The sequence below is a fragment of the Bradyrhizobium lablabi genome (assembly GCF_018129385.1).
In the GTDB taxonomy this organism is placed as follows: domain Bacteria; phylum Pseudomonadota; class Alphaproteobacteria; order Rhizobiales; family Xanthobacteraceae; genus Bradyrhizobium; species Bradyrhizobium lablabi_C.
Map to the genome: position 1 here is coordinate 56,930 of NZ_JAFCLN010000015.1, position 112,654 is coordinate 169,583.

A 112,654-nucleotide genomic window follows, 5' to 3' on the forward strand; every position below is an offset into this window, starting at 1 on the left:
GCGCGATGAAGACGGCGGCAAAGGTGCAGTACATCATCGTGCCGTCGAGATTGAAGGAATAGCCGAGCGGCAGCACGAAGCTGGAGATCCGCGAGGAGGCGCCGAAGCGATTCAGGCCCTCCAGCGTCTTGGGATAGGCGGCCTCCGAGCTCGCGGTCGAGAATGCGAGCATCAAAGGTTCGCGCATCAGCTTCAGGAGATGGCTGTAGCGCGGGCCGATCACGATGAAACCGACCGCGATCAGGATGACCCACAGGAGCGCCAGCGCCAGATAGAAGCCGCCCATGAACACGATGAGCTTCCACAGCACGCCGAGGCCGTTCTTCGCGACCGTGGCGGTGATCGCCGCCCACACCGCGACCGGCGCGAACAGCATCACATAGCCGGTGATCTTCAGCATGATATGCGCGAGATCGTCGATCAGCCCCATGATCGCTTTCGACCGTTCCGGCATGGCGCCGAGCGCCACGGCAAAGAACACGGCGAACACCACGATCTGCAGGATCTCGTTCTGCGCCATCGCATCCGCAATCGAGGTCGGGATCAGGTGGACGAGGAATTTCTCGAGCGAGAACGCCGACACCGGCAAGCCCGTGGACTGCCCCCTCTCCGGCAGCGTGCCGGGGAAATTGGCGCCGGGCTGTAGCAGGTTGACCATGACGAGGCCGAGCAGCAGCGAGATGAAGGAGGCGGAAACGAACCAGCCCAGCGTTTTCGCAAAGACGCGGCCGAGTTTCGAACCGGTGCCCATGTGGGCGATACCGCCGACGAGGGTTGCGAACACCAGCGGCGCGATGATCATCTTGATCAGGCGCAGGAACAGCATCGCGATCAGGTTGACGCTGGAAGCGATCTCGACGCGGCTGTCGGGGAGGAAGTTGAAGATCGCCGCTCCCATCACGATGCCAAGCACCATCGCGAACAGGATGTACTGCGTGAACCTGTTGGACATTGTTCTTACCCCCGTCAGCGTTTTGGTTGCTCCGCATCGTCTCCCGGCAACCCAAAGTGTGTCAGATTTGTAAAGCCACGCAATACGAATGCGACGATACGCACCCTTGCAAAAATGTTTCCGTTGTGAATCCGCCACACGGCCGCTAGCGTTCCGTGCAGCGCACAATGCGTGCAGTTGGTTGCCTCAACGCGCGCCAACTGCTTCAAGAACGATCACGCCGAGGGGAGACAACGCCATGAACGCATCAGTCAATCGCCAGATCCTGCTGGTCGAGAAGCCGAGCGGCAAGCTTGGACCAGAGCATTTCAAACTCACCAACGGTGCTGTGCCGGAACCGAAAGACGGCGAAGCGCTGGTGCGCTCGCGCTACATCTCGCTCGACGCCGCCAACCGCGCCTGGATGCATGGCGCGACCTATCGCGCCGCTGTGGAGGCCAACACCGTGATGGCAGGCGGCAGCATCGCCGAGGTCGTGTCGTCGAAAGCGCCGGAGCTGAAGCCGGGCGACATCGTGTTCGGCGACACCGGCTGGCAGGACTATGCGGCGGTGCCGGCGAGACACCTCAACAAGATGCCGAAGCTGGAGCCGATGACGCATCTGCTCAGCGTCTATGGCGTTGCCGGCCTCACGGCCTATTTCGGCCTGCTGCATGTCGGCAAGCCCAAAGAAGGTGAGACCGTCGTGGTGTCGGCCGCGGCCGGATCGGTCGGCTCGATTGTCGGCCAGATCGCCAGGATCAAGGGATGCCGCGTCATCGGCATCGCCGGCGGCAAGGACAAGTGCCAGTGGCTGACGAGCGAGCTCGGCTTCGATGCCGCGGTTGATTACAAGGACGGCGCTACCTTCAAGGCGCTGCGGGCGGCGGCGCCAAAAGGCATCGACGTCTATCTCGACAATGTCGGCGGCGACATCCTGGAAGCCTGCCTGCCGCTGATGAACAATCGCGGCCGCATCGCCTGCTGCGGCGCGATCTCGCAATATGACGGCGCACCCTCCGCACACGGCCCGCGCGGCGTGCCCGGCCTGATCGTGGTGAAGCGCCTCATCATGCAAGGTTTCATCGTGATGGATTACATGAACGAGAGCGACGCGGCGTTGCGCGATTTGCAGTCATGGGTGGCGTCGGGGAAATTAAAGGTGCAGGAAGACGTCATCGACGGCCTGGAGAACACGCCGAAAGCGCTGATCGGCCTGCTGGCGGGCGAGAACCGCGGCAAAAGGATGGTGCGGGTGTAGTCACGCTCTATCCACGCGTCGTCCCGGCGAACGCCGGGACCCATACGCCGCGGCGGTCGTTGTCGAAACAAGTCGACAACCAGCGCATTCCAACAACTTCCGCCGCGGCGTATGGGTCCCGGATCAGCGCTCGCTTACGCTCGCTTGTCCGGGACGACGGCAACTGGCTAATGCGCCGGCGCGCCTCACGTCCTGCCGGGGGGACGCCCGGCTCCGGGCGGACCCGCGGGCGGCCGTGGGCGCTGCGCTCCCGGCCGGCCAGGTCCGGGCGGACGAGCCACCGGCGGCCGGCCAGATCCGGGCGGGCGAGCTACCGGCGGCCGCCCAGGTCCGGGCGGGCGAGCCACCGGCGGTCGAGGCCGCGGCGGGCGCGCCACCGGGCGGCCTGGATGCCGCCATCCGTGCCAGCCGGCCGGGCCACCCCAGCCAAAGCCGCGCCGCCAATTAAAGCCGCACCGATACCAGCCGGGGCCGCGCCAGCCGCGGCTGTACCAACAGTAACGGTGGCCTCTCCATCGGAATTGCACAGTCTCCGCGAGACCATGTTGATCGATGGCGTCATGCAAGCCCAGCGGTCCTCCGACAAGCGCGGCCTGCGAGCGCCCGCCAGTCGTCGTCACCAAAGCCGCAGCCGCGGCAAGGGCAAGCAACCACAAACACGATTTACGCATAATTTCCTCCTCGCTCTTCTGCCCGGGAGAGACCGGCTGAATGAACGCAGCCCCAGCGCCGCAGCCGACCTTCCTGCGCAGGCGATTCCGCTCAACTGAGCGCGATCGTCCGCAAGAAGGTCGGACGCGCTGCGGCAGGGTAGACGGCTGCCGTTGCCGGCGTTGGTTCAGCTCAACCCTGGACTTTGCCCCGATCTGTCAGGCGGCCTTAGCCTGGCTTGCGGCTGCGAGGGTGTCGCGCAGATGCTGCTCTTTCTTTTCATCGAGCGAGGTCCTCAGGACCGTCCCGCCCGCATCCTTGATCTCGTTGAGGACCTTGTCCGCCGTCATGCTCCGGATCAGCAGGAACAGGACCGCGTCTCCCGATTTCACCTTCGAGGAGAGATCTTTCATGAATTGATCCCTGATGCCGAAATCGGTCAGCGCGCCGCCCAATGCGCCGGCGCCGGCACCAATGGCGACGCCGATCAGAGGATTGAGGAACACCAGGCCGAAAAGCAGACCCCAGAAGCTTCCGCCCGCGGCGCCCGCCATGGTGGTGTTCACGAGTTGATTGAGTTTTACCGTCTCGCCGGTCTTGACCGCGATCACGGCGTCACTGATCGCGATCAGATATTCTTTCTGGAGCTTGAGGATTTTCTGCCGAACTTCTTCTGCCTTGGCTTCGGATGGATACACAATCGCGACTAGATCCGACATTGAATGCTCCCGCAACGAGTGGTTTCCGCCCCATATGCGCGCCTGATGCGTGCGCACGAAACCTAGCACAGAACCGGAAATCGCCTGTCGGCCAAACAATTTTCCCGTTCACAATTTTGAGATGCGCGAACGCTTCCATGCAATTGCGTAAGCGTGGTTGTCGTATTTTGTCTCCGGGTGAGACAGCTTGCGAGTTGGCGGACGATGGCGCGCGAGAGCGCTAATGCGTCGGCGCGCCCGCTTCCGGCATCTTCTGCACGCCAACCTTCTTGCCGCTGCGCTCCGCGCGCCAGTTCTCAAAGCGCTGGATCACGACAAAGAACGTCGGCACGAATAGCACCGCAAAACAGGTCGAGGCGAGCATGCCCGAGAACACGGTGATGCCGATCGACTTTCGCGCATTGGCGCCGGCGCCGGTGGCGAGCACCAGCGGCAGCACGCCGAGGATGAAGGCGAACGACGTCATCAGGATCGGCCGGAACCGCGCCCGCGCCGCGTTGACGGCGGATTCCAGCAGCGGCTTGCCGTCGCGCACATGCAGCTCCAGCGCCACTTCGACGATGAGAATGGCGTTCTTGGCCGACAGCGCAATCAGCAGGATAATGCCGATCTGGGTGTAGAGGTTGTTCTCGATGCGCAGGATGTTGAGCACCGCCATCGGACCGAGCAGCGACAGCGGCACCGCCAGGATGACGGAGATCGGCGCGTACCAGCTCTCATACTGGCCGGCGAGCACGAGATAAACCAGCAGCAGCGCCAGCGCGAAAGCGAAGTAGATCTGCCCGCCGACCACCTTTTCCTGGTACGACATCGCCGTCCATTCATAGCCGGTGCCGCGCGGCAGCGTCCTGTCCGCGATCTGCTCCATCAGTTGCATCGACTGGCCCGAGCTGTAGCCGGTGGCCGGCAGGCCGATGACCGTCGAGGACGGATAGAGGTTGTAGAGACTGATCAAGGGCGGGCCGACCGCCGGCGTGATCTTTGCCACCGTACCGATCGGAATCATGTCCCCGTTCGAGTTGCGCACCATCAGGTTCGCGATGTCGCGCGTGGTGACGCGGAACTGCGAGTCGGCCTGGGCGTAGACTTGGAAGGTGCGGCCGAACTTGTTGAACTGGTTGACGTAGGCGCCGCCCATGAAGGCCGACAATGTCTGGAAGATCTGGTCGGTGGTGACGTGCAGCGTTTGCGTCTTGACCCGGTCGATCTCGATGTCGAATTGCGGCACCGTGGAGCGGAATGTGGACGAGACACGTTGCAGCGCGCTCTGTGACTGGGCGTTTGCGACCAACGCATTGGTCACGGCCTGTAGCTTGTTGTAATCGGAACTGCCATCGCGCAGTTCGACCTGCATGGCAAAGCCCGCGGCATTGCCGATGCCCTGGATCGGCGGCGGCGGAATTACCAGCACGCGGGCCTCCGAGATCGCCGACAGCTTCTCGTTCAAGCCTTTGTACAGCGAGAGCAGGTCCTGTCCCGCGCCGCGCGCGCTCCATTCCTTCAGCACGATGTAGGCCACGCCCGCATTGGCGAGGCTGGAGTTGCCGTCGAGCACGGAAATGCCGGCGATGGTCATGATCTGGTCGACGCCCGCCTGCTTGCTGGCGATCTCCTGGACCTGGTCCAGCACCGTCTGCGTCCGCCCGAGCGCGGCGCCGTCGGGCAGTTGCACCGCCGCCAGCAGGTAGCCCTGGTCCTCGATCGGGATGAAACCGGTCGGGACGCGCGAGATGCCATAGCCGCCGGCGCCAATCAGGATGAGAGCGAGGACGACCGAGATATTGGCGTGCGCGACCATAAAGCCGATCAGTCGGGCATAGCCGCGCTCTATCCGGTCATAGACGGCGTTGAAACCGCGATAGAACCAGTTGCGCTGCTCGGGCGGCACCGGCCGGCGCAGCCACAGCGCGCATTGCGTCGGCTTCAGTGTCGCGGCGTTGATGGCCGACAATAGCGCGGTGGCCGCGATCACCAGCGCGAACTGCGCATACATCCGTCCGGTGAGACCCGGCAGGAAGGCCGCCGGCAGGAACACCGAGATCAGTACCAGCGTGATGCCGATGATCGGCCCGAACAATGCATCCATCGCCTTGATCGCGGCGTCGTGGCCGTTCATGCCCTGCTCGATGTTGTGAGCAGCGCCCTCCACCACGACGATGGCATCGTCGACCACGATGCCGATGGCGAGCACAATGGCAAAGAGAGTCGAGAGGTTGACGGTAAAGCCGAGCGCGGCCATCGCGGCGAACGCGCCGATGATGGTCACCGGCACGGTCGTGGCCGGCACCAGCATGGCGCGCCAGTCCTGGAGGAACACCAGGATCACGACCAGCACGAGCAGGCCGGCCTCGAACAGGGTCTTGTAGACCTCATTGATCGACTCGTTGACGAACTTGGTGGTGTCGAACGGCGTCTCGTATATGATGTCCTGCGGAAACGCCTTTGCCAGCTCCGCCATCTTCTTCTCGACGGCCTTCTCGACCTCGAGCGCATTGGCGCCCGGCGACTGGAACACGCCGATGCCGGCGGCCGGCTTCCTGTTGAGCGAGAATAGCTGGCTGTAGGTCTGCGCGCCGAGCTCGACCCAGCCGACGTCGCGCACGCGAACGACCTCGCCACTGCTGCCGGTCTTGACGATGATGTCCTCGAACTGTGTCTTGTCTTCAAGCCGGCCGGCGATGTTGAGCGTGTACTGAAAGGCCTGCTCCGCCGGTACGGGCGGCGCGCCGACCTGACCGGCGGTCACCTGCTGGTTCTGCTGCTGAATCGCCTGAATGACATCCTGCGGCATCAGCGAGCGCGCCTGTAGCTTGTTCGGGTCGAGCCAGACCCGCATCGAGTATTGTCCGGCGCCGAACACCGTGACGTTGCCGACACCGGGCAGGCGGGACAGCTCGTCGCGCAGATTGATCGTGGCGTAGTTGGACAGGAACAGGCTGTCGTAGGTGGCGTTCGGCGAAGTGAGCGTCACGAACAGCAGGATCGACGTCGACTTCTTCTGCACCGTGACACCCTGGCTCTGCACCGAGCTCGGCAACTGCGAAAGCGCCGCCGAGACGCGGTTCTGTACCAGAACCTGCGCGAAGTTGAGGTCGGTGCCGATCTTGAAGGTGACCGTCAGGGTGTAGGTGCCGTCGGAGGCGCTGTAGGACTGCATGTAGAGCATGTCCTCGACGCCGTTGACCTGCTGCTCGATCGGCAATGCCACCGTATCGATCACGGTTTTGGCGCTGGCGCCGGGATAGCGGGTGGTGACCTGCACGGTCGGCGGCACCACGTCGGGATATTGCGCGACCGCGAGGCTATACAGCGACACGCCGCCGATCAGGATCATCAGCATGGCGATGACGTTGGAAAGAACCGGCCGCTCGATGAAGAATTTGGAGATCATGGCCGTCTCCTATTTCGCCGCAGTGTCGGACTCGATCTTCTTCGTTTGCGGATCGACCTTCTGGCCGGGGATCGCGCGCAGCAATCCACCCACGACCACCTTGTCGTCCGGCTTGAGTCCCGTTTCGATGACGCGCAGCCCGCCCTCGAGCTGCCCGGTCGTCACCTTGCGCTGCTCGACCACGTTTTCGCCGTTGACGACCAGCAAGTAGCGCCCGGCCTGGTCGGCGCCGAGCGCCACGTCAGGCACCAGCAACGCGTTTTCTTCTTGCTGGAACGGGACCCGGACGCGCACAAAGAAGCCCGGCAGCAGCACACGATCCGGATTGTCCAGAATGCCGCGAACCGAGATCGTGCCGGTGGACTGGTTGAGGGTCGGCGAAACGTAGTCGAGATGGCCCTTGTGGGGAAATCCTGTGTCGGTCTGAAGCGCAACCTCGATCGGCAATTGTCGCAGTTGGTCCACGGTCATGCCGCGTCGCCGGGCCTCCTCCCGCACGCGCAGAACGTCCCGCTCGTTGACATTGAAGTTTACCCAGATCGGGTTGAGCGCCACGATGCTGGCGAGCTGCGTCGGCGAGGAAACGCCGACAAGTTCGCCGACCGAAACGAGGTGCGCGGTGACGACGCCATCGAACGGCGCAGAAACGGTGGTATAGCCGTAATTGACTTTCGCGATCTGGGTGTTGGCCTGCGCCTGCTGTAGGTTGGCCTGCGCATTGTCGCGGTTGGCGGTCGAGGTATCGAGCGTTGCCTGGGAAACCGCCTGGCGCTGCACGAGGTCCACTTGCCGCTTATAGTCGGCTTCTGCCTGCTTCAGCGAAGCCTGCGCGCCCGCTTCCGCGGCCTGCGCCTGTTCTAGCTTGAGCCTGTAGGTCTCCGGCTCGATCGTGAAAAGTGTCTGGCCTTGCTTGACGCCGGTACCGTCCTGGTAGTCGATCGATTGCAGAAAGCCCTGCACGCGCGCGACCAGATCGACCGATTTTACCGCCGCGGTATTGCCGGTGGCATCGATGAAGCGCGTAACATTCCTTTGAACGGGTGCGGCGACGTCCACCTTGGGCGGCGGAGGCGGTACATACGTATTTTGCTCGCAGGCGGATAATCCGATGCCCGCCGACGCGACCGCCACGATACGCAACAGCGCGCTGGTTCGCAGGCGCAAAAAGCTGTTCATATTCAAAGATGCAGGCGTACGCGCATGCTTCATTTCAGGGCCCCAATTACTTTTGTTCTAGTCAAGGCTTCTTCATCAGGAAGCCGTCGTCCGCCATCCCATAAAAATAGCAACAATCCGCTTGCAGTGGAACCTGAAACCGAAAATGATGCCGCCGTTCAGGTTGCTCAGACAAAAATCTTTCAAAATTCACTTCGGTTGAAGCGGCGGCTCAAACGAATAGCGACAAGGGATTTATTCAATGTTCAGTGCGTTGACGCGTGATGCGGCGTTTTGTGCGTTGGCGGGCGCAGCCCTGCTTTTAGCTGCGACGCCGGCGCTCTCGCAAGGGCCGAGCGAAGCACAGCGCGAAGCCGTCAAGTCGCAGTGCCGCTCCGATTATATGGCGCATTGCTCCAGCATTCCGCCGGGCGGCGAAGCCTCGCTGCAATGCCTTGCGAAAAACATGTCGAGCCTGTCGGCCGGATGCGCCGGCGCGGTGCGCGCGGTGCAAGCCGCTGCCGCGCCCAAGACCGAACCCGCTCCCGCCGCGGCAGCGCCGGCCAAGGAGACCGCGCCGGCTGCCGCGGCGAAGCCTGCCACGGACACCGCGGCGCCCAAGGAAGCCACCAAGGAAGCGGCCAAGCCTGCGGCAGTTCCCGCGGCGAAGCAGCCGAGCAGCGCGCAGATCAACGCGATCAAGAGCGCCTGCCGCTCCGACTATCCCAAGGTGTGTGCGGGCGTTCCGCCCGGCGGCGCACCGGCGCTGGAATGCCTGGAAAAGAACAAGGCAAGGCTCTCGGCCGGCTGCGGCAAGGCCGTCGCTGCCGCCACCGGCGGCGCAGCGCCCGCGGCAGGCGCGGCGCCGGCGGCGGCCCCCGCGGCAGGTGCAGCTCCGGCGGCAGCGCCGACCGTGATCGTGCTGCGGCCGATGCTGCCGCGCGAAGAACTGTTCGTGTTGCGCTCGGCTTGCAGCGCTGACATCCGCACCCTGTGTGCGGGCGTGGCGCCCGGCGGCGGCCGCATCATGCAGTGCATCGCCAATCGGGCTGCCGACCTTTCGCCGGCCTGCCGCGACGTGCTGGCGCCATTCGCCGCGCGATAATCGCGGGACCATTCGCCGCGCGGTCCCTGCATCGGGACCGCCGGCTGCTCTTATCATTGCGCTTTCTTGCAGCCCGGTCCGCGATCAAGTTGACCGGCCGTTGCCCGACCTTCGAGAAGATCAGCAGCGACGAAAGGGATGCAACTCATGCTCCGTGCGATCCTGATTACGACAGCCATTCTGTGCGCCGCGCCGGCCGCGTTCGCGCAGGACCAGATCGCCGCGCGGCGCGAAGCCTGCATGAGCGATTACGAGAAGTTCTGCAACGGCGTGACGCCGGGCGGCGGACGGATCATCGCCTGCCTCAGCAAGGAAGCCGACAAGCTCACGCCGGCCTGCAAGAAGGCGATGGCCGAGGCCGAGGCGGAGAAGAAGGCCGAGGCCGAAAAGAAATAGGTTCGCATCCGCAGAACATTCGTTGTTCAACAACCACCACAGCCGGGAGAACGACATGCGCTCAATCCTGCTCGCTGCCATTGCTGCCCTCGCCTTCGCCGCAACGCTGGCCTTCGAATCCACCAGCGCCCATGCCGTGGTGTGCGCCGACGGCGTCGTTCGCGCCGCCTGCGCCGGCCCGCGCGGCGCGGTGGTGGTGCGCAAGCCGGTCGCTCGGGTTTGCCGCACGGTGGTGGTGAACGGCGTCAGGGTGCGCAAGTGCACCTGACCGGATCCGGTTCCTGAAGCAAATTTACCCTAGCGTCCCGCCCCGGCGGGCGCTAGGGTAGCCCTCAAATTGTAAGTATACTGTCAATCTGGGAGGGAAGACCTTGCGCATCGCCGTGATCGGCGGAGGGCCCGGCGGGCTCTACTTCGCCTATCTCTGGAAGAAGCGTCACCCGGACGCGGAGATCGAGCTGTTCGAGCAGAACCCCGAAGGCGCGACCTGGGGATTTGGCGTGGTGTTCTCCGAACAGGCGCTGGAATTTTTGCGCGCGGACGATCCGGATACGGTCGATGCCATCGCGCCGAGGATGGAGAGCTGGAAGAACATCACGCTCAATCTGCGCGGCGAAAGCGTGGAGATCGACGGCGTCGGCTTCTCCTCGATCGGACGGCTGGAACTATTGACACTGCTACAGGCGCGCGCGCGCGGCGCCGGTGTCACACCGCGCTATGAAACGCAGATCGAAACGCTCGATGCCTTTGCGGGCTACGACCTTGTCGTTGCCGCTGACGGCTTGAACTCGCTGGTGCGCCGTACCTTCGAAAAGCAATTCGGCGCCTCGGTGTCGCACTCCTCCAACAAGTTCGCATGGTACGGCACCACAAAACGCTTTGCGACGCTGTCGCAGACCTTTGTGAAAACCGGTCTCGGAACCTTCAACGCGCATCACTACCGCTATTCGCCCAACATGAGCACGTTCCTTGTCGAATGCGATGCGGCGACGTGGCAGGCTTACGGCTTTGCCGGCAAGAGCATCGAGCAATCGCAGGCGATCTGCGAACAGGTTTTTGCCGATACGCTCGACGGCCATCCGCTCATTTCCAACAAATCGGTGTGGCGCAATTTTCCCTGGATCTGGAACGAGCGCTGGTCGCACGGCAACATGGTGCTGATCGGCGATGCCCTGCACTCGGCGCATTTTTCCATCGGCTCCGGCACGCGCCTCGCCATCGAGGATGCCATCGCGCTGACCAAGGCGCTGGAGGCGGAAGAGACAATTCCCGCCGCGCTCGCCCGCTACGAGACCGAGCGCAAGCCGATCGTCAAGAAGCTGGTGACCGCCGCGCGCACCAGCGCCGACTGGTACGAGCATTTCCCTGAGCACATGAAACTCGGCCTGATGGATTTCGCCTACAGCTACATCACCCGCTCGGGACGGATCGACGACGCGCGGCTGCGCGTGATGTCGCCCGCCTTCATGGCGCGGTATGAGGCGAGGAGGAAATCGGCATGACGCAGCAGATCATTGATCAGGTTCCGCAGGACAGCGCCGGCGCCCGTGAGATCGGCTTCACCATTCCGCAAGCCTATAACGCCAGCCGCGTGCTGTTCGACAACCTCGCCCGCGGCCATGGCGAGCGCCTGGCGCTGACCGGCCCCGGCGGAACACGCACCTACGCGCAGCTTTGCGCCGAGGCCGCGCAATGGGGTCACGGCTTCCTGTCGCTGGGCCTTGCGCGCGGCGACCGTATCCTGATGTTCCTCGATGACACCCCTGCTTATCCGGCCGCCTTCTTCGGCGCCGTGCGCGCCGGCTTCGTGCCGCTGCTGATCAACACGCTGACGCCGCCGGACCTCCTGCAATTCTATCTGTCCGATTCCGGCGCTTCGGTCGCCGTGACGGATGCGGAGTTTTCATCGCGCTTCAATGCCGAAGCCTGCAAGGACACGCCGCTGCGCACGCTGATCGTGACCAACGGCGCGGCAGGTGAGCATGCGGTGGCCAATGCGCTGATCGCAGAGCAATGGCTGCGCGGCTTCGCAACCGAGATTGCGGAAGCCGACACCGACCGCGACGAGATGGCGTTCTGGATGTACTCTTCCGGCTCCACCGGCCGCCCCAAGGGTATCGTCCACCTCCAGCACGACATGGCCTATAGCGAGGCGGCGTTTTCGCAAAACGTGCTGAAGCTGAAACCCGACGACATCTGCTTCTCGGTGCCAAAGATCTTCTTTGCCTACGGCTTCGGCAATTCCGTCACCTTCCCCTTCTCGGTCGGCGCCACGGCGCTGCTGCTGCCCGGCCAGCCAAAGCCGGCGGCGATCTTTGACGCCATCGGCCAATACAAACCGACCGTCTTCTTCGGTCTGCCGACGCTCTATACGACGCTGACCAAGGCCGAAGGTGCAGATCGCGCCGATTTCTCCTCGCTGCGCATGTCGCTTTCCGCTGCCGAAGTTCTGTCGGCCGACGTCTTCAACGGCTGGAAGCGCCTGACAGGGCTGGAGATCGTCGAAGGCCTCGGCTCCACCGAAGCGCTGCACATCTACCTTTCCAACCGGCCCGAGCGGAAAAAACTCGGCGCCGCCGGCCTGCGCGTGCCCGGCTACGAAATCCTGCTGCGCGACAAGGACGGCCGCGATGTCGGCGACAACGAAGAGGGCATCATGTGGGTGCGCGGCGATTCCAACACGCCGCTGTACTGGAACCGTCCCGACAAGACCGCCGAGACGATCCGCGAGGCGGGGTGGATCTACACCGGCGACCGTTTTGTGCGCGACAGCGACGGCTTCCACTTCTTCCGCGGCCGCGCCGACGATCTCGTGAAAATCTCCGGGCAGTGGGTCTACCCGCTCGAGGTCGAGCTGTGCCTCGCCGATCACCCCGACGTGCGCGAATGCGCCGTGTTTGCCGCCGAGCTGCCGGATCGCCGCATGACGCTGAAGGCGGTGGTGGTGATGAACGCGGTGGGTTTCGATGAGAGCGATACCACGAGACGGCTACAGGATTACGTCAAGGCAAAGCTGCTGCCGTACAAATATCCGCGCGAGGTGAAATTCATCGACGAGCTGCCGAAGACCGGCACGGGCAAGATCGACCGGCAGTCGTTGATGCGGATGTAGCCTTTACCGCCGCTACACACTCGATGTCGTCCCGGCGAACGCCGGGACCCATACGCCGCGGCAGTCGTGGGGCGGACAGTGTGGGTTGCCTTCTGCCCGCACGATGCATCGACTCAGATTTGTGGTTATGGGTCCCCGCATTCGCGGGGACGACGAAAGAGCTTACGTCCCCAACCCCGTCCCGCCATACAGCCACGCCAGATCGTCGCACCATTCCGCTTGCGTCTTCGCGCCCATGATAGCGTTGCGCAGACGGGCGTGCTCGCCGGCGGGGTGATAGATGTGCTCGCCGATGGCGCGGGACATCAGTTGCACGCGCGCGGTGCGCGGAAAACGCTGGGCGCGATAGCGCTCCAGCGCGGTGGCAAAGTCGTGCTGCGCCAGCATGTGCGAGAGACACACCGCGTCTTCCATCGCCTGGCAGGCGCCTTGCGCGAAATACTGCAGCATCGGGTGGGCGGCATCGCCGAGCAGCGCGACGCGGCCGTCGACCCAGCGCTCGGCCGGATCGCGGTCGCACAGCACCCAGAGCCGCCAGTTCTTGCCGTGGCGGATGATCTCCCTGGCTCGCTCGTGCACGTGCCCAAAACCCTGCATCACCTCATCATCCGACACCGGCTTGCCGGCGACCGGCTCCGGTGCGTCGTTGTGATAGGTGACGACGAGGTTGAAGACCTTCCAGCCCGACAAAGGATAATGCACGATGTGGCACTTCGGGCCGGCCCACAGCGTCGCAGCATTCCAGCGCAGATCTTCCGGCATCTGCTCGGTCGGAATCACCGAACGATAGGTGGTGTGGCCCGACACCCGCGGCGCCCCATCACCGATCACCTGCTTGCGGACGTTGGACCACAGCCCATCCGCGCCGATCAGCAGCGATCCCGTGACGCGCTCGCCATTGGCAAGGCGCGCTGTCACCGACGAGCCGTCCTGATCGTAGCCGACCACTTCCGAGCTGACGCGCAGCTCGACCAGCGCATGCTCCTGGCAGGCGCGCAAAAATACGCCATGAAGATCGCCGCGATGCACGACCGCGTAGGGATTGCCGAACCGCTTGCGAAAATCCTCGCGCAGATCGATATGGGTGATCTCTTCGGCCGTCAGTGCATCCATCAACCGGAGCTGGTCGACATAGACGGCCATGTTGCGCGCGGCCTCGCCGACGCCGAGATAGTCGAAGGCATGGAATGCGTTCGGCCCGAGCTGGATGCCCGCGCCGATCTCGCCGAGGCTCGATGCCTTTTCCAGCAGGATCGAGGGGATACCCTTTTGCGCGAGGCCCATGGCGGTGGCGAGGCCGCCGATGCCGCCGCCCGCAATCAGGACCGGATGGCCGACGCCGCAGCCCATCGCTCACGACTTTCCGAGATGTTCGAGCGCGTCCTCGGCGCGCAACGGCACGCGCGAGGCCTCGTTGTTGAGATCGACGAGCTGTGTAAGCAATGACATGAGCATCTTGCGGTCGGCCGCCTTCAGCGGCTGTAGCATTCGCGCCTGCGCGCGTTCGACCGACGGCATGATGTCGCGCAGCACCGCCGCGCCTGATCTTGTGAGGTAGAGCAGCTTGACGCGCTTGTCCTCGCCCGACGGCTTCCGGTCGATCAGCTTCTTGGCTTCAAGCCTTTCGATCACGCTGCCGAGCGTCGAGCGGTCGAACGCGATCACGGCCGAAAGCCGCGTCGCATCGATGCCGGGATGGGTGTGGATCGCGACCAGCGAGGCATATTGCACTGGCGTCAGATCGAACGCCTTGCACTCCTCCACGAACAGCGCGACCGCGATCTGCTGCATGCGGCGGAACAGATAGCCGGGTGCGGTGTACACCGCGTCCATGGTGATGGCGGCGGGCTTACTCGGCATCGGGCTGCTTGTCGGGGGCGGCATCGGCAAACGCCTTCATTTCTTTTGCCGCAGCTTCAGCCTCGAGCAGCCGCGGAAAGGCGGAGACATCGACGCCGAAGCGGCGCGCATTGCCGAGTTGCGGCACGAGGCACAGGTCGGCCATGGTCGGCGTCGCGCCGAAGCAGAACGGCCCGGCCTCGCCCGCGACCAGGGTCTCGCAGGCGGCAAGCCCCTCGCGATTGGCCCAGGCGGCCCATTCCATCACCTGCTCCTCCGGCAGTTTGAGCTGCCGCAGACGCGCCAGCACTTTCAAATTCTGCACCGGGTGGGTATCGCAAGCGAGCGCCATCGAGAACGCCCGCACCTTGGCGCGGCGCAGCGGGTCCTTTGGCAGCAGCGGCGGCTCGGGATGGGTCTCGTCCAGCCACTCGATGATGGCGAGCGACTGGGTGAGGATCGCCCCGGCATCGCTTTCCAGCGTCGGCACCAGCCCCTGCGGGTTGATCGCGAGATAGCCGGGCGCGCATTGTTCGCCCTTGCGGAGGTGATGCGGCAGATGTTCGGCGGAAAGATTCTTGAGGTTCAGCGCGATCCTGACCCGGTATGCCGCGCTGCTGCGGAAATAGCCGTGCAGCTTCATCGGAACCTCCCCGTCCATTGATTGTTGCTTGGTTGACGCGTGCCATATTGGCAGTATACTGTCAATCAAATTAGAACCGACGGGAGGCCGACCATGGAAGCCGTGCAAAAGACTCCGGAACGCGAGGCGTTCTACAAGAAGATCGACGGCCAGAATCTTTCCGCGCTGTGGAACGTGATGAACGATCTGATCACGCCGGAGCCGAAGAGCGCCTGCCGGCCGCACTTATGGAAATTCGACGACATCCGCGCCTACATGAACGAGGCGGGAAAGCTCATCACCGCCAAGGAAGCCGAGCGGCGCGTGCTGGTACTGGAAAACCCCGGCCTGCGCGGCCAGTCGAAGATCACGACATCGCTATTCGCTGGCGTGCAGATGGTGGTGCCCGGCGATATCGCGCCCGCGCATCGCCACAGCCAGTCGGCGCTGCGCTTCGTGCTCGAAGGCAAGGGCGCGGCGACCGCGGTCGACGGCGAGCGCACGCTGATGGAGCCCGGCGATTTCGTCATCACGCCGTCGATGACCTGGCACGACCATTCCAACGAGACCTCCGAGCCGATGTTCTGGCTCGACGGCCTCGATATTCCGATGGTGCAGTTCTTCGATGCATCCTTTGCGGAAGGCTCGAAGGAAGACCAGCAGCAGATTTCAAAACCTGCCGGCGACAGTTTTGCGCGCTACGGCCACAATCTGCTGCCGGTCGACACCAAGCGCACCTCGAAGACGTCGCCGATCTTCAACTATCCGTACAGCCACACCCGCGAGGCGCTGGAGCAGGCCAAGAACAGCAATGAATGGGACGCCTGCCACGGGCTGAAGCTGAAATTCTCCAACCCCGAGACCGGCGATTTTGCGATGCCGACCATCGGCACCTTCATCCAGCTCCTGCCGAAGGGTTTCAAGACCGCGCGCTATCGCTCCACCGACGGCACGGTGTTCGCCGCGATCGAAGGCAAGGGTCGCACAAGGATCGGCGAGCAGACCTTTGAATGGGGCCCGCGCGATCTCTTCGTGGTGCCGAGCTGGCAGTGGGTCACACACGAGGCGGATGTGGATTCGGTACTGTTCAGCTTTTCGGACCGGCCGGTGCAGCAGAAGCTGGATTTGTTTCGCGAGGACAGAGGCAACGCGTAGCCGTCGTCCCGGCGAAAGCCGGGACCCATACGCCGCGGCCGTGATGGCTTACGGGCGGTACTGGTGGCCTTTTCCAATCGAGAGCACAACGCGGTATGGGTCCCGGCTTTCGCCGGGACGACGCTGGGGCTACCGCCAGTGCAAGAGCCGCGCCTCGAGCATGTTGATCAGCTTCCCCACCGCAAGGCCGAACAGCGACAGGATTACCACGCCAGCCAAAAGCTGATCGGTCTGCATCAAATTACCCGCCTGTAGCACGAAGGCGCCGATGCCCCATTGCGCGCCGATCATCTCGGCGCTCACCACCAGCAGCAGCGCCACCGAGGCGGTGATGCGAAAACCTGCCAGGATCGAGGGCAGCGCGCCCGGCCAGATCACGCGGCGGACGATGGCGTGGAATGGCACGTTGAAACTCTGCGCCATCCGGATCAGGTTGCGCGGCACCGCATCGACGCCGCTATAGACCGAGATCGCGGTGGAGAAGAACACGCCGAGCGCAATGGTCGCGATCTTCGGCTCCTCGCCGATCCCGAGCCAGAGGATCAGCAGCGGCAGCAGCGCGATCTTCGGAATCGGAAACAGCGCGGAGATGAAGGTGATGCCGACGCTGCGCGCCAGCGTCGACAGCCCGATGGCGAAGCCGACGATGATCCCGGCGATGGTGCCGATGATCCAGCCCGATCCGATCCGCATCACCGACCAGTACACGTGCTGCCACAGCGCACCTGACGTCGCGAGCTTCCACATCGCCATCGCAATCGCCGAAGGCGGCGGCAGGAACAGCGGATTGATCCATCCGGCGCTGTCGGCCAGTTGCCACAGCGCGATCACCGCCGCCAGCGCGATCCAGCCCGAATGGCGGCCGGCGCGCGGCGTGAATCCTTCGCCACGGAAGGCGACCGGCCGCGGCGCCTCGCTCGCGTCGCTGCGGGTGTCCTGCGCCGGGCGTTCAAGCATGAAGAACCTCGCGCTCGGCATCGATCGCCTCCTCGCGGATCAGCGACCAGAGATCGTTCTGCAGCGAAAACAATTTGCCGCGCGCATCGACCGCGCCGCGCTCGCCGCGTGTCATCGGGATCGTGACGGTCTCGCGCACCCGACCCGGCCGCCGCGACAGCACGACGATGCGATCCGCCAGCCGCACCGCTTCTTCCAGATTATGCGTGACATACACCGCGCCCATCGCGCCGTCGGCGAGCAGGCGGACGAAATCCTCCATCAGCAGCTCGCGGGTCTGCGAATCCAGCGCCGACAGCGGCTCGTCCATCAGCAGGATCGCCGGCCGCACCGCGAGCGCACGCGCAATGCCGACACGCTGTCGCATGCCGCCGGAGAGCTGCTTTGGCCAGGCGCCGCGAAAATCTACAAGACCCGTACGGCGCAGCGCATCGTCGATGATGGCGCGGCGTTCGCCTTGGCTCATTGCGACGTGTTCAAGCGGGAACGCGACGTTCTCCTCGACACTGCACCATGGCAGCAACGCAAAATCCTGGAACACAAAGGTCAGCGGATTGAGGCTGTCGGCCGGCGGAGCGCCGCGCAGCTTGGCTGCGCCTTGCGTCGGCCGCAGCAGCCCGCCGAGGATCGAGAGCAGCGTGCTCTTGCCGCAACCGGACGGACCGACGATCGCCACCACCTCGCCGGACGCGACCTGGAACGAGACGTCGTCGAGCACGTCGAGCGCGCCGAAGCGGTGGCTGATATGGTCGGCGATCAGGTGCATTTAACATTCCGACGTACTGCCGGCTCATCCGTCATTGCGAGCGAAGCGAAGCAATCCAGCTTCCTTTGTTGCGGCAAGAAAAGCTGGATTGCTTCGTCGCTCCGCTCCTCGCAATGACGGTTGATGCAGCATTGCCTCAATCCGCCTTCACATATTCCTTCGCGAGGATCGCATCGACCGAAAATCCCTTGTCGACAAAACCCTGCTCCTGTAGCCATTCTATCTGGTTGCCGACGTTCTTCACGTCCAGCTTGCCGTCGGGATCGATATAGGCGCAGTTGCCGACCACCTGCTCGACCGGCAGGTTGGTGTATTTGGCGATGATCTCGAGCAGCGGTTTTGTCCTGTCATTGATCTCGGCCTTGCCGTCCTTCACCGACGCCAGGATCACGTCGTGATATTCGCGGTCGGCGCGCACCAGCGCAGCCAACAGTTTCGTGACCAGCGGCGCATTCGTCAGCGTCTTCGGCGAGGCAAATACCGCCCCTAACTGCCATGGCGTCTCGTCGCCGACCCAGCCCAGAAATTTTGCACCACCGGTTTCCATCAGCGGGCGCGCGGTCGAGACCGGCAGCAGCGCAGCATCGACCGTCTCGCCCTTCAGCGCGGCGGCGGCGTTCGACAGCGATTGCAGCGGCAGCACTTTGACGTCCGCCAGCTTGAACTTGTATTTGTCGGCGAGCAACCCGAGCGAATAGTGAAAGCTGGAGCCGACCTGCGTCACCGCCACGCGTTTGCCCGCGAGATCCTTTGGCGTCTTCAGGCCGCTCGCATAGGCATTGTTGCTGGCAAAATAGCCGATCAGGGGATAGCCGGCCTTTTCGCGACTCATGCCCCCGATCACCTTCAGCGTGCCCTTGCCGGCGAGATTGTAGAGCCCGGCGGTGAACGCCGTGATGCCGAAATCGACATCGCCCGACGTCACGGCCACGGCGATCGGCTGCGCCGCATCGAAGAATTTCAGCTCGATATCGAGGCCAGCCTCTTTGAAATAGCCCTTGTCCTGCGCAATGAACACCGGCGCCGAGGACGACAGCCGCAACACGCCGATTTTTGCCTTCAGCGCATCATTGGCCTGTGTGGTCCCACCCGCCGCCAGCGCCAGCAGGCCCGCGAGCGCGAGCCGCAACATTCCCTTCATCCCGCTTCCTCCGTCCATTTCTTTCGTAGGGCGGATTAGCGCCAGCGTAATCCGCCATCTAGTAGCGCGGCGGGTTACGCTTCGCTAACCCGCCCTACAATCCTTCCGGCACCTTCTGGTCCCGCCCGATAAAGGCGCCCTGCTCTTTCAACGCTTGTTGCAACTTTTCGACCGCGATGTCTCGCGGAATCGTGTTGCCAGCCAGCGCCAGCGCCGCGGCCGAGCCGGCCGCCTCGCCCATCGCAAAGCAGGCGCCGGACACCCGCGCCGCGGACTGGCCCTCATGGGTCATCGACGCGCAGCGCCCGGCCATCAGCAGGTTATCGACGCACTCGGGCACCAGCATGCGATAGGGCAGTTCGTTGAAGCCGCGTGAGGCGGGGATCGGCGGGAACCTGAAAACGACGTCGCCCGCGACGTGCTGCTCCATCGGCCAGCCGTTAACGCCGATGGAATCCTCGAATGACGCGCAGCCGAGCACGTCCTCGCCGCTCAGTGCGTAGCCGCCGACCACGCGCCGAGTCTCGCGGATGCCGAGCTGCGGCGGCAGGTCAACGATGTAAGATTTTTCGAAGCCGGGCACCGTGCGCAAGAATTCGAACGCGGCTGCCGCCTGTTGCCGCCCCTCGATCTCGCCGCGGGTGAGTTCGTCCGGCTCGAGCCCGTTGACTGCGCTGCCGTCCTTGCGGGCTAGCTGCGTGAAATTCACCCGCCATTCGATCTGCGACTTTTGCGGCCGCACGATCGCGCCCTTGCGCGGAAATCTGTGCGTGCCGGCCGCCTCGGCCTGCGTCATCAGCGCCGGGATGGTCCGCCAGGCATCTCCCGCCTTCTCCGGATCGATGCCGTTGAGGCGGAACATCATCGAGGGATAGAGCATGTGGCCATTGGCGTCGCCGACCTCGAACGGCGCGCCGGCCCAGGCCGCAAGATCGCCGTCGCCGGAGCAGTCGATAAAAATATCGGCGCGCACCGCCTGCCGGCCGGCTTTCGTTTCCACCATCAGCGCATCGATGCGCCGCGCGTCATCCATGACGACGCCGGCGCCGAGCGCGTGAAAGAGGATATCGACCTTGTGGCTTGCCAGGAGATCGTCCGCCGCGATCTTGTAGGCCGCGGTGTCATAGGCCTGCGCAAAAATCTTGCCGAGGATCAGATGCGGCGCGTTCAGCCCGCCGAGCCGGTCGATCCGTGCAAGCAGGTCGGAGGCAATCCCCTGCACCACCCGGTGCATCTCGCCAAACACATTGGCGTGCAGTCCGCAGAAATTCGTGACACCCGCCGCGGTGCCCATGCCGCCGAGAAAGCCGTAGCGCTCGATCAGCAGCGTCCGCCGCCCGGCGCGCGCGGCCGCCACCGCCGCCGCGATTCCCGCAGGCCCGCCGCCGAGTACGGCGACTTCATATTCGCCATAGAGGGGAACTTTTCGCGCGGGCTCTTCGATCGTCTTCATTCGCGCTCGCGGTCCTGCGCCCCGTGAAATACACCGAGGATCAACACCTCGTCGGGATCGGTGACACCAGTCTCATATACGATAATGTAGGGCAATCCACGGACCACCCATTCATATGTGCCGGCGACCCGGCCAGCGTGCCCCATGCGAGGAAACTCGGATAACCGATTGGCTGCCAGCCTGATTCGTGCGACGACTTGCGTCGCCGCTACCGGATTGCGCTGACTGATGTAGCCGTGGATCGCGGCGATGTGCTGCCGCGCCTCTGTAGTGTAGCGCAGCCTCACAGGCCGCATGATTTCCAGAGATCAGCCATCTGCTCGTCAGTCGCGAAAGTCGCCCTTCCCTCGCGAATATCGCGCTGGATACGCCGGACCTCTTCCGCCTGAGCCTCGGTCAGCCGGTAATCGCTGGCATCCTGTCGCTCCATTTCGCGCAGTACTTCAGCAGCGTCCTCCTGGCGCTCTTTCGGCCAGCGACGTACGCGTTCCATCAGCTCTTCGAGATCGTTCATTTTCATACTTCCATTATAGCGAATAATTCTGGCTTCGCCACGTGTCCGGTCGGCCAGAATCTCGTACATTGAGGGCATATAGTTCGCCCTGACGCAGGACGACATGCTAGGAATTGATGGCAAAGACGAGGACGCCACCTTGAACTTCCTCCTGTCGCTTCTGTTGGCTCTCGCAACCATCTCTCCCGCCCTCGCGGAGATCGAGCAGAATTGCCGCTTCATCCAGGCAAGGCCCGAGCGCGAGGCCTGCTACAAGCGGCAGGAGGCGGCGCTGGCCGAAAAGCGCAAGCAGGCCGCCGCGCGTGAGGCGATGCCGCCTTATTCGCCGGAGCAGATGAGCCAGGAAGATGCCGCGCTCAAGTCGACGTTGCGCAGCATCTGCCGCGGCTGCTGACTGGACTCTTTTGACGCGTTTTCTTTACGCGAACCGGGTTCCATCCCGCATCAAGTGCGGGACAGGCCCCGCTTGAAAACGCTATTGCTTGCCCCAATTGCCGGCGCGCTTTTCGGCGAATGAAGCCAGGCCTTCGGAAGCTTCCGCGGTCTGGCGCCGCGCCGAATGCATCCTGACGAGGCGCGTGTAGGCGGCATCGTCCACCGCCATGCCGCCGAATGAGCTCTCCATCGCCAGCGCCTTGGTCTCGGCCATCGCTTCGGGGCCGTTGGCGAGCAACTGCTCGACCATCTTGGCGCCCGCTGCTTCCAGCCCGGCGAGCGGCACGACGTCGTGCACGAGGCCGATGCGCCGCGCCTCCTCAGCGCCGAAGCGCTCGCCGGTCAGCGCGTAGCGGCGCACCTGGCGCACGCCGATGGCGTCGCACAGTTGCGGGATGATGATCGCAGCCGTCAGCCCCCACCGCACTTCGGTGATCGAGAACAGCGCATTGTCGGCGGCGATGACGACGTCGCAGGCCGAGATCACGCCGGTGCCACCGCCAAAGCAGCCGCCCTGCACCAGCGCCACCGTCGGGATCGGCAGACGGTTCAGCCGCTGCACGGCCTCGAACGTCGCGCGCGATACCGCCTCGTTTTCCGCTGACGATTTCGGCCGTACGCCGTTGATCCATTTCAGATCGGCGCCGGCCTGGAAATGCTTGCCATTGCCCTTCAGCACGACGACGCGAAGATTCGGCTTCCTGCCGAGTTCATCCATCGCCGCCAGCACGCCGTTGATCAGGCCGGCGTCATAGGCGTTGTTCACCTCCGGGCGGTTGAGCGTCACGGTGGCGACCCCGCGCGCATCGAGATCCCACAGGACAGGGTTTTCGGACATCAGGCATTCCCTCGTTCAGGTCTTTTGCGGCCGGACAATAAGCCCAACGCGACCGGATTGATCCATCAATTTCTGCGGGGCCTGTGCCGCAAACCGCGTGGTTGCATCGCGAGCCAAGCTTGTGGAAACTGGCCTCCCGCCACCGATCCCGATTGGGAAATCTCCATGCGCATTTGCATTTTCGGCGCAGGCGCCGTCGGTAGCCATCTTGCGGTACGGCTTGCGCTGGCCGGGAACGACGTGTCCTGCGTGATGCGCGGACCGCATCTGGCAGCCGTCAAGGCGAACGGCCTGACGCTTCGTGTCGGCGACGCCGAATTCAAGGCCAAGGTGAATGTGTCCGACGATCCCGCCGCACTGGGTGCGCAGGATTTTGTCATCAGCACCTTGAAGGCGACCGGCGTTGCCGCGCTCGCCACCGGCCTCCGGCCGCTGCTGCACGAAGAGACCGCCGTGGTGTTCGCGCAAAACGGCATTCCCTGGTGGTACGACATCGGGCTGCCAAAGGACCATCCGCCGACGCCCGACCTCGGCTTTCTCGATCCGGGCGGCGCATTGCGCGCGGCAGTTCCGAAGCAGCGCATCATCGGCGGCGTGATTTTTTCCTCGAACGAAGTCGTCGCACCCGGCATCGTCGCCAATCTTTCGCCGGAAAGAAACATGCTCCTGGCCGGCGAATGCGATGATGGCGGGGGCGAGCGCATTGCGCACCTGCGCGCCATACTCGAGGCAGCGCAGATCGCTTCCGCCGCGGTGGCGCGGATCAGGGAAACCATCTGGTCAAAGCTACTCACCAATATGTCGATGTCGGTGCTGTGCCTGCTCACCGGACAGACCGCGCGCGGCGTGCGCGACGATCCTTCGCTGGCCGATGTCATCCCGCGCATGCTCGATGAAGCCAACGCGGTGGCACAGAGCTGCTGTCCCGGCGTCAGGCGCGTGACGCGCTCGGGCCCGGCGCCCAACCATAAGCCCTCCATTTTGCAGGACTATGAACTCGGCCGCGTCATGGAGATCGACACGCTGGTCCGCGCCCCCGCCGCCTTTGCACGCGCCGTCGATCTGTCGACGCCGATGCTCGATTTCATGGCCGCGCTGGCGATCCAGAAGGCACGCGAGAAAGGCCTGTACCCACCCTAGCAGCAAACTTTTCGTCATCGCCGGGATCGGATACATCGATGGTGACGATGTCCGGCAAGGTTTGACGAATGAAGAAAGCGAAGAAGGCGCCACAGCCCGGGGCTCCGGCACTCGAAAAGGGTCTGGACCTGCTGGAGGCGCTGGCCGCGGAGTCGCGCGGCCTGAGCCAGAAACAGCTCGCCGAGCGCGTCGGGCGTTCCGTCGGTGAAATCTTCCGGATGCTGGGCGCGCTGGAGCGCCGCGGCTATGTCAGCCGTGATCCCGCCACTTCGGAATATACGCTGACGCTGAAACTGTTCCGGATCGCCTCGCAATTCCCGCCGACCGAGCGGCTGCTACAGGCGGCGCTGCCCGTCATGGAGCAACTGGCGAGCCGGGTGAAGCTGTCGTGCCATCTCACGGTGCTGCATGGCGAGCAGTTCATGGTGATCGCGCGCATCGAGCCGGAATGGCTGATGGGCTGGTCGGTCAAGGTCGGCGCGGTGTTTCCGCTGACGCAGCAATATGCCTCCGCCAAAGTGCTGGCAGCCTACCAGCTCGAAGGGCGGCGCAACGAGCTTGCCGAAGTGATCGCCGCCCATGATCGCATCAGCGGCAAGAAGGCGCTGGCGGCACTCGACCGCATTTCGGCCGAGGGCGGCAACTTCTCCAACGACGACGGCTATACCCGCATTCTCGCCTATAGCTGCCCGATCGTCGAAGCATCCGGCCGGGCGGTTGCGGCATTGACGGTGCCGCTGGTGCGGCAGGACAAAATCCCGGCGAACGAAGCGGCCGCCATCGCGAGCGAACTGAAGGCCGCGGCGAAGACGGTGTCGGAGAAGATCGGCGCCAGTATGTAGCTGGCAAGGCCCATCACCCGTCATTGCGAGGAGCGTCAGCGACGAAGCAATCCAGCTTTGATGCAAAGGAAGCTGGATTGCTTCGCTTCGCTCGCAATCACGGAAGAGAGACTCTCCGCGCTAGGCCACCGTCATTCCGGCGTCGACGACCCAGGCTGCGCCGTTGACATGCGCGGCCTCGTCGGAGGCGAGAAACGCGACGACGTCGGCGATGTTTTCCGGCTTGCCGTAGGGGGCAGAACCCGCCCGCCGCGCGCCGGATGAGCGGCGGCGCGCCTGCTCATCCAGCTCGCGGATCATCCGTGACTCGATCGGGCCGGGAAGGATGGCGTTGACGCGAATTCCTTTTCCGGTGACTTCGAGCGCCGCCGTGCGCGTCAGCCCCAGCACAGCGTGCTTCGACGCCACATAGCCTGCAATCCCGGCCCTTCCCCGGATCGCCGAGGTCGAGGCGGTGTTGACGATCGCGCCCCGCCCGCGCGGCAGCATTCTCGCCAGCACGTGCTTCAGGCCGAGGAAGACGCCCTTCACGTTGACCTGAAACAGGCGATCGAACATCTCGTCCGGATATTCGTGCAACGGCGCCACCACGCCCTCGATACCGGCATTGTTGGCGAAGATGCCGATCGGTCCCAGCCGGTCTTCGACGGCCTCGACATACGCCGCCGTCTCCAACGCGCTGGAGACATCGGCGCGAACCGCCATGGCCTTGCAGCCGGCGGCCTCAACCAATCCGGCGGTGGCACGCGCCGCCGCCTCGTCGATATCGACGAGCGCGACCGCACTGCTCATCCGCGCGAGCCGCAGCGCGATCGCCCGGCCGATATCACCGCCACCGCCGGTGACGAGCGCCACCGGCCGGGTCGTCTCCAGCCCGCTCACGACTTCAGGAAGTCACAGCCGCCCCCTTCCAGGGGACGCCAGGCTTCTTCGGGCGGGATGGTCTTGATCAGCTTGTAGTAGTCCCAGGGATATTTGGACTCCTCTGGCTTCTTCACCTCGAACAGATACATGTTGTGCAGCTTGCGGCCGTCGGCGCGGATGGTGCCCTTGCCGAACAGCGGATCGTCGGTTGGCAGCTTCTTCATTTCCTGCACCACGGCTTTGCCGTCGTTCGACGCACCGAGCGCGTCGACCGCCTTGAGATAGTGCAGGGTCGCAGCGTACACGCCGGCCTGAAGCGCGGTCGGGTAACGGTTGTTGTTGCGGGGCGCAAAACGCTTGGCCCAGGCGCGAGTGCCCTCGTTCAAATCCCAATAGAAGGACTCGGTGAATTGCAGGTTCTGCGCGACTTTCAGGCCGAGCGAATGGACGTCGCTAAGATACAGGACGGTCGCGACGACGCGCTGTCCGCCTTGCGGAATGCCAAACTCCACGGATTGCTTGATGGAGGTGATGGTGTCGCCGCCGGCATTGATCAGAGCAACGATCTGCGCCTTCGAGGCCTGCGCCTGGAGCAGGAACGAGGAAAAATCCTGGCTGTTGATCGGGGTGCGAACGCCGCCCGCGACGGTGCCGCCGAGCTTCTGCACCACGTTCTTGACTTCCGCCTCCATGGCGTGGCCGAAGGCATAGTCGGCCGTCAGCGTGAACCAGCTCTTGCCCCCCGCGGCGAACACCGCCCGCGCCGTTCCGGTCGAGAGGGCGTAGGTGTCGTAGGTCCAGTGCACCAGGTTCGGCGAGCACGACTTGCCGGTCAGATCGGACGATGACGCACCCGAAACCAGCAGAACCTTGTTGTTCTGCTGGACGAGGTTGCGCACGGCGAGCGCGACCGCTGAGTTGGGCACATCGACGATGGCATCGACGCCGCTGCGGTCCATCCATTCGCGGGCGATGTTGGCGCCGAGATCGGCCTTGTTCATATGATCGCCGCTGACCACCTCGATCGGCCGCTTCATCTTGTGCGGCCCGGCCTGAAAATCCTCCACCGCCATCTTCGCGGCGGCAACCGATCCCGGTCCGGTGGTGTCGGCATAGAGGCTCGACATGTCCGTGAGCACGCCGATTTTCAGCGGCTTGGTGTCGTCGGCCCGTGCAGCGAAACTGCACAGGCCCAAAGCCAGTCCGCCAACACCGGCCAGCAGCCGGCGGCGGCTCAACGGATAAAGCCATCTCATGGTTCAACCTCCTTTTGTCTGGCATGAGACCTCATGGTCCCCGCCAATGGCGTCCCGCGCGTGCATCGCGCGCGGAATCGTTTCGCTTACGGAATCAGGCGCTCGATCAGGCGCCGGTCTTCAACCTCAAAGCCCCCGCCATAGACGTCTGACACCATGAAATGTGCGCCGAGGATTTCCGGCTCGAGATCGGCGATCGGATCGTACTCGCAGGGATACAGTTTCATGGACGCGCGGCCCGGCACCGGCGCGGAATATTTCAGCGGCGTGCGGCGGTAGGCGATGTCGGCATAGGCGGTTTCGAGGCGCTCGGGATGCGGCACGCGGCGCACGTGGATTTCACCGGCCGGCAGTTCCGCGCCATCGACGATGCGGATGACCGGCGCACCGGCGTCGGGTGTGAAGGAGAAATCGGCCAGAGGAATGCCGCGCCGCCTGACCCAGCCCGAGATCGAACCGTCCGGCCGCTCGTCGAAAGCGTAATGGGTATCCTTCTTGGTGTAGCCGAAGACTTCGCGACCGGCGCAGATGCCCATGGGGTCGCTGCAATACATGTAGATGTGTGTCTCCGTGAACAGCCCCTTGTGACGAACCGGCACCGTGATCATCAGGTCGAACATCTGTCCGGCATGCACCGCCAGCGTATGGCCGGGCGAGAGCATGAAGCGGAAGGCGACGCGATCGCTGGCGATCTCGAACGGCGTGTTTGAGAGCAACGTCTTCACCTTGGCTGGCGCGACACGCGTCATGATCTCGAGCGTGCGCAGCGTGCAGCCCCATTCCACCGGGTAGGCCGGGGCGTAGGGCGGATTGACGCCGCTGTTCGGCTTCAACTGGTAGGCGCCAAACATGCGGCGCTTCGCGTCGTCGAGGTCAGTCATCATGCTTCCTTGAAATTTTTCCGGAACTCGCGATCACCGGATCGCGGCGATTTTCGCGTTGTTCATCAGCACTTTCTGCTGATCGCCCATGACGGCGGCGTGGAATGCAACGGCGGCTTCCGACAAGTCCGCGTCCGGCGCGCGCTCGGGTGCAAAATTGTTGAAGCGATCCACCCCGCGAACCAGCGTCGCGCTGTCGTTGGTCCCGACCGTTTGCCGGACATGCGTTGGCAGATAGCGGACCGCAAAGCCGATCCGGCGCTTGGCCGACGGATTTGGATCGGAACCATGGATCAGCCGGACATGATGCAGCGACATCTCACCCGGCTGTAGTTCCATCATCACGGCCTGGCGCTCATCGACATCCACGGCGATTTCCTGGCCGCGCGTCAGCAGATTGTCGGAGGCATAGGTGTCGCGGTGTGCGATCTGCTCGAGCGTCTGGGTCGAGGGAATGACACGCATCGCCCCGTTCTCGGCCGTGCTCTCCGACAGCGCCACCCACGCCGTCACGATGTCGGCGGGTTCGAGGCCCCAATAGGTCGAGTCCTGGTGCCACGACACGAAGCCGGGGTCGCGCGGCTCCTTGATGAAGAAGGTGCTGCTCCAGCAGAGGATATCGGGCCCGATCACGCTTTCGACGGCATCGAGGATTCCGGGATGCCGGATCAGGCCGTCAAGCCAGGTGAACAGCAGATGGCTCTTGTGCCGCATCGAGCCCTTGAGGGGCCCCTGTGTTGCTTCATGGGTTTCGAGTTTCCGGCGGATACCGGCGGCCTCCTCGGCCGAGAACGCCCGGATCGGGGCGTAGTATCCGTACTGGCGGTAATGCGTGACGGCAGCTTCGGGGAGATGGCCCATTGCGTTCCCTTAATTTCATATATGATTTTATTATTACATATATGAAATAGATTTTCCCGACGAGTCAAGCCGCAGCCTTCGACAGGTTCCAGGGCGGGCCAAAATCCCGGTTGTCAGCCCGCAGCGTCGCCGCCTAGATGAGATTCAAATCATTTAAAGAAAATCGGGAGACTCGCTGATGCACGTCAAAGGTAAAGTCTGCGTCGTTACCGGCGGCGCCAGCGGCATCGGCGAAGCGGTAGCGCGCGCCTGGGCGGAGGCCGGCGCGCGCGGCGTCGTGGTCGCCGATCTCAAGACCTCGCGCGAGCGGCTCGCGGCGGTTGCGGGCGACATCGACGGGCTCGCGGTGACCTGCGACGTCGGCCTGGAGGAAGACATCAAGGCGCTGATCGCGGCGGCGGAGGACAAATACGGGCCGGTCGACGTCTTCTTCTCCAACGCCGGCCTGTCGCGCAAGGGACAGGAAACGGCGTCGGATGCCGACTGGGACGTGAGCTGGCGCGTGCATGTGATGAGCCATGTGTTCGCGGCACGTGCGCTGGTCCCTGGCATGCTCGCGCGCGGCTCCGGCTATCTGCTCAGCACTGCGTCTGCCGCGGGGCTGCTCGCCTCGCTCAACTCGATGCCGTACGGCGTAACCAAGAGCGCCGCGGTGGCGCTCGCCGAACATCTTGCCATCCAGTATGGCGACCGCGGCATCTGCGTTTCCGTGTTGTGCCCGCAATCGGTGCAGACCGGGATGACCACGCCCGGCCCGAGCGCTGCGCGCGTCGACGGCGTGCTACAGCCGCCGGAAGTGGCGCGCATGGTGATCGAGGCGATGGCGGAAGAGCGTTTCCTCATCCTCTCGCACCCCACCGTGCAGGAATACATGCAGCGCAAGGCCACCAACCGCGACCGCTGGCTCTCCGGCATGCGCCGCCTGCGCGACAAGATCTATGGCGCGCCGCAGTCGGCGTGAAGGAAAGAGCTAGCGGACGACCCTGTCCGCCCAGGTCGAAAACGCATCGAAAATCTCAGTCAGCACTTCGCGGTCATTCCGTCCCGAACTCTTCAGCACATGGAAGGAATGATCGGCGGCATCGGCCAGATGCAGCGTCGCCCGTCCCCCAAGCCCTTTGACAACAGGCCTGAGCAGCGACAACTCCGCAAGCGCATCGCGAGTGCCCTGTAGAAACAGCATCGGAATATCGATGTCGGAAAGATGTTTCGCCCGCTCGTTCGAGGGCTTTCCGGCCGGATGCAGCGGAAAGCCGAAGAAGGCAAGTCCCGCAACGCCGTCGAGCGGCGCAGCTGCCTGCGCCTGCGACGTCATCCGTCCGCCGAACGATTTTCCGCCTGCAATCAGTTTCAGCCCGGCACAACATCGCCCCGCTTCCGCCACGGCCGCGCGCGCCGTGGCGTGCGCCACAGCCGGCGGATCGGGCCGCTTGCCGCCCTTCTCCATATAGGGAAACTGATAGCGCAGCGTCGCGATGCCCCGCTCGGCGAGGCCAGTCGCGATCGCTTCCATCGAAGCATGGCGCATCCCGGCGCCGGCGCCATGGGCGAAGACGTAACAGGCGCGCGCGCTTTCCGGCCGCATCAGCAGCGCGGAGACGGAGCCGCTCTTCCCGACCTCGATCGTCCGTTCGGTGGATTTCATCGCGTCGCCCTACGGGCCGTCGGCGCAAAGGAGAGATGGCGATCCCGGCATGACTCGAACATGCGACCTACGGTTTAGGAAACCGCCGCTCTATCCAGCTGAGCTACGGGACCGCGAACCCGCGTGGGGTATTGGCAGCCTCATACCAGAGCGGGCAGGCCATCGCCAGCCGGGCAAAACGTCATAATCCGGAAAGTTGCGCGCTCGGGCCTTGCGGCCGATGACGTCAGGCCAGGAACCGCAGATCGGGCTTGGCAAACTGGTCGCCGTCGCCATTACCGACCCGGCCCCGCGTCTGCGCCGGCTTCACCTCGGAGACGAGTCCCAGGCACTTTCGCAAGGCCGCATCGGCCTGCTTCATCTGGTTGCGCAATTCGCGCCGGTCGTAGCGGGTCAGCGCGGGATCGTTCAGCCGCCGCCATGCCGAATCCAGCCACCTCTGCAAGGTGGCGATATGGTTGCGGAGTTCCGGTTCGGTCATCCCAGCGCCCAAGGTTCTTTGATTGCGCAAAGTGTAATGCTGATTCGGCTCACAACCCAACGGAGTATTGGTCCGTACTTGCCCGGATATCGGCCGCCCAGCTTGCCGTTCGCTCCGCCATTAACGAAAGGTTAACGGCGCCCTGCCGGTCCGCCACGTAAACCCACTCTTAGCTGCTCTCGGATAGCCTGAAACGCCTTTGGTGACAGCGTGCGGCTTCATGAAATTGCGGCTTCCGAGCGTCGTTCAGATATCGATGGTTGCCGCGAGCGTGGTCGCCTTCGTGGCCGGCGGGCATTTCGCCGCCGGGCTCGTCATCCAGGGGCAGCAATCACGACAGCTCAAGGAACTGACCGACGTCGCGTTGCGGCGATCGGAGGCCGCCGTCGATTTCGGGGCGGCAACCCTGAAAGAACTCGTCCGACAGGGAGCGCCGGGCTGCGATCCCGCATCGCTACAGGCCGTGCGCCTCCGCGTCTATCTGCGTTCCGCGGTCAAGGACATTCGCCTCGTCAATCGCGACGGATCGGTGGTCTGCTCGGCCTACTCCGAGACGCTGGAATTCGACAATGGCTGGGCCGAGCGGTCCGACATGCTGCCTTCGCGGGACGGGCGCGTCCTGCTGTTCCATGTCGATCAGATCAACGGCATTGCGCTCGGCGTGCTCTTTGACATCGACGACAAGACCTCGCTGGTCGCTATCCTCGGCATCGATTCCAGTATGTTCGACATCATGCCGGCCGAGCTGCGCGCCCACAGCGAAGTGTCCCTCCGACTGAATAATGGTTCCGAGGTCGGACAATTCTCGCAAAAGCCGCGCGGCGAATTTGCGCAAGCCATCAGCTTCACGAGCTCTTCCCCGCGCTACCCGATCACGGCGACGGTGCGCGTGGAACGGAACGCTCTCGCCCGCTGGCACACCGACTCCTATTGGCCGACCATGCTGATCGCCGCGGGACTGGGGCTGGCGTTCGGTCTGCTCCTGGTACGCGCGGCAGCGAAGACCGAAGGCCCGATTGCCGATATCGACAAGGGCCTCGCGCGGCGTGAGTTCAAGCCCTACTACCAGCCGACCTTCGACCTCCGCACGGGAGCCGTTCGCGGCTGCGAGGTCCTGGCGCGATGGATTCGCGCGGACGGCAGCATCGTCCCTCCCCTGAGCTTCATTCCGCTCGCCGAAACCAGCGGGCGGATCGAGCCGATGACGTGGCAGATCATGGAAACGGCGCTCGGTGAACTGCATCCGCGTCTTCGGGATGACAAATACTTCAAGGTGTCCTTCAATATCGTGCCGCGTCATCTCATGAGCGAGGGCTTTGTCGAAACCCTGCGGCGCGTGGTTGCCGGATCGAAAGTTTCAGCCCGCCAGGTCGTGCTGGAGGTGACCGAGCGTGCCGAGCTGCCCGATCTCGAAAAGGCCGCCGCCGTCGTAAAGCAACTGCGCGAGCTCGGCTTTCGCGTCGCCATGGACGATGTCGGCGTCGGGCACAGCGGGCTGTCCCAGATGAAGGGGCTTGGCGCCAACACCATCAAGATCGACAAGTTCTTCGTCGACACCATCACGCAGGATGGCGCCGCGGCGACCATTGTCGGAATGCTTGTGCGCCTTGCCAGGGACTTGCAGATGACAGTGATCGCCGAAGGCATCGAAACCACCGAGCAGCTTCAGGCGCTCGTAGCTTGCGGTGTCGAGGAAGGCCAGGGGTACCTGGTCTCGCCGCCACTGTCCTTTGCCGCATTCAACGAATTTTTGGCAAGGCGCGAATACCGCGCGCTCACCGAGGACGCGGTTGGGTCGGCCGCCCGGGTAGCCTGAGCGTGCCGATTCCTACTTGACGAGATTGCCGCGCAGCTCACCGCCGGGATTGGCCGCGGTGTGGATGTTGGCGTACCACTTGCCTGCCAGCAGATCGGCGACCTGCGCGTCCGACAGGGTTGCGTTGCCTTCGATGGGGCTTTGCGGACTCTTGAACGGCAGCACGATGCCCGCGTTCTTGCCGGGCTCGCTCGGGCCGTGGAAATGAGCGGCAACGGCAGGTCCCGACAAATCCTTATAGGTGATCGTCCAGGTCAGGACCTTGGTCTGGGTGTCGAGCTTGGCCTGTGCCGTGCCCGAGCCGGCGCTCGAATTGGGCGGAACCTCGTTCGACCCCTTCAAATCGGCCTTCAGGGTGACGGTTTCGGCGACGGCTGACGTAACGCCAAGTCCGATCAGCAAGGCAACGGTCGCAAGTAAGTCCGCAGGCTTGGTCATGACATCCTCCCGGTCAGTCCTGATTGCAGCAACCCCGGCGCTGGGCAGAAATTTCAGGCCGTGAAATGATCACAACCATTTTGCCGACTGTAAAGGCGGCCCGCCGCATCATCTAATTGATTTCTTCCCTGACCGGTTCCTGGTGCTGTGGGCAGCGTCCTCCAAACAATCGGCCGTAACCGCCTGTTGCAGCGCGGAAGCGATCACCTCGGGTGCGATCAGCGTTTGGGCGTGACAAGTCGGCAAATGTTGGCGACAATCTCCGCGATAAAAATGTGTGACGCCAACAGCCACACGACTCTGCCGGGACAACGGCGGGACATCACAGGGAGAGGGTACCCATGAAGCGCAGGACAGTACTCACCGGCCTGGCTGCTGCCGCCGGGACTTTTGCAATGCCGTCGATCCTCCGGGCGCAGGCCGCTGTCTCGCTCAACGGCGCGGTGCAGTTCAACGACGATCACGCCTTCACCAAGGCGCTGGTCCGTTTCGAAGAGCTGGTGAAGCAGTATTACGGCAAGCCGGTCAATTTCACGCTGCACAAGAATTCATCGCTCGGCCTCGAGAAGCAGTATTTCGAGTACATGTCGCAGGGCAAGGCGGTCGACTACGGCATCGTCTCGCCGGCGCATATGTCGACCTTCGCCAAGGCGGCGCCGTTCATCGACGCGCCCTTCGTGTTCAAGGGCATCGACCACATGAACAAGGTGGTCGAGGCCAACATCCTCAAGCCGGTCGCCGACGAAATCGCGACCAAGGCCGAAGTCGTGCTGATCGGCTATGCCGGCGGCGGCGTCCGCAACATCTTCGCCAACAAGCCGCTGAAGAATCTGGCCGACCTCAAGGGCCTGAAGGTGCGCGTGCAGGGCGCGCCGATCTGGTCGAAGACCTTTGCCGCCGTCGGCATGAGCCCAACCGTGATCGCCTACAATGAAGTCTACAACGCGATCCAGAACGGCGTGATCTCGGCCGGCGAGAACGAGGCCGCCGGCGTCGAGGCGATGAAGTTCTACGAGGTCGCCCCGCATCTCAACCTGACGCAGCACGCGGTCTCGATCCGGCCGATCTGCTTCTCGGTGAAGACGTTGAAGACGCTGCCCAAGGATTTGCAGGACGCGATCATGAAGGCCGGCAAGGAAGCCGGCGATTTCGGCCGCAAGCTGGAGTCGAGCGAGGAAGTCGTCAAGCTCGATACGCTGGAAAAGGCGGGCAAGCTCAAGCGCGTGCCGTTCGAGGAGCGCGACGCCATGAAGAAGCTCGCCGATCCCGTGATGGCGGCTTACGCCAAGGAAATCGGCGCCGAAGGCATTTTTGAGAAGATCAACGTCGCCTAGAGCAGGATGACTTTTCTTCGAATCGTCATCCCGCTCTATCTTTTTGTTTTGAGCATGATCTTTCTCGGAAAACCGGTACCCACTTTTCCGGATCATGCTCTAAGGCCATGCGCGACGTAACGCATACTGAAAACGGAAGCGGCGCGCCTTGTGGCCGCCGCTCTCAAGCTGCCCGCCCGGAGTGCCAATGACCGACATCCCGACGCCGTCAAGCCCGTCGCTCTGGCGACGAGTAACGGCCCTCTATGCCAGGCTGCTGGAATTCCTGCTTGCCGCGTGCCTGGCCAGTCTGATCTTCCCCGTCACCCTACAGATCGTTTCGCGCTACACGGCGCTGATCCCGTCCTACATCTGGACCGAGGAAATGGCGCGCTTCCTGTTCGTCTGGACCATCATGATCGGCGCGATGGTGGGCGTGCGCGAAGCCCTGCATTTCGAGGTCGACGTCTGGCCCGACCTGTCGCGCCGTGCCGAAGCCGCGGTGCGTATCGCGGCGCGGCTCGGCATCCTCGCGCTGGCGCTGGTGTTCGTGATCGCCGGCATCGAGTTCACCCGCTTCGCCTGGTACCGGACCTCCGAGCTGGCGGAATTGCCGCTATGGCTGATCCACGTCGCCTGGCCAGTGGCGGGCTTCACCTGGATCATATTCGCGGGCGAGCAGATCATCGATGAAGCCAAAGTCCTGCTCGGGAGGGCGCCATGAGCGGCACCGTGCTCTCCGCCGGTCAGGCTGCGGCCGTCCTGTTCGGCACCTTCGCCGCGCTGTTGATTGCGCGGGTGCCGGTCGCCTTCGCGTTGGGGCTGGCCTGCCTGCCGATCCTTTTGATCGAGCCGCGGCTGTCGATGATGATGCTCGCGCAGGAGACCTTCAACGCCTACAATTCCTTCATCCTGCTCGCTGTGCCGTTCTTCCTGCTGACGGCGAACCTGATGAGCATCGGCGGCATTACCGACCGCCTGGTGGCGCTGTCGCGCTCGATGGTCGGGAGTTGGCCAGGCTCGCTGGCGCAGATCAACGTCGTGCTGTCGGTGTTCTTCGCCGGCATTTCCGGCTCGTCGACGGCGGACGCAGCCAGCCAGTCGAAGATCTTTATCGATGCGCAGACCAAGGAAGGCTACGACCTTTCCTTCTCCATTGCGATCACGGCAGTCTCCGCGGTGCTCGCCGTCATCATCCCACCCTCGATCCTGATGATCGTGTGGGGCGGGCTGATCTCGACCTCGATCGCCGCGATGTATCTGGCCGGCATCGTGCCGGGCCTGTTGATCGCCGGCGCGCAGATGGCGACCGTGCATGCCTACGCGGTCAAGCGCGGCTATCCCACTTACAAGCGCGAGAGCTGGCGCGAGATGTTGTGCGCGGCCTGGCGCTCGCTGCCGGCCATGATGACGCCGTTCATCATCGTCGGTGGCATCCTGCTCGGCTGGTTCACCGCGACCGAGTCCGCCTGCATCGCCGTGCTCTATTCGATCGTGCTGTCGACCTTCTTCTACCGCGAGACCGGCTGGCGCGAATTGTACAAGGCGCTGCTCGACACCGGCCGGCTCGCCGCGGTGGCGCTGTTCTGCGTCGGCACCGCCAGCGCGTTCGGCTGGCTGCTGGCCTACTACAAGATCCCGCAGGAACTGCTCGCCAACGTCTCGACCTGGGGCATGGGACCGATCGCGGCGGGCTTCTTCATCGCCTTCTGCTTCCTGGTGGTCGGCTGCTTCCTCGACGCCATCCCCGCCATCATCATCGTCGGCACAGTGCTGGAGCCGCTGGCGAGATCGGTCGACCTGCACCCCGTGCAGTTCGCCATCATCTCCATCGTCTCGCTGGCCTTCGGCCTCGTCACGCCACCCTACGGCCTCTGCCTGATGATCGCCTGCGCGGTCGCCGGCGTGCGATTGCGCTATGCGCTGAAGGACACCGTGATCATGCTGGTGCCGATGATGCTGGTGCTGGCGGCGCTGATCGTCTGGCCGGAAGTCTCGCTGTTCCTGCCGCGCCTGATCGTGCCGGAGATGCTGAAATAGCCGCGAGCCGTTGGCGATATCTCCTACTGCGCCTCGCTCGGCTTGGCGCCGGAGCTTTCCACCAGCTTGGCCACGCGCGGCAAATCCGCCGCGAACAGCTTTGCGTGCGCTTCCGGCGACATCTCCTTGTCCGGGAACGGCACCGAGCCGAGCTGCTTCAGCTTGGCAACGATTTCGGGATCGGCGACCGCCTTGCGCAGCGCCTCGTTGATCGAAGCAACGATCTCCTTCGGCGTGCCCTTCACCACATAGAGACCGTGCCACATGGTGTAATTGATCTCGGGCATGCCGAGCTCCGCCGTGGTCGGCACGTCCTTCAGTTCGGGCAGGCGCTCGGTCGAGGTGATGGCGATGCCATGCAGCGATCCGGCCTCGACCTGCGGCAACGCATTGGTCACCTGGTCCCACAACAGGTCGATCTGTCCTGCCAACAGGTCGGTGATCGCCGGGTTCGATCCACGATAGGCAACGAAGGTCGGTTTGAAGCCGAGCACATTGCCCATCATCACACCGCACAGATGGCTGTTGGTGCCGACGCCGCCATGCGCGAAATTGGCAGCCGACCCCTTCGACTTGATCCAGTCGACGAAATCCTTCGGCTTTGCACCGGGGATCGACTTACGGCCGACCAGCAACATCGGCGCATTGTTGACGAGGCCGACCGCTTCAAAATCCTTCACCGTGTCGTAGCGCAGGTTGATGAACAGGCTCGGCGCGGCGAGCAGCGCCACGTGGTTGATCAGCACGGTCGTGCCGTTCGGCTCCGAGCGGGCGACCCGCTCGTTCGCGCGCGTGCCGCCGGCGCCGACCACGTTCTCGATTACGATGGGCTGGCCCAGCGTGCGCGACATATGGTTGCCGATCAGGCGCGCCACGGTGTCGGTTCCGCCGCCGGCCGAATACGGCACCACCAGCGTGATCTGCCGCGCGATGCCTTGCGCGTTCGCATGGCCTACCGGCGCGACCGCGAACAAACCCGCGGCCAACAGCCCGATGGCGATGATCCTGGCGATCATGCCCGCCTCCCTCTTTTGTTTTTCTTGCGCGGACAGCCGACGCCACCGCCTTGTGATGCCGACAGCATAGCCGCGGCGAAGCGCGCGCCGCAATCGGGCGGGGGCGCGAATCATGGCGGCGATCTGCGGTCCAGAGTCGCGCCGCGCTTATCCCCGATATCCCCGGCAACCGGGCGCCGTTTTCATAAGTAGATGATTTTCAAGGCGTATCCGTCTTGCCCTGGCCGTAGCTAAACTGACATTTGCCGGTCCGAAAAATGCCCGGTTCCGGGGTGACAAGGTAGCCGGGAATGGGCGACAATCTGGGGAAATTGTGGTGCTGAGATTCGCGTTGGCGGAAAGGTTTTCCGTGTCACCTTCGTCGCTACTGCAAATTGCTGCGATTGCGGGATGCATCGTGCTGATGCACGGACCTGCGCAGGCGCAATGGTGGCGCAGTACGCCGGCCGATTTCGAGGAATGCGCCGACATCGCGGAGAAGGCGGCGACCAAGGAAGAGAAGGCGTCGAAACTTTCCGAATGCAATGCGAAATTCGCCGGACGGCGCAAGCCGGGTGGCGGCTACACCTATTTCGACTTCATGCAGAACCGGAATTTCGACATCGCGGGCCCGAATCCGACGGCGGAAGAGCAGAAGAAGATCGACGAGGAATACATCGCCTATCTGGAGAACGAACGTCGCAGCAGCATCGCCGCCGCGTTCGCCGCCAAACAGCAACAGGCCCCATCGCCGCCGAAGATCGAACCAGCCTCGCTGATGGGCGCGGCCGCGGCCAAAGTGCCGGTGCCGGTGGCGAGCCCCGTCAAGCAGGCGGCAGCAGGCGAGACGCGGCCAAGAATGAGGGGCCATTGCGTAAAGGGCAAGTTCTCCTGCGACTGGCCACGCCTTTCCGAAGGCCTCAACGGTCTAAAAAAGCTGTTCGGCACCACGCAGGCCAAGGACAAGGCCAAGCGAAGCTGACGGCACGGCGCCAGGCGTCATCCCTTCCGTCGTCACGTTCGACGCCGAAGCGCAAAGCGAAAGCCGTCTCGCGGCTACTGCACGCGCTTCTTGCGCGGCACCTTCGGCGGCTTTGGAGCCGGCGTATAGATCGTGCGCGCCGAGCGGCTCTCCTGCAACCGCGCGTCATATCCCGGCGATGGCGTTACCGTCGGCGGCACGGCATGAGCAGGCGCGATAAGCGCTTCGCCCACAATTGCCAAAGTCGCGGCCAGCACTGATAGCTTCATGTCGATCCTCCGCAGACGCAGACTTGCTCCGTATCGGCACTATTTCAAGGCAAGCACGATGTTTGATCCGTCATCCTGAGGCGCGAGCGTAGCGAGCCTCGAAGGACGACGGAGGAAGAGCGAACGCGCGGCAAGACGCTACCCCCGGATGTACGTCACCCCCGGATCTGCTCCGGCGTCAGCCCGGGCGAGCCCTTGCCGTCGGCCTCGGCTTTCCGGATCAGCTCGACGATCCGGCGCGAGAGGGGCGCTGCCAGCCCGCGCCGGTCGGCGATTTCAGTGATGACGCCCTGGAGATAATCGATCTCGGTGCGGCGGCCGCGCTGAAGATCTTCCCACATCGAGGAGCGCGCCTCCGGATCGATCTTCATCGTCCGGCCCAGCACCACTTCAAACAACGCATCGGGCAAGCGCAGCAGCGGCGGCATCCAGCTCACCGGCAGCGGCGCCGTCGACACCGGCTTGATGCCTTCGGCCTCGATCGCGGCCAGAGCCTCCGCCACCTGATCGGCATACAAGCGGCGCCATGAGCGCTGCGCCAGTTGCCGGCGCAGCGGCAAGTTCGCCAGCGCATTGAGCGCGTTGTTCAGATTGAACAGCAGCTTGCCCCACTGCACGCCCGTGATGTTGTCCGTCGCACGCAGCTTCAGGCCCGGCACCGAAAGCTTTGCGGCGGTGTCCGCGTCGTCCCGCTCGATCACGATGTCGCCGGACGTGGCGCGGTGAAACCGCCCCGCGCCGAGCGCGATCACATTGTAGGGCACCATACCGCCGAGCACGCGCCGCCCCGGCAATTTCTCGCGCAATAGGGCAAGATTGCTGACGCCGTTTTGCAAGGAGACGATCACGGCATCCTCGGGCGCATGCCCGGCGATGATCTCGGCCATTGCGGCGGTATCGGCGCTCTTCACCGTTACCAGCACAACGGCGGCGTCGGCAAAAGCAACGGGATTTTCAGACAATGCGAGCTTGTTTGCAGAAAGCCGGTGGTCGGCGCCGTCAAAGCTCGTCAGCCGCAGGCCATTTTCCGCGATCTCGGCAATCACCCGCGGCCGGGCCAACAGGGTGACGCGCTTGCCGCCGGTCGCCAGCATGCCGCCGACGAAGCAGCCGATGCTGCCGGCGCCCGCAATGCCGACCGGCCGGTCTGACGTCATTCCCTCGCCTCCGTATGCCAGCGCTTCGATAGCAGAAGCGGCGCGCGGTGCCTATCGAGACGCGCCGCATCGCCCCTGCTGCCTTGTAACCGTCATGGGCCACCGCTATGTTTTTGCATCGGGGGCAGCAGCACGCGGTAGGAGAACAACCATGGGTCTACTCGACGTCCTCAACGGTATGCAGAACGGCCCGCGCGGTCCCGGCAAGCCGAGCTCCCAAGCCGAAAGCGGCGGCGGCATGTCGCCGATAACGATGGCGATCCTCGCATTGCTCGCCTGGAAAGCGGTCAAGCATTTTGGCGGCAGCGGCCAGCCTGGCGCGACGCCCAAGACCGCGCCCCCCTCGCCGACGCCGAACACCGTCAATGCCGGCCTGCCCGGCGGCGCCGCCGGCGGCGGGCTCAGCGATTTGATGAAGGGCGGGTTGGGCGGCCTGCTCGCGGGCGGCGCTGCGGGGAGCATCTTATCCGGCGGCCTCGGCGATCTGCTCGGTCAATTGCAGAAGGGCGGCCAGGGCGAGGTGGCGGATTCCTGGGTCGGCAAGGGCGAGAACAAGGCGATTGCGCCCGGCGATCTCGCCAACGCGCTCGGCTCCGATCAGATCGATGCCATCGCCTCGCAAGCCGGCCTGTCGCGCGACGACTTGCTGCAAGGTCTCAGCCAGTACCTGCCCGGCGTGATCGACCATCTGACGCCGGACGGCCGGCTGCCGAACGAAAACGAATTGTCCAGCCGGATTTGAGGCAAGCTATCCGTTTCGCTTCGAACGACCCTCGAAAGGACGACTGACATGGGCGGCATCATCTGGATCATCATCGTCGGCTTTGTCGCCGGCATCATCGCGCGGATGCTTTCGCCGGGCCCGAACAACCCGAGCGGCTTCATCCTGACCACGGTGCTCGGCATCGCCGGCGCTTTTCTCGCCACCTGGATCGGCCAGTTGATCGGCTATTACGACACCGGCGCGAACGCGCAAGGAGCCGGCTTCATCATGGCCACCATCGGCGCGCTGGTGGTGCTGTTCATCTGGAACCGGCTGGTCGCCCGCGGCGCGATTCCGGACTGGAACAAGTGACGGCGTGACGCGGTCACGCCGTCATCCCGGGGCGATGCGAAGCATCGAACCTCAGGTGCGCAATTGCGCACCGTAGATCTCGAGATTCCGGGTCTGGTGCTAACGCACCATCCCGGAATGACGCTTCGTCACTGAATCAAATGCATCCCTGCGTCCATGCGGACGAACTCGCCGGTCATCTGCCCGGACTGCGGCAGCGCAAGGAAACAGACGAGCTGCGCGATATCGTCGGCCGTCGACGCCGACTTCAGCGGCACCCGTGCGATCACGGCATCGCGCACCTTCTTGGCCCCCTCTTCGCCGCGGCCCTTGGTGAACCAGGGCGTATCGATATAGCCGGGACATACCGTGTTGACGCGGATCAGCGGCGCCAGCGCGCGCGCCAGTGATTGAGTCATGGTGTTGAGCGCGCCCTTGCTCGCCGCGTAAGCCACCGACGAGCCGCCGCCGGAAATGCCGGCTACCGAAGAGATGTTCACCACCGCCGACGGCCGGCCTGACGCCTTCGCGCCCGCCTCGAGCTGCGCGCGGGCGGCACGGATCATCTGGAACGGCCCGATCGTATTGACCGCATAGATGCGCTGAAAATCCTCCGCGGAAAGATCGTCCATCTTGTCGTGCGGCACGTGCTTGGTGGTGCCGGCATTATTGATGAGGATGTGGAGTCCGCCCCAGGACGCGGCGGCAGCGGCGATCTTCCTGCAATCCTCATCGCGCGAGACGTCGCCCTGCACGACCACCACCTCCGCACCCGCCTTGCGGCAGAGGTCGGCGGTCTCTTCGGCTTCCTTCTTGCTGTTGGAATAATTGACCACGATGTTCGCGCCACCGCCGGCCAGGATGGCCGCGGTCGCAGCCCCAAGCCCGGACGCAGACCCCGTTACAATCGCGCACAAACCTTCCTTGGACATCCGTTTCCTCTTGTTGCTCTCGTTGGTTCAAATCCGGCGCTGGCATACCATAACGCGCGGCAAAGTCGCGGCAAATCCAAACTCCGCTCCGTGGAATTCAACGTCTCCCCGCCTTCATGCCTCCGTCGAATGCAGCCCTGCTTCGGGCGCTTGTCAGGCCTATGGCTTTTCCTCATCATAAAGCGCAAGAAACCAGCGCACCTCTCGCCGGCCCGCCGGACGAAAGGGAGCCAATCAACATTCGGGGAACGCTGTGGCGGAGAGTGAGAACATCGTCGTCGAGACCGCGGAAAAGATTTTTTCCGATCTCGCCGACGCCCAGACCATCAATCACGACAAAAAGGGCGAATGGAAAGCCCCGCTCTGGCAGGCGCTGACCGAAGCCGGCCTGCCGCTCGCCTGGGTGCCCGAAGATTGCGGCGGCTCCGGCGCAAGCCTTGCCGAAGGATTTGCCGTGCTGAGCGCCGCCGGCCGCCACGCGATCGCCGTGCCGCTGGCCGAAACCATGCTCGCGGGCTGGCTGCTGGCGCAGGCAAAGATCTCCTCGCCCGCAGGCGAGATGACGGTGATCCCCGCCGCTCCGAAGGACCGCATCACGGTTGGCGCCGACGGCACCCTCTCCGGCCGCGCCCGCAGCGTGCCCTTTGCGAAAGCCGCAAAGCACTTTGCCGTGCTGGCCGGCAATTCGATCGCGCTGGTCGACGCATCAAAATGCCGGATCGAAGCCGGCATCGGTCTCGGCGGCGACAACAGCGACATCGTCGTGCTCGACAAAGTCGAACCAACAGCGACCAAGCCGGCGCCGAAAGGTTTTGACCAGACCCAATTGATGCTGATGGGCGGCGTGGTGCGCTCCTTGCAAATTGCCGGTGCGCTGGAAGCGATGCTCGACATCAGCGTGCGCTATTCCAATGAACGTGTCGCGTTCGAGAAGAAGATTTCGAAATTCCAGGCGGTGCAGCACAACCTCGCAAAGCTCGCCGGCGAATCCGCCGCGGCGCTCGCCGCCGCCACCTCCGCCGCCGATGCCATCGCCAACGCAAAGTCCTTTGACGATGCCGTCTTTCTCGAAGCAGCCTCGGCAAAAATCCGCTGCTCGGAAGCGGCCGAAAAGGGCGGCGGCATTGCCCATCAGGTGCACGGCGCGATCGGCTTCACCATCGAGCACATCCTGCACCGCTTCTCGCTGCGGGCGCTCGCCTGGCGCGATGATTTCGGCTCGGAGAGCTACTGGGCCGTGGAGCTCGGCAAGATGGTCGCCAACCGCGGCGCTGATGAATTGTGGCCCCTGGTGGCCTCGCGCTGATACGAACGAGAAACACACGATGACCGCAGCCCTCCGTTTCGATCCGATCCGCCTGCCGCCCGAATGCGAGCAGTTGCGCAAGGAAGTGCGCGCCTTCCTCGCCGACGAAATTGCCGCCGGTACCTTTGATCCGCACAAGCCCAACCGCGAAGACACCGACGCGCCGGAATTTTCGCGCCGCGTCGGCGCCAAGGGCTGGCTCGGTATGACATGGCCGAAGAAATATGGCGGCCAGGAGCGCTCCTTCCTCGAACGCTATGTGGTGACCGAGGAGATGCGGGTAGCGAACGCGCCGACCCGGCGCTTCTTCGTCGCCGACCGCCAGAGCGGACCGGTGCTGCTGAAATATGCGCCCGAGCACATCAAGCTGGATATCCTGCCGCGTATCTGCCGCGGCGAGATCTGCTTTGCCATCGGCATGAGCGAGCCGAATTCCGGCTCGGATCTTTTCGCGGCCAAGACGCGCGCGACCAAGACCGATGGCGGTTATCTCATCAACGGCACCAAGATCTGGACATCGTCGGCGCATATCGCCGACTATATGATTGCGATCTTCCGGACGTCGCCGCCGACCAAGGAGAACCGCCGCCACGGCCTGACCCAGTTCCTGGTCAAGATGAAGCAGCCGGGCATCCAGGTGAATCCGATCGGCCAGATCACCGGCCAGTATGAATTCAACGAAGTCGTCTTCACCGACTATTTCGTCCCCGACGATCACGTGCTCGGCGAGATCGACGGCGCCTGGAAGCAGGCGACGAGCGAACTCGCCTATGAGCGAAGCGGCCCGGAGCGCTTTCTCGAAACCTATTATGTGCTGACCGAGCTGGTTCGCGCCGTCGGCAAGAACCCGGACACCCGCAGCGCCGAGGGCATCGGCCGGCTGGTGGCGCAGGTTCACACCATGCGCCGCATGTCGGTGTCAGTGGCCGGCATGTTGCAGGCCGGCAAGGAGCCGGTGGTGGAAGCCTCCATCGTCAAGGACATCGGCACGGTGTGGGAACAGCAATTGCCGCACCGCGTGCGCGACCTTGCAGCTTTCGTCGAAGAGACCGCCACCAACCGCGAGACGCTGGAGCGGCAATTGTCATTCGCGATCAAGACCGCGCCAAAGCTAACCATTCAGGGCGGCACCACCGAAGTGCTGCGCGGCATCATCGCCCGCGGGCTCGGTCTGCGCTAGGCACGCGCGGCCCGGCCTACGCTAATTCAACGAGGAAACAACATGAGCAAGTACACCGATATCGGCGTCGAAAAACACGGCCACGTCGGCCTGATCGAAATCAGAAAGCCGCCGCTGAACTTCTTCGACGTTTCGCTGATCAACCAGATCGCCGACGCGCTGGAAGAATTCGACAACGATGTCGAAATCCGCGCCTCGGTGCTGGCCGCACAAGGCAAGGCCTTCTGCGCCGGCGCCGATTTCTCAGACCCGAAGCGCAAGGAACAGGAAGAGCAGGCGGAGAAAGATCCGGCCGCCAACCTGCCGATCAATCATCTCTACGTCCAGGCCGTGCGAATCTTCCGCAACAAGAAGCCGATCGTCGCCGCCGTGCATGGCGCCGCCATCGGCGGCGGCCTCGGCCTTGCGGTCTCCGCGGACTTCCGCGTCACCTGCCCGGAGGCGCGCTTTGCCGCCAATTTCACCAAACTCGGCTTCCACCCCGGCTTCGGCCTGACCGCGACGCTTCCCGACCTCGTCGGCAAGAACAACGCCGAGCTGATTTTCTACACCAGCCGCCGCGTCACCGGCGAAGACGCCACCAAGATGGGCCTCGCCAACATCTGCGTGCCGCAGGACGAGGTGCGATCGGAGGCCATGAAGCTCGCCAGCGAAATCGCCGAATGCTCCCCGCTCGGCCTGATCTCCACCCGCGCCACCATGCGCGCCGGCCTCGCCGACCGCGTGCTGGCGGCGACCAATCACGAACTGGTCGAGCAGAACAAGCTGCGCGCCACGGAAGATTTCAAGGAAGGCGTGAAGGCCACGGCCGAGCGCCGCGTCGCGAATTTCAAGGGACGGTAGCGCATCTTCCTTCCCCCCTTGTGGGAGAAGGTGGCGCGAAGCGCCGGATGAGGGGTTGCCTCCTCAAACACTGCCGTTGCGGAAACAACCCCTCACCCGTCCGCGATGCCAAGGCATCGCGTCCACCCTCTCCCACAAGGGGAGAGGGTAAGAACTTACGGCGTTAGCACGAACCTCACCCCGCAAAGATCGAAGCTGTCGCCCTCGACCTTGCAGCCCTTCGCCCGCGCCGCTTCCCTAACCTGCGCAACATCGGCGACGCGGAACGACAGACCCGTCATCAGATCGACCGGGCCCTTCACAAAATGGAACGTCGCGTTCGGCAGCTTCAGCGCCGGATTGCCGTCCGCGCCCTTCGTCGCGGCCACCCCGATGATCTTCCCCCAATGCTCCGCCAGCGCCTGCGGCTCCGGGCTCTGCATCTCCACGCCCGTCAGCGCCAGCGTCGTGTCCTTGCGGATCGATTGTTGCCAATCCGGCCCGGCTGGCGGATACAACCCCAGCACATCGTCGCTGCCGTCGGTATGGTTGAACTCGATGAAGGCGGCGCGGCAGTCGCGCGGATGCAGTTGCACGCCGTGATAGGGCGCGTGCGTGATGACGTTCGCGGTGCGCACGCCCATGGCGTTGGCCTTCGCACCCCGCGCGTCCGGGTTTTCGCAGCAGAAGATCGCCATGTAGCCGCCGCGGTTGCCGGTCTTTTCGAGGAAGCGGCCGGCCGCGGTGCCTGCCTGCGTCGGCGCCACGACTTCCAGCAAAATCGTGTCGACCGGCAGCAGCGCGTTCTCCAGCCCGTATTTCGCGACATTGCCGTCGCGGTAGCAGACGTCGAGCCCCATGATGCCGGCGATGTCGGAGATGACAGGCTCGAGCTGCGGCGCGACGAGGCAAATCTGCCGCAGGCGCATGTATTCCGCCATGGTCAGGCTCCCTGGAAGGCAGGCTTGCGCTTCTCGACAAACGCCTTGGCCGCTTCCTTGTGGTCGGCGGTTTCTCCAGCGCGCGTGTGATGGATCGCCTCGCCGTCGAAGCAGGCTTCCAACGACATCGTCTCGGCATTGTTGATGTTGCGCTTGATGAAGCCGAGCGCAATCGATGGCCCGTGCGCCAGCGACATCGCCAACTCGCGCGCGGCTCCCTCGACCTCCGCGTCGGGCACCACCTTGGTCACCATGCCGAGATTGTAGGCCTCCTGCGCGGTCAGCACCGGCGACAGAAGATAGAGCTCGCGCGCCTTGGCGCTGCCGAGGAGCTGGGTGAGGAAATAGGTGCCGCCGTAATCGCCGGAGAAGCCGACCTTCGCGAAGGCAGTCGTGATCTTGCAGGACGCGCTCGCTACCCGCAGGTCGCAGGACAGCGCAATCGAAAGACCCGCGCCCGCCGCCGCGCCGTCGAGCTGCGCCACCACGGGCTTTGGCATCTGGTGCAGGATGCGCGAGACTTCCATGCCCTTGCGTAGGTTCGCCATCTTGGCCTCGAACGGCAGCGGCGCGCGTCCCTCCGCCATCGATTTCACGTCGCCGCCGACGCAGAACGTGCCGCCCGCGCCCTTGATCAGCACGGCGCGGACCTCGTGGTCCTCCTGCGCGCGGCGCGCGGCGTCCACCAGTCCGCGCGTCATGTCGGGATTGAGCGCATTGCGCCGGTCCGGGCGATTCATGGTGATGGTGAGGAGGCCCTGGTCGAGGTTTTGCAGGACCATTTCGTTTGCGCTCATGTTTTTTGCTTTCGTTGCTTGTTATTGATTCCGTCATTCCGGGATGGTGCGTAAGCACCAGACCCGGAATCTCGAGATCCCGGGTTCGATGCTTCGCATCGCCCCGGGATGACGGCGCGACTTCGTCACGCCGTCACTTCTTCACCAGCGGGCAGCGCGACTGCTCCAGCGGCTGGAAGGCATCGTTACCGGCAACCGTGCCGATCAGCTTGTAATAATCCCAGCGCCCTTTTGACTCCGACGGCTTCTTGACCTCGAACAGGTACATATCGTGCACCATGCGGCCATCCGGGCGGATCTTGCCGTTCTTGGCGAACATGTCGTTGACCGGCGTCTCCTTCATCACCTTGATGACGGCGGCCGCATCGGTGGTGCCGGCGGCCTTCACGGATTTCAGGTAATGCAGCACCGAGGAATAAACGCCGGCTTGCGCGGTCGTCGGCGGCCGCTGCCTGTTGCGTTCCATGAAGCGTTTTGAGAAAGCGCGCGTCTCGTCATTGAGGTCCCAGTAAAAGCCCTCCGACAGCAGCAGGTTCTGCGCCGTCTCAAGACCAATGCTGTCGATATCGCTGATGAAGACAAGCAGCGGCGAGGCCTTCTGGCCGCCCTTCATCAACCCGAACTCGGCGGCCTGCTTGATCGCATTGATGGTGTCGCCGCCGGCATTGGCCAGCCCGATCACCTTGGCCTTCGAGGCCTGCGCCTGTAGCAGGAAGGACGAGAAATCCGATGTATTGAGCGGATGCCGCACGCTGCCCAGCACCTTGCCGCCGTTCTTGAGCACCACATTGGTGGTGTCCTTTTCCAGCGCCAGTCCGAAGGCATAGTCGGCGGTCAGGAAGAACCAGGTGTCGAGGCCGGACTTGACGGCCGCAAGCCCCGTGACATTGGCCTGCCCGTAGGTGTCGTAGGTGTAGTGCACGGTGTAGGGCCCGCACGCCTCGTTGGTGAGCGCGATGGTGGCCGGTCCGTTGAAGATGATCAGCTTGTTGCGCGCTTTGGCGATCTCGCCCGCGGCCAGCGCAGTGGCGGATGCGGCGACGTCAAAAATCATCTCGACGCCCTGGTTGTCGAGCATATCGCGCGCGATGTTGGCCGAGACGTCGGCCTTGTTGAGATGGTCGGCCACGACGATCTCGACCTTGCGTCCCAGCACCTCGCCGCCGAAATCCTCCACCGCCATCTTCGCCGCCGCCTCGCTGCCGGGGCCGGTGATATCTGCATAAAGGCCGGACATGTCGAGAATGCCGCCGAGCTTGAGCGGCTTGTTCTGCGCCAGCGCCGGCGTTGCAGACAAGGCAAACGCGCAGGCGAAAGCGCCCGCAAATATCCGCTTCATGAAATCCTCCCTGGTATTTTCTTGCCCGGCCGGGCTTTGAGTTGGCGCGATCATGCCGCATGGCCAATGGGGCAGCAAGCCACGCCGCGACGCAGGCCGTCTTGCGCGGCGGCGCTATTTCCGCTTAGCGGAATGGCCTTGCGACGATTCCTATCGCGCCAATTCCAGCAGCCGACGACAGTCCGCCGGCAGCCGCCGTTCATTGAGATTGGTCACGCAGAGCAGCAATCCCTGCTGCCGGGGACGCTGCATGCACCACGGCGACAGGGGACTGGGCGCCAGGCCGAACTGTAGGGCGCGTGAAGCGATGTCCACGTCTGATGCGGACTTCGGAAGCAGGATCACCACTGCAAGACCGGCGGTTGCTCGTAGCTTTATCGAGTTTGGCGCCTTTTCTTCCAGACAACGCAGCAGGCTCTCCCGTCGGTCGGCGTAAAGCCGCTTCATGCGACGCAGATGGCGAAGATAGTGACCGTCGCGCAGGAATTCCGCCACACCGCGCTGCACGGCCGCAGCCGGCGCCGGCGCAAGACACGCAGCGAATTCACCGAACCGGCGACTCAGTTCCGGCGGTACGACGATAAAGCCCAGTCGCAGCGCCGGGCTGATCGTTTTGCTGAAACTGCCGATATGCAACACCCGCCCTCCATGATCGAGAGACGCAAGCGCCGGTGCTGCGCGTCCCGTCAACTGCAGTTCGCTCAGGTAATCGTCCTCGATGATCCAGGCGTCGTTGCGCCGAGCCCAGGTGAGCAGCGCAAGCCGCCGCGGCAGCGACATCGTCAGCCCCAGCGGCGCTTGCTGCCCTGGGGTCACAACTGCCAGTGTCGCTTTGGGGGCAAGCCGGACACCGGCGGCAACATCCAGACCCTCTTCATCGACCGGTACGGCCGTCACAGTCAGGCCCGCCAGGCCGAGCGCAGTGCGCGTGAGCGGAAAGCCCGGATCCTCGATCCAGGCTCCCGTCTTTCCAAGCTCAAGCCCCCGGATCGCGAGACCAAGCGCGCCGGAGAATCCGCCTGTTACAAACACCTGGGACGGGCTGCACCTGACGCCGCGGGCCAACCCCAGATAGGCCGCGATCTCTTCTCGCAATTCCGGATCGCCACGCGGATCCGGATACGTCACCGGCGCCGCCGCAACATGCCGGGTCTGACGAGTCAGGATGCGTGACCACAGCTTGAACGGGAAGGCGTCCTGAGCGGGCACGCCCATCTGAAATGGCAGCGGCGCGTTTCCGAACTTGTAGAAGAGGTCCGGCAGAAGCGGAGCTTCCGGCGACCAATCAGATATTGAGGATCGGGACCGCCCCTCAGCCACATGAGTGCCTGCCGGCCCGAGACCGATCGCGAATTGCTCCGCGATGAGACGCTCGTAAGCCACGCGCACGGTGCCGCGGGAGACGCCGAGTTGAGCGGCGAGATCCTGCCAGGAGGGCAACCGCGCGCCCGAGCCAAGCCGTCCGTTCTCGATGCCCTCGCGAATCGCCAAATAGATCTGGGCAGCAAGCGGAGTCCTTCTGGCACGATCGAGCTGGATGGGAAGGGCAGCCATCGCGCGATGGTACAGCCAGAATTGGCAGTCTTGGTACTGTTTTATGACCAGGCGCAACGGCATCTATCCGCCAACACCAGCGACCGCAGCGCTCCCGATCCACCAAGCCTGGTGGAACCCCAGTCAACGCAGACAGCGCAGATCGCGGATACGGAGACGGGAGCTCAACGACGGCCGGCATCTTGTGAATAGCCGGCGCGTCCACGCTCCAGCATTTCCACCAAGAGAAAAATGATCGAGGAGAATTTATCATGAAGGCGATCGTTGTGACGGACCAGGCGGCCGGAACTGCCGGGATGAAGCTGGTGGAGCGGCCCGAGCCGCAGCCCGCGATAAACGACGTCATCGTTCAGGTTCATGCGTCGGGATTCGTCCCGACCGAGCTGGAGTGGCCGTCGACCTGGACCGATCGCCTCGACCGTGATCGCACGCCGTCGATCCCCGGCCACGAACTGGCCGGCGTGGTCACCGCTCTCGGCTACGGCACGACGGGGCTGTCAGTGGGACAGCGCGTGTTCGGCCTCGCCGACTGGTATCGCGACGGAACCCTGGCGGAGTATGTAGCCATGGAGGCACGCAACCTCGCGCCGCTCCCGGGCGACGTCAGCTTCACGATGGGCGGGAGTCTGCCGATTTCGGGCCTCACCGCATGGCAGGGACTGTTCCAGCACGGCCGCCTTCAGGCGGGACAGAGCGTCGTCGTGCATGGTGCGGCCGGCGCAGTCGGTTCGATGGTGGCGCAACTCGCGCGAGATGCCGGCGCCTACGTCATCGGCACCGGACGCGCCGCCGACCGTCAGACGGCGCTCGACTTCGGTGCGAACGAGTTCGTCGACCTCAACAATGACATCCTGGAAGACGTCGGCAGAGTCGATCTGGTGTTCGATGGCATCGGCGGCGCCATCGGGAAGCGGTCCGCGGGCCTGATCCGAGCCGGAGGAACGCTGGTGTCCGTCGTTGGGCCGGCCGAGGCACGGCCCGCTGAGGGCCGCGCAGTCGACTTCGTCGTCGAGTCCGATCGCGCCCAGCTAAGCGAGATCGTCCAGCGGCTGCGGGACGGACGACTGCGGACGCACATCGGCAGCGTCTCGTCCCTCGATGATGCCGTCGCCGCCTTGAACCCGACCGAGCGACGCAAGGGGAAGACGATCATCCGCGTTCGTCCCTGAGCGACGCACGCCCATTGATCCGTTCAGCCGGACGATTGCAGTCCAGGTGGGCTGGCTGCGTCCCATCAGCCCCGGCGACCGAGAGGCTTGCATGGTTTTCACGTTAAAGATCAACGGCGCACCTCATGAGGTCGATGTTGACGGCGACACTCCGCTTTTGTGGGTGTTACGCGACGTGCTCGGCATGACCGGGACCAAGTTCGGCTGCGGCCAGGCGCTGTGCGGCGCCTGCACCGTGCATCTCGACGGCCAGGCGGTCCGTTCCTGCCAGACGCCGGTCGACAGCGTCGGCGACAGCGCGGTCACCACCATCGAGGCGATCGGCCAGACGCCGCAAGGCGCGGCCTTGCAGAAGGCGTGGCTGGAGCTGGAGGTGGTGCAGTGCGGCTACTGCCAGTCCGGCCAGATTATGTCGGCGGCGGCGCTCCTGAAGGACACGCCGAAGCCGACGGATAGCGACATCGACGCGGCCATGTCGGGCAATGTGTGCCGATGCGGCACCTACCACCGCATCCGCGCCGCGATCAAACACGCTGCGGGAGTTTGAGATGATGGATGGTCCTATCCCAAGAGAGCAGATTACCGACAAAGCAGCGGTGTCGCGGCGCGCCGTTCTTCAGGGCGCAGGTTTACTGCTTGGTTTTGCGCTGACGGATGCAAGCACGGAGCCCATCTTCGCAGCGCCAGCTTCGCGGGTGGTCGAAAACGAGGTCGCGGCTACCTTCGCACCGAACGGATTTATTCGCATCAATCCAACCGGCGCCGTGACCCTGGTCATGCCGATGGTCGAGATGGGACAAGGCGTTTACACGTCGCTCTCGATGCTTCTCGCTGAAGAACTGGAGGTAAAGCTTGACCAGATTCAGGTTCAGCATGCGCCGCCAAATCATGCGCTTTACGCCAATTCGATCATAGGCATTCAAAATACCGGTGGTTCCGCCTCTGTCCGCGCCTTCTGGACACCGCTGCGTCAGGCAGGGGCCGTGGGTCGTAATCTGCTGATTGCGGCAGCCGCAAAACGCTGGAATGTCGATCCAGTAACTTGCCGCGCCAAGGACGGCGTCGTGTTCGATGCGACAGGCTCGAAGCATCTGAGCTACGGTGAACTTGTGAACGCCGCAGCGAAATTGCCCGTGCCGTCTTCAGCAAACGTCAAACTGAAGGATCCGAAGGATTTCACCCTCATCGGCACGCGCGCCAAGCGCGTGGATTCAGCAATAAAGGTCGATGGCCGCGCGCTCTACGGCATCGACGCACGACTGCCGGGTATGAAGCTTGCGGCGGTTGCTATTTCGCCCGTGCTCGGTGGCAAGGCGAAAACGGTGGACGAGAAAGCCGCGCTTGCAGTGAAGGGCGTCCGGCAGGTGGTCAATATCGATGAAGCTGTTGCCGTGATAGCGGATCACACGGGTGCGGCGAAGAAGGGGCTTGAGGCTGCCGCCATCACGTGGGATGACGGACCGAACGGCAAGGTCAATAGCGCCGATATCGTCAAGCAATTGGAGGAGGAATCCACAAAGCCAGGCGCGGTTGCCCGTAACGAAGGCGATGCGGGGAAGGCTCTTGCGGAGGCCGCGCAACGGGTTGCAGCCATCTATCAGGTGCCCTTCCTGGCCCATGCAACGATGGAGCCGATGAACTGCACCGTTCATCTCCAGAAGGATCGTTGCGACATCTGGGTCGGGACACAAGCGCCCACGATTACGCAGTCTGTGGTGGCCGAACTCACCGGCCTGCCAAAGGACGCGATCAAAATTCACAATCATCTGATTGGCGGTGGCTTCGGCCGAAGGCTGGAAGCCGATGGCACAGTGCTGGCCGTCAAGATCGCCAGGCACGTCGATGGCCCGGTGAAGGTGATCTGGAGCCGCGAGGAGGACATCCAGCACGATATGTATCGGCCGTACTATCTCGATCGGCTGTCGGCCGGCCTTGACGCGGCTGGCAATCCGGTTGCCTGGACGCATCGGATCGCCGGCTCCTCAGTCATGGCTCGCTATTATCCCCCTTACGTCAAGGACGGATTGGACCCCGATGCCGTAGAAGCTGCGGCTGAGCCGCCCTATGCACTGCCCAATATCCACGTCGACTTTGTCCGGGTCGAGCCCCCTGGTGTCCGGACGTCCTGGTGGCGCGGCGTCGGGCCGACTCACAATGTTTTTGTGGTCGAGAGCTTCATAGATGAGCTCGCGTATGCAGCGAAGCAGGATCCCGTCGCTTATCGCAAGGGATTGCTTGGCCACAATCCGCGAGCGCTTGCTGTTCTGTCCCTTGCCGCAGAAAAAGCAGAATGGGGATCGCCGCTTCCCGCGCGGCATGGCCGCGGGATTTCGGTACAATTCGCATACGGAAGCTACACGTCGCAGGTCGCCGAGGTCGAAGTGGCGGCCGATGGCTCTGTCAAAGTAAAGCGAATCGTCTGTGCGATTGATTGCGGCATGTACGTCAATCCCGATACGATCGAAGCACAGGTTCAGGGTGGAACGCTTTTCGGGCTGACGGCTGCGCGCCATGGCTCGATCACCTTCAAGGATGGACGCGTCGAGCAGGGCAATTTCGACACTTATCTGCCGATGCGTATCGACGAGGTGCCGCTGGTGGAGACGCACGTTATTAGGAATGCGGAGGCTCCGGGTGGCGTTGGTGAAGCTCCGACGGCCATAGTCAGTGCCGCAGTGACCAATGCGATCTTCGCCGCGACCGGCAAGCGCGTGCGCAAACTGCCGATCGATAGCGATTCGCTGAAGTCGTCGTCATAGTCCTTGCCCGCCATCCCGCGCGCGTGCAGCAAAGGAGAACCCCCATGAAATTATCGAAAGCCGTCAGACTGTCTGTCGCCGTCTCGCTCGTCGCTGCCGCCGTGGCGACGCGCATCCAGATCAGCGGAGCGGCGCCGGCCGACTCGACCGCGAATGTGGTGGACGCCGCCGGGCACCTGCGCGTGCCGGCAGACTATCGAACCCTCTACCAGGCACTCGGGACCTGGGCGATTGCCGCCGATAGCGGCCAGGGCTCGAAGGAAATGCACGCCGTCTACGCATCCCCGGGAGCGATCGACGGCTACCGGAAGACCGGACACTTTCCGGACGGCGCCGTTCTGGTGAAAGAAGTCTTCGCGACATCGACCGACGATATGACGACCGGCACCGTGAGCCACGCCGACAAGCTCAAGGGCTGGTTTGTCATGGTGAGAGACAGCAAGGGAACGCACCCTGGCAATCCCCTGTGGGGCGACGGGTGGGGATGGTCATGGTTCGACGCGGACAAACCGCTCAAGACCACCTCGACGGATTACAAATCCGATTGCCAGGGGTGCCACGTGCCCGCAACGGCCACCGACTGGATCTACGTCAACGGATATCCCGTCCTGCGCCGCTAGGCGGCCGCAGTTCACGGAGTGCTTGCCAGCAGAGGGCGACGTGATCGTCGTCCTCCTGGGTGGATGCACTCCGTGTCGCAAGGACCTTCTCGAACAAACAAGCACACAGGAGTCATCGATGTCGCTTCGCTTCATCACCAAGTCTATCCACGCCTACCTGATCGATTATCCCGTCGCGATCTTATTGATCGCAGCGCCGTTCGTGCTGAAGCTCGGCCAGAGCGGACCGGTCGCGATGTGGCTTTCGGTTGGCTCCGGTATAGCGGCGCTGCTGCTGGCCGCCCTAACCGATCATCCCACCGGGCTCGTCCGCATCATTCCCTATTGGCTACACCTTTGGGTCGATCGCGCGGTCGGCGTGGTGTTTATCGTCGCCCCGTTTGCCTTCAAGTTCGCCGGGCTCGACGCCTGGTACTACTGGGCCCTCGCCGCCGCTGTCCTGCTCACGACATCAGTTCTGAACGCGCCTGAGGTGTCAGCCGCGAGACCTTTGGGATTGGACAGGCGCATAGCGAGCTAAAGGCCGCGACGGCCTCGTCGAGGGTCGTTAATCGAGCAATGCTGAGGGCAATCGTTTCAACCAACACAAGCAGGAGACCCCTGATGTCCGAGAATTTTCCACTCCCGACCAAACCCGAAGGCGTTATCCCGTCTCTGGTCGAGCGATTTAACTCCGGAAAGATCGAGGCAATGATGGCCTTGTACGCGCCGGAGGCGGTATTCGTCGCGAACGACGGGCGAACCATCACGGATCGCGCCGAGTTCACGGCCATACTCGAGCACGACATCAAGCTCGGCCTGCCGCTGAGCGCAAATGTGCGCCATGTCTTCGTCAGCGGCGACACCGCCCAGATCGTGCTGGACTGGTCAATCGACGGAACGGGTCGTGACGGCAAGGTCGTGCACATGCACGGCACAGCGAGCGACATCATGCGGCGCGGCGCCGATGGGTTCTGGCGGTACATCATCGACAACAATCAAGGCACGGCGGTGCGACATCCAGCTTGATGTGCGCCACGGCAGCTCTCCGCGATGAAGCCGCTCGCCCGACTGGCGTCTCGAACTGACCTGAGGAGTTAGATCGTGAGCAGCGCGTCCCTGATCCTGACCGACGGCAGCCTTGCGCTCTCCGAGCCCAAGGCCGCCGGCGCACAGGGCAGCACGAAGGTGCTCGCCGCGTCGAGCCTGGGCAGCTGCCTCGTGTTCACCAGCAGCGCCGTCGTCACGGTCGCGCTCGCGGCGATTGGCCGAGACATGCACCTGTCGCCGCTCGATTTGCAGTGGGTGATGAACGCCGAGCTGCTGCCGCTCGCGGCCCTGACCCTGGTCGCCGGCGCTCTGGGTGACCGGTTCGGACAGAAGCGAATCTTCCTCGCGGGGATCGCTCTGTTTGGCCTGAGCGCGACCGCGATTGGTTTCGCGCCGAGTTTCGCCGCGCTCATCGCCGGCCGGTTCCTGCAAGGCCTGGGCGAAGCCTTGATCCTGCCCAACGGCCTTTCCGTGCTCGGGCAGGCCTTCCCCGCCGACAAGAAAGCCCATGCGGTCGGCATCTGGTCCGCCGCCGCGGCTGTCGCCAGCGGCATCGCGCCCGCGATCGCTGGCGCGATTCTCGATCACGGCTCCTGGCGGACGACCTTTCTGATGCTCCTGCCCGTCGTCGCCGGCGCGCTGGCCGTCGGCACCGTGTGGATACCCAGGGATTCCTCGACGAGCGACGCCCGGGGGGTCGACGTTGGTGGTGCGGTCTTTTCGACAGTCGGATTCGGCGGGCTGGGTGCGGGGCTGACCAGCCTGACCAACGGCGCCGATCTGAACCTTTGGGTGCTCGTCACCCTGATCGTCGGTCTCGGCGGCTTGGCCGGCCTCATCGTGACCGAACGGCGATTGGGCGACAACGCCATGCTGCCTCCGTCCCTTTTCGCCTCGCGGTCGGTCGTCGGCGCGAACCTGTTCACCGCGCTGCTCTACGGCGCGTTCACGGTCATGCTGACCCTGATCCCGTTCGTGATGATCCGGGGCGCACACCTGCCGACCCTGGTGGCGGGCCTGGCCTTCATTCCCCTGCAAGTGATGATCACGGTCGTCTCGCCGCTTGCCGGCATGCTCTGCCGCGGGTTCGGCCGGCGCTTTCCGTTGTTCGCCGGCGGAGCCGTCGTCGCCTTGGGATGCGCCATGACGCTCCGTATCGGTCCGCATGCAACCTATTGGGCGGACGTCTTCCCCGCCGTCCTGTTGCTGTCGCTGGGCATGAGCCTGGCGGTTGCGCCATTGACGACTCTCGTCCTCACCTCCGTCGAGCCCGATCGCGCCGGAACGGCGTCTGGTGTCAACGGCGCGGTCTCGCGCGCCGGGTCCCTCTTCGCCATCGCCCTGCTCGGCGGCGTCCTGCAACAGGGCGGTCCTCAGCTGTTCGCCGGATTCCACATGGCGATGGTTGCCGCGGCGGTCGCGTGCCTTCTCGCGGCGCTCGCGGTGTTCATTATCGAGCCGGGGCCTCACGTCGACTTCATCCCGCGAGACTGAGCCGTTCGGTGTCCGTAATCAGCAGGCCGGCAACGCCGGCCAAGGCCGACGTCATTGCGAGGACTGAAGCGACCCCAGCAACCCCTTCCCCGGCACATGATTGAGCTCGAGCCGGATGCCGTCGGGATCCTCGAACAGGATCGAGTAGTAGCCGGGCGCCCATGGATCCTCGCGCGGTGCGCGGATGATGTTCGTGCCGATCGTAACGAGGAAATTGTGCAGTTCGTCGACATCGCCGCGCTCGCGGGCGCGGAAGCAGAGGTGATGCAGGCCGATGCGGTTCTGGTCGAACGCGGCGCCTTCGTTTTCCGGCGACGGCGCGCGGATCGCGATCCCGGTGCGGCCGCCGACGGCATAATAGACGCCGTCGGAATCGATCATCGGCTTCAGCCCAAGGAAGGGCAGCAGTTTTCGGTAGAACTCGCGCGAGCGTTCGAAATTCGACGCGGTCAGGAACACATGCGCGATGCCGTTGATCTCCATCGTCTCCCCCTGCGCTGCCATTTCAGCTAGCCTGCCGGGCAGCATACAGGAACAGGCCGCACCTCGTGTCCCGAATCCGAAGCGCGCTGCCGCGCGCCGCACTCGCCCTCAGCCTCTGGCCGATCGTTGCGGCCGGCAACGCTATGGCTGCGCCCTGCTCGTTCGAACCGCAAGGCGAAGGCCGCGTCGCCGCCATCGTCGATGCACGCAGCTTTCGTCTCACCGACGGCCGCGAAATAAAACTTGCCGGCATCGAGCCGGCCGCGAGCGATGCGATCAGCCGCAGCGCCGCGTTGTCGGCGCTCATTCTCGGACGCGACGTCACGCTGCGCGGGGCGGACGATGCGCCGGACCGCTACGGCCGCCAGCCGGCCTTTGTGTTCCTCGATGGCGCCGATAATTCAGTGCAGGCCGCGCTTCTTTCGCAGGGCGAGGCGCTGGTTTCCGCCGAGATCGCCGACAAGGACTGCGCGGCCAGCCTGCTGGCGGCCGAGGCCGCCGCCCGCGCCGCAAAAAGGGGCATTTGGGCCGGTTCGGCCGTCATAAAAAACGCCGAAAGTCCGGGCGATATCTTGGCCGGGAATGGGCGTTTCATGCTGGTCGAAGGCAGGGTCTTGTCGGTAAGACAGGCCGGGGCAACCACTTATCTGAATTTCGGCCGGAACTGGACACGGGACTTTGCTGTGACTATTTCGAGGCGCGTGCTACCGTCGCTGGAGGCGGCCGGCGTCGCGCCCAAGTCCTTGGAAAATCGGCGGATTCGGATTCGCGGTTTCATCGAAACGCGAACCGGACCGCGGATCGATCTGGTTCGGGCCGGACAGGTAGAACTGCTGGGCAACTAGCGCTGGGCTCCCAATGGCGGGCGCCGGTTTTCGGACAAGGTCATGCGCGATAAGGCGCTCAAATTGAGTGGCTGAGGTGACTGGGATTTTGGGAGGGCACGCAAGGCAGGAAGGCCGTCGCCTCTGGGCGGCGCCCGTGCTGCTGTGCGCTGCATTCGCCCTGTCCGCCTGCGGCGGTCTTGGCGGTCTCGGCCGCTTCGAGACATCGGCGCCGACGCTGTCCGGCACGCCCGCAAAACCAAACCGCACCATTGCGCATACGCCGGCGAGCGAGCGCGAGCATGAGCGCATCCTCGCCTCCTATGGCGGCGCCTATGACGATCCAAAACTGGAAGCGCTGATCGGCAAGACCGTCGATCGCCTGGTTGCGGTATCCGACAGGCCGGAGCAGGCCTACAAGGTCACCATCCTCAATTCCGGCGCGGTCAACGCCTTCGCGCTGCCGACAGGCCAGCTCTATGTCACGCGCGGCCTGGTCGCGCTCGCCAGCGACACCTCAGAGCTTTCTTCCGTGCTGAGCCATGAGATGGCGCATGTGCTGGCCAAGCACGCCTCGATCCGCGAGGACCAGGCGCGCCAGGCCGCCGTCGTCACCCGCGTCGTCACCGACATGAGCAACGATCCCGACCTCACCGCGCTGGCGCTGGCAAAAACAAAACTGACGATGGCGAGCTTCTCGCGGGCGCAGGAGTTCGAGGCCGACGGCATCGGCGTCGGCATTTCCGCAAAAGCAAAGTTCGATCCCTATGGCGCTTCGCGCTTCCTGTCCGCGATGGAACGCAACGCTGCGCTGAAGGCCGGCAAGACCTCGCTCGACCCGCGCGCGCAGGACTTTTTGTCGTCGCATCCGGCGACGCCCGAGCGCGTGCAGAATGCACGCAACACCGCGCGGCAATATACCTCGCCGGAAGGCGGCGAGCGCGACCGCGAGACGTATCTCGCCGCGATCGACAACATCGTCTATGGCGAAGACCCCAGCGAAGGCTTTGTGCGCGGCCGCCGCTTCCTGCATCCCAAGCTCGGCTTCACTTTCGCCGCGCCGGAAACTTTTACGCTCGACAACACCGCGCAGGCGGTGATCGGCGTGCGCGAGGGCGGCACGCAGGCGATGCGCTTCGACGTGGTGCGCGTGCCGGCGGAGCAGTCGCTGACCGACTATCTCAATTCCGGTTGGATGGAGAATGTCGACAAGGTCTCGACCGAGGAAGTCAGCATCAACGGTTTTCCCGGCGCCTCCGCCACCGCCAGCGGCGACCAGTGGCAGTTCAAGGTCTATGTGCTGCGCTTCGGCAGCGACGTCTATCGCTTCATCTTTGCCTCCAAGCAGCGGACCACCGAGAGCGATCGCAACGCGCGCGAGACCGTCAACTCGTTCCGCCGCCTGACGCTCGAGGAAATCCAGGCCGCGCGTCCCCTGCGCATCAAGGTGATCACCGTGCAGCCCGGCGACACCGTGGAATCGCTGTCCCACCGCATGGCCGGCGTCGACCGTCCCGCCGAGCGGTTCCGCATCCTGAACGGCCTCGAGCCGCACCAGCAGGTCAAGGTGCGCGACCGCGTGAAGATCGTGGTGGATTGAGGTTCACCGTCGTCCCGGCCAAGCGAAGCGCGAGCCGGGACCCCTACTCACAGCACCCTATTGTCATGCTTCGCTGGAGCGCCAGCGAGTTTCACCACACCCACCTGTGGTTATGGGTCCCCGCTTCCGCCGGGACGACGGATGAGGCTGTGGCCTCTGCACGCTTCCATGATATATGATCGATATATGCTTGGGTTGGGCGGTGATCCGCCTGTTCGCAAGCCGCAATGAGGGGCGTCTTGAAAGCAAAAACTTCGACAAAGCGGCGAGCCCGCAACGGCGAGGCCGAGGACGGCACTCTCACCGACCGGGCCTATCGCGAGCTTGAGGAGATGATCGTCACCCTGCAATTGTCGCCCGGCACGATTCTATCGGAACAGGCGCTGGCGCAACGGCTGAAGATCGGGCGCACCCCGATCCGCGAAGCGCTACAGCGGCTGGCGCGCGACGGCCTCGTCGTGATCATGCCGAGGCGCGGCATCATGGTCTCCGAGATCAATCTGCGCCTGCAATTGCGGCTGCTGGAGGTCCGGCGCGAGCTGGAGCGGCTGATGGCCTCGCTCGCCGCCGAGCGCGCCACGCCGGAAGAGCGCGCCGAATTCGCCGAAGTGGCGCAGGCCATGATGGAAGCCGCGGAAAAGTCCGACGACATCGCCTTCATGCGGCTCGACCAGCGCTTCAACATGCTGATCGCCACCGCGGCGCGCAACGAATTCGCCCGGCGCTCGATGGGACTGATGAACGCGCTGTCGCGCCGGTTCTGGTACCAGCACTATCAGGAGGTCGCCGACCTGCCGCTGGCTGCAAAGCTGCACGCCGCAGTCGCCGAAGCCGTGTCGCAGAAAAAGGCCAAGGCCGCCGCGATCGCCTCCGACAAGTTGATCGACTACATCGAGGATTTCGCGCGAAAGACGCTGGATACTTGAGCGGGCGGCCCGCGCCGCCGCCGTAGGGTGGGTAGAGCGCAGCGAAACCCATCAATTCTCGCACAACCAGATGATGGGTTTCGCTTCGCTCTACCCATCCTACAGGCAAATTATTCAAACATAATCACGCTGCGGATGGTCTCGCCGCGCTTCAGCGCCGCAAAGCCCTCGTTGATTTCCTCCAGCGCAATGCGGCGCGAGATCAATTCATCCAGCATCAAGGCGCCGTCGAGATAGGCCCGCGCCAGCAGGGGAAAATCGCGGCGTGGGCGCGCGTTGCCGTAGCTGGAGCGGCGGATCCGCTTCTCCTGCATCAGCGAGCCCCAGCGGAACGACACGTCCTTTTCGACATCGACCTTGCCGAGCCAGATCACATGGCCACCGGGCCGCACCGCCTCGGTGGTAGAGCGGAATGCCGCCGCGCTGCCGGCCGCCTCGATCACCACATCGACGCCGCGGCCGCCGGTCGCGCGTTTCCCAAAGGCAACCGCATCTTCCTTCGATGCGTTGACACCCTCCGTCGCGCCCATTTTGGCAGCAAGCGCCAGCTTGGCCGGGTCGAGATCGACCGCGATGATGGCGCCGGCGCCGGCCAGCCGCGCGCCCTGCACCGCAGACAATCCCACCGCGCCGCAGCCGATCACCATCACGGTGTCGCCATGCGCGATGGCGCCGAGATTGAGCGCGCCACCGGCGCCGGTCATCACGCCGCAGCCGATCAGGCAGGCGCGGTCGAACGGGATTTCCTTCGGCACCGGGATCGCCTGCTGATCGGAGACGATGCAATATTCGCCGAACGAGCCCAGAAACATCAGTTGCCGGACCTCGTTGCCATCGGCCAGCGCCGCGCGGCTGCCGCCGTCGAACGCGCGCGCCTTCGGGCCTTCGCCGAGATACTGTTCGCACAGGATCGGCGCGTCGCGGTCGCAATAGAAGCAATGCCCGCAATGCGGATTCCAGGACAGCACGACGTGGTCGCCCACCTTGACGCCGCGCACCGCTGCGCCGGTCTGCTCGACCACGCCCGCCGCTTCATGGCCGAGCACGATCGGCATGGGATAGCGCAGCGAGCCGTCGATCACTTCGAGATCGGTATGGCAGAGGCCGGCGGCGCGGATCCGCACCAGTACGTCCGTCGGCTGCAATTCAGCAGCGGTGACTTTCTCGATAGACAGCGGCGTCTGCGCCGCATGCAGCACGGCGGCCCGGTATTGCAGCGACATTCAGGCGACCGCCTTGCCGGGAAGCGCCGTCAGCGCCAGATCGATGTCATCGGACGTCATTTCCCACTCATTGCCGAAATTGGCGACCACCGCCTGCATAAAGCCCTCGACCGCCGCTTTGGCGGCATTTTGGTCACCGAGATGATCGACCAATAGCGCCAGCGCAAGCTGGCGCGGCTCCGGGCCCTCATAGCTCCACTCAAAACCGTTTTTGGTGTACTCGGCCACGCCGGTGGCGGGATCGAGCGGCGCGCCGTCGACAGTCACCTTGACGCCATCGATGGTGCGGTCTCCGATATAGTGTTTCATGCTGCTCTCCTATCTTTTATGAGGCAGTCTCGACCTGGCCTGCGATCACCCGCATGACATTGCGATCGCGATGGGCTTGCGCCAGCGTACCCGAAAACATCACCTCGCCGCGCTCCAATACATAGATGCGGTCGGCATATTCGGGAATGTGGTGCACGTTGGATTCGGCCATCAGCACGCCCTTGCCCATGGCGCGGATCGAGGCGACCCCTTCCGCGATCAGCGGAATGATCGCCGGCGACAATCCTTCGAACGGCTCGTCCAGCAGCAGCAACTTCGGATCGAGCGTCAGCGCGCGGGCGATCGACACCATCTTGCGCTCGCCGCCCGACAATTGCGCGCCGCCGCGCGCCAGATATTGCCGCAGCTTTGGAAACACCGTGTAGGCTTCTTCGGTGCGGACATTGGCCGCCCGGCCGGTCGGCCGCGTCCAGGTCGAGAGTTCGATATTCTCCGCGACCGTCAGATCGGCATAGACCTCGGACTCCTCGGGCGAAAAGCCGATGCCGGCTTGCGCGATCTGCCAGGTCGCAAGCTTCGTGAGATCGGTGCCCTCGAAGGTGATGCTGCCCGCTAGCGGACGGCGATAGCCCATGATGCTGCGAAACGTCGTGGTCTTGCCGGCGCCGTTGCGCCCCACAAGGCAAACGAGTTCGCCCGCGCCCACCGTCAGGCTGATGCCGTTGAGGATGCGGCTGCCCTCGATATCGACCTTGAGGTTCGACAGGTCCAGCATCAATGCGCCTTCTTGCTTTGCGGACGGGTTCCGACCACGGCCGCGATCATCGCCGGGTCCTTGAAGAACGCGTCGGGCGGCATGTCGGCGAGCATGGCGCCGCCCTGTAGCGCGACGATACGGTGTGAATAGCGCTCGACCAGGTCCATGTCGTGCTCGACCTGCACGATGGCGCGGACGCCGGCCGCCTTCGCGGCGGTGACCAGCACCTCCATGATGGCATGCTTGTCGCCGGTCGAGACGCCGCTGGTCGGCTCGTCGAGCAGGATCACGGTCGGATTGAGCGCAAAAGCGCTAGCGATGTCGAGCAGCTTCTTTTCACCTTGGGAAAGCGTCGAAGCGACGGTATCGAGTTTGCCGCGCAGGCCCAGCACCTCGGCGACGCGCTCGATATCGGCTTGCAGGACGCTGTCCCGCCACAGCGAGCGGAACGGATTGGCGATGCGCCGCAGCCGTGACGCCACCGCGACCGCCAGCGTTTCGCGCACCGTGAGCGCCGGAAAGATATTCACCAGTTGAAAAGCGCGCGACATGCCGCGGCGCGCCAGCTCCACCGGGCCGACGCCGGCGATGTCCTGGCCGAGAAAGCGCACTTCTCCGACCGTCGGCCGCAACAGGCCGGTGACGACATTGACCAGCGTGGTCTTGCCGGCGCCGTTCGGCCCGACGATCGAGACGAATTCGCCGTCGCTGACAGCAAAGGAAATGTCGCGCAGCGCCGTAAACGGGCCGTAGCTCTTGGTGACGTTGATCGTCTCGAACAAGGGTTCGGCGTTGGGAGCGGCGGCGCGATTGGGCTGCATCTCATCGCCCTCCGTTGCGCCGATTGAACAGGAGGCTGACGGCCCCCGACAGGCCTTGCGGCAGGAACACGACCAGCAGGACCAGCACGCCGCCCATCACGAAGCGCCAGTATTGCGTCAGCGACATCACGAAATCCTGTAGCAGCACGAACACCAGCGCGCCGATCGCGGGTCCCGCAAAGGTGCCGCTGCCGCCGAGCACCGCCATGAACACGAGATTGCCGGAATGGGTCCAGTATGCCAGTTCGGGATCGGCGAGGCCCGTGGTGACGGCCAAAATCGTGCCGCCGATGCCGCCATAAACCGCCGAGATCACGAAGGCCGCAAGCCGCATGCGAAATATCTGCACGCCGACATAGGCGGCCTTGCCGGCGTTCTCGCGGATCGCCTTCAGATGCAGGCCGAACGGCGATTGCGTGATGCGCCACATCGCAAGGCCCAGCAGGGCGAACAGCACCAGCGAGTAGTAGTAGAACGGCCCGGTCAGGAACGCGGTCTTGCCGCCGCGCCACTCCATGCCGAGCAGCAGCGGCCGCAGCACGCGCATGCCCTGATCGCCGCCGGTGACGGCGTAGAACTTGAACAGGAAGGAGTGGAACAGCATGCCGAACGCCAGCGTCAGCATGCCGAAGAAGATTCTTGTGTAGCGCACGCACAGCAGGCCGGTGACGATCGAGACCAGACCTGAGCCCAGCGCAGCCGCCAGCAGCAGCAGCTCAAAGCTCTTCACGCCGAATTTCGAGGTCAGCGCCGCGGCCGTATAGGCGCCGATGCCGAGAAACATCGCATGGCCGAACGACAGCAATCCGGTCGTACCGAACAGCAGATTGAAACCCAATAGCGCGATGCCATAGCCCATGAACGGCAGCATCAAGAGCAGCACATAGGGCGAGGCGACAAACGGCAGCAGCGCCATGATCGCAAGCAGGGCGAGCAGCACCCATAGCCCGCTGACCCGCGGCATCGCGCGCGGCACGGCAGGCGAAGCAATGTCGACCGACGGCATGCTCACGCGGTGGCCTTTCCAAACAAGCCGGCCGGCCGGACGATCAGCACGAGCACCACCACCAGATAGACCGAGAGCATCTCCATCTCCGGCATCAGCGAGATCGACGCCGCGCGCATCAGGCCGACGATCAGCGCGCCGACGATCGCCCCGCGCATGCTGCCGAGCCCGCCGATGACGACCACCGCAAAGGATTCCACGACCAGTTCGACCGCCATGTCGAGCGAGGCGGCGCCCGACGGCACCACCAGCGCGCCGCCGACCGTGCCCAGCATGCAGCCGACGGTGAACACCAGCGCAAAAATCTTCGAGGCGTTGACGCCGAGCCCCTCGGCCATGTCGCGGTTCTCGGCGGTGGCGCGCACGATGCGCCCGGTCTTCGTCCGCTCCAGGAAGTATCCGAGCCCGACCGCGATGGCGATGCTGGCGGCAATCACCAGCAGATTATAGGTCGGCACCCGCACGCCCAGCACGTTCGCGGTGCCGTAGACGAGATAGACGTTATCCATGGTGCGCGGCGTCGCGCCCCAGATATAGCGGAACACGTCCTGAAACATCAGCAGGAAGCCGAAGGTGAGCAGCAGTTGATAGCTCTCGTCGCGCCGGTAGATCGTGCGCAGCACCCGCTCGATCGGCAGTCCGACGAGGCCGATGGCAAGGCCCGCCAGGATCAGCACCGGAAAGAACAGCAGCGGCGGCAGGCCGAGCTTGAGCGCAAGGCCGACCGCCGTAATGCCGAAATAGGCGCCCAGCGCATAGAACGAGCCGCACGCCAGATTGACAAGCTTTTGCACGCCGAACACGAGCTGCAAGCCCGCGGCGACCAGGAACAGCACGGCGGCGTGGAACGTTCCGCCGAGGATGACGTCCACAAGCTCCGTCATGCCTCAGACCGGCATTTTGGCGGTCTTGATCCACTCCCAGAAATCCGCGCCGGGCGGCTTCTGAAGTTGCGAAGCCTCGAACACGTCGACCGAGGCCAGCGTCGGGAAATCGTACTTGTTGGTGTTGGTGGATGGGCCCTGGTAAAACACCTGCTCGGCGATCTTGTCCTTGCGGAAGCGGCCCTTGCCGCCGAGGCTTTCCACCTCGAGGCCGGGGATCGCTTCGGCCACCTGCTCCTGGGTCGGCCATTTGCCGGCGGCCTTTTGCGCGGCCTCGACACCGGCCTTGTAGGTCGCCATCGCGAAATAGGCACGGTCGGCTTCCCAGTGCGGCGCTTCCTTGTACTTGTCCATGTAGTCCTGCACGAAGGCCTTCTGTAGCGGCGAGGCCTGCGGAAGGTCGAAGTACAGCGTGTTGTGGCCGAAGATGATGCCTTCCGGCGTAAATTCCTTCTTGAGCTGGTTGATCTGCCAGCCGGCCGCCGGCAGCACCATCTTGACGCCGTCGAACAGGCCTGCGGCGTGTCCCTGCTTCATGAACACAGGCAGGTCGGCGAACAGCATAGAGGAGAAGATCAGGTCGGGCTTGGCCGCCTTCAGCGCGGCGATGTGCGAGGTCAGGTCCATGGTGCCGACCTTCGGCCATTGCTCGGCGACGTATTCCGCCTCGATGCCGTAGCGCGTCAGGATTTGCCGGAACGCTTCCCAATTATTGCGGCCGTAGGAATAGTCCGGGTTGATGCCGGCCACGCGCTTGAACTTGCCCTTGAAGTGCTTGACCGCCAGCAGCGATCCCATCACCGCTTCGCATTCATTGTCGGTGGAGCGGAACACGTATTTCGGATTGGGCAGCATTTCCTTGACGCCGTCCTGCGTGGTGCCGTCCCACATCACCACAAGCGCCTGCTCCTCCTCGGCCACCGGCGCGACACCGAGGCTGACGCCGGTCGAGATCAGGCCCTGAATGGCATCGACCTTCTCTTGCAGGATCAAACGCCGGAGCCGCTCGATCGTGTCCTTTGGATTGGTTTCTTCCTCGATCACCAGATCGATCTTGCGCCCGGCAATGCCGCTGTCCTTGTTCAGGCGTTCCACCGCCCACTGCACCGCGCGGATGCCGCACTCGCCGGCGGTTCCGGCGGCGCCCGATCGCGGTGCGATGATGCCGATCCGAAGCGGCTTGTTCTGCGCCAGTGCCGGCGCAAAGATCCCCGGCGCGGCGGCGGCCAGAATTCCGGTTCCTGCCAGCTTGGAAAAGTCGCGGCGCGTCAGCTTCATGGAAATCCCTCCCGAGGGTAGCGGCGCGTCTATCGCGCGCCTGTTGCCATACCATAAATATATCAGCGACATTGCATCAAGCGATTTTTCGGGGAAACGCGGCAAAACAGCGCCATTGCCCGGCTAATAGATTGGTGATATATCAGACGCGAACGACGGGAATTGCAGGCATAGCGACGGAGGCGAGCGATGGAACTGACATCAAGCCCGATGACCGAGCGGCAGCGCAATTACCGGGCAAATTACCGATATCGCATCGCCGGCTGGTACAATGGCTGGGTGCATGTCTTCGTCATCTATGTGATCGGATTCACGGCGCTGTCGGTCTATTTCGCCAACATCAGCAATCTGCGCTGGTGGGAATTGCTGATCGTGCCGGTGACGTTCCTGTTCGCCAATTTCTTCGAGTGGTGGATCCACCGCTACGTCATGCACCGGCCGTCGCAGATCAAGGCGTTCCGGGCGATCTACAACCGCCACACCCTGATGCATCACCAGTTCTTCACCGAGCAGGAGATGCGCTTTGCCGACCATCACGACTGGCGCGTGACGTTCTTTCCGCCCTACGCGCTGGTGACATTCACGATGATGTCGATCCCGCCGGCGCTGGTGCTCGGCTTTCTGGTCTCGCCCAATGTCGGCTGGCTGCTGATCGCGACGACGACGTCGATGTACCTGATCTACGAGTTCATGCACTTCTGCTGCCATGTCGACGAGGGCTGGTTCGTCCGCAACGCTCCCTTCGTCAACACGATCCGCCGCCACCATACCGCCCATCACAACCAGTCGATCATGATGGAGCGCAACATGAACCTGACCTTCCCGGTCATGGACTGGGTGTTCGGCACCTCCGACCTGAACCGCGGCCTGCTCGGTCATCTCTTCAACGGCTATGACACCCGCTACGTGAAGACCGACATGCGCAAGACTTCGCGCACGCCGAAGCCGGCCATGACGTCGCCGCCGACGGGATATGCGACGCCGGCCGAATAGGCCTCGTGCTTCGAAGGGCAAGGCGATGGACGCCATCGAGCCGAACTGGGTTTCCTCGCTGTATTTCGCCGTCTTTGCGACCGGTTGCGCGCTGGCCTTCCTGATCCTGGCCGGGATGTTTCCGCTGCGCGCGCGGCCTGACACGGCAAGATCGAGCCTCGCCGCGCTGCTGGTGGCGGGCAATGCGGTGCTGCTGGTCCTGCTGCTGACCGGGACCGGTTTTTTCGGCTACACCGAGCTCCGATGGAGCACGCTGATCGTCGTTGGTGGTCTTGTGGTGCTGTTCGCGCCTGGCCTGTTCGAGGCCCTGCCTGCATCGCTGCGCGATGGCCGCACGGGACTGCTCGTGCTCGCTGGCGTGCAGGCGATCGCCCTCGCGGTGCTCGCGAAGGTCGGTGGTCTTTCATGGGTCGCCATGTCGTAATCGGGAGATCGAGCCATGCCTGTCAGAATCAAACTCGCACTGTCGCTGGTCGTCGTCCTGGTGACGGCGATTGCCGCCTATTGGCAGAACACGCTCGGCCACGACCGCATCCAGTATGTGGTCGCCTTCCTCGGCGCCTTCATGATCTTTGCGATGTGGCTGTTCCCCGAGGTCAAGCGCGAGGAATCCGCTGGCGGGCTGCGGCGGGATACTGTGCGCTAGGCTTTGCTGGCGGAGCCGTTTCAGAATCCTTGGCGGGCTTTCGAATGCCCGGCATGATCGTGGGGAAGCCGAGACCCGCACCGGCCGCGGGTCATGGCGCGATTTGTTCTGTCTTTCGAAGGTCGAGGCAATGCGGCAGAAAATTTAAGACGTTCCAGCGTCCGTAAGATAGGCTCCCGCGCATTCGGCAGTGGAGCGCGAACATGAGCGTGAAAGCCGCTTTCTTCGACCTGAGCGACGAGCCCGGCATCCTGAGAACATCCATCGCCGTCACGCTCTTCGTAGCATCACTGGGAATCGGCTTTGGCCTTGCTTCGGGCTCGTTTTCCATTGTGTTCGACGGCGTTTTTTCGCTGATCGATGCGAGCGTGAGTCTCTTGTCGCTCCTCGTCGTGAATCTCATCGCCTCCTATGCGACGTCGGAGCAGCTTTCCCGCAAGCTTCGGGAGCGCTTCTCCATGGGATTCTGGCATCTGGAGCCCATGGTGCTGGCGGTGAAGGGCACGCTGCTGATCGGGCTCTCCCTCTACGCGCTCGTCAATGCCGTCGGCAGTCTGCTGAGAGGCGGACGCGACCTGGAATTCGGCCTGGCGATCGTCTACGCGGTCGTGACCGTGGTTGTCTGCGCGGCGACGGCTTTCGTTGAGGTCCGTGCCAACCGCCGGATCGGCTCGGACTTCGTCCGGCTCGATATCAAGGGCTGGATCATGTCCGTCGGGATCACCGCCGCCCTCCTGATCGCCTTCTGCCTCGGCTATGCGGTTCAGGGCACCTCATGGCAGTGGATCTCACCCTATATCGATCCGGCCATTCTTGCGATCGTGTGCGCGATCATCATCCCGCTGCCGATATCGGACGTCAGGCAAGCCTTTTCGGATATCTTCCTTGTTACCCCGGCGGATCTTAAACAGCATGTCGACTCCGCCGCGCGGGCCTTTGTGGCAAAGCACGGCTTCGCCTCATACCGCGCCTATGTCGCGAAAGTCGGCCGGTTAAGACAGATCGAACTCTATTTCATTGTTCCCGCAGACATCCCGCCGAAGGCCATTGCCGGTTGGGATGCGCTTCGCGACGAGATCGGCGAAACGATCGGCGACGAAGGGCCCGACCGCTGGCTGACCATCGTCTTCACGGGCGACCCGGCGTGGGCGGACTGAGCCATCGATACGCCCGCCTGGCGCCTCGATGGCGCAACGCAATGCCCGCAATTGCCGCTGATGGCATGTCCGAACATTGCTGACATGGTGCCGCGCGGAAACCAGCATGGTTCCGGGGAACGGGTGGCGCGAGAAATTTGTTGAGCCGGCGCTGGGGGCGCGGGAGACGTGCGCCGCATCCTGTTCCACTTCTATCGGCGCACCCATCAACAAAAGGGCAGCCGCCATGGAGATCAACAATTTCAGGGACATGTTCCTTGCAGAGCTACAGGAACTCGCGAGCGTCGAAGGGCAACTGGCCGATGCGCTGTTGCGCCTGGCGGGCGCCGCTTCGCATCCGGAACTCAAGCGGGTTCTGATCCATCATCGCGCCGAGACGGAAACGCAGGCCGACCGGCTGATCACCATACTGAAGAAGCACGGCGCCGACCCGATGGCGCATATCGACCAGGCCATGGAGGCGCTGATCAGGGAAACCGCCAAGATGCTCATCATGCTGAAAGCGGACGACCTGCGCGATGCCGGCCTGATCGCATCGGTGCAAAAACTGAAGCATTACGAGATCGCCGCCTATGGCACCGCTGCGGCACTCGCCGGCCAGCTCGATCTGCGCGACGAGCAGAAGATGCTCCACCTCAGCCTCGAGGAAGAGAGGCGGTTCGACGAGGCGCTGACCAAGCTCGCCAAGCGCGAAGTCAACCGCGACGCGCTGGCGGCGTGAAGAGATCGCGACACGCAAACAGCCGTCATTGCGAACGAAGCGAAGCAATCCATCGTGCTGCAAGGAAGTATGGATTGCTTCGTCGCTCCTTCGCAAAATTGCTTTGCAATTTTGTCGCGGGCTCCTCGCAATGACGGGTGAGAGAGCGCGTCAAACCAATCCCCCAAACAAAAAGCCCGGCATCGCTGCCGGGCTTTTCTCTCAATCCGTCGAACCCTTTCAGGCTGCCTCGTCCTCGACCGCGGCATCGTCGCCTTCGGAATCGAGGTCGTCGCCTTCTTCGCCCTCGCCTTCAGCCACCGCATCGGCTTCGGTCTTGGCGCCGCGGCGCGGGCTCTTGGCGAGCTGGCTCTCGATTTCCTTGACCGCCTCGGTCTCGGTCGAGTGCTGCACGACCGCGATTTCGCGCGACAGGCGATCGAGCGCGGCTTCATAGAGCTGGCGCTCCGAGTAGGACTGCTCGGGCTGCGATTCCGAACGATAGAGGTCGCGCACGACTTCCGCGATCGCGACGATATCGCCCGAGTTGATCTTCGCTTCGTATTCCTGGGCGCGGCGCGACCACATCGTGCGCTTGACGCGGGCACGGCCCTTCAGCGTCTCCAGCGCCTTCTTGACCAGCGCCGGCTCGGACAGCTTGCGCATGCCGACATTGGCGACCTTCGCGGTCGGCACGCGGAGCGTCATCTTGTCCTTCATGAAATTGATGACGAACAGCTCGAGCTTGGCGCCCGCAATTTCCTGTTCCTCGATCGCGAGGATCTGGCCGACGCCGTGGGCGGGATAGACCACGAACTCGTTGGCCTTAAAACCCTGGCGCTGGGTCACGACCTTCTTCTCCTCCGGGCGCGGCGGGGCGGCCGGCTTCACGGCAGCCTTCGGCGCAGAAGCCGCGGCCTTGACGGCAGCGGTCTTGACGACAGGAGCCTTGGGAGCAGTCTTCGCGGCGACCTTCGAAGCAGTGGTCTTCGAACCGGCCGCTTTCGCGACAGTTTTTGCAGTCTTGTTAGGCATTGCGCTTCTTTTGTTCTTGGAGGACTTTGCAGCCGCAGCCTTCTTGACGTCCTTCACGGACGCCTTGGCACGACCCTTGGATGCGCTGCGGCTGGCCGAAGCGGCTTTCTTGGTATTCTTGGAAGCACTCGTTTTACGCGTTTTCTGTGACACAGCCTGCGCGCGGAACTGCCACGCCCCTGTTGCAAGGTTTTTGACGGGAACCCATAGGGGCCTTTAAGCGCGGGCTGACGGGTTCGGCTCGAATGTGCCCAATATAGCACATTTTCCGCAAAAATCAATGATTTACGCCCGATTCCGGGCATAAACGGGGCTAAATTGCCGATCTCTACGCGATTAGGGTTAAACCGGCGGACTTTATAGGGCCGGAACCGGCCCCATCCCGTTGTTTCCGGGTAACGGGCGAATCAGTCGCCTGTTCCGGGGTTGGGGGAAAAATACTTCTCGAACTTGCCCTCGACACCCTCCATTTCTTTCGCATCGGGCGGCGAATCCTTCTTCTGGGTGATGTTGGGCCAGCTCTTGGCGTACTCGCTGTTGACCTCGAGCCACTTCTCCAGGCCCGGCTCGGTGTCCGGCTTGATGGCGTCGGCCGGACATTCCGGCTCGCACACGCCGCAATCGATACATTCGTCCGGATGGATCACCAGCATGTTCTCGCCCTCGTAGAAGCAGTCGACGGGGCAGACCTCAACGCAATCGGTGTATTTGCATTTGATGCAGGCTTCAGTGACGACGTAAGTCATCCAAAACTCCGGGACGGACGGAACGGGCGGCTGAAGGGGTTGCCTAGCGCAGGATGTGCGCTGCCGCAAGGGAAGCTGAACGGGAAGCTGACCGGCCGAAACAGCGGTTTCGCAGCAATCCTGCCGGCCCATTGCAGATAGCTATTCGTCGGCTTTCTGCAAATCCTCAAAGAGCACGCGCGCGGCAGCCGCATCGCCGCGCCGCTCGGAAAAACCGGTCACCTTCAAGACGCGCACGGCGCGATCGAGCGCGATGGTGACGACGTCGCCGGCCTTCACGGCGTGCCCGGGCGATTTCTCGCGCACGCCATTGACGCGGACATGGCCTGACGCCACCAGCTCGGCGGCAGAAGTGCGCGCCTTCACCACCCGCGCATGCCACAGCCATTTATCGAGACGCTGGCGATCCAAACAGATCCCACTCGGTGAGTGTTATTCCTTGCGCGCGAGTTGCTCTTTCAGCGCTGCGAGTTTGGCGAAGGGCGAATTCGGATCGGCCTGGCGATCGCGCTCGCGCGGGTTGGCGCTGCTCGCGTAGGGCCGGTGCGACGGACCGCTCTCGCGCTTGTCGCGGCCGCCCTTGTCGCGCCCGCCGAAATCGCGGTCGCGCCCGCCGCGATCGCGCTCGCCCTTGTCGCGATCGCCGCCCTTGCGGTCGAACTTTTCGCGGCGTCCCTCGCGGTCACGATCCCTGCCTTCGCGGCGGCCTCTGTCGTCGCGGCGTTCTGGCGCGGGCGCACCCGCAGCATCCGCTGGAGCAGCGGCCTCTGCCGGCGCGCCTTCCTGCGGCTTCTGGAAATTGCGATGGCGATGACGCCGGCTGCCATGACGTTCCTGCCGGGCGCCCTCACCGCCCTCGGCGCTAGCCGCGCCTTCCGGCTTCTGATGACGACGGCGGCCATGATCATGGCGCGGACGGCGCTCTTCGGAGCGGCCGCCGGGGCGCCAGACTTCGACCAGCTCGGGCTCGGCCGGCGTTTCGGGCGTGGCGGCGGCAGCTTCGGATGCGGCTTCCGTAGCGGCGGCTTCCGCCGGTACAGCAGCAGCCTCGGCGTCAACGGGCGAGGCTTCGCTTGCAACGGCCTCTGTTTGAGTTTCAGCCGACGGCACGTCGGCAGCTTCGACCGACGGCGCTTCGGCCGCTTCTTTTGCAGACACCTCAGCAGGCGTTTCCGGCGCAGGCGTCTCGGCCACGGGCGCTTCGACCGCGCCCTCGGCCGCCACTTCAGCCGCAACGGCAGCGGGCGGCGTATTGTCGTTGGCGGCGGCCGGCAGGATCGCGGCTGATGGCGCGGGATCGCCTGATACCGCAAGCGCATCGCCCGCGCCCTCCACAGGCGGCGCATCTGTTGAGACCGTCGTCACCGTCTCGGCCGGCTTCGGCGCCAGCGGCGGCTTGCGGTCCATGCGATAGCCGAGCGCGCGCAGGATCGAGGCGAAGTCCTCGCCAGCCGAGCCGGTGAGCGACGTCATTGCCTGAGTCACCACAAAGCCGCGGCCGTCGAATGCACCGGCCGGCTTCTCGCCCGGCGAGTTCTCGCGCCAGGCCAGCGCCGGACGGATCAGGTCCGCCAAGCGCTCCAGAATGTCGACGCGCACGGCGCGCTCGCCGCACTGGCGATAGCCGAGCACGCGATAGGCATCGCGCGGCAGCGTCTTGTCCACGGGGAACGAGGTGCGGCCCGAGCCTGCGAGATGCTGCGCGCCGGAGAGAGCGGAGAGATCGACATTGCTCTCCTTCTCCGCCCACAGCAGCGACGCCAGCGCGCGCGCCGCCGGCTTGAGCAGCGCCGGGAAATAGATGTGATAGGCGCCGAACCGCACGCCGTATTTGCGCAGCAGCGCGCGCGAAGGCTGGTCGAGATCCTTCATCTCGGCCGCGATCTTGTTGCGCTCGATCACGCCCAGCGCTTCCACCAGCTGGAACGCAATGCCGCGGGCAATGCCGGTGATGTCTTCCGCCTTCTGCAGGCCGAACAGCGGCCCCAGCAGCTTTTCGATATGCGTCTTCAGCCACAGATCGAGCCGCGCCTGCACGGCCTCGCGCGGCGCGCCATTCAGCCGCTCATCCGAAATGATGCGGATGCGCGGATGCAGCGCAGTCTCGGCCGCGACCAGTTTCGCCACGGCATCGCCGGTCCAGCGGATGGTGCCGTCGGAGGTCAGGATGAACTGCTCATCGGGCGCTGCCGCAAGCTTTTCCGCGCGCGCGTCGATCTCGCGAGCCAGCACCTGTTGCGCGGCCGCCTGCAATGCCTTGGCGTCGCCCCCGGCTTCCGCCGCGTCGGGCGCAAAGGTAAAGCCGTCGAGCCGGCCGATGGTGTGGCCCTCGACGATCACCTCGCCGGTCTTGCCGATTTCCGTAGTCAAAACTGTGTTCTCCCGCAGGCGCCGCATCAATACACTGGTACGCCGGTCAACGAAACGCTCCGTAAGCCGTTCATGCAGCGCATCGGATAATTTATTTTCGATCTCGCGCGTGATCCCCTGCCAATGTTCGGGGTCGGCCAGCCAGTCCGGCCGGTTGGCCACGAAAGTCCAGGTGCGGATCTGGGCGATCCGGCCCGACAGCGTGTCGATATCGCCGTCGGTGCGGTCGGCCTGATCGACCTGGGTGGCGTACCAGGCATCCGGTATACGCCCTTGTCGCATCAGAAAACCGTAGATCGTGGTCACGAGCTCGGCATGCGCCGCCGGCGCGATCTTTCGATAGTCCGGAATGGCGCAGGCATCCCATAGCCGTTCCACCGCGGCTTTGCCATGCGCCATGTCGCGCACCTCGCCGTCACGCGCGGCGTGATCGAGCACGCGCTGGTCCTCCGCGACCGGCGCACGGGTCAGTGCCTCGTGATTGGGCGGCAGCGCGAGCGAAACCTGCAATGCGCCGAGCGAGGAAAAATCCAGTTTTGAATTGCGCCATTGCAGCGTCTTGACGCTGTCGAACTGGTGGTTCTGCAGCGCGTTCACCAGTTCCGGCTCGAACGGCGCGCAGCGCCCTGTCGTGCCGAAGGTGCCGTTGCGGGTGGCGCGCCCGGCGCGGCCGGCGATCTGCGCGAACTCGGCCGGATTGAGCCTGCGGAACTGATAGCCATCATATTTGCGGTCGGACGCAAAGGCGACGTGATCGACGTCGAGATTGAGTCCCATGCCGACGGCGTCGGTGGCGACGAGATAGTCGACGTCGCCATTCTGGAACATCGCCACTTGCGCATTGCGCGTGCGCGGCGAGAGCGAGCCCAGCACGACAGCGGCGCCGCCATGCTGGCGACGGATCAGTTCGGCGATCGCATAGACTTCATCGGCCGAGAACGCGACGATCGCAGTCCTGCGCGGCTGCCGCGTGATCTTGCGGTCGCCGGCAAATTCCAGTGTCGACAGCCGCGGCCGCGTGACGATGGACGCGCCCGGCAGCAGCTTTTCAATGATGGGGCGCATCGTCGCAGCGCCAAGCAGCAGCGTCTCGTCGCGCCCGCGCCGGTGCAGGATGCGGTCGGTGAAGACATGCCCGCGCTCGAGATCGGCCGCGATCTGGATCTCGTCGACCGCCAGGAACGACACGTCGATATCGCGCGGCATCGCTTCCACCGTCGACACCCAGAAGCGCGGCGACTTCGGCTTGATCTTCTCCTCGCCGGTGACGAGCGCGACGGCCTCGACGCCCACGCGGTCCACGATCTTGTTGTAGACCTCGCGCGCGAGCAGGCGCAGCGGCAGGCCGATCAGCCCCGACGAATGCGCCACCATCCGCTCGATGGCGAGGTGCGTCTTGCCGGTGTTGGTCGGCCCGAGCACCGCGGTAACGCCGGCGCCGGGAGCGCGTTCATTGGCGAACGCTGCCGAGGAAGGTGAGAAAGCCATTAGATGTGGGTATCTTTACTTGATGTCGGCGCCTGCCGTCATTGCGAGCGCAGCGAAGCAATCCATGCAGCTACAAGGTAAGTATGGATTGCTTCGTCGCTTCGCTCCTCGCAATGACGGAATAGTTCTGGCCAGGGGCAAAACCCTTGATTCTGTTTCGTTTTGCGACGCTGTCCGCATCGCGCATTAAGCCTTGGAACGAGTCTAGAACGAATCGCGCCCGAATCGCTGACTCTTCCCGGCTTCCGGCTTCGTTCACCGCAACATCTCGCGTTGGCCTTTCGTGGCGGCACTAGATCAAGTTTGGCGCGGTCGAACAAGCCTCGGATTTCCAGCGAATTTCTTAAAATTTTCGCATGCCCTGAGTCGAATCAGAACGGGCAAAGAGTCAACACAGATTCCGGGGTCCTTTCGATCTCGGGGCGGCGCCCTTCCCTTCTCCCCTTGTGGGAGAAGGTGGCGCGCGCAGCGCGACGGATGAGGGGTCTGTCTCCGAGCGCACCGATGCTCATGAACATTATTCCGCGCGGATAGAACCCCTCATCCGGCGCTTCGCGCCACCTTCTCCCACAAGGGGAGAAGGGAAGAGCCTACTGCGTCTTCGCCACCCGCGGCGGCGTGGCGACGGTGTGGAAATGGGTGGCCTCCAGCACGGCGGGGCCGAACGGCGTCGGGATGGTGGTGCGGAACGGCACCAGGACGCGGGTTCCCGCGATCGGCACGAAGGAGATCTCCATGCGGCGCTCGGCCTGCAGATATTTGATCACCGGCCTGTCGGGGATATAGCCCGCGACCGGCGTGAAATAGACGGCGCAGACTAGCGCCGGGCCGTGATAGCCCTTTTCCGCCTTCACGATCTCCATGCGCTTGTAGTCGAGCTTCAGATCGTAGCGGAGGCGCCCGTCAAAGACGCTGGTCGCGGCGCGGCAGCTTTCCGGCGCCAGCAGGTCGCCGGTGCCGGGCACGCGCAGCAGGGTGCCGGTCATGGGATCGAGCACGTTTTTCTTGTGCGCCTCGGTGACGACGATGCGGTCGGGATCGACCGGCGGCTCCGGCTCGATCACGCTTTCCTTGATGTTGCCGTTTGCCAGCACCATCCGGATGGTTTCGGATTTCTTCGAGGAGATGGTGGCGGTGTAGGAGGTCGGGACCAGCACGCCGTTGACGATGCGCCCCTGCGAACTGCCCGAGCCGGTGCCGCCGGAAAATGCCTTCAAAAGCCCGGCGGTGGCGCCCTGCGCCGAGGCCGAAAAGGAATCCTCGTTGATCTCGATCCCCCAGGTCCCGCGCCCGACCGGAATGCCGGAGAGCGAGGCCTCATACTGCGCCTCCAGCCGCCCCTGCGCGGAGGCCGCCTGCGGCGCCAGCGCCCAAAGCGCGCCCGCGCACAGGCCGGCCAGCCAGAAGGCAGCCTGCCGGGACAAGGGAGCGCGGGATGTCGTCACTGACGAATGGTCCTCAAACAGGCTGTAATCGTTGATCTATGCAAAAAACGCGGCCAAACAACGAGCTACAGGCCTTTGCCATCTGGAACCATGCTTTCAGCGCCGATTGCGCCGTTTATGTGGTCCCTAACTCCCTGATACGCCTTTCAAACTAGCACTTTTGGTATATCAGCCGGGCCGAAAACGTTGACGTATAGGGCCTTTAGCCCTATACGTCCGCCGTTCCTGCAAATGGACGAGATTTTGGACCCCCGCCTACCCGCGCACGATGCGCTTTGAGGGGCGGGGATGGAAGAGGATTTTGCTATGTCGCGGCGCTGTGAACTGACGGCCAAGGGCCCGCAGGTGGGCCACAAGGTGAGCCACTCGAACATCAAGACCAAGCGGCGTTTCCTGCCGAACCTGTGCAACGTGACGTTCATCTCGGACGCGCTCGGCCGCAACGTGCGCCTGCGCGTCTCGACCAACGCGCTCAAGAGCGTCGACCACAATGGCGGCCTGGATGCCTACCTCCTGAAGGCCCGCGCCGCCAACCTCTCGCCCCGCGCCCTGGAGATCAAGCGCGCGATCGAGAAGAAGGTCGGCAAGCCCGCGCCGGTGGCGAAGGCGAGCTGAAGGATTTCAGAGCTGGGGCTGGGGACGCGTTAGTCGCGTACGCTTTGGTTCAGTTGAGTTAGTAGCGGCCGGGTCGGAAACGATCCGGCCGTTTTTTGTTTTGGAGAAGGTCCACCTATTGAGACTTGCGCAACTCAGCAATTAGCGAAACGTACATGTTACGAACGTCAATGTTTGTTGGGCTTTCCGAAAGAATATCTTCCGCCTGCCGTACGTGTATAAAGCGTGCGTCAGTTCCGGACGCTTGCCGCTGTTCAACTCGCAGCAAATGATTTTGCGCAAGCGCGTTCTCGATAATAGGCCAATATGGATTATCCAGAATTCGCGTTGCGTACATGTCGTCCCCTCGCCGAAGCCAGTACTGGCGCAGACGGCAAGCCTTGAAAAGGACTTTGATGGCCTCGTGGTCCTTAAATTCAACAGGTATCAGGCCCGCCTCTTCCTCTGGCGGATTTCTGAGATGCTCAGCTACCCATCGCTGAACATCTTCCGGCACAGTAAGCGTCTTCACACTCATTGTGACGTCTTGAACGCGCATTGGAAGCGGAATGGAATCGGGCAGAAGCGTCTCGCGGTCAGCGATAAGAGTCAGAATAGTCAAATCCTTGAATTCCGTAGAGGAAAGATCGCCGCCACGACAGTCCAGTTGATTTATGACCAGCGAATCAAGCTGACCTCCAGAGGCTGTACCTGAGAAGCGACATTCATCTATGTCGACCATTGAAATCTTGAAGTCGTCGACCAAGTCCGCCGTAGAAAGCGATGCTATAGCTAGAGCGGCCAAGTTCTTCCGAGTCCGATCAATTGGCGGGTAATTGCGGATTAGGTCGATCGAACTGTCGAGAAACCTTCTTATGACCTCTGTTCGGGTCGAGCCGGCTACCACGTCACCAAAGGTTTCTAGCAAACTCGATCCGAAGATATTTCTTGCTAGGAGCTTACCCGTTTCTCGTCTGCCGACGATGTCGATCAAGGTGACTGAGAGAAAGTATTCGTAAAATTTATCGTGGAAAAAGCGTCGATGCCCCTTTCGATCATCGTTCGTGAAAAATGCAATCGCCTGGCTCCTCGCCTTAAGAATGCGCGTAACATCACTGGACACCTCCTTGGGTAAGGCTACTTCCACGAGCCACGAAAGTGTCGCATCGCTAATTGACGTAGAGCCGTTCTCGGCCATGTCGCGAGCTGTCTCTCCAACGAACGATCGAAGATAGACGCGACGTTCCGCCTCGCTTAGTTCTCGATCTACGGCTTCCCCGAATTTATCTATTTCTCGCTCAATCATTGCCTCCATGAGGATGGACAGGATGCTCGTTGAGGAAGATTCGACTAGCCGCGTCGCCACCTCCCGGTCCGACAAAGTCTTTAGGAAGAACGGACGAAGGGCCAAGGAAGATGGCTCCAAGAATTCTTCAATCGCATCCACCTGTTCGGCAGTCCACCCCTGGTGCTCCAGCCATCTTATCGCTGCTCCCTTCGATGGCGGCTGAAGAGTAAGCACTGACACTTCGTCAACGCCTTCACGCAGCGATGCGATGTCCCTCAGAACGCGATCGCGACCTATGAATGTCTCGCGCCCGGCTAGGATAAGGCTGCCTGAGCCCCTCAGCAATTCAACGAGATCATTAACTTGAGACCACGCCAGATCGTAACCGTCAGGATCGGCGAGTTCGTCAAATCCGTCTATTGCGACCGTAATCAGTCCATGCTTCGCCAGAACGGGTACTTGATCGTATGTGACTTCAAGCCGGAGGCGTTGAAGGCTAAACGCTATTAAATCGTATAGATATGAAAGAGTACGACCGCGACTTTGAACGTGAAGGATCAGCGGACGACGCTCGACCGAATATCGCTGCGCGCGGGCTCCTGCCAAACCAACGATAAATTGCGTCTTTCCAATACCGGCCGGGCCGTCGATGAGAAGAACACGCGTTGAATCTTCCCGCTGGCGGGAGGACAACAGTTGATCCACCTGAGCAAGATCTACCTCCTGACCGCCGTTTATGAGTCCCCACAGGTCGATCAAGCTGCCAGCTGAAGCTAATTCGCCTTCAAGATACGCTCGTTGCTTATTGGACCAATCCCGTAGCTTGCCATATCGGTCAGAGGCGAGAAGCGCGCGAAAATTTGCGTGCTTGAGCGTCTGCTCACCAAACGTTTCCAAGATGCTTCCATCTTCCGCGACAGCAAGCTCGGTGGACTCGCCATATCGAATTAGACGAACTACGATTTCTCCCTTCAATTGCTCAAAAGAAGGTGGATCGGTGCCGATGTCTGCAAAGACCGCCACATCCGCGACGATTCGTTCCACACTTGTCGAGTTCGTAGTCAAAGGAGTAAGCCCTCCAGCACGAGATAGCGGCTATCACCGCGAGCGTTCGAACGAACCAAATAGACCTCACCGCCGAAAGGTTTCATCCAAGCCTCGGCCACGAGGACGGCAGGCACCGCATCATCGTCATTAGAAAACACCACGGCGATTGAAGTCGGATCGCTTCTCGCCCAACTCAGGAGATCGGAGGCCAATGCCGTATCGACCATTTTTTCTGCCGGTTCGGCGTCACCTCGTTGACGCCGGTATGTGTTAGGCAGATGAATCTGAAGACCGCGTTTCAATCGGCGAGGTAGAGCGTCAATTAGTCGGTCACCAAATTCGACATCGGAGAGCGCCAGAACCCGAGTCGATGGAAAAATTTCGTCGAGGTTCTCGACCTCCGCAATACTATCGAACGCTCGCCTATTCGGCGTTTGGGTCACCCCTGCCGTCCAGCCGTGATAGAGACGGATCTGCACTCTAAATACGGAAGATGCATCCAAGTTGCAAAGATGCTTCGTCACGATTTTGCCAACCCTCGTAAGGGCGAGCTTACACTTGTCGATGGGGCGATCCGCAAATTCGAGCGGCACTTCCCTAAGTTGGCTATTCCAGTCCACGAACAGGCCAACATGCCGAAACCGCGGACCGTTCATTTTGAACATGCGCCCATTTTGTCGGAAGTCATAGGGAATTTCGCGCCCGTCGGCGACACTCAATCACTCGCCAAAGCCGATATTTCTGATTTTCAGAATCAATGTCAAGCCCCCAAATCAAAAATATTCCGCTGTCCTTCAACCCCAAATCACTGGCACATCTAGCGCGTTCCGGCCCGAGAAGAGGGCGTATCGCGATCGTCACTTTACGTGGGCCTGGAATGTGGTGGACGCGACCATGCCGGGCGCGGCTTGCTTCAATGCAGGGCGGGATGAACCCCGTGAGCGATGAAGCGCGCGCGAGATGACTGGCATGGGTTTTCGTCTTCGTTGGCGCGAGGCGGCTTGTCCCGCCGAAGCCTCGGCGAAGGCGGAAAAAAATCGCGTACGGTGAAGCCGTGTGGTCCTGACGTCCGATGCCGGCGTCAAGTCCGCGGAGGCGCTGCCTCGTCCGACCGGGCGGGGTCCGCGCCTTCAATCCGCTGACGACGGTGACGAGAGATAATCACCGCCGGGGAGAGCGCGGTATAAGCCGTAAAGCCATTGCGCAGGGGATGCCGGAATGCCTCCGCTTCACCTGTATGCTCGTGTGCGCCTTCTTGCTTGCGCAACTTGGTACACGAGACCGCGGGTGCAGCGTGCACCCGGCATTCCCTGCTCCCTCTTCATATTGGAGGGACACGGCAGATGCATCACCCCGGGCGGAATGCGCCGCGGGAATGCCTTTACTTGTCATCGTCCGGCTCGACCGGACGATCCAGTATTCCAGAGGCGCTGATGATTGAACCGAGAAGCGGTGTACTGGATACCCCGCATGCGCGGGGTATGACGGCCGTTGCTGTTTGAAAAAGTGGATCGGAATGAATGTCGTCCCGGCCTTGAGCCGGGACCCATACCGCGTTGTGCTCTCGGCTCCAGCAAGGTGGCAGACGCCGGTGCAAGACAATATCCGCCGCGGCGTATGGGTCCCGGGTCAGCGCTCGCGATGCTCGCTTGCCCGGGACGACGGTGGAGAGACTACGCGCCCTTCTCCAGCATCGCCCTGAAATCGGCGCGGGCGCGCTGGGCTTCGGCTTTTGCCGTCTCGGATGCTTCGCCGAGGCCGAAATAGCCGTGAATCAATCCCTCGCCCGGATGATATTTCACCGGCACGCCGGCATTGACCAGTGCGTCGGCATAGGCGGCGCCCTCGTCGCGCAAGGGATCGAACCAGGCGGTGGTGACGACGGCGGGCGCGACGCCGGAAAGATTCTTCGCGCGCAGCGGCGAGGCGCGCCAGTCGGCACCGTGGGCGGTCTCGGCAAGGTAATGGCCGCAGAACCACTGCATGCTCGCGCGGGTCAGAAAATAGCCGTCGGCGTTTTCGGCGCGCGAGGGATATTTTGCGTTCTCGGCGCTGTCGAGGAAGCCGCCGAAGGCGTCGGTGACGGGATAGACGAGGAGCTGCGCGGCGAGCTTGATGCCGGCGTCGCGGCAGGCGATCGCGACGCTTGCTGCAAGATTGCCGCCGGCGCTGTCGCCGGCCACGCCAATGCGGTTCGGATCGCCGCCGAATTCGGCGATGCGCGCGACCACATCGCGCACCGCGGCAAAGGCATCCTCGAACGCGCCGGGAAAGCGCGCCTCGGGCGGCCGGCGGTAATCGACGGAGACCACCACCGCGCCGGTCTCGAGGCTGAGGAATCGCGCCTGGCGGTCATGCGTCTCCAGATCGCCCGCCACCCAGCCGCCGCCATGGAAGAAAATCACCGTCGGCGATGTGCCGCTGCCCATGCGATAGACCCGCGCGGCGAGATCGCCGGCAGCGCCCTTCACCTTGATATCCGCAGCGCTTGCCACCGGCGGCGGCGGCACCGCGGCGCGCGCGGCGGCCAGCGCCCTGAGCTGCTCGCGCGCGCTCTGCGGTGTCATGGTATCGGGGTCGCGCAGCGGCAGCAGCGGAATGATTTGTGCGACGACGGGATCGAGCGGAGCGGGCATCTGATGTCCTCGGGCTTTTCTTGTTATGGAGGCGTGACTGTAAGTTCAGCTTGCCGCGCGGGCAACCTCTCTCCTCCCGTCATTCCGGGGCTCGCGCAGCGAGAGCCCGGAATCCATAACCACAGGCCGCCATTGCTTTAAAGAAAGTCGTTGACCATCTCGCAAAACAATCACCGTCACGGCGTATGGATTCCGGGCCTGCGCCTTCGGCGCATCCCGGAATGACGACCGTGGAAAGGTTCGCTATTGACCCGGGCATCCACGCCTTGGTTAGTAAACGAAAGACACGCACGCCTGCGCAACAAAATCCCGCAGCGAAGAATAACAGGGGCAAGGGAATGGAATTCGAGACACTCGTGCAGACCCGCAAGAGCGTGCGCGGCTTTCGGAAGCAGCACGTCGCCCGCGCGGTGATCGAGGAAATCCTGGAGGTCGCCAAACGCGCGCCGTCGTCGATGAACACCCAGCCCTGGCATGTGCATGTGCTGACCGGCGAGCCGCTGGAAGAGGTGCGCCGCCGCAACATGGAGGAGATGGTCGCCGGCGCCAGGGCCAAGCGCGACATCGTCAGCCATGGCGAATACCAGGGCAAGCATCGCACCCGGCAGGTCGACATCGCCAAAAAACTGTTCGGCGCGATGGGGATCGCGCGCGAGACAAGCCGATGCGGCAGGATTGGGTGCTGCGCGGCTTTCGCCAGTTCGACGCGCCGGTGTCGCTGGTGCTGGCCTATGATCGCGAGCTCGATCCCGGCGCGGTCGTGCATTTCGATCTCGGGGCGCTCTGCTACGGCATCGTGCTCGCCGCCTGGGACCGCGGCCTCGGCAGCGTCATCAACGGCCAGGGCATCATGCGCTCGGACATCGTGCGCGAGGTGGCGAGGATTCCGGAAAGCCAGGTGATCATGACCTGCGTCGCGATGGGCTATCCCGACGACAGCTTTGCCGCGAACACCGTCCGCTCCGACCGCGAAGCCAACGGCGACTTCGTGCGCTATGTGGGGTTTGGGGATTGATCGTCATTCCGGGGCGCCGCAACGCGGCGAGCCCGGAATCCATAACCACAGGCCGTTGTTGTTACGAAGAAAGTCGTTGACCATCTTGCAAGACAACAACCGTCACGGCGTATGGATTCCGGGCCCGCGCCTTCGGCGCGTCCCGGAATGACGAGTGGAGAGAGTGAAAGCCAATGAAAATCGTCGACCTCAGCCGCGAGCTGTACCACGGCTCGCCGACCTATCCCGGCCATCCGCCGATCATCCATGGCGTGTGGAAGACGCACGAGGACTCGTTCCGCGATTCCGGCAACGTGCACGGGCTGTCCTCGATGTTCATCTCGATGCCCGACCATGCCGGCACCCACATCGATGCTTTCAGGCACTTCAACAGGGGCGGCCAGCCGATCAATGAATATCCGCTGGAGAACTGCATCGTGCCGGGCATCTGCATCGACCTTCGCCATATCGCACCGCGCGCCGAGATCACGCCGGATGATCTGGCTGAGGCCGTGAAGCAAAGCGGCCACGCCGTGCCGAAGGGCGGCACCGTGCTGCTCTGCACCGGCCATCACGAGCGCACGTTTCCGCGGAAAGAGTATGCGAGCGAGAATTCCGGCGTGAACGTCGCCGCCACGGAATGGCTGGCGAAGCAAGGCGTCGTGCATTTCGGCATCGACTCGATGCGGCCGGGGCCGGAGGGCAAGGTCAACTCGCTGGTTCACAAGGCCTGCGGCGAGCTCGGCATCACCCACATCGAGAGCCTGTGCAATCTGGAGGCGCTGCTGGGCGAAGGCCCCTTCACCTTCATCGGCCTGCCGATGAAATGGCGCGACGGCACCGGCTCGCCAATCCGCGCCGTGGCGGTGTTCGGGTTGTGAGGAAAGGCGCACTCCTCGTCATGCCCGGGCTTGCCGCCTTCGCCAAGGCTTCGGCGGCCGAGTGAGATCGTGGGCCCGGCGAAGCTTTAGCGGAGACGGGACCCGGGCATCCACGACTTCCCGGCAGGAAAGACGTGGATGGCCGGGTCAAGCCCGGCCATGACGACACTGGAGGGAAGCCCTACGCCGCCTTGCCGAGGCCCGCGTCGAGATGCTTCAGGCGCGGCATCACTTCGTGCCGAAGCAGCGAGAGCGAATGCTCCCAGGCTTCCGGCTTGTGCTTGTAGTCGAAGCCGAACACCAGGAGCGTGCCGAAGCCGCCGACCTCGTGGTAGATGGTCTCGAGCTTCTCGGCCACCGTCGACGGCGAGCCGATCACCCAGTTGCGCTTGGCGCAATAGTCGACGGTGACGTCGGTGTCGGGCACGTCGGGCGTGTGCTTGAGGTAGTCCTTGAAGCCGAAATGGCCGAGCAAGGGGAGGAAATACTCGCCCATCATCCGGCCCATCATGTCGCCGGCCGACAGCCGCCAGGCCTCCTCGTCGGTATCGGCCACGAACACCTCGCGCACCAGCCGCCAGTCGGCGCGGTTCGGCTTGCGGCCGGTCTTGGCCGCGCCGATCTCCACGGACTCCCAGTGGCTGCCGACATAGGCCGGGTTGAGGTTGAGGCTCATCGGAATGAAGCCGCGCTCGCCCGCCAGCTTGAGCGTGTCGGAATTCTTGGAGAGGCCCGCAACGCCGATCGGCGGATGCGGCGCCTGCTTCGGCTTGATGTGGGGCTTGAGGAAATCGAACATCGTGTCCGGCTTGTTCACCGTCCAGTACTTGCCCTGGTAGGTCCAGGGCGCGTCCTCGGTCCACAGCTTCAGGATGATCTCCAGCGCCTCGCGCGTCATGTCGCGGTTCTGGCCGGACATGCCGTCGACATTGAACATCGCCCAGTCGCTCGGCAGGCCGGATGCAGCCACGCCAAAATTCAGGCGGCCATCGGAGAGATGATCAAGCATCGCGACGCGGTTGGCGAGCTCCGCCGGGTGGTGATAGGGCAAGAGGAAGCCGCCGGGGCCGATGCGGATGTTCCTGGTCTCCCGCAATGCCTGCGCCACCAGAAGATCCGGCGAGGGATGCGGCTCCCACGGCGCGGTGTGGTGCTCGCCGATCCAGCACTCCTGATAGCCGAGCTCATCCAGCCACCGCAGCACCTCCAGATCCCAGTCGTGGCCCTCCTTCAGTCCGCACTCCGGCGGATGGGACGGCATCGTGAAGTATCCGATCTCCATGGGGGTTCCTCTCGCTGTTGTCTTGTTCCGGCGCGTCTTATGCGCGCAAGCGTGAGTACCCGCCCCAGGTGCGGCGGAATGATGGCTGTGTGTACTTCGTCATGCCCGGGCTTGTCCCGGGCATCCACGTCTGGGCTGCAAAGGAAGTGCGTGGATGGCCGGGCATGCGCGAGCGGAAGCGACGCCGTCCTTCAGACGGCTATGCCCGGCCATGACGAAAGATTACCGCGTCCCGAAGGTGGTCGCGCCGAACAGCGCCTTTTGCGTCGAGGGCTGCGAGCGCCAGTATTGCGGCGGCGCGGAAACTTCGCCGCCGAGTTCGGCGGCGGCATGCCAGCCCCAGCGCGGGTCGTAGAGCATGCCGCGGGCGAGCGTGATCATGTCGGCCTTGCCGGAGGCGACGATCTCCTCGGCCTGCTTCGCTTCCGTGATCAGGCCGACCGCCATGGTGGTGACGCCGGTGGCCTCCTTCACCGCCTGCGCCAGCGGCACCTGGTAGCCCGGGCCGAGCGGAATCTTTTGCAGCGGCGAAACGCCGCCGGAGGAGACATCGATCCAGTCGACGTCGCGCTTCTGCAATTCCCTCGCATATTCGATGGTCTGCCGGATGTCCCAGCCGCCCTCGACCCAGTCGGTCGCGGAGACGCGGACGCCGACCGGCTTGTCCTTCGGGAAGGCCGCGCGCACCGCATCGAACACTTCGAGCGGATAGCGCATGCGGTTCTCGAGGCTGCCGCCATACTGGTCGGTCCGCCGGTTCGCGATCGGCGACAGGAACTGATGCAGGAGATAGCCGTGCGCGCTGTGCACCTCGAGCGCGTCGATCCCGAGCCGATTCGCGCGCTGCGCGGCGGCGACGAAGGCGTCCTTGATGCGCTTGAGGCCAGCCGCATCAAGCGCCCGCGGCGGGACTTCGCTCTCCTTGTGCGGCACCGCGGACGGCCCTTCCGGCAGCCAGCCGCCCTCGGAAATCGGGATCAACTGTCCGCCTTCCCACGGCCGCTGGCTCGATGCCTTGCGGCCGGCATGGGCAAGCTGCATCGCGACCGCGGCCTTCGAGTTCTTGCGCACGGAGGCAAGGATCGGCTTGAGCGCCGCCTCGTTGGCGTCGCTGTAGAGGCCGAGGCAGCCCGGCGTGATGCGGCCGATGGCCTCGACATGGGTGGCCTCGATGCAGAACATCGCGGCGCCCGACAGCGCCAGCGAGTTGATATGCGTAAAGTGCCAGTCGGTGGCCGAGCCGTCCTCGGCCGAATACTGGCACATCGGCGAGACCATGATGCGATTGGGCAATTTCAGGCCGCGCAGCTCGATCGGGGAAAACAGGGCGCTCATGCTGGGGATTTCCGGCGGGAGGAAGGGCAACATCATATGTAACGAGCCATGCCCTGCCCCTCAACCTGCCGCCGCCGCAACCCTCCCCCGACGCCTGCCCCACCCGGCCTGTGCAACCCCGGTCCGCCCAGCCCCGGTCTGCTCAAGGCCGAAACACAGCTGTGGTCATCGCGTTAAGTTGAAAGCCGACTTGTGGGCCGGGCGCTGGCCCGCCGGCCGGTTTGCCAGCACACTCGCGTGATCAACGTCCACGATTCTTGCCGGGATTGCCGATGACGTCGAAGCACCTTGCCTTTGTCCTTTTCCTGCTGTTGCTGCCGGCACCAGCCGCCGCCGACATTACCGGCGTTCCAAAAATCCGCGAGGCAGACCAGATTACGATCGGCAACACGCGGATCCGGCTTGGCGGGATCGACGCGCCGTCGGTGGACCAGCTCTGCCTCAACACCAAGGGCGAGCGCTGGACCTGCGGCGTTGCGGCGCGCGACGAACTGATCAAGCATTCCGGCGGCAGGAGCTGGACCTGCCGGGCCCGCGCGGTCGACCGCCGCGGCCGCACTGTGGCGCGCTGCGATGTCGACGGCGAGGACATCCAGAAATGGCTGGTGTCGAACGGCTGGGCGGTGGCTTACGTGCGGCTCTCCAGGGACTATGAGGCGGACGAAAAGGCTGCGCGGGAAGCGAAGGCCGGCATGTGGCAGGGCGCGTTCATCGCGCCATGGGACTGGCGCATCCGCAACAAGAAGACCCACATCCTCGGGGCGACCAAGCCGCCGGAGAGCGCCAAGGCGATCCTGCTGGCGTCGGCGTCCGGCCCGGTCGCGCCCTCGCCCGACTGCACCATCAAGGGTAACGTCAACCGTTCCGGCGAGTGCATCTTCCACCAGCCGACCAGCCGCTGGTACGCCAAGATCGAGATGAAGATCAGCAAGGGCACGCGCTGGTTTTGCTCGGTCGAAGAGGCCGAGGCCGCCGGCTGCCGCGAGACCAGGCGATGATCCCTTACTGTCGTCCCGGCCTCCGCCGGGACGACGAGATGATGTGCTAGGCTTACCGCGATAGCCGAGAGCGCATTGCCATGACTGACATTCCAGCGGATGAACCATCGCGCAAGCGCCGGCGCTGGCGGCATGCGGCCAAGCTCGCGCTGGTGTTTCTGATCGCCTACGGCGCACTCGCCTATTTGCTCCTGCCGGCGCTCTGGACCCATCACGAGCATCAAAAGGGTCTTGCCAGCCTGCCGATGGTGACGCGCACCGGGCAGGGCATTCCCGGCGATCCCATCAATGTCGGGCTGATCGGCGACCAGAAGGACGTGGTGTGTTCGATGCACGCCGCGGGGTGGTTTCCGGCCGATCCGATCACGCTGAAATCCTCGATCGAGATCGTCGGCAGCGTGCTGCTCGACCGGCCCTACAAGGATGCGCCGGTCAGTAATCTCTATTACCTCGACCGCCGCGAGGACCTTGCCTTCGAAAAGCCAGTCGGCCGAAGCGCCGACCGCCGCAATCACGTGCGGTTCTGGAAGGTGCTGGACGAAGGACAGGAGAAGCGCCCGGTGTGGCTTGGTGCGGCGACGATGGATCGCGGCGTCGGCGTGAGCCACTACACCGGCGCCATCACCCACCATATCGATGCCGACATCGACCGCGAGCGCAAGACGCTGACCGACGATCTTGAGTCAGCCGGCATGGTGACTGCAAAGTATCAGGTCACCGGCATCGGGCCGACCTTGGCGGGCCGCAATGGCGGCGGCGACCTCTACTACACCGACGGCGAGGTATGGATTTTGCGGCTGGTCGAGGCCTGCCGCAAAAACACAGCGCCGGTGGACATCCTTCCCAGCCCGCTGGCGACCGAAATCAAGGACGAAATCTGGCAACAGATTGCATCAACCATCCGGAATTAGACCGCTCGAAATCGTTACAATTCTGCATGAATGCACCGCCCAAGAGCCCTTTGAAATTGCGCCCCGCCATGCCAGCATGGCGGCAAATCCAGACAAGGGAAACCGACAATGACCGTTCGCGCGGGCCGGGAATTTCTGGCCATCCCCGGACCCACCACGATGCCCGACGAGGTGCTACAGGCCATGCACCGCCCGGCGCTCGATATTTATTCGAAAGAGATGGTGGAACTGACGGAAAGCCTGCTCGCCGATCTCAGCAAATTGTTCGCCACCAAGGGCCAGTCCTACATCCACATCGCCAATGGCCACGGCGCCTGGGAAAGCACGCTAAGCAACGTGCTGTCGCGCGGCGACAAGGTGCTGGTGCTGGAAAGCGGCCGCTTTGCGATCGGTTGGGGCCAGGCAGCGGCCGCGATGGGCGCCGAGGTCGAGGTGCTGAAGGGCGACTGGCGCCGCGCGATCCGGCTCACTGATGTAGAGGAGCGGCTGCGGCAGGATAAGGAGCACAAGATCAAGGCGATCCTTGCCGTGCAGGTCGACACCGCATCAGGCGCGTATAACGATATCGAGGCGATCGGCAAGGCGATCAAGGCGAGCGGCCATCCCGCGCTGTTCATGGTCGACACCGTAGCTTCGCTGGGCTGCATGCCGTTCGAGATGGATGCCTGGGGTGTCGATGTCGCTATGTCGGGCTCGCAAAAGGGCCTGATGACGCCGCCCGGCCTTGGCTTCGTCGCGGCCAACGACCGCGCCCGCGAGGTGCACAAGAAGGCCGGCCTGCGCACGCCCTATTGGGACTGGAGCGAGCGCGAAGGCAGCGAGCACTATCGCAAATATGCCGGCACCGCGCCGGTGCATCTGTTGTTCGCGCTGCGCCGGGCAATCGACATGCTGCACGAGGAAGGGCTTGAAAACGCATTCCAGCGCCACCGCCTGCTGGGCGAGGCTGTGCGCCGCGCGGTTTCGGTCTGGGCCGAGGGGCAGGTGATCGGCTTCAACATCGCCGAGCCGCAGGAACGCTCCAACACGGTCACGACCGTCCTGATGAACGGTCACGATCCCGTCGCGCTGCACCGCTATTGCAAGGAAAAATGCGGCGTGGTGCTCGGCGTCGGCATCGGCGAACTGCACGGCCAGGCCTTTCGCATCGCGCATATGGGTCATGTCAACGCGCCGATGATCCTCGGCACGCTCGGCGTGGTCGAGGTCGCACTGAACGCGCTCGATATTCCACACGGCAAGGGCGGAACCGAGGCAGCGATCGAATGGCTTGGTGAAAGTGTGAGCGCCTGAGAGGCTTTTCGAGGCCGCGATTTTAGTGCTTCGGTCTCTCGTTTGACGCGTTTTCTTCACGCGAACCGGTACCCACTTCGCTCGAAAACGCTATAACCATGCCAGACGCGAGCACAGACTCGCGCAGGAAGCTACCGGGAGGCATTGATTGGCGTCCGTTGATTTGCGCGGCCTGACCAAGCGATTTGGATCGCAGGCTGTCGTCGATGATGTCTCCTTGCGGATCGACCACGGGCAGCTCGTCTGCCTGCTGGGTCCGTCCGGTTGCGGCAAGACCACGACGCTGCGGCTGATCGCCGGTTTCCTCGAACCGTCGGAAGGCGAAATCCACGTCGGCGATCGCCTCGTTTCCTCAAAGACGCGCACGCTGCCGCCCGAGCAGCGCAACATGTCGATGATCTTCCAGAGCTACGCGCTGTGGCCTCACATGACGGTGACCGAAAACATCGTCTATGGCCTGCGCCTGCGGAAGGTGAACCGTGACACCATCGCAAAAAAGCTGGCGGCGATCCTCGCCACGACAAAGCTCGAGCCGCTGGCGCAGCGTTATCCAGGCGAGCTGTCCGGGGGACAGCAGCAGCGCGTGGCGCTGGCGCGCGCGCTGATCGTCGAGCCCGAGACGCTCTTGCTGGACGAGCCGCTGTCGAACCTCGACGCGAATTTGCGCGAGGAGATGCGGTTCGAAATCCGCCGGCTGCATGACGAATACCGCTACACCACAGTTTACGTCACCCACGACCAGTCCGAGGCGATGACGACGGCCGACCTGATCGCCGTGATGAACGGCGGCAAGATCGATCAGCTCGGCACGCCCGAAGACATCTACGCCCGGCCGCAATCGGAATTCGTCGCCCGCTTCATCGGCGCCAGCAATGTGATCAGGGGCACCGCCCGCGATGCCGATCACATCTCCTTCGCTGGCGCGACCCTACAGGTGACCGGCGCAAAGCTCGTACCCGGCCGCGAGGCCGCGGTAGCGATCCGCCAGCATGACATCCAGCTTTCGACGCATGCGCCGATGTCGCGCGGCAATGCGATCAAGGCCACCGTGACGCGCCAGGTCTATCTCGGCGCCAGCCGCGACTATGTGGTTGAAACCGCCGACGGCACCGCGCTGCGCGTCGTGACGCCGACGGGCACCGCAGTGAACAAGGGCGCCGAGGTCTGGCTTTATTTGCCTCCCGACCGCTGCCGGGCGCTCAGCCGATAAGAGAAGCGGAGGATGCCATGAGCATTTCAAGACGCGATCTTCTCAAGGGCTCCACCGCGCTGGCGCTCGGCACCGTGTTCGCCTCCCCTGCCCGCGCCGAGGCGCCGCCGCCGACGGCGATCACCCCGGCGCTGATCGACGCTGCGAAGAAAGAAGGCAAGCTGATCTTCTATTCGTCGATGGACCTGCCGGTCGGCGAAAAGCTCGGCAAGGCGTTCGAGGCCGCTTATCCCGGCATCAGCATCCAGATCGAGCGCTCCGGCTCCGAGCGGCTGTTCCAGCGCGTCGACCAGGAGTTTGCCAGCAATATCCGAGCGGCCGACGTGATCAACAGCTCGGATGCCTCGCATTTCATTTCCTGGAAGAAGAAGGATTGGCTGGCGCCGTTCGTGCCGGAGGACGTCGCAAAGTATTTTCCAGAAGGTTATCGCGACCCCGACGGCATGCTTGCTGTGACCCGAATCTATCTGTCGTCGATCGCCTACAACACCAATCTGGTGAAGCCCGAAGACGCGCCAAAAAGCTTTGCCGACCTGCTCGATTCGAAATGGGCGGGCAAGATGGTGAAGGGACATCCGGCCTATAGCGGCACCATCATGACCGCGACGTTCCAGATGGTACGCGCGTTGGGGTGGGAATATTTCGAAAAACTGGCCAGGCAGCGCGTGATGCAGGTGCAATCCTCGACCGATCCGCCGAAAAAACTATCGCTCGGCGAGCGCGCCATCATGGCCGACGGCAACGAATATGGAATCGTGCTGCTGAAGGAGGCCGGACAGCCGGTGGAGCCGGTCTATCCGGCCGAGGGCACGCCGACGATTTCCGGTCCGACCGGCATCTTCGCCAGCGCGCCGCATCCCAACGCTGCGCGGCTGTTCCAGGCCTGGCTGCACACGCGCGAGACCCAGCAATTCTTCATCGACTTCACCGCGCAGTATTCGGTGCATGCACAGGTGCAGTCGAAGCCGGGACGGCGAAAGATTTCCGACATCAAGCTGATGAAGGAGGATGCGGCAGGCGTTGAGGCGATGGCGGAAGAGATCAAGACGCGCTATGCGCGGCTGTTTCGGGTGTGAATTCTCGACCCTCATGGTGAGGAGGCGCGTAGCGCCGCCTCGAACCATGAGGCCACAACGGGGCCTTCATCCTTCGAGACGCGGCGAAGATGCCGCTCCTCAGGATGAGGGGAAACATATGGTTTGCGGATAAATGACCGTTACCGGCACGATCGAAAGCACAAGGGCGAAGGTGGACCCGACAAAGCCGGTGCTGTGGCTGGTCGCGGCGTGCCTCGTTGTCCTGATCCTGCTGCCGCTGGGCTGGCTCGCGCTCTATGCCTTCACCGACAAGGCGCGCAATCCGACGCTACAGAATTTCATCACCCTGTTCACCGATCGCGACTTCCTCGATCCGCTGCTGACCACGGCGATCATCGCCACGACATCCGCCATCGCCTGCTGCATCGTCGCCGCTCCCATCAGTTGGCTGGTGTCGCGGACCGATCTGCCGGGCCGGCAGATCATCCGCGCGCTGGTGACGGCGTCGTTCGTGACGCCGCCGTTCCTCGGCGCGGTGGCATGGGAGCTGCTGGCGGCGCCGAACAGCGGCCTGCTCAACAAGCTCTATCGCTACCTCACCGGCGCCGAATCGGATGCCTATCTCTTCAATATCTACTCGCTCACCGGCGTCATCTTCGTCATCTCCTGCTACACTTTTCCGTTTGTGTTCGTGCTGGTCGCCAACGCGCTCGACAACATGCCGGGCGAACTGGAGGATGCTTCCGCCATCCTCGGCGGCAAGGCCTGGACCACGGCGCGGCGCGTCACCATTCCATTAGCGCTGCCAGCGCTGGTGGCCGGCGCGCTGATCGCGTTCCTACAGGCAATGACGCTGTTCGGCTCGCCCGCGATCCTGGCGCTGCCGGCCGGCTTCCACACCATGACGACGAAAATCTGGAGCCTGTTCCAGTATCCGCCAAAGCTCGAGCTCGCCGCCGCGGCTGCGGTCCCGCTGCTGCTGCTCACGATCTTGCTGCTACAGGCCCAGAAGACGATCTTGGGCCGCCGCGGCTTTTCCGTGGTCGGCGGCAAATATGGCGCGCCGCGCCGGGTCGAGATGAAGGGATGGCGCTGGGCGGCGCTGGCGTTTTGCCTCGTGATCCTGCTGAACCCGGTGTTTCTGCCCTACTTCGCGCTGTTCAACGCCGCGTTCTCGCCGAACGCTACCACGCTGGTGACGCCGGCGACCTTCACGCTGCACAACATCGTCTTCGTGTTCACTGAACTGTCGTCGACAAAGCTCGCGCTGAAGAACACCGTGATTCTGGGCACGGCGACCGCCACGGTCGGCACGATCCTCGCGCTCGTCATCGCCTATGTCACGACGCGCCGCGTCATCACCGGATCGCGCGTGCTCGGCTTCCTCGCGACCGCGCCCGTCGCGGTGCCCGGCATCGTGCTCGGCGTCGGCCTGTTCCTGAGCTACACCCGGCCGCCCTTCGTGCTGTACGGCACGCTGTGGATCCTGCTGATCGCCTTCCTGACCATCAACCTGCCTTCCGCCTATCAGCAATTGCAGGCGGCATTTGCGACCATTCACCCCGAACTGGAGGACGCTAGCCGCATCCTCGGCGCGACGCGGCTCCAGTCGCTGTGGAGGATCACCGCGCCCCTGCTGCGCACCGGCGTGATCGCAACCTGGTGCTTCATCTTCATCGGCGTAATGCGCGAGCTCTCGGCCGCCATCATCCTGTTCACCTCGCAGACCAAGGTGCTCTCCGTCCTGATCTACGACCTCAACGAAAGCGGCGACCTCGCCGCGATCGCGGTGCTGGGCATTGCGATGCTGGTGATCACCTTCACGGTGGTGTTGGCGGTCAACCGCATCCCGATGTTCGGCGGCAGCGCCGGCGCGCGCCTCCGCAACAGCTAGGGCTCGAGCCGGTACGCCTCGACCTGCGCCTTCAATTGCTCCAGTGAAGCCAGTGGCGCCTTGGGATCGACGACGTATTGCCGCTCGGCCAGCCACGACAGGATTTTCAGGTCGACCGCCGGCGAGTGATGAACGACGTCGCCGTAATTGCCGAGATCGTGGGTGATTTCCCTGACCGCACGGAAATCATGCAGCCGCACATTTGGAAACTGAAGCAACCTCGAAGCGACATGGGCGGAGAACGCATACGCAGTCTCCAGCGTAGCCGGAGACGCATCGCGCATCGCGACGAATTGCAGGACGGAATAGGGCGGGAAGTAGATATCGAATGTGACACCGGGATACTTCGCGATCAAACCGATCGCATCCCGCTCAAAGCACCGGACCATCGCCTGGTAATCATAGCCGTCCCCGATCGATCCACTACGCGCGGGATCGATGGCGCGCCGGAAGGCGGCAATCGCGTTCTGCCTGTTATAGAAGCCCGCGACATCGAAATCCGGTCGCAGCGCATTGATGTCATCGACGCGGGGGATCGAGAATTTGAAGACGAGCCCCGTGGTCAGCCGCGCAACCAGCGGCTCCAGCGGCGGCACCGACCGGGCTAGGATCCACAGCGACTCCCGCGCCATGGCGCCGCTGAAAAGATAGCCGGCAATGCCGGCGAGGTTTCGGCGATAGAGATCGGCCGGAAGGTAGATGTCCTTGTCGATCCCCGGTCCATCACGAAAGATCCAGTCGTCCATCTGCCAGATCACGCGCTTCGGGTGGCGTTCCATCGCCGCAGCCAGCACGAAGTTTTGTTCGACCGAGTTCGAGCCATTCATCGACAGCTTCAGCGACCGCACGCCCAGCGCCCTGTCGATGTCGCTCTGCCGGAAATGGATTCCGAGCGAGGTGCCCATGAACACCGTATCGAACGGCTAGCTGCGGATCAGGCCTGCGTCCTGCATGCGGCTGTCCGACGAGTACATCGCCGCGAACAGCCGCGCAGGTCGGAAAAGCTGTAAGGGATCGACGGTGAAATTGAGCAACGCCGCCGACAATATAATGGCCGCGGTAGCGACAAGGAGCCGGATGACGTTGCGTGCGGCGATGCTCATCAGAACCTGAAATAGATGAATTCGCTGTGCTGCTGGATTCCGAGGATGCCGAACGCCAGCACGGCAGCGCCTGCATAGAGGAACAGGGGCCGCATCCTCGCTCCGTCGAGATGTTCGCCGACCCGCCGATTCTGGTGATCGTAGCCCATGATTTGCTGCGTATTCGGCGCAAACCACGCGATCACGGCATAGCCGGCAATGAACAGCGCGTACACAATTTCAGCGCGTCCGAATGCAACGACGGTGGGGTCGGCCATCTTCGACAACACGCTAAGGGCCGCCTGCATGTTGTCGGCGCGGAAGAACACCCAGGCGATGACCACGGCGAGAAAGGTCAGGATGAACGAAGCCACATTGGCAGCGCGCTGGTATCGCGGCGCGACCGCGGGCCCAAATCTGTTCCAGGCGTGATTGACGCAGAGATAGCCGCCATGCAGCGCGCCCCACACCACAAATGTCCAGGCGGCGCCGTGCCAGAGGCCGCCGAGCAGCATGGTGATCATCAGATTGACATAGCGCAGTGCCGGGCCGCGGCGGTTGCCGCCGAGCGGAATGTAGAGATAGTCGCGCAGGAATTGCGACAACGTCATGTGCCAGCGCCGCCAGAAGTCGATGATCGAGATCGCCTTGTAAGGCGAGTTGAAATTGAGCGGCAGGAAGATGCCGAACATCAGCGACATGCCGATCGCCATGTCGGAATAGCCGGAGAAATCGAAATAGAGCTGGAAGGTATAGGCCAGCACGCCGATCCACGCCTGGTCGAAAGTCGGCGTAGCAGGGCCAAAGGCTTGCGCAACCAGCGGCTGGATGCCGTCGGCGAGGCAGGTCTTCTTGAACAGGCCGATGGCAAAGATGATCAGGCCGCAGAGGATCAGGTGGGCATGCGGCTGCTTGGATTCTTCCCGTTCGAACTGCGGGATCATGTCCTTGTGGTGGAGAATCGGTCCGGCGATCAGGTGGGGAAAGTAGGTGACGAACAGGGCGTAGTGAGGCACCGCGTAGCGCGCGACGTTGCCCCTGTAGGCATCCACCAGGAACGCGATCTGCGTAAAGGTATAGAAGGAAATGCCGACCGGCAGCAGGATATCGATCACAAGATGCGTGGCGAACAGCGCATTGATGTTGGCGGCGAAGAAGCCGGCATATTTGAAGATGCCGAGCAGCAGGAGATCGCCGGCGACGCCCGCCGTCAGCGCAGCGAAGCGCGCGCGCGAGAACAGCTTTTTCGCGATCAGCAGATAGCCGACAAAATAATTGAAGGCGATCGAGCCCGCGAGCAGCGCCACAAACTGCCAGTTGCTGACGGAGTAGAACACGAAAGAGGCCAGCGCCAGCCAGACCACGGGGGCCAGATTGCTGCGCCGCCCCAGCCAGAAATAGCCGGCCAGCACGACCGGCAGGAACAGGAAGATGAATTGGTAGGAATTGAAGAGCATCAGGCCCGATCTTGCGGAGGCGGCCAAGCCTAAGCATACCGACAATCCCCGCGCAACGGCGCCCCGCGGCTGGTAATCCCAGCGTTTGCACCGATATAACGGTGAGTATTCGCAGGACCGAAACGAGGAATTACGTGACGCTAGCCAGAAAAGCCGCGAAATCGCAGGCAGCCCCTATCGCGCCGCGCCGGGCGCATTCCTTCACGACCCACGGCATCACCGTGACGGACGACTATGCCTGGCTGAAAGACGCCAAATGGCAGGAGGTGCTGCGCGACCCGTCGATCCTCGATGCCGACATCCGGAAATATCTGGAAGCGGAGAACGACTATACCGAGAGCCTGCTCGGCCACACGGATGCCCTCCAGAAAAAGCTGGTCGCAGAGATGCGCGGGCGGATCAAGGAGGACGATTCCTCCGTGCCCTCGCCCGACGGTCCCTACGCCTATTTACGAAAATTTCGCGAGGGCGGGCAGCATGAGCTGTTCGGCCGCATGCCGCGCGAAGGCGGCGAGGTTGATATCGTGCTCGACGGCGATGCGCTCGCCGCCGACCATAAATACTTCAAGTTCGGCGGCAGCCGGCACTCGCCTGACCACAAGCTGCACGCCTGGAGCGCCGACACAAAGGGTTCGGAATATTTTTCGATCCGCGTGCGCGACTGGGCGACGGGCAAGGATCTCGACGACCTCGTCGAGGAGACCGACGGCGCGGCCGTCTGGAGCAAGGACGGCAAGAGTTTTTTCTACGTCAAGCTCGACGACAATCACCGGCCAATGCAGGTGTGGCGGCATCGGCTCGGTACCAAACAGGCCGACGACATCCTGGTCTATGAGGAGCAGGATTCCGGCTGGTTCACCCATCTGCACGAGAGCTCATCCGGCCGGTACTGCGTGATCGCCGGCGGCGATCACGAGACGTCCGAGCAGCGGCTGATCGACCTCGCCAATCCCGATGCAGCGCCGCGGCTGGTCGCCGCGCGCCAGGAAGGCGTGCAGTATGGGGTCAACGACCGCGGCGAGCAGCTCTACATTCTCACCAACGCCGACGGCGCGATCGATTTCAAGATCGCCACAGCGCCGCTCGCCTCACCTGAGCGCGCCAACTGGCGCGATCTCATTCCGCATCGCGAGGGCATCTACGTGCTCGATGTCGAGCTCTATGCCGGGCACATGGTGCGGCTGGAGCGCGCCAATGCACTGCCGGCGATCGTGATCCGCGACCTCGACAGCGGCGAGGAGCACGCAATCGCCTTCGATGAAGCCGCCTATTCGCTCGACACCATGGGCGGCTACGAATTCGAAACGACGAATCTGCGCTTCTCCTATTCCTCGATGACGACACCGTCGGAAGTCTACGACTACGATATGGCGAAGCGGACGCGCGTCTTGCGCAAGCGCCAGGAAATTCCGTCCGGACATAACCCGGCCGATTACGTCACCACCCGCATCATGTCGACCTCGCATGACGGGGCGCTGGTGCCGGTGTCGATCCTGCACCGCAAGGACTTTGTCCTCGATGGAAGCGCGCCGCTGCTGCTGTACGGCTACGGCTCCTACGGCATGGCGATGCCGGCTTCATTCAACACCAACCGCCTGTCGCTGGTCGACCGCGGCTTTGTCTATGCGATTGCGCATATCCGCGGCGGCGCCGACAAGGGCTGGGGCTGGTATCTCGACGGCAAGCGCGAGAAGAAGACCAACAGCTTTGACGATTTCCCGGCCGCCGGCCGCGCGCTGTGTGATGCAAAATACACCAGTGCGAAGCAGATCGTCGGCCATGGCGGCAGCGCCGGCGGCATGCTGATGGGCGCGGTCGCCAACCGCGCCGGCGAACTGTTCGCCGGCATCGTCGCGGAGGTGCCGTTCGTCGACGTGCTCAACACCATGCTCGACGACAGCCTGCCGCTGACGCCGCCGGAATGGCCGGAATGGGGCAATCCGATCGAAAGCGAGAAGGACTTTCGCACCATCCTGTCCTATTCGCCCTATGACAATGTTGCGGCCAGGGACTATCCGGCGATCCTCGCGATGGGCGGCCTCACCGACCCGCGCGTCACCTATTGGGAGCCGGCCAAATGGATCGCACGGCTGCGCGCGACCATGACCGGCGGCGGCCCGGTGCTGCTGCGCACCAACATGGGCGCCGGCCATGGCGGCGCCTCCGGCCGCTTCAACCGGCTGGACGAGATCGCGATCGTCTATGCGTTTGCACTGTGGGCGGTGGGATTGGCGGACAAGGCGGAGGTGTAGGCAGCATGCGGCGGTACAGGAAGCAGGATTTTCCCACTCACAATGTCCGCCGCTTCCTCGAGCCGGGACCGATCGTGCTGGTCAGCTCCGCGCACAAGGACCAGACCAATATCATGACCATGGGCTGGCACATGGTGCTGGAGTTTTCGCCTGCCCTGATCGGCTGCCTGATCTCGGGCGGAAACCACAGCTTTGATCTGATCCGCGACAGCAAGCAATGCGTCGTCAACATCCCGACCGTCGATATCGCCGAAACGGTCGTGAAGATCGGCAACACCTCGGGGCGCTACATCGACAAGTTTGCCGAGTTCGGCCTCACGCCAAAGCCCGGCACCCATGTCCGCGCGCCGCTGATCGACGAATGCTACGCCAGTTTCGAGTGCACGCTGGCCGATGCGGGCTGGGTGAACAAATACAACATGTTCGTGTTCGAGGTGGTGAAGGCGCATGTCGCGACTTCGCCGAAGGTGCCGAAAACGATCCACTATCGCGGCGATGGCGAATTCATGATCTCCGGCGAGGAGACAGCGAGATTTCGCAAGCTGTTCAGGCCGGGAATGTTGTGAGTTCACGGCGAGCGTTGCGCCTGCCCGGTAACGGCATTGTCAGCGGGTTGATATTGCGCAGCAATGATCGCCTCCCGAAATGGTGGACGGGGCGCGAAGGAATAAGCCATGAACAGAAGCATCTGCGTGGCAGCCGCGCTGCTGATACTGGCGACTCCGCTGTCGGCAAATGCCGATGCGGTCAAAGCCGACGCGACTAGCGCGGTTAAAGTGAGCCCGCTGCTCACCACCACCGTCACCACGAGCGGCCAGCCAATCGTGCTGCCGCAAGGCAACGTCCAGCTTATCACCTCGATCTACGAAGTTCCGCCCGGCGCGAAGTTGCCCGAACACGAGCATAACTCGCAGCGCTATGGCTATGTGCTGTCCGGCAGGTTGCGGATCACCAATACCGAGACGGGCAAGAGCGATGAATTCAAGCCCGGCGATTTCATCGTGGAGTCGCGCGGACAGTGGCACAAGGCCGAGAATATCGGCGCCGAGCCGGTCAAGCTGCTCGTGATCGATCAGGTCAAGCCCGGCGAAAAGACCACCGTGCTGCGGCAGACGAACGCCTCGGCAGGCCGCAATTAGGGCGCACCGCTCGCTTGCGGGAGAGGCGCTTTCGTAGCCCGGAATTATTTAGATCCATCCGGGCTACGTTCTTCAAGGTCCAGCGCCATCACACCGCGCCGTGCGACTCCACATACAGCGCGTACACGGAATGACATGCCGTCATGTAGACGCGGTTGTTCTTCGGCCCGCCGAAGCAGAGATTGGCGCAGCGCTCCGGCAGGCGAATGAACGCAAGCGGCTTGCCCTCGGGATTGAACACCATCACGCCGTCCAGATCTTCCGACTTGCCCCTGAGCTGAAATACCTTGCGGTTGCCGACCTCGGTCGGCTCGCTTTGCAGCGCGCCATTGCTGCCCCAGCCGCACCACAGATTGCCGTCGCGATCGACACGGAAACCATCGAGCGCGCCCTGGTCGGCGGCATCGATGATCTTGGTCCGGCTGCCGAGCGTGCCGTCGGCGTTGACGTCGTAACCCCAGATGCTGCGGTTGGGCGTGCCCTTCCACTCGACGACGTAGAGCTTCTTCTCGTCCGGCGAGAAGGCAAGGCCGTTGGGATTGACGATGTCCGTGATGACGGCAGTGAGCTTGCCATCCTTCGACAGGCGATAGACGTTGGTGGTCGCCTGCTCCGGCTTTTCCTTCTTGCCTTCCCACTCGCCATTGATGCCGAACAGCGGATCGGTGAACCAGATCGAGTCGTCGGATTTCATGACGATGTCGTTCGGCGCATTCAGCCGCTTGCCCTCGAACTTGTCGGCCAGCACCGTGACCTTGCCGTCCTTCTCGGTGCGGGTAATGCGTCGGGTGACCGAGTGCTCGCAGGTGACGAGGCGGCCCTGACGGTCGCGCGCGTTGCCGTTGGCATAGTTCGCCGGATTGCGGAACACCGTGGTCTGGCCGGTCTTCTCGTCGAACTTCATGATCCGGTTGTTGGGGATGTCGGAGAACAGCAGGTAACCGCCTTCCGGGAAATACACCGGCCCTTCGGCCCAGCGAAAGCCGGTCGCGACCTGCTCCAGCGTGCTGGAATAGATCCGGTATTTTGCAAAGCCCGGGTCGAGAATCTGAACCGCCGGATCGGGATAGCGCTGGTTCGGCGTGAACGGGAAGGACTGCGCGGCAGCGGAACGAGAAGCAAGTGCCGTGGCCGTGGCCGCAGCGGCCCCGGTGCCGGCAAGCAGATGGCGTCGTGTGATGCTCATGGTCGTTCTCCCTGGGTTTTACGATGCACGCCGGCTCTGTCGGCCGGCTGTGTTTGTTGTCGCGGCAGGCGCTATCGTCCGTTTGCCTTTCGCCAAGCCGCGAAATCGGTCAGCGTCTTTTCATCCGTCGCCGGATACAGTCCGAAAATGCCGCGGCCCCTCTGGACTTCCTCGGTGACGAAATCCTCGAACGCCGTCATTTCGAATGTTTCGTCTGCGATCTCGTCGGCGAGATGCGCGGGAATCACGATCACGCCGTCGGCATCGCCGAGGATGACGTCGCCGGGGAACACCGGCGCGTCGCCGCAGCCGATCGGCACGTTGATCTCGATCGCCTGATGCAGCGTCAGATTGGTCGGCGCGCTCGGGCGGTGGTGGTAGGCAGGAAAGCCGAGTTTTGCGATCTCGGCCGAATCGCGAAAGCCGCCGTCGGTGACGACGCCGGCGCAGCCGCGCTTCATCAGCCGCGTCACCAGAATGGCGCCGGCGGAAGCGGCGCGGGCGTCCTTGCGGCTGTCCATGACAAGCACCGCGCCGGGCGGGCAATCCTCGATCGCCTTGCGCTGGGGATGCGAGCGGTCGCGGAACACGTCGATCTTGTTGAGGTCCTCGCGCGCCGGCATGTAGCGCAGCGTGAAGGCTTCGCCAACCAGCGTCGGCTGGTCGGGACTGAGCGGACGGACGTCCTGAATCATCTGGATGCGGAGGCCGCGCTTGAACAGCGCGGTTGCGACGGTAGCGGTGGAGATGCTCTTGAGTTTGTTACGGGTGGCGTCGCTTAGTTTGCTCATGTTCATCCATCCTCTTGTCGTCATTCCGGGGCGATGCGCGAGCATCGAACTATGGGGCGCACTTGCGCCCCTGAGAATCTCGAGATTCCGGGTTCGCTTCGCGCCCCGGAACGACAGCGCTAATAAATCGACGGCTCGCCGACTGGCGCGCCGAAGCCTGTTTCAAGGAAATCGAAGTCGCAGCCCTCGTTGGCCTGCTTGATGTGCTTCGAGAACATCCAGCCATAGCCGCGCTCGAAGCGGCGCTCGGGCTGCTTCCACTCGGCGCGGCGTTTTGCGAGTTCCGCTTCCGGCACTTCAAGATTGATGGTGCGCGCGGCGACGTCGAGCGTGATCTTGTCGCCATTCCGCACCAGCGCGAGCGGGCCGCCGATATAGGATTCCGGCGAGACATGCAGGATGCAGGCGCCGTAGCTGGTGCCGCTCATGCGCGCGTCCGACAGGCGTACCATGTCGCGCACGCCCTGCTTCACGAGTTTTGTCGGAATCGGCAGCATGCCCCATTCCGGCATGCCTGGCCCGCCCTGCGGCCCTGCATTGCGCAGGATCAGCACATGATCGGCAGTGACATCGAGGTTGGGATCATCGACCGCCTTCTTCATCGAGGGATAATCGTCGAATACCAGCGCCGTGCCGGTGTGCTTGAGAAAGCGCGGTTCGCAAGCGCTCGGCTTGATGACACAGCCATCGGGCGCGAGGTTGCCCTTCAGCACCGCCAATGCGCCTTCCTTGTAGATCGGATTCTCGACGGTGCGGATGACGTCGTCATTATAGACTTCGGCGCCCGCGATGTTCTCCCCGAGCGTCTTGCCGGTCACGGTCACGCAATCGAGATGCAGATGATCCCTGATGCGGCTCATCAAACCCGGCAGACCGCCGGCGTAGAAGAAGTCCTCCATCAGATAGGTGTCGCCGCTGGGCCGCACGTTGGCGATCACGGGCACCTTGCGGCTCGCCTTCTCGAAATCATCTAGGCCGATGTCCTGGCCGGCGCGGCGGGCCTGCGCGATCAGATGGATGATCGCATTGGTCGAGCAGCCCATCGCCATCGCCACCGTGATGGCGTTCTCGAACGCCTTGCGGGTCTGGATTTTTTGTGGCGTGAGATCTTCCCATACCATCTCGACGATGCGGCGGCCGCATTCGGAAGCCATGCGAATGTGACCCGCATCCGCAGCGGGGATCGACGATGCGCCGGGCAAGGTCATGCCGATCGATTCCGCGATCGCCGTCATGGTCGAGGCCGTGCCCATGGTCATGCAGGTGCCGTAGCTGCGGGCGATACCGGCCTCGACATCGACCCAGTCCTTGTCGGAAATTTTTCCGGCGCGCCGCTCGTCCCAATACTTCCAGGCATCCGAGCCCGAACCGAGCGTCTTGCCTTTCCAGTTGCCGCGCAGCATCGGGCCGGCCGGCAGATAGATGGTGGGGATGTTCATGCTGGTGGCGCCGAGCAGCAGGCCCGGCGTGGTCTTGTCGCAGCCGCCCATCAGCACCGTGCCGTCGACGGGGTGGCCGCGCAGCAATTCCTCGGCATCCATCGCCAGCAGATTGCGATAGAGCATGGTGGTCGGCTTCTGTAGCGATTCCGACAACGACAGCGCCGGCAGTTCCACTGGAAAGCCGCCGGCCATGAAGATGCCGCGCTTGACGTCGTCGACCCGGCTCTTGAAATGCATGTGGCAGGGCTGCACATCCGACCAGGTGTTGAGGATCGCGATAACGGGACGACCCTTCCACTCCTCCGGCGCGTAGCCCATCTGCATCGCGCGCGAGCGGTGGCCGAAAGCACGCAGATCGTCGGGCGCGAACCAGCGGGCGCTGCGGAGCTGATCGGGGGTCTTCTTTCTTGTTGTCATGTTTGTGTGCCCCATTTCTGGACCGTGTTGCGCTCGATGGTGCGGAAGATCAGGTTTTCGACCACGAGGCCGATCACGATGACAGTCAATAGCCCGGCGAACACGGCCGGAATATCCAGGAGATTTCGGTTCTCGAAGATGAACCAGCCGAGCCCGCCCTGCCCTGAGGAGACGCCGAACACGAGCTCGGCCGCGATCAGCGTGCGCCAGGCGAACGCCCAGCCGATCTTCAGGCCGGTGAGGATCGGGCCGAACGCGGCGGGAATTAATATGCGCGCGACATAGGGCAAGCCGCGCAGGCCGTAATTGCGGCCGACCATGCGCAGCGTGTTGGACACGCTCTTGAAGCCGGAATGTGTGTTGAGCGCCACCGGCCACAGCACCGAATGCACCAGCACGAAGACGAGGCTGCCATTGCCGAGTCCGAACCAGATCAGCGCCAGCGGCAACAGCGCGATCGCCGGCAAGGGAGCGAACATCGCCGTAACAGTTTCGAGGAAATCGGTACCGATGCGGGTCGAGATGGCGAGGATGGTGAAGATAGCAGCCAGCACTATGCCGACCACATACCCCATGAACAGCACCTTTAGCGAAGCCCAGGCCCGCAACGGAATGGTGCCGTCTTTGATCCGCTCGTACATGGAGATGACGGTGTCATGGAATGACGGGAACAGCAGCGGATTGTCGAGCAGGACGCCATAAATCTCCCAAGCTGCGGCCAGGAGAATCACAATCACGGTCTTGCGGACAAAGCCGTCATTCCACAGCAATTCGGCGACGCCGAGCTTGCGCTCGACATCGGCAGGCGCGGCTGCCGCGGACGAAGCGTCGCGCAACAGGATTCTTGCTTCGCCCATCGCGTCCTCCCTAGCGCGCCGTCGCGTTGGCCGCGAACAGCAGATCGTGAATCTGCTTTTCGAGCTTTGCGGCACTGCCATCTTCGGCGGAGACCCGGTCGACATCGACGATCTCGGCTTTCACCCGGCCGGGATGCGGCGACAGCAGCAGAATGCGGTTGCCGATCTTGATGGCTTCGGCGATCGAGTGGGTCACGAACAGCACGGTGAATTTGGTTTCCGACCAGAGCTGCAGCAATTCGTCCTGGCAGGTGCGGCGGGTCAGCGCATCGAGCGCGGCGAACGGTTCGTCCATCAGCAGAATGTCCGGCTCCATCGCCATGCCGCGGGCGATCGCCACGCGCTGCTTCATGCCGCCGGACAGCGTGTGCGGATAGCTGTCGACCACGCGGGTGAGGCCGACCTTCTCGATATAGGCGCGGGCGCGCGGCTCGGCCTCCTTGCGCGGCAGTTTGCGCGCCATCAGCAGCGGAAACATCACGTTTTCCAGCACCGTCTTCCACGGCAATAGCTGGTCGAATTCCTGGAAGATCATCATCCGGTCGGCGCCGGGCTCGCTGATCTCGCGGCCGTTGATCCGCATCGTGCCTTCGCTCGGCTTCATGTAGCCGCCGACCGCCTTCAGCAAGGTCGACTTGCCGCAACCGGAGGGTCCGAGCAGCACAAAGCGGTCGGAACGGTCGACGCTGAAATCGACCCGCTCCGTCGCGGTGACGACCGCGCTTGAAGTCTTGTAGCGCAGCGTCACGCCGCTGACGTCGAGAAGCGCCGCCATCTGGGCTAGTTGCCCTTCAGATCGTGCGCGACCGGCAGGTAATAGTCGGTCCAGGCCTTCGGCATGCTCTTCAGGGTGCCGACCTTGTGCAGATGGGCGGCGAATTTCATCGTGCCCTGCGGCTGCAGGTTCCACTCCATCATGCCGGGCTCTTTCAGCCATGCCAGCAGATCCTCGGCGCTAGTCTTGTCGCCGGTGATTTCCTTGTAGATCTCGACTGCCGTCCTGGTGTCGCTGCGGATCAGATCCTGCGCTTCCTTGGTGGCGTCGCGCACGGCCTGAATGATCTTTGGATTGGCGTCGGCAAATTTCGTGGTGGTGAAGAATTGCGCCTGGCTCAGCGGCCCGCCCATCACGTCGGGCGAGCGCAGCACGACATGGGCGCCGGGCACGTTCTTCAGTTCGAGGAAGGTGAAGGGCGGAATCGCAAAATGATTGCGAACCTCGTGCTGCGAATTGCTCATTGCCACATAGGCATCGGGATGGCCGAGTTGCACGGTGTTGGCGTCGAGCTTCGACCATTGATCGGCGCCGAACAGTTCGGCGGCCGCGATCTGTAGCACGATCGCCTGCGTGGAGACCTTGACGGTCGGCACCGCGATCTTGTCGCTCGGACCAATATCCTTCAGCGACTTGATGTTGGCATCGCGGCTGATCAGCGTCATCGGCTGCGCCGAAGTGGCGACGATGCCCTTGACGCCGCCGCGGGTGCGATCCCACAGCAGCAGCAGATTGCCGGTGCCGGTGTTGAGAATATCGACGCCGCCCGCCAGCAGCGCATCGGTCTGCGCGCCGCCGCCGCTGAGCGTGAGCCATTTGGTGGTGATCCCGGGCACGCCGAGCGAGGCGGCATGCTTTTCGATCAGCTTGTTCTTCTCCATGATGTGGGACGGCATGTAGAAGATGCCGGGCTGTCGCGAGAGCAGGATTTCGCTCTTTTGCTGGGCCGACGCCGGCGAGGCCGCTCCAAGTGCGGCAACTGCCGCGATGGCGGCCGCACAGGCCCGCCACATCATCCTGATCATCACGCTTTCCTCCCGGCTGGACGTCGTTTGACGATTGGTTGGAGATGCACTAATATATTAGTGCATTTGAGGCAAGCCTCTTCGGGCATACCGGGCATTCGATGGGTTCACCTGAAATCGTCACGCGCCGCACGGCCCCGCGTTCCACCGAACGGCTCGATCGCGACCGGCAGGCCGCGCCGCAGGTGTTCGACCGGCTGCGCGGCATGATCATCTCGCTCGAGCTGCCGCCAGGATCGGCGCTGTCGCGCGCTGCACTTGCCGAGCAGTTCGGGATCAGCTCGACGCCGGTCCGTGACGCCTTGATGAAGCTCGACGAGGAAGGCCTGGTCGAAGTATTCCCGCAATACGCCACCGTCGTGAGCCGCGTCGACGTGCGCCGCGCTCAGCAAGCCCATTTCCTGCGGCAGGCGCTGGAGTTGGAAATCGTGCGCGGCCTTGCCATCCAGCATGACGCGGCGCTGCTCGCCGAGCTCAACGCCACGATCGCGCGGCAGCAACAGTTCGCCAGGGCCGGCGACTTCGAAAAGTTCATGGCCGCGGACAACGAATTCCATACGCGGCTTTATGAAGCCGCCGACAAGCAGGACCTCTGGACGCTGGTACGCAGCCGCAGCGGCCATATCGACCGGCTGCGCCGCCTGCATCTGCCTTCGGCCGGCAAGGCACAGGATATCGTCCGCCATCACAAGCTGATCGCGAAGGCGATCGCCGACGGCAAGCCCGACGAGGCGCAGGAGCATCTGCGCACCCATCTGTCCGGGACACTCAGCGAAGTCGCCCGGATACGCGCGCGATACCCGGAATATCTCAGCGATTGAAGCCGCGGACCAGATGGTTGCGGCTTGTCTTGAGGCCGCGAAGCAGTCATCGTCCTCCCGGGCAGCCGGAAATATTGCTTCCGGTTCCTGACACTGGGGCGTCGTTATTGTGCCCGGCGCCGTGTCGGGACAAGGGGAAAGCGCGAAGCGCGGGATGACTCTTTCTACCAGACTGGCCATCGCGATGATCCTGCTGGTCGCGATCGCGGTATCCGCGGTCGGCTGGCTGAGCTATCGCAACCTCGAGCAGGCCCTGCTGCCGCGCGTGCTGGACCGCATCGAGACGCATTCGCGATTCGTCGCCGGCGATCTGGCGTCCGAAGTCCGCTCCGGGCCCGGCGATATCACGACCTTCCTGGGTCTGGCTTCGGTCACGGGCTTGATGCGCGCGCTCACCAATGGCGGCGTCGATCCGGTCGATGGCACGACGGAAGCGCTCTGGCGAGAGCGGCTGGAAGGCCGGCTGGCCGCGCAGATGGCGCTGAAGCCTGCCCACTCGCTGCGCTTCATCGGAATCGCGGATGGCCATCGCGAGATCGTGCGTGTCGATCGCTCGGGGCCGAACGGCGCCGTCCGTATCGTTCCCGAAGCCGAATTGAGGCGGGTTGGCGATGCGCCATACTTTGCGGACACGATCAAGCTGGCGCCGGGCGAGGTATACGTATCTCCAATCAGCCTGAATGAGGAGAACGGTGTCATCGAGACGCCCCCGGTTCCGACGATGCGGATCGCCAAACCGGTCATGGCTCCGGATGGCAAGCCGTTCGGAATCGTCATCGTCAACGTCGACATGCGCGCGGCGCTCGATCGCGTCAGGACATCGGGACGGCCGGGCGAGAATATCTACCTTGTCGATCGCAAGGGCGATTATCTCATCCATCCTGATCGCACGCTCGAATTCGGCTCGCAAACCGGCAAGCCCGGCGGCTGGTGGCGCGACTTGCCCTACCTCGCGGCGTCCGCCGGAGCCACGCAGGGTTTTGGACGTCTCGTCCCGGACGGAGCCGGCCGGTCCGATGGGGTAGCCTTCGCACCCACCATGTTGGCCGGCAGCCAATGGGTAGCCGTCGTCGAGCTGACGCCAAACGCCGTGTTCATGGCGCCGGCGTCGACGATCCAGAACAGCACGATCCTGGTCGGACTGATCGCCGTGCTGTGCGCGGCGGTGCTCGCGCTGCTGATCGCACGGTCGCTCACCGGACCGATCACGCGACTGACGGAGGCCGTCGAAGGCGCCGCGGATGGCCGCACCGCCCGCATTCCCGTCGATGCCCCCGGCGAGACCGGCGTGCTGGCGCGCGCGTTCGTGCGGGTGATGGACGAGGCGAACGCAAAGACCATCGCGCTGGAGCGCGAGGTCGAGGAACATCGCCGCACCGAGGCCGCGCGCGAGCGCCATGCCGAGCGCGAGCACCTGTTCAGCGCCGCGGTCGAATCCTCCAACGATGCCATCATCACGCTGGCGCTCGACGGCACCATCACGGGGTGGAACCTGGCCGCCGAGCGGCTGTACGGCTACAGCGCGGCTGAAGCCGTGGGCAAGAACGTCGCCATGATCGTACCGCCCGAACGACTCTCGGAAGTGGAGGATACGAGGCGCAGGATCGGCTGGGGCGAGCGGATCGAGCAGAACGAGACCGTGCGCATTCGCAAGAACGGCACGCCCGTCGACGTTGCGCTCAGCATCTCGCCGATCAAGTCGCCGTCGGGCGAAACCATCGGCATCTCGAAAGTTGCCCGCGACATCACCGAAGCCAACAGGACGCGGGCGACGCTGCGGCAGCAGACCGAAGAGCGCCGCCGGATTTTCGAGACCTCGCAGGATCTGATCCTGGTGATGGATTCCAGGGGCATCCTGGTGCAGGTCAGCCCCAGCTCCAAGATGATCCTCGGCTACCTGCCCGAGGAGCTGATCGGCAAGGATCCCACCGAATTCGTGGTCCCCGACTACCTCGAGAACTCCCGCAAGGAAATGCGGGCCACGCGGCGCGGGCAGCGCTTCAGGATGTCGGACACGCAGGTGTTCCACAAGGATGGGCGCGCGGTGTGGCTGTCCTGGCTCGGAACGTGGTCCGAACCGGTCCAGCGCTACTTCTTCGTCGGCCGCGACATGACTGAGAGCCGGCTTGCACAGGAGAGCCTGCGCGAGAGCGAGCAGCTCGCGCGCGGCATCATCGATACCGCGCTCGATGCCTTCGTGCAGATGGACGAGACCGGCACCATCATCGACTGGAATTCTCAAGCCGAGAAGATCTTTGGCTGGCCGCGCGCCGAGGCGCTCGGCCGGAAACTCGGCGCACTGATCGTCCCGCCGGATCACCGTGAGGCGCACCGGGCCGGCCTCGAGCATTTCCTGCGCACCGGCGAGAACCGGATCCTGGGCCGGCGTCTCGAGATCGAGGCGCTGCGGCGCGACGGCAGGGAGATCAAGGTCGAGCTCAGCATCACCGAGCTGCGTCGGCGCGGCGGCGTCGTGTTCAACGGCTTCATCCGCGACCTCACCGACAAGATCGCGGCGGAAGACCGCATCCGGCATGCCGAGAAAATGGAAGCGATCGGCCAGCTCACCGGCGGCATCGCCCACGACTTCAACAACATCCTGACGGTCATCACCGGCACGATCGAGATTCTGGGCGAGGCGGTCGCGGACCAGCCGCAGCTTTCGGTCATCACCAGGATGATCGACGAGGCGGCTTCGCGCGGTGCCGAGCTCACCCAGCATCTCTTGGCATTCGCCCGCAAGCAGCCGCTACAGCCGCGCGAAGTCGACATCAACACGCTGATCATCGACACCGCAAAGCTGCTGCGGCCGGCGCTGGGCGAGCCGATCGAGGTCGAATCGGTGTTCGAGGACGAGGCCTGCTTTGCGACCGTCGATCCCAATCAGCTCGCCACCGCCATCCTCAATCTCGCGCTCAACGCCCGCGACGCCATGCCTGACGGCGGCAAGCTCATCATCGAGACGGGCTCGGTGTACCTCGACGAGAACTACGCCAGGACGAACGAGGACGTCAGGCCCGGCCGCTATGCGATGATCGCGGTGAGCGACACCGGGGCCGGCATCCCGGCCGCCATCCTCGACCGGGTGTTCGACCCGTTCTTCACCTCGAAGGGGCCGGGCAAGGGCACCGGTCTCGGGCTCAGCATGGTCTACGGCTTCGTCAAGCAATCAGCCGGCCACATCAAGATCTACAGCGAGGAAGGCCACGGCACCACGATCAGGATGTATCTGCCGCCGGGCACCGGCTCGGCCATTGCGCCGGAGATACAAGCACCGGCCGTGCAGGGCGGCAGCGAAACCATCCTCGTCGTCGAGGACGACAAGCTGGTGCGGGACTACGTGCTGGCGCAACTGCGCTCGCTCGGCTACGTCACGCTGGATGCCGGCAACGCCGTGCAGGCGCTCGCCATCGTCGATGCCGGGCACCCGTTCGACCTGCTGTTCACCGACGTGATCATGCCAGGCAGCATGAACGGCCGTCAGCTTGCCGACGAGATCGAGAAGCGCAGGCCCGGACTGAAGGTGCTGTTCACGTCAGGTTACACCGAGAACGCGATCATCCATCACGGCCGGCTCGACGCCGGCGTGCTGCTGTTGCCAAAGCCCTATCGCAAGTCGGATCTGGCGAGCATGATCCGGACCGCGCTCGGCGGCTGAGCGATGACGTAGGCGGGGGTCGGGCCTAAGCTCGATCCAGTCGTCGGCATCCCCAACACAAGGACTCATAAAGACCGTCATCCCCGCGAAGGCGGGGATCCAGTACGCCGCGGCTTCTCGGTTCTATCACTGGCGTCTCTGGAATACTGGATCCCCGCTTTCGCGGGGATGACGGATGAGTGTGTGTCGGCGTTCTCGCGACACACTGTGCCCGAGTCTTCGCAATCTCGTTGTCCCTCTCAAAAACAGAGGGCGCAGGGAATGCCGGGTGCGCGCTGCACCCGCGGTCTCGTGTGCCAATTGCGCAAGCAAAGAAGGCGCACACGAGCATACAGGTGAAGCGGTGAACACGCCGGCATCCCCTGCGCAATGGCTTTACGGCTTATAACGTGATCTCCCCGGTGAGCGGGCTTGTTGTCACCATCGCCTCGCGGAAGTTCCGCAAGGCTTGACGCCAGCGTCGCGGCGCCAGGACCACACGACTTCGCCGTACGCGATCAGCGTTTCGTCAAGCACGCCGACCGCGTCCATCGCATCTCATCCCAACGTTTGGTGGCGATGGCCAACGCCCCTCCTCGGGGATGAGGTGCCCCGTTATAATTCTGATTTGCCGAAATTGACAAGCGAAATATTTTTGATTTCGGGGCTTGACATAGCTTCTGAAAATCGGAAGTTGATTTGCCCGACGAGGCTGAGCAAAGTGTGCCAGGCTCATTTTAGGATGACTTGTCGCGGCCCCGCGAATTAAGCAAGCGTAGGGCGGGTTAGCGAAGCGTAACCCGCCGATGGCTGAACAACGAATGGCGGATTACGCTTCGCTAATCCGCCCTTGTAATAGCGTAGCATACCTCACCATCTTCGCGTCACCGTCCTCACGACCTCGCCGCCGTCATCACGATCCTCACCAGATCCGCCGCATTCCGCGCGCCCAGTTTCTTCATGATGTTCGCGCGATGGTCCTCGATGGTGCGCGGGCTGATGCCGAGGCTGCGGCCGGCTTCCTTGTTGGAGGCGCCGGCGGTGAATTGCTCCAGCACTTCGCGCTCGCGCCGCGTCAGCGGCTCGCGGCCGGGGAAATGCAGCTTCTCGATCTTCGAGCCGGAGTCCACCGTCTTGCGGCGGACATAGGCCTCGATGGCTTCGTTCAATCGCGCGACCAGTTCGCTGCCGCGGAACGGCTTTTCGATGAAATCGAGCGCGCCATTCTTGATCGCGCTCACCGCCATGGCGATGTCGCCCTTGCCCGAGATCATGAAGATCGGCGCCGGGTATTCCTCGCCGTG

At 63.6% G+C, this 112,654-nt stretch carries 107 protein-coding genes, 1 tRNA gene and 1 pseudogene (2 of these 109 cut by a window edge); 51 read left to right on the plus strand and 58 right to left on the minus strand.

Annotated features, from left to right (window positions below):
- Nucleotides 1–952, minus strand: partial view of a dicarboxylate/amino acid:cation symporter gene (locus JQ628_RS24410; RefSeq protein ID WP_212226133.1) — the 5' portion only. It extends 335 nt beyond the left edge of the window; only the first 952 of its 1,287 coding nucleotides appear in the window; its start codon is at nt 950–952; its stop codon lies off the left edge, out of view.
- Between the two features lie 238 nt (nt 953–1,190).
- Between JQ628_RS24410 and JQ628_RS24415 the strand changes: the two genes are divergently transcribed.
- On the plus strand, nt 1,191–2,192 hold the full coding sequence (locus JQ628_RS24415; protein ID WP_212226136.1) for an NADP-dependent oxidoreductase: 1,002 nt from the start codon (nt 1,191–1,193) through the stop codon (nt 2,190–2,192).
- Nucleotides 2,193–2,734: 542 nt separating this feature from the next.
- A complete protein-coding gene (locus JQ628_RS24420) occupies nt 2,735–2,962 on the plus strand; it encodes a hypothetical protein (protein WP_212226139.1) in 228 nt (75 codons plus the stop codon).
- A gap of 99 nt (nt 2,963–3,061) precedes the next feature.
- Here the strand turns inward: JQ628_RS24420 and JQ628_RS24425 are convergent, their stop codons facing one another.
- From JQ628_RS24425 to JQ628_RS24435, 3 genes are all read right to left on the minus strand, one after another.
- Nucleotides 3,062–3,562, minus strand: coding sequence for a DUF1269 domain-containing protein (locus JQ628_RS24425; RefSeq protein ID WP_212226142.1), 501 nt, complete (start codon nt 3,560–3,562; stop codon nt 3,062–3,064).
- Between the two features lie 220 nt (nt 3,563–3,782).
- Nucleotides 3,783–6,953 carry an efflux RND transporter permease subunit gene (locus tag JQ628_RS24430; protein ID WP_212226143.1) on the minus strand — a complete coding sequence of 1,057 codons (3,171 nt, stop codon included), beginning with the start codon at nt 6,951–6,953 and terminating at the stop codon, nt 3,783–3,785.
- 9 nt (nt 6,954–6,962) lie between these two features.
- A complete protein-coding gene (locus JQ628_RS24435; protein ID WP_249128338.1) occupies nt 6,963–8,129 on the minus strand; it encodes an efflux RND transporter periplasmic adaptor subunit in 1,167 nt (388 codons plus the stop codon).
- Between the two features lie 241 nt (nt 8,130–8,370).
- Between JQ628_RS24435 and JQ628_RS24440 the strand changes: the two genes are divergently transcribed.
- The 5 genes from JQ628_RS24440 to JQ628_RS24460 all read left to right on the plus strand — a co-directional run bounded on the left by JQ628_RS24440 (nt 8,371) and on the right by JQ628_RS24460 (nt 12,721).
- Nucleotides 8,371–9,213, plus strand: a complete 843-nt coding sequence (locus JQ628_RS24440) for a hypothetical protein (RefSeq protein WP_212226145.1) — start codon at nt 8,371–8,373, stop codon at nt 9,211–9,213.
- 147 nt (nt 9,214–9,360) lie between these two features.
- Nucleotides 9,361–9,609: a cysteine rich repeat-containing protein gene (locus tag JQ628_RS24445; protein WP_212226151.1), complete on the plus strand. Its 249-nt coding sequence runs from the start codon at nt 9,361–9,363 to the stop codon at nt 9,607–9,609.
- Nucleotides 9,610–9,664: 55 nt separating this feature from the next.
- Nucleotides 9,665–9,877 (plus strand): hypothetical protein, encoded by a 213-nt coding sequence (locus JQ628_RS24450; protein WP_212226154.1) that lies wholly within the window; start codon nt 9,665–9,667, stop codon nt 9,875–9,877.
- Between the two features lie 103 nt (nt 9,878–9,980).
- A complete protein-coding gene (locus tag JQ628_RS24455) occupies nt 9,981–11,111 on the plus strand; it encodes an FAD-dependent monooxygenase (protein ID WP_212226155.1) in 1,131 nt (376 codons plus the stop codon).
- Entirely contained in the window at nt 11,108–12,721 is a 1,614-nt protein-coding gene (locus JQ628_RS24460) for a benzoate-CoA ligase family protein (RefSeq protein ID WP_212226156.1), read from the plus strand. Before JQ628_RS24455 ends, JQ628_RS24460 begins: the two co-directional genes overlap by 4 nt.
- A gap of 162 nt (nt 12,722–12,883) precedes the next feature.
- On the opposite strand, the gene JQ628_RS24465 is transcribed toward JQ628_RS24460, so the two are convergent.
- From JQ628_RS24465 to maiA, 3 genes are read right to left on the minus strand one after another with little or no spacing between them, the layout of a single operon-like run.
- Nucleotides 12,884–14,071, minus strand: coding sequence for a 3-hydroxybenzoate 6-monooxygenase (locus JQ628_RS24465; protein ID WP_212226157.1), 1,188 nt, complete (start codon nt 14,069–14,071; stop codon nt 12,884–12,886).
- 3 nt (nt 14,072–14,074) lie between these two features.
- The gene (locus JQ628_RS24470; protein WP_212226158.1) at nt 14,075–14,581 is read right to left on the minus strand and encodes a MarR family winged helix-turn-helix transcriptional regulator; all 507 of its coding nucleotides are present in this window, start codon (nt 14,579–14,581) and stop codon (nt 14,075–14,077) included.
- A complete protein-coding gene (maiA, locus tag JQ628_RS24475; protein WP_212226159.1) occupies nt 14,571–15,203 on the minus strand; it encodes a maleylacetoacetate isomerase in 633 nt (210 codons plus the stop codon). The genes JQ628_RS24470 and maiA overlap by 11 nt, the downstream gene beginning before the upstream one ends.
- Before the next feature lie 93 nt (nt 15,204–15,296).
- On the opposite strand from maiA, the gene gtdA reads away from it, so the two are divergent.
- Nucleotides 15,297–16,337 carry a gentisate 1,2-dioxygenase gene (gtdA, locus tag JQ628_RS24480; protein ID WP_212226162.1) on the plus strand — a complete coding sequence of 347 codons (1,041 nt, stop codon included), beginning with the start codon at nt 15,297–15,299 and terminating at the stop codon, nt 16,335–16,337.
- Between the two features lie 129 nt (nt 16,338–16,466).
- Here gtdA and JQ628_RS24485 read toward each other — a convergent pair whose 3' ends face one another.
- The 6 genes from JQ628_RS24485 to JQ628_RS24510 all read right to left on the minus strand — a co-directional run bounded on the left by JQ628_RS24485 (nt 16,467) and on the right by JQ628_RS24510 (nt 21,168).
- A complete protein-coding gene (locus JQ628_RS24485) occupies nt 16,467–17,294 on the minus strand; it encodes an ABC transporter permease (RefSeq protein ID WP_212226426.1) in 828 nt (275 codons plus the stop codon).
- Entirely contained in the window at nt 17,287–18,060 is a 774-nt protein-coding gene (locus JQ628_RS24490; protein WP_212226164.1) for an ABC transporter ATP-binding protein, read from the minus strand. Before JQ628_RS24490 ends, JQ628_RS24485 begins: the two co-directional genes overlap by 8 nt.
- A gap of 136 nt (nt 18,061–18,196) precedes the next feature.
- Nucleotides 18,197–19,201: an ABC transporter substrate-binding protein gene (locus tag JQ628_RS24495; RefSeq protein ID WP_212226166.1), complete on the minus strand. Its 1,005-nt coding sequence runs from the start codon at nt 19,199–19,201 to the stop codon at nt 18,197–18,199.
- A 94-nt stretch (nt 19,202–19,295) separates the two neighbouring features.
- Nucleotides 19,296–20,654, minus strand: a complete 1,359-nt coding sequence (locus tag JQ628_RS24500; RefSeq protein WP_212226168.1) for an FAD-dependent oxidoreductase — start codon at nt 20,652–20,654, stop codon at nt 19,296–19,298.
- Entirely contained in the window at nt 20,651–20,950 is a 300-nt protein-coding gene (locus tag JQ628_RS24505; protein ID WP_212226170.1) for a type II toxin-antitoxin system RelE/ParE family toxin, read from the minus strand. Before JQ628_RS24505 ends, JQ628_RS24500 begins: the two co-directional genes overlap by 4 nt.
- Nucleotides 20,938–21,168: a hypothetical protein gene (locus JQ628_RS24510; protein ID WP_212226172.1), complete on the minus strand. Its 231-nt coding sequence runs from the start codon at nt 21,166–21,168 to the stop codon at nt 20,938–20,940. The genes JQ628_RS24505 and JQ628_RS24510 overlap by 13 nt, the downstream gene beginning before the upstream one ends.
- Nucleotides 21,169–21,271: 103 nt before the next feature.
- Here JQ628_RS24510 and JQ628_RS24515 point away from each other — a divergent pair, with 103 nt between their 5' ends.
- Nucleotides 21,272–21,562, plus strand: coding sequence for a hypothetical protein (locus JQ628_RS24515; protein ID WP_212226182.1), 291 nt, complete (start codon nt 21,272–21,274; stop codon nt 21,560–21,562).
- Nucleotides 21,563–21,643: 81 nt separating this feature from the next.
- Here JQ628_RS24515 and JQ628_RS24520 read toward each other — a convergent pair whose 3' ends face one another.
- Nucleotides 21,644–22,441, minus strand: coding sequence for an enoyl-CoA hydratase-related protein (locus tag JQ628_RS24520; RefSeq protein WP_212226184.1), 798 nt, complete (start codon nt 22,439–22,441; stop codon nt 21,644–21,646).
- A gap of 165 nt (nt 22,442–22,606) precedes the next feature.
- Between JQ628_RS24520 and JQ628_RS24525 the strand changes: the two genes are divergently transcribed.
- Together JQ628_RS24525 and JQ628_RS24530 are read left to right on the plus strand one after the other, a co-directional pair.
- A complete protein-coding gene (locus JQ628_RS24525; protein WP_212226187.1) occupies nt 22,607–23,581 on the plus strand; it encodes a 2-dehydropantoate 2-reductase in 975 nt (324 codons plus the stop codon).
- Nucleotides 23,582–23,649: 68 nt separating this feature from the next.
- Nucleotides 23,650–24,423, plus strand: coding sequence for an IclR family transcriptional regulator (locus JQ628_RS24530; protein ID WP_212226189.1), 774 nt, complete (start codon nt 23,650–23,652; stop codon nt 24,421–24,423).
- Between the two features lie 120 nt (nt 24,424–24,543).
- Here JQ628_RS24530 and JQ628_RS24535 read toward each other — a convergent pair whose 3' ends face one another.
- The 4 genes from JQ628_RS24535 to JQ628_RS24550 all read right to left on the minus strand — a co-directional run bounded on the left by JQ628_RS24535 (nt 24,544) and on the right by JQ628_RS24550 (nt 28,285).
- On the minus strand, nt 24,544–25,278 hold the full coding sequence (locus JQ628_RS24535; protein ID WP_212226191.1) for an SDR family NAD(P)-dependent oxidoreductase: 735 nt from the start codon (nt 25,276–25,278) through the stop codon (nt 24,544–24,546).
- Between the two features lie 23 nt (nt 25,279–25,301).
- Nucleotides 25,302–26,543, minus strand: a complete 1,242-nt coding sequence (locus JQ628_RS24540) for an ABC transporter substrate-binding protein (protein WP_212226193.1) — start codon at nt 26,541–26,543, stop codon at nt 25,302–25,304.
- 86 nt (nt 26,544–26,629) lie between these two features.
- Nucleotides 26,630–27,424: an acetoacetate decarboxylase family protein gene (locus tag JQ628_RS24545; RefSeq protein WP_212226195.1), complete on the minus strand. Its 795-nt coding sequence runs from the start codon at nt 27,422–27,424 to the stop codon at nt 26,630–26,632.
- A 33-nt stretch (nt 27,425–27,457) separates the two neighbouring features.
- On the minus strand, nt 27,458–28,285 hold the full coding sequence (locus JQ628_RS24550; RefSeq protein ID WP_212226197.1) for a phytanoyl-CoA dioxygenase family protein: 828 nt from the start codon (nt 28,283–28,285) through the stop codon (nt 27,458–27,460).
- Between the two features lie 178 nt (nt 28,286–28,463).
- Here JQ628_RS24550 and JQ628_RS24555 point away from each other — a divergent pair, with 178 nt between their 5' ends.
- Entirely contained in the window at nt 28,464–29,246 is a 783-nt protein-coding gene (locus JQ628_RS24555; protein ID WP_212226199.1) for an SDR family oxidoreductase, read from the plus strand.
- Nucleotides 29,247–29,255: 9 nt separating this feature from the next.
- On the opposite strand, the gene JQ628_RS24560 is transcribed toward JQ628_RS24555, so the two are convergent.
- The 3 genes from JQ628_RS24560 to JQ628_RS24570 form a co-directional block, all read right to left on the minus strand.
- Entirely contained in the window at nt 29,256–29,930 is a 675-nt protein-coding gene (locus JQ628_RS24560; protein ID WP_212226201.1) for an alpha/beta hydrolase family protein, read from the minus strand.
- Nucleotides 29,931–29,966: 36 nt separating this feature from the next.
- Nucleotides 29,967–30,043: transfer RNA gene (locus JQ628_RS24565), tRNA-Arg, on the minus strand.
- 113 nt (nt 30,044–30,156) lie between these two features.
- On the minus strand, nt 30,157–30,411 hold the full coding sequence (locus JQ628_RS24570; RefSeq protein WP_212226204.1) for a hypothetical protein: 255 nt from the start codon (nt 30,409–30,411) through the stop codon (nt 30,157–30,159).
- Between the two features lie 220 nt (nt 30,412–30,631).
- On the opposite strand from JQ628_RS24570, the gene JQ628_RS24575 reads away from it, so the two are divergent.
- Nucleotides 30,632–32,227 carry an EAL domain-containing protein gene (locus JQ628_RS24575; protein WP_212226206.1) on the plus strand — a complete coding sequence of 532 codons (1,596 nt, stop codon included), beginning with the start codon at nt 30,632–30,634 and terminating at the stop codon, nt 32,225–32,227.
- A gap of 12 nt (nt 32,228–32,239) precedes the next feature.
- On the opposite strand, the gene JQ628_RS24580 is transcribed toward JQ628_RS24575, so the two are convergent.
- On the minus strand, nt 32,240–32,665 hold the full coding sequence (locus JQ628_RS24580; RefSeq protein ID WP_212226208.1) for a CHRD domain-containing protein: 426 nt from the start codon (nt 32,663–32,665) through the stop codon (nt 32,240–32,242).
- A 341-nt stretch (nt 32,666–33,006) separates the two neighbouring features.
- Here JQ628_RS24580 and JQ628_RS24585 point away from each other — a divergent pair, with 341 nt between their 5' ends.
- The 3 genes from JQ628_RS24585 to JQ628_RS24595 all read left to right on the plus strand — a co-directional run bounded on the left by JQ628_RS24585 (nt 33,007) and on the right by JQ628_RS24595 (nt 36,018).
- The gene (locus JQ628_RS24585) at nt 33,007–33,999 is read left to right on the plus strand and encodes a TRAP transporter substrate-binding protein (RefSeq protein ID WP_212226210.1); all 993 of its coding nucleotides are present in this window, start codon (nt 33,007–33,009) and stop codon (nt 33,997–33,999) included.
- 187 nt (nt 34,000–34,186) lie between these two features.
- The gene (locus tag JQ628_RS24590) at nt 34,187–34,702 is read left to right on the plus strand and encodes a TRAP transporter small permease (protein WP_212226213.1); all 516 of its coding nucleotides are present in this window, start codon (nt 34,187–34,189) and stop codon (nt 34,700–34,702) included.
- Nucleotides 34,699–36,018: a TRAP transporter large permease gene (locus tag JQ628_RS24595; RefSeq protein WP_212226215.1), complete on the plus strand. Its 1,320-nt coding sequence runs from the start codon at nt 34,699–34,701 to the stop codon at nt 36,016–36,018. Before JQ628_RS24590 ends, JQ628_RS24595 begins: the two co-directional genes overlap by 4 nt.
- A gap of 23 nt (nt 36,019–36,041) precedes the next feature.
- Here the strand turns inward: JQ628_RS24595 and JQ628_RS24600 are convergent, their stop codons facing one another.
- Nucleotides 36,042–37,034, minus strand: coding sequence for a tripartite tricarboxylate transporter substrate-binding protein (locus JQ628_RS24600; RefSeq protein ID WP_212226218.1), 993 nt, complete (start codon nt 37,032–37,034; stop codon nt 36,042–36,044).
- A gap of 403 nt (nt 37,035–37,437) precedes the next feature.
- Between JQ628_RS24600 and JQ628_RS24605 the strand changes: the two genes are divergently transcribed.
- Entirely contained in the window at nt 37,438–37,995 is a 558-nt protein-coding gene (locus JQ628_RS24605) for a hypothetical protein (protein ID WP_249128340.1), read from the plus strand.
- 74 nt (nt 37,996–38,069) lie between these two features.
- Here the strand turns inward: JQ628_RS24605 and JQ628_RS24610 are convergent, their stop codons facing one another.
- Nucleotides 38,070–38,264 (minus strand): hypothetical protein, encoded by a 195-nt coding sequence (locus JQ628_RS24610; protein ID WP_212226457.1) that lies wholly within the window; start codon nt 38,262–38,264, stop codon nt 38,070–38,072.
- Nucleotides 38,265–38,419: 155 nt separating this feature from the next.
- On the minus strand, nt 38,420–39,421 hold the full coding sequence (locus JQ628_RS24615; protein WP_212226221.1) for a 2-dehydropantoate 2-reductase: 1,002 nt from the start codon (nt 39,419–39,421) through the stop codon (nt 38,420–38,422).
- Between the two features lie 151 nt (nt 39,422–39,572).
- On the opposite strand from JQ628_RS24615, the gene JQ628_RS24620 reads away from it, so the two are divergent.
- On the plus strand, nt 39,573–40,163 hold the full coding sequence (locus tag JQ628_RS24620; protein ID WP_212226224.1) for a YidB family protein: 591 nt from the start codon (nt 39,573–39,575) through the stop codon (nt 40,161–40,163).
- Nucleotides 40,164–40,211: 48 nt separating this feature from the next.
- Nucleotides 40,212–40,496 carry a GlsB/YeaQ/YmgE family stress response membrane protein gene (locus JQ628_RS24625; protein ID WP_212226226.1) on the plus strand — a complete coding sequence of 95 codons (285 nt, stop codon included), beginning with the start codon at nt 40,212–40,214 and terminating at the stop codon, nt 40,494–40,496.
- Nucleotides 40,497–40,624: 128 nt separating this feature from the next.
- Here JQ628_RS24625 and JQ628_RS24630 read toward each other — a convergent pair whose 3' ends face one another.
- On the minus strand, nt 40,625–41,407 hold the full coding sequence (locus tag JQ628_RS24630; protein WP_212226229.1) for an SDR family NAD(P)-dependent oxidoreductase: 783 nt from the start codon (nt 41,405–41,407) through the stop codon (nt 40,625–40,627).
- A gap of 253 nt (nt 41,408–41,660) precedes the next feature.
- Here JQ628_RS24630 and JQ628_RS24635 point away from each other — a divergent pair, with 253 nt between their 5' ends.
- The 3 genes from JQ628_RS24635 to JQ628_RS24645 are packed head-to-tail and all read left to right on the plus strand — an operon-like array spanning nt 41,661 to nt 44,736.
- Nucleotides 41,661–42,713, plus strand: coding sequence for an acyl-CoA dehydrogenase family protein (locus JQ628_RS24635; RefSeq protein WP_212226231.1), 1,053 nt, complete (start codon nt 41,661–41,663; stop codon nt 42,711–42,713).
- Between the two features lie 19 nt (nt 42,714–42,732).
- The gene (locus tag JQ628_RS24640) at nt 42,733–43,893 is read left to right on the plus strand and encodes an acyl-CoA dehydrogenase family protein (RefSeq protein WP_212226233.1); all 1,161 of its coding nucleotides are present in this window, start codon (nt 42,733–42,735) and stop codon (nt 43,891–43,893) included.
- A 42-nt stretch (nt 43,894–43,935) separates the two neighbouring features.
- Entirely contained in the window at nt 43,936–44,736 is an 801-nt protein-coding gene (locus tag JQ628_RS24645) for an enoyl-CoA hydratase/isomerase family protein (RefSeq protein WP_212226234.1), read from the plus strand.
- 155 nt (nt 44,737–44,891) lie between these two features.
- Here the strand turns inward: JQ628_RS24645 and JQ628_RS24650 are convergent, their stop codons facing one another.
- From JQ628_RS24650 to JQ628_RS24665, 4 genes are all read right to left on the minus strand, one after another.
- Nucleotides 44,892–45,656, minus strand: coding sequence for a hypothetical protein (locus JQ628_RS24650; protein WP_212226236.1), 765 nt, complete (start codon nt 45,654–45,656; stop codon nt 44,892–44,894).
- A 2-nt stretch (nt 45,657–45,658) separates the two neighbouring features.
- Nucleotides 45,659–46,453 carry an enoyl-CoA hydratase gene (locus JQ628_RS24655; protein ID WP_212226238.1) on the minus strand — a complete coding sequence of 265 codons (795 nt, stop codon included), beginning with the start codon at nt 46,451–46,453 and terminating at the stop codon, nt 45,659–45,661.
- A gap of 133 nt (nt 46,454–46,586) precedes the next feature.
- Complete coding sequence (locus JQ628_RS24660) at nt 46,587–47,792, minus strand: ABC transporter substrate-binding protein (RefSeq protein ID WP_212226242.1); 1,206 nt, start codon at nt 47,790–47,792, stop codon at nt 46,587–46,589.
- 150 nt (nt 47,793–47,942) lie between these two features.
- Nucleotides 47,943–49,346 (minus strand): PLP-dependent aminotransferase family protein, encoded by a 1,404-nt coding sequence (locus JQ628_RS24665; RefSeq protein WP_212226432.1) that lies wholly within the window; start codon nt 49,344–49,346, stop codon nt 47,943–47,945.
- A 251-nt stretch (nt 49,347–49,597) separates the two neighbouring features.
- Here JQ628_RS24665 and JQ628_RS24670 point away from each other — a divergent pair, with 251 nt between their 5' ends.
- From JQ628_RS24670 to JQ628_RS24700, 7 genes are all read left to right on the plus strand, one after another.
- Complete coding sequence (locus JQ628_RS24670; protein ID WP_212226245.1) at nt 49,598–50,515, plus strand: NADP-dependent oxidoreductase; 918 nt, start codon at nt 49,598–49,600, stop codon at nt 50,513–50,515.
- A gap of 91 nt (nt 50,516–50,606) precedes the next feature.
- Entirely contained in the window at nt 50,607–51,062 is a 456-nt protein-coding gene (locus tag JQ628_RS24675) for a (2Fe-2S)-binding protein (protein ID WP_212226248.1), read from the plus strand.
- Nucleotides 51,063–51,066: 4 nt separating this feature from the next.
- Nucleotides 51,067–53,274: a xanthine dehydrogenase family protein molybdopterin-binding subunit gene (locus JQ628_RS24680; protein ID WP_212226435.1), complete on the plus strand. Its 2,208-nt coding sequence runs from the start codon at nt 51,067–51,069 to the stop codon at nt 53,272–53,274.
- A gap of 44 nt (nt 53,275–53,318) precedes the next feature.
- Nucleotides 53,319–53,894 (plus strand): cytochrome P460 family protein, encoded by a 576-nt coding sequence (locus JQ628_RS24685; protein WP_212226251.1) that lies wholly within the window; start codon nt 53,319–53,321, stop codon nt 53,892–53,894.
- Between the two features lie 118 nt (nt 53,895–54,012).
- On the plus strand, nt 54,013–54,414 hold the full coding sequence (locus tag JQ628_RS24690) for an SPW repeat domain-containing protein (RefSeq protein ID WP_212226253.1): 402 nt from the start codon (nt 54,013–54,015) through the stop codon (nt 54,412–54,414).
- A gap of 83 nt (nt 54,415–54,497) precedes the next feature.
- Entirely contained in the window at nt 54,498–54,902 is a 405-nt protein-coding gene (locus JQ628_RS24695; protein ID WP_212226263.1) for a YybH family protein, read from the plus strand.
- 75 nt (nt 54,903–54,977) lie between these two features.
- The gene (locus JQ628_RS24700) at nt 54,978–56,417 is read left to right on the plus strand and encodes an MFS transporter (protein ID WP_212226265.1); all 1,440 of its coding nucleotides are present in this window, start codon (nt 54,978–54,980) and stop codon (nt 56,415–56,417) included.
- A gap of 51 nt (nt 56,418–56,468) precedes the next feature.
- On the opposite strand, the gene JQ628_RS24705 is transcribed toward JQ628_RS24700, so the two are convergent.
- Complete coding sequence (locus JQ628_RS24705; protein WP_212226267.1) at nt 56,469–56,921, minus strand: VOC family protein; 453 nt, start codon at nt 56,919–56,921, stop codon at nt 56,469–56,471.
- Nucleotides 56,922–57,043: 122 nt separating this feature from the next.
- Between JQ628_RS24705 and JQ628_RS24710 the strand changes: the two genes are divergently transcribed.
- The 3 genes from JQ628_RS24710 (at nt 57,044) to JQ628_RS24720 (ending at nt 60,250) form a co-directional block, all read left to right on the plus strand.
- A complete protein-coding gene (locus tag JQ628_RS24710) occupies nt 57,044–57,745 on the plus strand; it encodes a thermonuclease family protein (protein WP_212226437.1) in 702 nt (233 codons plus the stop codon).
- A 67-nt stretch (nt 57,746–57,812) separates the two neighbouring features.
- Complete coding sequence (locus JQ628_RS24715; protein ID WP_349628118.1) at nt 57,813–59,324, plus strand: M48 family metalloprotease; 1,512 nt, start codon at nt 57,813–57,815, stop codon at nt 59,322–59,324.
- Between the two features lie 227 nt (nt 59,325–59,551).
- Nucleotides 59,552–60,250 (plus strand): GntR family transcriptional regulator, encoded by a 699-nt coding sequence (locus JQ628_RS24720; protein ID WP_212226269.1) that lies wholly within the window; start codon nt 59,552–59,554, stop codon nt 60,248–60,250.
- 110 nt (nt 60,251–60,360) lie between these two features.
- Here the strand turns inward: JQ628_RS24720 and JQ628_RS24725 are convergent, their stop codons facing one another.
- Genes JQ628_RS24725 through JQ628_RS24755 form a run of 7 tightly spaced genes read right to left on the minus strand, consistent with a single transcriptional unit; the run spans nt 60,361 to nt 66,489 of the window.
- The gene (locus JQ628_RS24725) at nt 60,361–61,473 is read right to left on the minus strand and encodes a Zn-dependent alcohol dehydrogenase (protein ID WP_212226270.1); all 1,113 of its coding nucleotides are present in this window, start codon (nt 61,471–61,473) and stop codon (nt 60,361–60,363) included.
- Complete coding sequence (locus JQ628_RS24730; protein ID WP_212226272.1) at nt 61,474–61,782, minus strand: DUF6166 domain-containing protein; 309 nt, start codon at nt 61,780–61,782, stop codon at nt 61,474–61,476.
- Between the two features lie 16 nt (nt 61,783–61,798).
- Nucleotides 61,799–62,518, minus strand: coding sequence for an ABC transporter ATP-binding protein (locus tag JQ628_RS24735; protein WP_212226274.1), 720 nt, complete (start codon nt 62,516–62,518; stop codon nt 61,799–61,801).
- A complete protein-coding gene (locus tag JQ628_RS24740; RefSeq protein ID WP_212226277.1) occupies nt 62,518–63,321 on the minus strand; it encodes an ABC transporter ATP-binding protein in 804 nt (267 codons plus the stop codon). The genes JQ628_RS24735 and JQ628_RS24740 overlap by 1 nt, the downstream gene beginning before the upstream one ends.
- A gap of 1 nt (nt 63,322) precedes the next feature.
- A complete protein-coding gene (locus JQ628_RS24745) occupies nt 63,323–64,333 on the minus strand; it encodes a branched-chain amino acid ABC transporter permease (protein WP_212226280.1) in 1,011 nt (336 codons plus the stop codon).
- Complete coding sequence (locus JQ628_RS24750) at nt 64,330–65,211, minus strand: branched-chain amino acid ABC transporter permease (protein ID WP_212226282.1); 882 nt, start codon at nt 65,209–65,211, stop codon at nt 64,330–64,332. The genes JQ628_RS24745 and JQ628_RS24750 overlap by 4 nt, the downstream gene beginning before the upstream one ends.
- Before the next feature lie 3 nt (nt 65,212–65,214).
- Nucleotides 65,215–66,489, minus strand: coding sequence for an ABC transporter substrate-binding protein (locus JQ628_RS24755; RefSeq protein ID WP_212226285.1), 1,275 nt, complete (start codon nt 66,487–66,489; stop codon nt 65,215–65,217).
- 189 nt (nt 66,490–66,678) lie between these two features.
- Between JQ628_RS24755 and JQ628_RS24760 the strand changes: the two genes are divergently transcribed.
- The 5 genes from JQ628_RS24760 (at nt 66,679) to JQ628_RS24780 (ending at nt 70,006) form a co-directional block, all read left to right on the plus strand.
- On the plus strand, nt 66,679–67,482 hold the full coding sequence (locus tag JQ628_RS24760) for a sterol desaturase family protein (RefSeq protein ID WP_212226288.1): 804 nt from the start codon (nt 66,679–66,681) through the stop codon (nt 67,480–67,482).
- Between the two features lie 25 nt (nt 67,483–67,507).
- Nucleotides 67,508–67,906, plus strand: coding sequence for a hypothetical protein (locus JQ628_RS24765; protein WP_212226291.1), 399 nt, complete (start codon nt 67,508–67,510; stop codon nt 67,904–67,906).
- Between the two features lie 15 nt (nt 67,907–67,921).
- Nucleotides 67,922–68,128 (plus strand): hypothetical protein, encoded by a 207-nt coding sequence (locus JQ628_RS24770; protein WP_212226294.1) that lies wholly within the window; start codon nt 67,922–67,924, stop codon nt 68,126–68,128.
- 230 nt (nt 68,129–68,358) lie between these two features.
- Nucleotides 68,359–69,285: a cation diffusion facilitator family transporter gene (locus JQ628_RS24775; protein ID WP_433996162.1), complete on the plus strand. Its 927-nt coding sequence runs from the start codon at nt 68,359–68,361 to the stop codon at nt 69,283–69,285.
- Nucleotides 69,286–69,511: 226 nt separating this feature from the next.
- Nucleotides 69,512–70,006 carry a ferritin-like domain-containing protein gene (locus JQ628_RS24780; RefSeq protein WP_212226299.1) on the plus strand — a complete coding sequence of 165 codons (495 nt, stop codon included), beginning with the start codon at nt 69,512–69,514 and terminating at the stop codon, nt 70,004–70,006.
- Between the two features lie 219 nt (nt 70,007–70,225).
- Here the strand turns inward: JQ628_RS24780 and JQ628_RS24785 are convergent, their stop codons facing one another.
- From JQ628_RS24785 to JQ628_RS24805, 5 genes are all read right to left on the minus strand, one after another.
- Nucleotides 70,226–71,020 (minus strand): CarD family transcriptional regulator, encoded by a 795-nt coding sequence (locus JQ628_RS24785; RefSeq protein WP_212226303.1) that lies wholly within the window; start codon nt 71,018–71,020, stop codon nt 70,226–70,228.
- Between the two features lie 407 nt (nt 71,021–71,427).
- Nucleotides 71,428–71,766, minus strand: a complete 339-nt coding sequence (gene fdxA, locus JQ628_RS24790) for a ferredoxin FdxA (protein ID WP_212226304.1) — start codon at nt 71,764–71,766, stop codon at nt 71,428–71,430.
- 141 nt (nt 71,767–71,907) lie between these two features.
- Nucleotides 71,908–72,177: an RNA-binding S4 domain-containing protein gene (locus tag JQ628_RS24795; RefSeq protein WP_212226305.1), complete on the minus strand. Its 270-nt coding sequence runs from the start codon at nt 72,175–72,177 to the stop codon at nt 71,908–71,910.
- Nucleotides 72,178–72,198: 21 nt separating this feature from the next.
- Entirely contained in the window at nt 72,199–75,624 is a 3,426-nt protein-coding gene (locus JQ628_RS24800) for a helicase-related protein (protein WP_212226308.1), read from the minus strand.
- A gap of 590 nt (nt 75,625–76,214) precedes the next feature.
- Nucleotides 76,215–77,024, minus strand: a complete 810-nt coding sequence (locus JQ628_RS24805; RefSeq protein WP_249128354.1) for a DUF3108 domain-containing protein — start codon at nt 77,022–77,024, stop codon at nt 76,215–76,217.
- Nucleotides 77,025–77,375: 351 nt separating this feature from the next.
- Between JQ628_RS24805 and rpmB the strand changes: the two genes are divergently transcribed.
- On the plus strand, nt 77,376–77,684 hold the full coding sequence (gene rpmB / locus JQ628_RS24810; protein ID WP_212226311.1) for a 50S ribosomal protein L28: 309 nt from the start codon (nt 77,376–77,378) through the stop codon (nt 77,682–77,684).
- 115 nt (nt 77,685–77,799) lie between these two features.
- Here rpmB and JQ628_RS24815 read toward each other — a convergent pair whose 3' ends face one another.
- From JQ628_RS24815 to JQ628_RS24825, 3 genes are all read right to left on the minus strand, one after another.
- Nucleotides 77,800–79,995, minus strand: a complete 2,196-nt coding sequence (locus JQ628_RS24815) for a hypothetical protein (RefSeq protein ID WP_212226313.1) — start codon at nt 79,993–79,995, stop codon at nt 77,800–77,802.
- Between the two features lie 17 nt (nt 79,996–80,012).
- Entirely contained in the window at nt 80,013–80,717 is a 705-nt protein-coding gene (locus JQ628_RS24820; protein ID WP_212226316.1) for a hypothetical protein, read from the minus strand.
- Nucleotides 80,718–81,671: 954 nt separating this feature from the next.
- The gene (locus JQ628_RS24825) at nt 81,672–82,634 is read right to left on the minus strand and encodes an alpha/beta hydrolase (RefSeq protein ID WP_212226319.1); all 963 of its coding nucleotides are present in this window, start codon (nt 82,632–82,634) and stop codon (nt 81,672–81,674) included.
- A gap of 338 nt (nt 82,635–82,972) precedes the next feature.
- On the opposite strand from JQ628_RS24825, the pseudogene JQ628_RS34985 reads away from it, so the two are divergent.
- Together JQ628_RS34985 and JQ628_RS24835 are read left to right on the plus strand one after the other, a co-directional pair.
- Nucleotides 82,973–83,649, plus strand: a pseudogene (locus JQ628_RS34985) (nitroreductase).
- Between the two features lie 173 nt (nt 83,650–83,822).
- Nucleotides 83,823–84,509: a cyclase family protein gene (locus tag JQ628_RS24835; protein ID WP_212226321.1), complete on the plus strand. Its 687-nt coding sequence runs from the start codon at nt 83,823–83,825 to the stop codon at nt 84,507–84,509.
- 181 nt (nt 84,510–84,690) lie between these two features.
- On the opposite strand, the gene JQ628_RS24840 is transcribed toward JQ628_RS24835, so the two are convergent.
- On the minus strand, nt 84,691–85,791 hold the full coding sequence (locus tag JQ628_RS24840; protein ID WP_212226324.1) for an LLM class flavin-dependent oxidoreductase: 1,101 nt from the start codon (nt 85,789–85,791) through the stop codon (nt 84,691–84,693).
- A 222-nt stretch (nt 85,792–86,013) separates the two neighbouring features.
- A complete protein-coding gene (locus JQ628_RS24845) occupies nt 86,014–87,126 on the minus strand; it encodes an NADH:flavin oxidoreductase/NADH oxidase (protein WP_212226327.1) in 1,113 nt (370 codons plus the stop codon).
- Between the two features lie 272 nt (nt 87,127–87,398).
- Between JQ628_RS24845 and JQ628_RS24850 the strand changes: the two genes are divergently transcribed.
- From JQ628_RS24850 to JQ628_RS24875, 6 genes are all read left to right on the plus strand, one after another.
- The gene (locus JQ628_RS24850) at nt 87,399–88,124 is read left to right on the plus strand and encodes a thermonuclease family protein (protein WP_212226331.1); all 726 of its coding nucleotides are present in this window, start codon (nt 87,399–87,401) and stop codon (nt 88,122–88,124) included.
- 80 nt (nt 88,125–88,204) lie between these two features.
- Nucleotides 88,205–89,035 carry an LssY C-terminal domain-containing protein gene (locus tag JQ628_RS24855; RefSeq protein WP_212226332.1) on the plus strand — a complete coding sequence of 277 codons (831 nt, stop codon included), beginning with the start codon at nt 88,205–88,207 and terminating at the stop codon, nt 89,033–89,035.
- Between the two features lie 108 nt (nt 89,036–89,143).
- Nucleotides 89,144–90,328: a pyridoxal-phosphate-dependent aminotransferase family protein gene (locus JQ628_RS24860; protein ID WP_212226334.1), complete on the plus strand. Its 1,185-nt coding sequence runs from the start codon at nt 89,144–89,146 to the stop codon at nt 90,326–90,328.
- A 148-nt stretch (nt 90,329–90,476) separates the two neighbouring features.
- Nucleotides 90,477–91,538, plus strand: a complete 1,062-nt coding sequence (locus JQ628_RS24865) for an ABC transporter ATP-binding protein (RefSeq protein WP_212226335.1) — start codon at nt 90,477–90,479, stop codon at nt 91,536–91,538.
- Nucleotides 91,539–91,555: 17 nt separating this feature from the next.
- Nucleotides 91,556–92,614, plus strand: a complete 1,059-nt coding sequence (locus JQ628_RS24870; protein WP_212226336.1) for an ABC transporter substrate-binding protein — start codon at nt 91,556–91,558, stop codon at nt 92,612–92,614.
- A 133-nt stretch (nt 92,615–92,747) separates the two neighbouring features.
- Entirely contained in the window at nt 92,748–94,469 is a 1,722-nt protein-coding gene (locus JQ628_RS24875; RefSeq protein WP_212226337.1) for an ABC transporter permease, read from the plus strand.
- Here JQ628_RS24875 and JQ628_RS24880 read toward each other — a convergent pair.
- The 3 genes from JQ628_RS24880 to JQ628_RS24885 are packed head-to-tail and all read right to left on the minus strand — an operon-like array spanning nt 94,466 to nt 97,008.
- Nucleotides 94,466–95,374 (minus strand): hypothetical protein, encoded by a 909-nt coding sequence (locus JQ628_RS24880; RefSeq protein ID WP_349628119.1) that lies wholly within the window; start codon nt 95,372–95,374, stop codon nt 94,466–94,468. The genes JQ628_RS24875 and JQ628_RS24880 overlap by 4 nt on opposite strands.
- An 18-nt stretch (nt 95,375–95,392) precedes the next feature.
- Nucleotides 95,393–95,572, minus strand: coding sequence for a hypothetical protein (locus JQ628_RS34880; protein ID WP_349628120.1), 180 nt, complete (start codon nt 95,570–95,572; stop codon nt 95,393–95,395).
- Complete coding sequence (locus tag JQ628_RS24885; RefSeq protein WP_212226342.1) at nt 95,572–97,008, minus strand: MBOAT family O-acyltransferase; 1,437 nt, start codon at nt 97,006–97,008, stop codon at nt 95,572–95,574. The genes JQ628_RS34880 and JQ628_RS24885 overlap by 1 nt, the downstream gene beginning before the upstream one ends.
- 134 nt (nt 97,009–97,142) lie before the next feature.
- Between JQ628_RS24885 and JQ628_RS24890 the strand changes: the two genes are divergently transcribed.
- The 3 genes from JQ628_RS24890 (at nt 97,143) to JQ628_RS24900 (ending at nt 100,399) form a co-directional block, all read left to right on the plus strand.
- Entirely contained in the window at nt 97,143–99,260 is a 2,118-nt protein-coding gene (locus JQ628_RS24890; protein ID WP_212226354.1) for a S9 family peptidase, read from the plus strand.
- A 5-nt stretch (nt 99,261–99,265) separates the two neighbouring features.
- A complete protein-coding gene (locus JQ628_RS24895) occupies nt 99,266–99,826 on the plus strand; it encodes a flavin reductase family protein (protein ID WP_212226357.1) in 561 nt (186 codons plus the stop codon).
- A 108-nt stretch (nt 99,827–99,934) separates the two neighbouring features.
- Complete coding sequence (locus JQ628_RS24900; RefSeq protein WP_212226360.1) at nt 99,935–100,399, plus strand: cupin domain-containing protein; 465 nt, start codon at nt 99,935–99,937, stop codon at nt 100,397–100,399.
- A gap of 88 nt (nt 100,400–100,487) precedes the next feature.
- Here JQ628_RS24900 and JQ628_RS24905 read toward each other — a convergent pair whose 3' ends face one another.
- The 6 genes from JQ628_RS24905 to JQ628_RS24930 form a co-directional block, all read right to left on the minus strand.
- Entirely contained in the window at nt 100,488–101,585 is a 1,098-nt protein-coding gene (locus tag JQ628_RS24905) for an SMP-30/gluconolactonase/LRE family protein (protein WP_212226363.1), read from the minus strand.
- Nucleotides 101,586–101,656: 71 nt separating this feature from the next.
- Complete coding sequence (locus JQ628_RS24910; RefSeq protein WP_212226366.1) at nt 101,657–102,376, minus strand: ribonuclease activity regulator RraA; 720 nt, start codon at nt 102,374–102,376, stop codon at nt 101,657–101,659.
- A gap of 119 nt (nt 102,377–102,495) precedes the next feature.
- Entirely contained in the window at nt 102,496–104,235 is a 1,740-nt protein-coding gene (araD, locus tag JQ628_RS24915) for an L-arabinonate dehydratase (RefSeq protein WP_212226368.1), read from the minus strand.
- Nucleotides 104,232–105,092 (minus strand): ABC transporter permease, encoded by an 861-nt coding sequence (locus JQ628_RS24920; protein WP_212226370.1) that lies wholly within the window; start codon nt 105,090–105,092, stop codon nt 104,232–104,234. The genes araD and JQ628_RS24920 overlap by 4 nt, the downstream gene beginning before the upstream one ends.
- Before the next feature lie 10 nt (nt 105,093–105,102).
- Nucleotides 105,103–105,867 carry an ABC transporter ATP-binding protein gene (locus JQ628_RS24925; protein ID WP_212226372.1) on the minus strand — a complete coding sequence of 255 codons (765 nt, stop codon included), beginning with the start codon at nt 105,865–105,867 and terminating at the stop codon, nt 105,103–105,105.
- A gap of 5 nt (nt 105,868–105,872) precedes the next feature.
- Nucleotides 105,873–106,880 (minus strand): ABC transporter substrate-binding protein, encoded by a 1,008-nt coding sequence (locus tag JQ628_RS24930; RefSeq protein WP_433996163.1) that lies wholly within the window; start codon nt 106,878–106,880, stop codon nt 105,873–105,875.
- 113 nt (nt 106,881–106,993) lie between these two features.
- Here JQ628_RS24930 and JQ628_RS24935 point away from each other — a divergent pair, with 113 nt between their 5' ends.
- Nucleotides 106,994–107,713: a GntR family transcriptional regulator gene (locus JQ628_RS24935; RefSeq protein ID WP_212226374.1), complete on the plus strand. Its 720-nt coding sequence runs from the start codon at nt 106,994–106,996 to the stop codon at nt 107,711–107,713.
- A 154-nt stretch (nt 107,714–107,867) separates the two neighbouring features.
- Entirely contained in the window at nt 107,868–111,371 is a 3,504-nt protein-coding gene (locus JQ628_RS24940) for a PAS domain S-box protein (RefSeq protein WP_212226375.1), read from the plus strand.
- An 872-nt stretch (nt 111,372–112,243) separates the two neighbouring features.
- On the opposite strand, the gene JQ628_RS24945 is transcribed toward JQ628_RS24940, so the two are convergent.
- Nucleotides 112,244–112,654, minus strand: the 3' portion of a protein-coding gene (locus tag JQ628_RS24945; RefSeq protein ID WP_212226376.1) for a response regulator transcription factor. The gene runs 222 nt beyond the window's last position; 411 of the gene's 633 nt are visible here — the last part of the coding sequence; its start codon lies off the right edge, out of view; it ends in the stop codon at nt 112,244–112,246.

What these genes read in the sequence shown, in the direction of transcription:
- JQ628_RS24600 (WP_212226218.1), bottom strand. Translation starts at nt 37,034, where the DNA reads ATGATCGCCAGGATCATCGCCATCGGGCTGTTGGCCGCGGGTTTGTTC.
- rpmB (WP_212226311.1), top strand. Translation starts at nt 77,376, where the DNA reads ATGTCGCGGCGCTGTGAACTGACGGCCAAGGGCCCGCAGGTGGGCCAC.
- JQ628_RS24450 (WP_212226154.1), top strand. Translation starts at nt 9,665, where the DNA reads ATGCGCTCAATCCTGCTCGCTGCCATTGCTGCCCTCGCCTTCGCCGCA.
- JQ628_RS24445 (WP_212226151.1), top strand. Translation starts at nt 9,361, where the DNA reads ATGCTCCGTGCGATCCTGATTACGACAGCCATTCTGTGCGCCGCGCCG.
- JQ628_RS24460 (WP_212226156.1), top strand. Translation starts at nt 11,108, where the DNA reads ATGACGCAGCAGATCATTGATCAGGTTCCGCAGGACAGCGCCGGCGCC.
- JQ628_RS24610 (WP_212226457.1), bottom strand. Translation starts at nt 38,264, where the DNA reads ATGAAGCTATCAGTGCTGGCCGCGACTTTGGCAATTGTGGGCGAAGCG.
- JQ628_RS24720 (WP_212226269.1), top strand. Translation starts at nt 59,552, where the DNA reads ATGAGGGGCGTCTTGAAAGCAAAAACTTCGACAAAGCGGCGAGCCCGC.
- JQ628_RS24560 (WP_212226201.1), bottom strand. Translation starts at nt 29,930, where the DNA reads ATGAAATCCACCGAACGGACGATCGAGGTCGGGAAGAGCGGCTCCGTC.
- JQ628_RS24500 (WP_212226168.1), bottom strand. Translation starts at nt 20,654, where the DNA reads ATGAAGACGATCGAAGAGCCCGCGCGAAAAGTTCCCCTCTATGGCGAA.
- JQ628_RS24440 (WP_212226145.1), top strand. Translation starts at nt 8,371, where the DNA reads ATGTTCAGTGCGTTGACGCGTGATGCGGCGTTTTGTGCGTTGGCGGGC.
- fdxA (WP_212226304.1), bottom strand. Translation starts at nt 71,766, where the DNA reads ATGACTTACGTCGTCACTGAAGCCTGCATCAAATGCAAATACACCGAT.
- JQ628_RS24540 (WP_212226193.1), bottom strand. Translation starts at nt 26,543, where the DNA reads ATGAGATGGCTTTATCCGTTGAGCCGCCGCCGGCTGCTGGCCGGTGTT.
- JQ628_RS24690 (WP_212226253.1), top strand. Translation starts at nt 54,013, where the DNA reads ATGTCGCTTCGCTTCATCACCAAGTCTATCCACGCCTACCTGATCGAT.
- JQ628_RS24925 (WP_212226372.1), bottom strand. Translation starts at nt 105,867, where the DNA reads ATGGCGGCGCTTCTCGACGTCAGCGGCGTGACGCTGCGCTACAAGACT.
- JQ628_RS24665 (WP_212226432.1), bottom strand. Translation starts at nt 49,346, where the DNA reads ATGGCTGCCCTTCCCATCCAGCTCGATCGTGCCAGAAGGACTCCGCTT.
- JQ628_RS24525 (WP_212226187.1), top strand. Translation starts at nt 22,607, where the DNA reads ATGCGCATTTGCATTTTCGGCGCAGGCGCCGTCGGTAGCCATCTTGCG.
- JQ628_RS24900 (WP_212226360.1), top strand. Translation starts at nt 99,935, where the DNA reads ATGAACAGAAGCATCTGCGTGGCAGCCGCGCTGCTGATACTGGCGACT.
- JQ628_RS24895 (WP_212226357.1), top strand. Translation starts at nt 99,266, where the DNA reads ATGCGGCGGTACAGGAAGCAGGATTTTCCCACTCACAATGTCCGCCGC.
- JQ628_RS24550 (WP_212226197.1), bottom strand. Translation starts at nt 28,285, where the DNA reads ATGGGCCATCTCCCCGAAGCTGCCGTCACGCATTACCGCCAGTACGGA.
- JQ628_RS24490 (WP_212226164.1), bottom strand. Translation starts at nt 18,060, where the DNA reads ATGCACCTGATCGCCGACCATATCAGCCACCGCTTCGGCGCGCTCGAC.
- JQ628_RS24920 (WP_212226370.1), bottom strand. Translation starts at nt 105,092, where the DNA reads ATGGGCGAAGCAAGAATCCTGTTGCGCGACGCTTCGTCCGCGGCAGCC.
- JQ628_RS24470 (WP_212226158.1), bottom strand. Translation starts at nt 14,581, where the DNA reads ATGCCGAGTAAGCCCGCCGCCATCACCATGGACGCGGTGTACACCGCA.
- JQ628_RS24670 (WP_212226245.1), top strand. Translation starts at nt 49,598, where the DNA reads ATGAAGGCGATCGTTGTGACGGACCAGGCGGCCGGAACTGCCGGGATG.
- JQ628_RS24770 (WP_212226294.1), top strand. Translation starts at nt 67,922, where the DNA reads ATGCCTGTCAGAATCAAACTCGCACTGTCGCTGGTCGTCGTCCTGGTG.
- JQ628_RS24850 (WP_212226331.1), top strand. Translation starts at nt 87,399, where the DNA reads ATGACGTCGAAGCACCTTGCCTTTGTCCTTTTCCTGCTGTTGCTGCCG.
- JQ628_RS24660 (WP_212226242.1), bottom strand. Translation starts at nt 47,792, where the DNA reads ATGAAGCGGATATTTGCGGGCGCTTTCGCCTGCGCGTTTGCCTTGTCT.
- JQ628_RS24435 (WP_249128338.1), bottom strand. Translation starts at nt 8,129, where the DNA reads ATGAACAGCTTTTTGCGCCTGCGAACCAGCGCGCTGTTGCGTATCGTG.
- JQ628_RS24930 (WP_433996163.1), bottom strand. Translation starts at nt 106,880, where the DNA reads ATGTGGCGGGCCTGTGCGGCCGCCATCGCGGCAGTTGCCGCACTTGGA.
- JQ628_RS24515 (WP_212226182.1), top strand. Translation starts at nt 21,272, where the DNA reads ATGCTAGGAATTGATGGCAAAGACGAGGACGCCACCTTGAACTTCCTC.
- JQ628_RS24730 (WP_212226272.1), bottom strand. Translation starts at nt 61,782, where the DNA reads ATGAAACACTATATCGGAGACCGCACCATCGATGGCGTCAAGGTGACT.
- JQ628_RS24725 (WP_212226270.1), bottom strand. Translation starts at nt 61,473, where the DNA reads ATGTCGCTGCAATACCGGGCCGCCGTGCTGCATGCGGCGCAGACGCCG.
- JQ628_RS24785 (WP_212226303.1), bottom strand. Translation starts at nt 71,020, where the DNA reads ATGCCTAACAAGACTGCAAAAACTGTCGCGAAAGCGGCCGGTTCGAAG.
- JQ628_RS24585 (WP_212226210.1), top strand. Translation starts at nt 33,007, where the DNA reads ATGAAGCGCAGGACAGTACTCACCGGCCTGGCTGCTGCCGCCGGGACT.
- JQ628_RS24640 (WP_212226233.1), top strand. Translation starts at nt 42,733, where the DNA reads ATGACCGCAGCCCTCCGTTTCGATCCGATCCGCCTGCCGCCCGAATGC.
- JQ628_RS24580 (WP_212226208.1), bottom strand. Translation starts at nt 32,665, where the DNA reads ATGACCAAGCCTGCGGACTTACTTGCGACCGTTGCCTTGCTGATCGGA.
- JQ628_RS24495 (WP_212226166.1), bottom strand. Translation starts at nt 19,201, where the DNA reads ATGAAGGGAATGTTGCGGCTCGCGCTCGCGGGCCTGCTGGCGCTGGCG.
- JQ628_RS24905 (WP_212226363.1), bottom strand. Translation starts at nt 101,585, where the DNA reads ATGAGCATCACACGACGCCATCTGCTTGCCGGCACCGGGGCCGCTGCG.
- JQ628_RS34880 (WP_349628120.1), bottom strand. Translation starts at nt 95,572, where the DNA reads ATGAGCATCGCCGCACGCAACGTCATCCGGCTCCTTGTCGCTACCGCG.
- JQ628_RS24855 (WP_212226332.1), top strand. Translation starts at nt 88,205, where the DNA reads ATGACTGACATTCCAGCGGATGAACCATCGCGCAAGCGCCGGCGCTGG.
- gtdA (WP_212226162.1), top strand. Translation starts at nt 15,297, where the DNA reads ATGGAAGCCGTGCAAAAGACTCCGGAACGCGAGGCGTTCTACAAGAAG.
- JQ628_RS24765 (WP_212226291.1), top strand. Translation starts at nt 67,508, where the DNA reads ATGGACGCCATCGAGCCGAACTGGGTTTCCTCGCTGTATTTCGCCGTC.
- JQ628_RS24655 (WP_212226238.1), bottom strand. Translation starts at nt 46,453, where the DNA reads ATGAGCGCAAACGAAATGGTCCTGCAAAACCTCGACCAGGGCCTCCTC.
- JQ628_RS24425 (WP_212226142.1), bottom strand. Translation starts at nt 3,562, where the DNA reads ATGTCGGATCTAGTCGCGATTGTGTATCCATCCGAAGCCAAGGCAGAA.
- JQ628_RS24630 (WP_212226229.1), bottom strand. Translation starts at nt 41,407, where the DNA reads ATGTCCAAGGAAGGTTTGTGCGCGATTGTAACGGGGTCTGCGTCCGGG.
- JQ628_RS24825 (WP_212226319.1), bottom strand. Translation starts at nt 82,634, where the DNA reads ATGCCCGCTCCGCTCGATCCCGTCGTCGCACAAATCATTCCGCTGCTG.
- maiA (WP_212226159.1), bottom strand. Translation starts at nt 15,203, where the DNA reads ATGAAGCTGCACGGCTATTTCCGCAGCAGCGCGGCATACCGGGTCAGG.
- JQ628_RS24740 (WP_212226277.1), bottom strand. Translation starts at nt 63,321, where the DNA reads ATGCAGCCCAATCGCGCCGCCGCTCCCAACGCCGAACCCTTGTTCGAG.
- JQ628_RS24685 (WP_212226251.1), top strand. Translation starts at nt 53,319, where the DNA reads ATGAAATTATCGAAAGCCGTCAGACTGTCTGTCGCCGTCTCGCTCGTC.
- JQ628_RS24650 (WP_212226236.1), bottom strand. Translation starts at nt 45,656, where the DNA reads ATGGCGGAATACATGCGCCTGCGGCAGATTTGCCTCGTCGCGCCGCAG.
- JQ628_RS24780 (WP_212226299.1), top strand. Translation starts at nt 69,512, where the DNA reads ATGGAGATCAACAATTTCAGGGACATGTTCCTTGCAGAGCTACAGGAA.
- JQ628_RS24645 (WP_212226234.1), top strand. Translation starts at nt 43,936, where the DNA reads ATGAGCAAGTACACCGATATCGGCGTCGAAAAACACGGCCACGTCGGC.
- JQ628_RS24485 (WP_212226426.1), bottom strand. Translation starts at nt 17,294, where the DNA reads ATGCTTGAACGCCCGGCGCAGGACACCCGCAGCGACGCGAGCGAGGCG.
- JQ628_RS24860 (WP_212226334.1), top strand. Translation starts at nt 89,144, where the DNA reads ATGACCGTTCGCGCGGGCCGGGAATTTCTGGCCATCCCCGGACCCACC.
- JQ628_RS24680 (WP_212226435.1), top strand. Translation starts at nt 51,067, where the DNA reads ATGGATGGTCCTATCCCAAGAGAGCAGATTACCGACAAAGCAGCGGTG.
- JQ628_RS24840 (WP_212226324.1), bottom strand. Translation starts at nt 85,791, where the DNA reads ATGGAGATCGGATACTTCACGATGCCGTCCCATCCGCCGGAGTGCGGA.
- JQ628_RS24520 (WP_212226184.1), bottom strand. Translation starts at nt 22,441, where the DNA reads ATGTCCGAAAACCCTGTCCTGTGGGATCTCGATGCGCGCGGGGTCGCC.
- JQ628_RS24875 (WP_212226337.1), top strand. Translation starts at nt 92,748, where the DNA reads ATGACCGTTACCGGCACGATCGAAAGCACAAGGGCGAAGGTGGACCCG.
- JQ628_RS24800 (WP_212226308.1), bottom strand. Translation starts at nt 75,624, where the DNA reads ATGGCTTTCTCACCTTCCTCGGCAGCGTTCGCCAATGAACGCGCTCCC.
- JQ628_RS24880 (WP_349628119.1), bottom strand. Translation starts at nt 95,374, where the DNA reads ATGGGCACCTCGCTCGGAATCCATTTCCGGCAGAGCGACATCGACAGG.
- JQ628_RS24760 (WP_212226288.1), top strand. Translation starts at nt 66,679, where the DNA reads ATGGAACTGACATCAAGCCCGATGACCGAGCGGCAGCGCAATTACCGG.
- JQ628_RS24555 (WP_212226199.1), top strand. Translation starts at nt 28,464, where the DNA reads ATGCACGTCAAAGGTAAAGTCTGCGTCGTTACCGGCGGCGCCAGCGGC.
- JQ628_RS24545 (WP_212226195.1), bottom strand. Translation starts at nt 27,424, where the DNA reads ATGACTGACCTCGACGACGCGAAGCGCCGCATGTTTGGCGCCTACCAG.
- JQ628_RS24675 (WP_212226248.1), top strand. Translation starts at nt 50,607, where the DNA reads ATGGTTTTCACGTTAAAGATCAACGGCGCACCTCATGAGGTCGATGTT.
- JQ628_RS24420 (WP_212226139.1), top strand. Translation starts at nt 2,735, where the DNA reads ATGTTGATCGATGGCGTCATGCAAGCCCAGCGGTCCTCCGACAAGCGC.
- JQ628_RS24620 (WP_212226224.1), top strand. Translation starts at nt 39,573, where the DNA reads ATGGGTCTACTCGACGTCCTCAACGGTATGCAGAACGGCCCGCGCGGT.
- JQ628_RS24415 (WP_212226136.1), top strand. Translation starts at nt 1,191, where the DNA reads ATGAACGCATCAGTCAATCGCCAGATCCTGCTGGTCGAGAAGCCGAGC.
- JQ628_RS24590 (WP_212226213.1), top strand. Translation starts at nt 34,187, where the DNA reads ATGACCGACATCCCGACGCCGTCAAGCCCGTCGCTCTGGCGACGAGTA.
- JQ628_RS24465 (WP_212226157.1), bottom strand. Translation starts at nt 14,071, where the DNA reads ATGGGCTGCGGCGTCGGCCATCCGGTCCTGATTGCGGGCGGCGGCATC.
- JQ628_RS24430 (WP_212226143.1), bottom strand. Translation starts at nt 6,953, where the DNA reads ATGATCTCCAAATTCTTCATCGAGCGGCCGGTTCTTTCCAACGTCATC.
- JQ628_RS24885 (WP_212226342.1), bottom strand. Translation starts at nt 97,008, where the DNA reads ATGCTCTTCAATTCCTACCAATTCATCTTCCTGTTCCTGCCGGTCGTG.
- JQ628_RS24755 (WP_212226285.1), bottom strand. Translation starts at nt 66,489, where the DNA reads ATGAAGCTGACGCGCCGCGACTTTTCCAAGCTGGCAGGAACCGGAATT.
- JQ628_RS24845 (WP_212226327.1), bottom strand. Translation starts at nt 87,126, where the DNA reads ATGAGCGCCCTGTTTTCCCCGATCGAGCTGCGCGGCCTGAAATTGCCC.
- JQ628_RS24935 (WP_212226374.1), top strand. Translation starts at nt 106,994, where the DNA reads ATGGGTTCACCTGAAATCGTCACGCGCCGCACGGCCCCGCGTTCCACC.
- JQ628_RS24735 (WP_212226274.1), bottom strand. Translation starts at nt 62,518, where the DNA reads ATGCTGGACCTGTCGAACCTCAAGGTCGATATCGAGGGCAGCCGCATC.
- JQ628_RS24595 (WP_212226215.1), top strand. Translation starts at nt 34,699, where the DNA reads ATGAGCGGCACCGTGCTCTCCGCCGGTCAGGCTGCGGCCGTCCTGTTC.
- JQ628_RS24575 (WP_212226206.1), top strand. Translation starts at nt 30,632, where the DNA reads ATGAAATTGCGGCTTCCGAGCGTCGTTCAGATATCGATGGTTGCCGCG.
- JQ628_RS24625 (WP_212226226.1), top strand. Translation starts at nt 40,212, where the DNA reads ATGGGCGGCATCATCTGGATCATCATCGTCGGCTTTGTCGCCGGCATC.
- JQ628_RS24940 (WP_212226375.1), top strand. Translation starts at nt 107,868, where the DNA reads ATGACTCTTTCTACCAGACTGGCCATCGCGATGATCCTGCTGGTCGCG.
- araD (WP_212226368.1), bottom strand. Translation starts at nt 104,235, where the DNA reads ATGACAACAAGAAAGAAGACCCCCGATCAGCTCCGCAGCGCCCGCTGG.
- JQ628_RS24505 (WP_212226170.1), bottom strand. Translation starts at nt 20,950, where the DNA reads ATGCGGCCTGTGAGGCTGCGCTACACTACAGAGGCGCGGCAGCACATC.
- JQ628_RS24615 (WP_212226221.1), bottom strand. Translation starts at nt 39,421, where the DNA reads ATGACGTCAGACCGGCCGGTCGGCATTGCGGGCGCCGGCAGCATCGGC.
- JQ628_RS24695 (WP_212226263.1), top strand. Translation starts at nt 54,498, where the DNA reads ATGTCCGAGAATTTTCCACTCCCGACCAAACCCGAAGGCGTTATCCCG.
- JQ628_RS24510 (WP_212226172.1), bottom strand. Translation starts at nt 21,168, where the DNA reads ATGAACGATCTCGAAGAGCTGATGGAACGCGTACGTCGCTGGCCGAAA.
- JQ628_RS24910 (WP_212226366.1), bottom strand. Translation starts at nt 102,376, where the DNA reads ATGAGCAAACTAAGCGACGCCACCCGTAACAAACTCAAGAGCATCTCC.
- JQ628_RS24750 (WP_212226282.1), bottom strand. Translation starts at nt 65,211, where the DNA reads ATGACGGAGCTTGTGGACGTCATCCTCGGCGGAACGTTCCACGCCGCC.
- JQ628_RS24705 (WP_212226267.1), bottom strand. Translation starts at nt 56,921, where the DNA reads ATGGCAGCGCAGGGGGAGACGATGGAGATCAACGGCATCGCGCATGTG.
- JQ628_RS24570 (WP_212226204.1), bottom strand. Translation starts at nt 30,411, where the DNA reads ATGACCGAACCGGAACTCCGCAACCATATCGCCACCTTGCAGAGGTGG.
- JQ628_RS24530 (WP_212226189.1), top strand. Translation starts at nt 23,650, where the DNA reads ATGAAGAAAGCGAAGAAGGCGCCACAGCCCGGGGCTCCGGCACTCGAA.
- JQ628_RS24710 (WP_212226437.1), top strand. Translation starts at nt 57,044, where the DNA reads ATGGCTGCGCCCTGCTCGTTCGAACCGCAAGGCGAAGGCCGCGTCGCC.
- JQ628_RS24870 (WP_212226336.1), top strand. Translation starts at nt 91,556, where the DNA reads ATGAGCATTTCAAGACGCGATCTTCTCAAGGGCTCCACCGCGCTGGCG.
- JQ628_RS24605 (WP_249128340.1), top strand. Translation starts at nt 37,438, where the DNA reads ATGCACGGACCTGCGCAGGCGCAATGGTGGCGCAGTACGCCGGCCGAT.
- JQ628_RS24835 (WP_212226321.1), top strand. Translation starts at nt 83,823, where the DNA reads ATGAAAATCGTCGACCTCAGCCGCGAGCTGTACCACGGCTCGCCGACC.